The sequence below is a fragment of the Paenibacillus sp. 1SOY10 genome, assembly GCF_056836745.1.
The window spans coordinates 1-115,343 of sequence record NZ_JBXENK010000006.1 but is presented as its reverse complement, the minus strand read 5'-3'; the positions used below and the strand labels follow the sequence as shown (position 1 = coordinate 115,343).

Here is a 115,343-nt window from a genome sequence, read left to right as displayed (position 1 = left end):
TAAGTATCCGTCGTAGCGGACGGACTTCAGGTCCGCCATCAGCTTGCGAAAATCGATAACGCCGTCACGCAGCGGGGCCCAGTCGCAGTGCCATTCAGCCGTCCCGTCTTCACTTGTGCCCGTGCGCGTCCAGGCCGCATTCTTGATATGCACATGGGCTAGATAAGGTCCAAGCAACTCCAAGCCCATTCTGAAATGCTCATAACCTTCATAGACCATATTGCCGGGATCGTACAGGACACCAATATGGTCGGAATCACAGTGGCTTACAAGCCGGTGGACCAGGCTGGCGCTGGGAGCAATGGTCTGATGATGCGTTTCCACAACTCCCTTGACACCGTATTGCTTGGCCAGAAGCTCCGCCTCTTTCAAATAGCGAACCGTGTCCTCGTACAACTCGAGATAGGGAGTAGTAGCAGCATACCCGGCTGCACCGACGCGCATCATCTTGGCTCCAAGCAGACGAGCGGCATGGAACGCCTGCTCCGTCTGCTCCAGATCCAGTGAGTTCAAATAGGGAGCAAGACTGGTTACTTCCAGACCCGCAGCTTCGGTTATATGCTTGAACCGTAGAATCTGCTCATCGGATAACGCGGGGTCAATAGAACAGAGATTATTACGCCAGAACGACGGAGCTTCTCCAGCTACCTCGGCGGGAACCTCTTTGAACCGCCATTCCACACCATGCAATCCAGCTTCACGTGCTGCTAGCACCAGCTCTTCCGGCGTTAGATCCGGTGTTGATACGGTAAATACAGATAGCTTCAACGTGCATCGCTCCTTTTTATCGTGCTCAGCTTCTTTAATGCGTTCCCTTCACGTCCAGCACACTTCCTGCGTCGTTCTCCTTGTGGAATACGGAGGTCTTGATCTTCTCTTGCAGCTTCTCGTAGAACAAATCCTCGTTCAGCGGGAGGTCGACCCAATCTTCGGTCCAAGCGGATAAATGCATGGCATTGGAGAGCGTGAGGCCGTGAATGCCTTCTTCCCCGGGTGCTAGCAGCGGTTCCCCATGCAGCAAGGCATTGGTGAAGTTTTGCAAGATGCCTTTATGCTGTGTGCCGGAGCCTCCGCTAACCGGAATATCACATTTCCAGCATTCCGGCTGACCGAAGCCCCCGGTATATTCAGCATTGAACTGTGATTCCGGTACGCGTAGCCGCCAGAAGGTCAGCTTGCCGTCTTCCACGACAATTTTTCCATTATCGCCTGTCAGCTCGAAGCGGTTCGTACCCGGAGCTTCGCCGGTCGTGGTCACAAATAGCCCGGTGGCTCCATTCTCATATTCCACATAAGCGGTTACATCATCTTCAACCTCAATGTTGCGATATTTTCCAAAATGGCAGAAAGCACGTACGCGTGTTGGCATCATCCCGATGGTCCATTGCCAGAGGTCAAGCTGGTGGGGGTCCTGATTGAGCAGCACGCCGCCGCCTTCTCCAGCCCAGGTGGCACGCCATCCACCTGAATTGTAGTAGCTTTGTGAGCGATACCAGTCCGTGATAATCCAGTTCGTTCTGCGAATCGTTCCGAGTTCACCGGACAGTACCAGGTCGCGTAGCTTGGCATAAAGCGGATTGGTTCGCTGGTTATACATGATGCCGAACTGCTTGCCTGCCTTCACAGCGGCTTCATTCATTTCCCGAACGGCCTTGGTGTAGACGCCCGCCGGCTTCTCAATGAGCACATGGTAACCGCTCTCAAAAGCTTGCACGGCAAGTGTTGGATGATCATAGTGAGGGGTTGCGATCATCACAGCGTCGATCACTTGCGAGGCCAATAGACTTTCCGTGTCGTCAAATAGCTGAACCGTATCCGGCAGATGCTCCTTTGCCCATTTCAGACGCTCCGGGTTATGGTCGCAGACCGCCGTCAATTCCGCGCCCTTGATGTCCTGGACCAGGTCCCGCGCATGCGAAGTGCCCATATTCCCGATACCGATGATGCCAAACCGTACTTTGTTCATGTTACTCCCTGCCCTTCTTATGTAACTTGACGCTCTTAGCTTAGCTTGAATTGGAGGGAAAGAGAATGGCAAGGATTAAGAAGGTTTTGCACAAAATTAAGGTGAATTCGATAAATGGGAATGTTACAATAGGACCAGGATTTCTAAAAATGAAAATGCTTACTTAAAGAGGTTGTTCAAAAAGTCACCTTCCCAGAACGAAGTTGTTCAAGGAGTGAACTCGACATCGAATCTTGAATTCACCCGGGACTTCCGTTGCTCACGTACCCACTACGTACGCTCCGCTACTCAGCCCCTGGCTTCATCCAACCTTCTTGGTCCTATAAACTCGACTTTTTGAACACGCACTTAAAAATAGAGGGGGAAGAGGATGAACGAGATCGACCATCTCACCGGGCGCTTGCCCGAGAGCTTGACCGTAACCGTCACGCATGCCCAGTTAAAAAGCGGTTTTCTCGGGTGGAACCGGATGGAGCAGGCCCCTCGTTTTAACCGGCTGTATTTCATTCCCCAAGGCGAGGGTTCAGTCATTATCAATGGGGTGACCTACTACCCGCAGCCTAACCAGTTGATGATTATGCCGGCGGGAACCAGCCAAACAACCTTTACGTCACCGGAGAACCCGTATACCCGTTATTTTTGTCACTTTGATGCTCAGGTGGGAGAATGGCCGCTGTTCCATGCGGGTAGCAAGCTGTACATTAGCCATGCCAAGGACCCCGAATACGTGCGCGTGATCTTTGATGACTTAATCCACTTGTTCCAAGAAGGCGGCCCATTTGCGGGATTAAAGATGCAAGCCTGCTTGCTAAATTTGCTAGCCTGCTGTCTGGAGGAGGGGGGCTATAGCGATTATCTGAAGGATTACATGCAGTTTACGGAGCGCAACAAGCTGGGGGACGTATTAAGGTACGTTCAGGAGCATATCGGTGAACCGATTGAGATAGAAACACTAGCTGATATCGTACATCTGCATCCCAATTACTTCATTCCCTATTTCAAAAAAATTATGGGCATCACACCGATGCATTATGTGCAGCGCAAGCGTATGGAGGAGGGTAAGCGGCTGCTAACCTATACAGACGATAGTATCGCAGTTATCGCTGAGAGCCTTGGCATGCAACTGGCGCATTTCTCTCGCCAATTCAAAAGCCATGCGGGTATCTCGCCAACCGCCTACCGAAGCTGTACTCGTTAGGGTTGTCCTTCGGCGCATCCTATAGTACTATCTGCTAATAGACGTTAGCAGATAGTACTATAGGAAGAGGGAGAACCATGGATAACGACAATCAACAAATCGGAGTGTTATTTGTATGCCTGGGGAACATTTGCCGTTCACCCATGGCGGAAGCCGTCTTTCGGCACTTGGTGAATGAAGCGGGCTTAAGCGAACAGGTCTTGATCGATTCGGCGGGAACCGGGAATTGGCATACCGGGAAGCCGCCCCATGAAGGGACCCGCCGTATTCTTGATCAATATGCCATCTCCTACGAGGGCCTTGCCGCCCGACAAGTAGCAGTGGATGACTTCTCGCGTTTTCATTATATTGTAGCTATGGATAATCAGAATGAGCTGGATTTGCGTGCCTTGGCCAGGAAAGCTGATGCGAAAATCGTCAAGCTGCTTGATCTGGTTCCGGAATCCAAGCTTAAGGAGGTCCCGGACCCTTACTACACCGGGAACTTTGAAGAGGTCTATGAGATGGTACAGCAGGGGTGCCGCGCGCTTCTGGAACTGGTTCGGCAGGAAGTGCCTCAGGTTTAGGCCATAGCTCAGGCCAGTGGCTATGTCCCTGGCTCTGCATGATAAGAAGAGGATACCCCGTGCGTCTGAATGACGGCGCATGGGGTATCCTCTTTCATTTTGCAGCACACAAATTTTTACAATCCGGATTTGCTGCGTTATAATAGACATACGGACAACGTGACATCTTAATCAATTAGGAGGATATAATGGGGAATTTTACGTCTTATGAACTGGAAAAAAACAGTCCGATTCCTTTATATTTTCAACTTAAAGAGGACATGATCCACAAAATTATGAATGAGGAACACAAGGTTGGCGAGAGCTTGCCCTCGGAGACTCAATTGATGTCGATGTATGGGGTGAGCCGGACAACGGTCAGACAAGCTATCGATCTACTGGTTAGCGAGGGTTATCTGGAGAAGCGCAGGGGAGTCGGAACCTTCGTCACCAAACCGCGGCTGAACCAATGGGATTTGGCCGAGCTTCGCAGCTTTAATGAAGAGGCCAGTCGCCAAGGCCTGACGGCCAGGACGCAATTGCTGAGTATGCGTCAGATTAAGACCAATGATGTGCTTAAGGGCATATTTGGGGAGGGGCCGACGGCTTATCATCAACTGGAAAGGCTGCGCTTTATTGAAAATGAGCCTTCCGTGCTGGTGACGACGTATGTGCCGACTGATCTGGCTCCTGATCTGGAACGGTTTAATTTCTCGGAGGTATCTCTGTTTGCTGTTTTGAGAGAGCATTATAACCTGAAAATTATTTATGCCAGCAAGACCTTCCGGGCAGTGAATGCCAGTGCGGAGGATGCGTTGGCCCTGAAGGTTCCCCCGAATTTTGCCATCCAGTTGGTCGACACCATCACTTATGATGATAAGGATCAGCCGGTGGAATACTCCGTATCCAGGGATCGGGGAGACCTGAATCGTTTCAAGGTGCTGCTTCGCCATAAGGAATAAGAGCAATCTGTAAAGGCTTGATTAGGCATAACATGATTCAAAGAAAACCTGTTGCATCACTTTTCTGCGTCAAATCAGAGAAATGAGGGCAACGGGTATTTTTTATCTCTTTTTTCAATGAAAGCGCTTGACAAAAGGTGGGGAGCAATGTCATTATAACGTTAAGACATAACGACGTCATGATGTCTCTAATAAATCAGCAGAGGGGCGGGACAGAGGATGAATAGCGATTGGTTGAACTTGGGCAAGAAGGTCATCATCGTGACTGGAGGCAGCTCAGGAATTGGCGCACATATTGTGCAGAGCCTGAGCGAAAGTGGTGCCCAGGTCGTGGTTGCCGATCTTTCAGGCAGCAGCGAAGGCAATATAGATTTTATACCCTGCAATATTACGGATAAACAACAGGTCGAAGAGATGATTCGTCACGTGGTGAACAAATACGGCCGTATTGACGGTTTGGTGAATAACGCCGGGGTCAATCGCCCCAAACTGCTCGTGGATTATTATCACGGAGACAAGGACCATGAGTTTAATGAGCAGGATTTTGATTTTATCTTCAGCGTGAACGTGAAGGGTGCTTTTTTCTGTACGCAGGAGGTTGCCAGAGTCATGATTAAGCAACAATTCGGAGTCGTGGTCAACGTGAGTTCTGAAGCTGGTATGGAGGGCTCGACGGGCCAAAGCATCTACTCGGCCACGAAGGGAGCGCTAAATTCCTTTACATTATCTTGGGCGAAGGAACTTGGCCGCTTTAACATTCGGGTCGTGGGGATTGCACCAGGAATTAACGAGCCGACCCCGATGGGTAACCCGGACCATGTCAAGGCACTGGCCTATACCCGCGGGGTAGAGTCCAATCATGTAGCTGTCGATTACATGAAGGTGATTCCGCTAGGCCGGCCGGGCAGAATTGAAGAGATTGCTGATTTGGTTACGTATTTGCTGTCAGACCGCGCTACGTATATATCCGGGACTACGGTGAACATTACGGGCGGCAAGTCTCGTGGGTAATGGGAAAGGTGCGCAACGCACAGCAATTTTAGAAAGCGCTTTAATTATAGATGGAGCAAGGCTTGAACTTCAGGAGTATGAACGGACAGGAGGCTGAAATATGAGCACAACACCATGGATTATTCTCATTACGCATGGCACCTTCGGCGAGGAGCTCAAGAAGAGTGCCGAACTCATTATCGGAGAAATGCAGAATGTATACTGCTTCTCCCTATTAGCCGGAATGGAATCCAAAGCGTTAATTGAAACGATTGAACGACATATGGCTGAAGCTCCCCGGAATTCTATTTTTCTGACGGACCTGTACGGAGGAACCCCCTCCAACATCGGTGCTTATTTCGCCAAGAAGGAAGGATATTCAGTAGTATGCGGTCTGAACCTGCCGATGCTGATTGAGGCGGAGAACCGCAGGTCTCTGGGAGAATGGGAAGAGATCGAAGAGAAAATCATTGCGTTCGGGACGGAAGGTATCCGTGATATTTCAAAAATCATCAAGGAAAGGAAGGGATCGCTGTGCTAGAGGGAATCAAGTTGGTGCGGGTCGATTTCAGATTAATCCATGGTCAGGTTGTAACCAAGTGGAGCAATACGGTCACGGCGAAAACCATTGTTGTCGTTAACGATGAGCTGTCAGAAGACGAATTCATGGCAGATATCTATGTAATGGCCGCCCCTCCCGGTATCCAGGTCGAGGTACAATCGATTGCTTCCTTTGTTGAATCGGCACAGGCACGGAGCTATGACCAAGGCAGCGTTCTGGTGTTGTTCAAGAACATTGAGGATGTGCGCAGGGTAGCTGAACAAGGTGTTAAATTTGCGGCAGTGCAGATTGGGGGACTTGGCGCGGCCGGGAACAAAACCTCGGTGGTCAAGGGAATCTCCATTGATCGGGATGATGCAGAGGATTTGCTGTACCTGAAAGAGCAAGGCGCAGAGGTTTCGTTCCAGGTCACCCCGGAGGAAGCCCGCCTTCCGCTGGACAAAGCTTTAAAAAAATTGGGGGTATAAGCCATGGAAATGTTGGCAGTAAGCATTTTTGCCGGTTTATGGTACTGGATTTGTAAGACGGATATCGGTTATGCCATTACCCATGCCATTCGCCAGCCTTTGTTCGCCGCACTTCCCATCGGACTGATGATGGGCGATGTCAAGCAAGCGATGATTATCGGGGCTGCGGTGCAGATTCTGTATATCGGTCTGGTTGCCGCCGGTTCGAATCTACCGGCTGATGATTGTCTGGCTGGCCTGATCGCTATCCCGATTGCCATCGGCTCTGGCCTGACTCCAGCGCTGGCTATTGCTATCGCGGTACCGGTTGGGGTTATGGGGGTGTTCGTTGACCAATTACGCAAGACGGTGAACGTCATGTTCGTTCATATGGCCGACCGTTATGCCGAAGAAGGCAATACTCGAAAAATTGTGCTTGCTTCGGTTGTTTATCCAACCGCACTAAGTTTTTTCTTCCGCTTTCCCATTCCTTTCTTCGCGATTCTCTACGGTGCCGACGCGGTCAATAACTTCATGAACAGTGTGCCGGAATGGCTCATCCACGGCTTTAGCGTTGCGGGGGGCTTACTGCCAGCACTCGGGTTCGCCTTGACGATGTTCGTCATCGGCAGGAAAGAACTGTTCCCTTGGTTTATCCTCGGATATTTTCTGGTTCAGTTCAGTGGAATTCCCATTATCGGGGCAGCGATCTTTGGCTTGTGCGCGGTTCTCTTGATTAACTACTACAACAATCGAAAGAACGTGGAGGGGTGAGGTCGATGACGGAAATACAACAAACGCCGGATACTGCCGCAGACCATGGGCGGCTCATTACCGAAAAGGATATTCGCCGGAACTGGTTGACTTACTATATCGTTGCTGAAATGGGTATCTCCTATGAACGTCTACAGGCCTTGGGATTTACGACGGCTATGATTCCTATCTTAAAGAAGCTATATCCTGATCCGGAGGATTTGAAGGAAGCGTTGAAGCGCCATCTTATCTTCTATAATACCGAGGCTGTGTTCGGCTCCCCGGTCAACGGCATCGTTATTGCCATGGAGGAACAGAAGGCCAAGGGCGAGCCTATCACGGACAAATCAATTACCGGTATGAAGACCGGGCTGATGGGACCCATGGCAGGGATTGGCGATTCTATTGACTGGGCTACGCTTAAGCCGATTATATTTGCATTGGCAGCAACCTTGTCGGCATCAGGAAGTATCATCGGTCCATTTGTATTGCTGCTATTGCCGCTGATTCAGATTCTAATCGGCCTTCGGTTATCCGTATACGGGTATCGCGCAGGTAAGGCGTCGATTCGGGATCTGCTGCATTCCGGGCGAATTAAGGAGCTCATCCTGGGGGCGAGCACACTTGGTCTATTCATGATGGGGGCACTCTCCTCAACCTACGTGAAGCTCAGCACCCCGCTGCAATTCAACTTCGGGGGCGGCAACGAGCCTTTTGTCTTACAGAATATTCTGGACGGGATTATACCTGGCCTGTTGCCGCTGATGGCCGTGCTTGGCCTGTACTGGTGGCTGAATAAGAAAAATCAAAATTTCACCGTGATCATGCTAGTCATTATTGCGGTCAGCGTAATAGGCGCGGTAACTGGTATTTTGTAGAAGAAAACAGGAACCATGAATCGAGAGTCAGCAAAAGAGGTGCTTGCATGTGAAAGCCGTTCATTTCGGAGCCGGAAGCATCGGCAGAGGATTTATTGGTGATTTGCTGCATCAATCGGGATATGAGATTACGTTCGTCGATATCGATCCCGGCCTGATTGCTCAGCTTAATCGGGATCAAGCCTATTTTTTATACGTAATCGAAGAAGGATATGCGAAGAGAACCATCGACAGGGTACGGGCGGTCTCCCCGGTTGCGGATAAGGCGGCCACGGTGGAGGCCCTGATAGAAGCGGATTTAATTACGACTTCTGTTTGGGCGGATAACTTGCCACGCATTGCTCCGATTCTGCTGGAGGGGCTTCAGGCCAGACAGAGGCTCGGGCGCAGCCAGGTTAATATTCTGGCCTGCGAGAATGCCATGTTCAACTCGGAGCTACTGCAAAATAGCATTCTGGAGGTAGCAGAGGAGTCATTCCGTAAGGAACTGGACAAACTGGCTGCTTTCCCAAATACAGCCGTCGATCGACTGGTACTGGAGGATCGGCGGGACGACAAGGCCGTGATTCATATCGGACGCGACCATGAATTGGTGATTGAGCAGAGCAAGTTGGCTATGCCGGGAAGCCAGCCGATTCAAGGGGCCGTGTACACGGACAATTTACAGAAATATTTGGAACGCAAGCTGTACATTATTAATTGCGGCCATGCCTGGGCCGGCTATATCGGCCAAGTTCATGGCTATGACATTATTCAGGACGTATTTCATGATGAGATTCTACTGGATCAAGTGCTGGAGGCCATGATGGAGTCGGCGCGGTTACTGGAGCTTAAATATGGTTTTCCGATTGAGGAATTGGCGGAGTATATCGAGTTCGCGGTGAACCGCTTCAAGACACCGGGAGTAATCGACACGATCAACCGGGTCTGTCGCTCGCCAATTCGCAAGCTGAGTGCAGAAGATCGATTGGTAGGTCCTTGCCTGGGCTGTGAGCATGCCGGACTGGAGAATGGAAGGTTGTTGCAGGGCATTGCTGCTGCCTTTCTCTTCCATAACCCGGAGGATCAACAGGCGGAGGAACTGCAAAGTTATGTTGCCCGGTTCGGTATCGGACCGGCGGTGGAGCACTTCACCGGAATTCAGAGAGGAACTCGGCTGTATGGTGAAATCACCGCTTATTATGAGGAGCTTTCCCTAATCAGAAGCCAACAGAGGGAAGGGAGGAGCTAAATCCACATGAGGTTTACAAATAAGCAAGGTATTGCTGTTGTAATGGCCATCATTGAGGCGGTTTGTGCCCAACGGGAGCTGCTTAGCCAGGTAGATGCTGCGGTAGGAGATGGAGATCATGGCGTCAATATGAGCCGGGGCTTCTCTCTGGCGGGAGAAGCACTGGCTCAGCGGGAAGCGGACATGAGCGAAGGCTTCCTAACGATTGCCAAAGTATTAATCGGTAAGATCGGAGGCTCCATGGGGCCACTCTACGGCAGCTTCTTCCGGGGACTGGCGGAGGCTTCCAAGGAGAAGGAAGTGATTGATGCAGCGGTAATCGGAGAAATGGTACGTAAAGGTTACGACAGGCTTGCCCTGTTAACGGAGGCCACGCCGGGAGACAAGACATTGATTGACGTGCTTGATCCGGCGGTGAAGGCCTATGAAGAGACTGCATTTGAGGGAGGAAATCTAGAAGCTTGTTTAACCCGGATGGTCGAAGCTGCTGAAGCTGGCCTGGAGGCGACGAAGGGGATGGCTGCGCGCTTGGGCCGGGGGAGCCGCCTGGGGGAGCGGGCAGTTGGCCATCAGGACGCGGGCGCAACCTCATGCTACATCATCTTGAAGGCGCTATCCGATCAGGCGCTCTTACTGGCTAACACGGATTAAGGAGGGGAAGCTCTTGCAACGATTTGTCAACAATCCTGACTTGATTGTAGATGACATGTTAAGAGGGTATGTGGAGGCACATGGAGATACGGTGAAGCTGTCCTCCCGCAATGAGCGTGTCATTCAGCGTGTGGATGCGCCAGTGGCAGGGAAGGTAGGAATTGTCACCGGGGGTGGAAGCGGTCATGAGCCGGCATTTCTTGGTTATGTCGGGCAGGGGCTGGTGGATGCAGCCGCGGTTGGCGAGGTGTTCGCCTCACCGCCGGCACAGTCATTTCTGGATGCTATATTGGAAGCCGATTCCGGTCAAGGTGTAGCCTGCCTGTTCGGTAATTATGCCGGCGACAATATGAATGTCAAGATGGCGGCTGAGCTCGCGGAGGATGAAGGAATTACGGTCAAATACGTGACCGCAACGGATGATATTGCCTCGTCACCTCCAGAGACTCGCGAGAAGCGGCACGGCATTGCGGGCGGCTTGTTCATGTGGAAGGCGGGCGGAGCACGCGCGGCCATGGGTGGCTCACTGGATGAGGTCATCGCTTCCGCACAGAAGGCCGTGGATAATACCCGGAGCATTTGCGTGGGACTCAGCTCATGTACCATCCCGGCGGTAGGCTCCCCGAACTTTACCATAGAAGAGGGACAGATGGAATTCGGCATCGGGCATCATGGGGAGCCGGGAATCCGCGTGGAGCAACTGGGAACCGCTGATCAGATTGCGGCGGAAATGACGGAGGCGATTCTGCGTGACTTTGCCTTCGATGGACCACAGGAGGTTGCTGTTATGTTGTCTGGGCTGGGAGCAACCCCGCCAATGGAGCTGTACGTGCTCTACGGTAAGGTAGCAGGCATCCTGAAGGGACAGGGCCACCGTATCCATCGCACCTTTGTGGGCAACTACGTGACCTCCCTGGATATGAATGGCGTATCACTAACGGTTGTACGCTTGGACCAGGAGTTGAAGGAACTGTTGAACCATCCGGGGGAATGCCCTGCCGTTACTTATTAACTGATCAAACCACGGGGAGGAGAACGGAAGATGAAGCTGCAACTGGCATTGGATGAATTGAACCTGGAGGATGCGCTGGCATTTGCCGAGAAGCTGGAAAGTTACGTTGACATTATTGAGATTGGCACTCCTTTTGTCATTGCTGAGGGAATGAATGCGGTCAGGACGTTCAAGGAGCGTTTTCCGGACAAAGAGATTTTATCCGACGAGAAAATTATGGATGGCGGGTTCTTCGAGTCCAAGCTGGCTTTTGACGCCGGGGCGGAATATGTTACGGCGCTGGGTGTGACGGATGCGCTGACAATTAAGGCTTGTCTTAAGGCAGCCGATGAATTCAACAAGCAGTTAGTTGTCGATATGATCTGTGTGGACAATTTACCGGAGAAGATTCGTGAATTGGAGGAATTGGGCGTTCATGTACTGGCCGTCCATACCGGGGCTGACCAGCAAGCGGCTGGCCGACAGCCGATCGATGATTTGAAGGTGATGAAGGAATATGCCAAATCGGCTAAAATTGCCGTGGCTGGTGGAATTAACAGCAGCACTATCGACAAGTATGTGGCACTTGCGCCGGATATCATTATTGTCGGGACGGGCTTGACCCATGCGGAGGACCCGGTGAAGGAAGCGCGTTTGATCAAGGAAGCAATGGCGCGGAAAGCCTAAGGGGGGAAAGGGTATGAAACCTTGCAATAATTTGTTGGCCATATTAACTGAGCTTTCAGAAGATGCAATGTTGGTGGATGGTGAGCAGGTGGAGGCCGTCAAGAAGCTGATTATTGGGGCCCGGCGAGTATTTGTGGCCGGAGCGGGACGATCCGGCTTTGCCGCGCGGGGCTTTGCTAACCGGCTTATGCATTTGGGGTATAGCTCGTACTTTGTGGGCGAGCCTACCACGCCATCCATTGGAAAGGGTGATTTACTAGTTATCGGCTCAGGTTCGGGAGAGACAGCCAGCCTGAAGGCTATGGCGCAGAAGGCGCTGGAACAAGGAGCTACGCTAGCCACCTTGACCATCTTTCCCGGCAACACCATCGGCTCGTTGGCCTCGGCTTGCATTCGTATCCCCGGGGTTACCTCCAAGGTAGAGAAGGAAGGCGGAAAAGCGGCATCAATTCAGACGAAGGGTTCTTCCTTTGAGCAGCTAAGCTGGTTAATTTACGATAGCATCATTATTGATCTCAAGCGGGAGACGGGGCAGACGGACGAGGACATGTTCGCCCGTCACGCGAATTTGGAATAAGAAATTCTCTTGGCTTGCTCCTATACTCAGAAGCTGGATCGGTATTCAGGCTTCTGAGTATAGGAGCCTTTTTTCTGCTTGCCAGTTGTGAGAACTTAAGGTATGATAATGTCCTTCTGCAAAATCGCCTTGTCTGAAGTGGACGGATTAGCCGTTCAACATGCTTATCGGAGGTGTTTTTTTATTGTTTAATTCCACGCTTTTTTTCACGTTGGCATCCAAGACCTATGCGCGCAATCTACAGTATCGGGGTGCACATTTGCTGCATAATGTGGCAAGTGCGTTATTCGGATTCATGTATGCATGCATCTGGATCGGTCTGGGACAAGACCATGCTCTAGGCGAGTATGGGGTACAGGGGATGGTCAGCTATATCGCCTTCACCCAAGCCGCCCTCTGGATTACGGGCTTTGTCTCAAATGGTCTGGGCATTCCGCAGTCGGTCAGGACTGGGCAAATTGCCCTCGACCTGATGCGTCCCATTCATCTGTTCACGCACATGGCAGCCAAGGAATGGGGACAAATCGCTTATCGACTCGTATACAAATCCCTTCCGATCTATCTTCTCTATTATTTTGTCTTCTCACTCTCCCTCCCTCATCGAATAACGGATGTGCTGTTTACGATGCTTGCTTTACTGGGAGCGGCCTATCTATCCATCTGTATGAACTATTTAATAGGGGTAAGCTCTCTATGGACCACGGAATCCTCTTGGCTTAGCTGGAGCAATCAGGCGATGATTACTCTAGTTGGCGGTTTTTTTATCCCGTTGGAATGGCTCCCGGCCTGGCTGGAGCGTCTTGCCTGGCTGTCACCTTATCCTTCCCTGATGTATGTACCCACCACGATTTATCTCGGTAATGGTCAGATTTCGGCTCTCTGGATTACTTTGTTCTGGTGTGGTCTGATGACCGTGGCTTGCTTGCTGGCAACCCGGATGCTTCGCCGGAAGGTGGAGGTGCAAGGAGGATGAAGATAATTGAAGGCAATCGTAATCAGAGATTCCCCCGTGTATCCTGGTTCAGGCTCTATATGCTGTTGATCCGCACCAGCGTCCGGAGTCGCATGCAGTATAAGTTCAATTTTATATTAGGGACGTTGTTGGCCGCCCTGATTCAAATCTGCGAGTTTTTGATGATTGCTATTGTATTGAACAAATTTGGAGCCATTCAGGGGTGGTCGCTCCATGAGGTTGGCTATTTATTTGCGGTGATGACCTTGTCAAAAATGATATATCGCTCTTTTGGCGAGGAGGTTCATCATCTGGAGAAGTACCTCATAGATGGTGAACTGGATCCCTTGCTGACCCGTCCCATGCCCGTACTACTGGCCTTATTGCCTCAGCGGTTCCGCTTGATGCCGGGGGAGTTGCTGCAAGGGGGAGTTGTGCTCTGCTGGTCACTTGGGGCGATGTTGCGTAGTGGACAGATCAGTTGGATAACTCTGGCTGCAACGCCGTTCGTCATTTTGACGGGGGCTATTATCCTGTTTTCCATTGGGCTGGCTACGGCCACCTTGGGATTCTGGACGACGCGTATCAGCGAATTACAGACTTTGACGGAAGATGCGGCCCAGAATGCAGCCAGATATCCCCTGACGCTATATCCAAAGTGGATGTCGTCGCTGTTCCTTGTCATTATTCCGGTGGGCTTCGTGAATTATGTGCCTTCTATGGTGCTGCTGCGAGGGGAATGGGGGCTCTGGATGCTGGCTGCAATAGCGGGTATAGCCTTGATTTGTCTGGCAGCCAGCCTGAAGTTCTGGCAGTTCGGACTAACTAAATATCAAAGTACGGGAAGCTGAGGGGGATTGGCAACCATAATGATTAAAGCGGAACATCTAATGAAGCAATTCAAAACTCCGGTCGTGCGTGAAGGAAAGTTTGCTGGCCTTCGTACCTTGCTTGCCAGAGAATACGCGATGAAGGAAGCGGTACGTGATATTAGCTTCGAGGTAGGCCATGGGGAATTTGTTGGCTATATCGGTCCGAATGGAGCGGGAAAATCAACCACCATCAAGATGCTCACGGGCATTCTGCATCCCACTTCGGGAGAGGTGATGGTTGGTGGAGTGAATCCGCACCAGGACAGACAGCGAGCGGTACGCCAACTGGGGGTTGTGTTCGGACAGCGTAGCCAGCTCTGGTGGGATCTGCCGGTCAAGGATTCCTTTGATATCCTGGCAGAGATGTATGGCGTCAGTCCCAAGGAGAAGCAGCAGCGCCTCAATCAATTTGCAGAATTGCTTGATTTGCATGAGTTCTGGATGACCCCGGTACGTAAGCTATCGTTGGGGCAACGAATGCGCGCGGATATCGCCGCGGCAATGCTACATGACCCGGATCTGCTGTTCCTCGACGAGCCGACGATTGGGCTGGATGTCCATGCGAAGCGTAATATCCGCCAATTCCTGCGGAGATTGAATCGGGAAATGGGCAAGACAATTCTGCTTACCACGCATGACATGGATGATATTGAGCAATTATGCAGCCGGGTCATGGTCATTCAACAAGGGCAGTTAAGCTATGACGGAACCATTGATTCACTGCGCAATATGATTGGCTTGCCAACGATATTACGCGTTAAATTCCGGGGGGATTTTCAGTTCTCCGAGAGCAGGTCTTCAGGCCTGCCGTTTCGCATTGTGGGAATCGAAGAAGACACGGTTATTATTGAAGCGGACCGCCGGAGCATCGGCGTTATTGACATTATAAGAGAGCTAGGGCGCTGGGGCGATATTGATGATGTCAGCATGACGGAGCCGGCTTTTGAAGAGGTTATCCGTCATTTCCCGACAAGACAATCCGGTTGAGACAGAACTAACTATTCATGTGATTGAATTGGAAAACAGCAAGCGCCGGGGGAGCCCGCCCGTATTGATGGGCCAGCCCCTAAGCGCTTGCTGTTTACTGTTGTGACTCAGTTCTCTTGCAAATTAGCGAATTACAATTCTATGCGTGGTACTGCTCTCCGCACCAGCGTCATCCGTGACGGTCAGGGTCACGGTATAAGCTCCTGCGGTAGTAAAACGATGAGTCACCTTAGGTCCAAGCTTCTGCTGGCCATCGCTGAAGGTCCAGCTATAGCGAACGATTCGGCCATCAGGGTCTGAGGAACTGCTGCCATCAAACTCAACCACTGTGTTCCTGGCCGCACGGTCTGCTGCGGCGATAATGGCGGATGGCGTTACGTTGTCCCCAGGCCCTGGCGGTTCACCGGGGCCTTCTCCCGGACCTCCGTCAGGAGCGCTGACGAAGAGATGTCCCGGGGTTTGGAAGTCTCCCTGATTGCCAGCGGCATCACGCACGCTAATGACAATCAGCCCTCCTTCAAGCACCAGTGAACCGGGTGTGGTATAAGTTCCTTCATAGTGTCCTGGCGTAGTCTCGGTAAGCGGGATACCCCGTCCGCTGCCGCTGAGTGAAAGGGGCAGTTCGATGCGGAAGGAGGCATCCAGCCCCGGTACGCTGTCGAAGGAAACGGCCAGCGCTTCTCCGGCGGTCAGGTGCACATCTTCTACAGGGGATAAGTTCGTAATCTCCGGCAGAGCCACATCTACATAAACCGAGCGGGTCACCGTCGTCGTGTTGCCTGCTTCGTCTGTAGCTGTAATCGTAATGATGTTCTCACCTGCATCAATCAGCAGCCGGTAGGCGAAGGAGCCGCTGGCTTCAAGAGGAACCTCTTGGCCGTTGACTGTCAGGCTACGGAGGAATTCATCCAAGGCAGAGCCCGTTACATTCAGTACCTCCGAGTTGGTCCGATAGCCATCGGTTGGAGAAATGACATCCAGTTCCGGTGCGGTGGTATCCAAGATGACGGTAATTGGTAGTGAGCGGTCTGTTGCTTTTCCGTTCACCACAATTTCGGCAGATAATTCGTTAGTGCCGTCATGTAATTGAATCGGGATGCTGAATTCTCCATTTTCAACGACTGACTCTCCAGCCAATTCCGTACCGTTGTAAAGTTTGACGTCTGCCCCGGCTGCCGGGGAAGTTCCGGTTACGGTAACCGAAGCTTCATTGGTGAAAGAATCGGCTTCTGGTGAGGTAATCACGGGAGCATTCACCGGATAGCGAACGATGGCCCGGATCATGTAGTTACCGCTGTCTTCTTCGGCCAGGCTCCAAGTACCACTGACTCGTTGCCAACTGCGAAGTGCATTAGCTCCAGTCTCATCAGCGGCCAGTCCCGGCGCGCTTGTTCCAGCCAAGGTCTGGATATAGACGATGTAGAAGTCGCCCTCTACCGTTACTGGCTCCGGCAGTTCCAGCACAGTCCATTGATCGTTCCGCAATGCTGTGGCATCGAACGGTCCGGCTAACTGTCGTCCCGGGGAGCCTTGCGGACCCGAAGCATCAAATACAGCATATTGGAAGGCTGTTCCGCCCGGGATAGGCCATTCCGTATTCCAGAAGCGAATGGATGCGCCTGTCACTTGGGCTGTCTCATATTCCGGAGTCATGCGTACGGCCCAGGCATTGCCTGCTGCATTAAAGGCCCAGGCATTTTCCGCCGTACCGTCGTCATAGGCGATCTCGCCCGGGAACCCGATAAATGGCTTCAGGGTTAACGAGCCATCGACCGTCTCATGAGGAGGTACGGTTAATGACAGGGTGTCGCCGTAATAGTCAGCGGCGGTCACCGACAACGTATAGTTGCCTTCCAGCACTTCCAGTGAGAAGCTGCCATCTTGTCCTGTGGTTTGCGGCGGAATTGCAGCATCCTCAAGGACTAATATGGTAGCACCAGAGATCGGCTCACCACTGCGTTCATCGGTGATCGTCCCGGTGATTTGTCCCTTCGGTATAACCTCCAGATTAAAGTTGGCCCTTGCATTGACCTGATCGGCAATCGTTACTGCCTGCGTCTGTGGATAATAACCATAAGCCTCTGCCTTCAGCGTGAAGTCACCAGCCACATGATTGAGGCTGTACCGTCCGGTAGCGGAATCGGTCTTGACTGAACGTCCCGTCTCCAGCACGGTTACCGTTGCACTGGCTGGAAGGCTGCTCAGACCAGGCTCGCCCACTTGCTCAGCTCGCTTCACGGCTTGCTCATATTCACTCTTGTCAGTCCGTGTCAGCTTGTAGGCTGGACTGCCTTTCTCTACCTTCTCTTTCTTCCCGGCCTCAAACGGCTCGGCAAGAATATCCTGGGTGATGTGGCTTGCTGGTGCAATAGCGCTCAGCACCTGGAAGTTATCAATGTACCAACCTGCCTTGACTACACTGCCGTCTGTTTTCAAACGGAAGCGGAGCTTGACGGTATCACCGGCATAATCGTCCAGGCTGTAATAAGCGGGGGTCCAGGCTTTACCCGTTGTGCTGTGGGAGAAGCGGCCCAACTCATTCCAGGACTGCCCATCATCGCTAGTGATCTCGACATAGCCAAAATCGTAATTGCTTTCAATTTCAAACCAATGGTCGAACAACAAGGTCACATGCTCTTCAGCACCAAGATCGATAGCTGGAGAGATTAGCGAGTAATCGGCACTGTTCTCATAGGTACTGTCGAGGTCAGTGGCCCATACGTTAGGAGGGGACACGGCGCTGGTTGGACCCGGCGCGACAGGAACCCCGCGCTCCCATTCATCACGGGTTCCCGCGTGCGTCCAGCCATTATCATCACTGCCATCAAACGGATCGCTGAAGATAATTGCGGGCCGCTCAATCGTTAACTCGACCTCGTCTGATTGCTCACTTTCATTGCCACTGTAGTCCGTGGCGGTGACCACATAATAATAAGTCGCGTCCGTCTCGGTAGTCGTATCGGTATACGTAGTGCTCTCCGTCGATCCGACCACCTCATATCCGGAGCCGGACGTTACGGAGCGGTATACCGTATACAGCTTCACATCTTCATCTTCGGAAGGAGACCAGGACAACTCCGCGCTGCCGCTGAAGTTCACGGAACCGATTAGCTCGGAAGGAGTCTCGGGAGCAATCTCATCCGGTGCTTGCACCGTTAGATCATCCAGATACCAGCCGGCCCTCTGGACAGAAGTATCGCTGGTGAAGCCGAATTGAAGATAGACTTGTTCGCCTGCATATTCGCGAAGGTCGACGAATTGCGTCTTCCAGCCGCCGCTGGTTCCCGTGTATTCAGCTACCGGAACGAAGGCATAGTCCGATTGGAAGGAAGCGATATACAGGGTGCCGAAGTCGCGGCCCTGCTCCAGATCATACCAGTGCTTGAAGGATAGCAGCGCACCTTCCGGGCTATCGGTCAAATCGATCGGCGGCGCCAGCAGATAGGAGTTGGCCCCGGCTGTGTAGGTGCCGCTCAGGTTAGTGGCATATACCTTCTCACCGGAGTAGGCGCTTCCCGGACCGCTGACTGGCGGACCCCAAGCCCAGGTGTTTCCGGTGCCACCACTAGTGAAGCCCAGCACATCCGCTTCAAAGTCCTGGACATACCCTGGAGTGATACCCGCAGATACGGTGACGGTGTAAGCTTCACTGTCAAAGCCATTGTTCCCGTAGTCGTTCACGCGGATGTAATATTCCAGACCCCTGCTGCCCAGCAGAAAGGATGGCACGGTGGCTTCATATTGTCCATCCTTCTCGTTGCCCGAGACCCGAACGGCCGGAATATATAAATAATGGCTGGTCCCTGCCTCTCTGGCGTAGAATTCCACCGATGTCACGGCAACGTTATCGCTGACCCGTGCTGACAACGGTACATCGAAGCCTTCGTAGACCAGTGTCGGCGGAGTATGCTCCAGCACAGGCTCCTCCAGATCATCGCCACCGACAACTACGCGGCCTGATACGGTTCCGACGCCTTGCAGCACGGAGCCAACCGCATCGAGAGCATTAACGATGCCGTGTCCGTAGCCGTTGTTCGGAATTTGCGTGTATTGGCTGTCCGTACGTGGCACTGCCGTACTGGTGATGATGTCTTCCAACTGATCTACGGTCAGGGAATGGTTGGCTTGCAGCAATAAGGCAGCAATGGCGGTGGTATGCGGTCCCGCCATGGAAGTGCCGTTCCAGCCGCCTTCGTAACCCCCACCAGGAATCGAGGAACGGATGTTAACACCGGGAGCAGCTACCTCCGGCTTTACTTCTCCGTAAGGGGAAGGCCCCAGCAAGGAGAAGCTGGCCAAGTTGCTATTAATGTCCGTAGCCCCTGTAGCGAAAGCTTCAGGATAGTTGGCGGGGTTGGCTACCGAGCCAGGTCCCCCGGGATTGTTGAGGTTAACATTGCCCGCCGAGAATTCGGGGAAGATTTGCGCATCCCGCCATGCCTGGACAATAGGACGATACCATTCGTCGACGCCTGGACCGCCGCCCCAGGAGTTGTTGACTACGTCGGGAGCTAACTCGGGATGCAGATTGCCTTCGGCATCGACCGGAGCCAGCAGCCATTGTCCACCATCAAGAATGATGGCATCCGTGGTGCTTGGGTTGAAGATACGCACGGCAATCCATTTTGCTCCGGGGGCAACCCCGATCTGATTGGAGCCATCGGCTTCTGCTCCGACCATGGTCCCCATCGTATGCGTGCCGTGTCCATCCGTATCCGCTGGCAAGGACGCGCCACTATGCGGATCGTACCAGTTCAGCTCGGGATCGACGATGTTGCCGGAAGCGTCGAAGCCACGCCATTTGCTTTGTAGCGCCGGATGGGTGTATTCGACCCCGGTATCCAGATTGGCTACGACAATGCCTGTTCCGTCGATGCCCATATCCCATACCTGAGGGGCTCCAACCTGATCGATATTCCATTCGATACTGGCCGGGCTCTGCACTGCCGGAGTGGCATTGGCCGCTTCCTTCACCTTGGAGGCGATAGCGTCCGGTGCAGATTTATCAATTTCTACCTTCTGCAGGTAGCGTTCTTCATTGGGTAAGATCTTCTCCACTTCCGGGAAAAGGGCGATTTGCTCCAGCACCTCCTTGGTGCTTGTCACGGCGATAGCATTTACGATAAAGTAGCTTTTGTACTCCTTCACCTCGCCAGCCTGCTCAGCTTTTTGCAGATAGCTCTCGATACCCTGCTGGGTACGGGAAGCGGTGGCCCGCAGTGCGCTGACAACGGAGCTTCTGGCGGACAGCTTGGCTGCCGAAGGCGTGGCCTTTTCCAACTGTGCCTTCTGCAACGCCTGCTTGGCGACGGTGGTCGTATCGGTTTGTTCCTTGAATTTTACGAGATAAGTCACATAATCATCTTGCTTGAACAGGGTTTGCAGCTTGTTATTGATTTTAGCTTCAGCAATTTCAGGAGCATTTGCCTTCAGATTGATTTGGCCCGCAGCGCCGGTGCTTTCGGCATAGGTCGAGGGAAGAAAGGTAAGCACAAGAAGGACCGACATACCGAGTGAGAAAGATTTGCGGAATTTTCTGAATTTAAACAACTTTTCCACTTCCTTTACTTGGTTTTGTGCTTGGACATGTTCTGACGGTCCATCAAGTTGCGGACTTGTTTGGACTTTACTTGGGTGTGGGCTAACGACGTGAGGGGCAGTGAAGCAGACAGTATGGTTTTCTTCTTTTCGATCACCTCCTTAAATATTAGAGTAGTGATTCGATTTTCCATAGTCTGGGTGTGAAGGAATTCTGACATGAAATAAGCTTGAAATTACCTTTTTTCGTAAAATGAGGTAGAAGTCGAGGTGTTAGAGCTAGTATATATCTGTAAAATCAAGGTTACAAGTAGTAATTTATGAAAAATATACATTTTTTCTCATATAAATAGGAATATTTTACTAGGTATTTGCAAATTTTCGTAAATGTGTGTTAGCTATCTTGACATTTGTTGTTTTACACTTTAGATTTGGTTATAACAGGATATTGCGGATGAGGATCTTGGGAGAGTCTGCCCGAATGTGTGGCAGCACCGAAGGAGCAAGGAGACGGCGATGCAACCCGTCACCCGAATCTCTCAGGTACAAGGACCAGGATCGGACGCCACTCTGGAGAGAGCGTTAAGCCACCCAAGAGGTACATGCCACTGCAACGAAGAGTTTCGTCAGGGGCGTTAAACTTTCAGGTAACGGGGACAGGGAGAAGGGCAGCAGCCTTTTTTTCCTGTCCTTTTTAATTTGGAGACGGCCCTTAGGCAGTCTTGACATTCGGGAGAGATCAACGATGCGCTTCAAAAATGTGTTCTCTATTATTGGACCTGCGATGATCGGGCCATCCAGCTCGCATACGGCGGGCGCGGTGCGAATCGGAAGGTTTGCGCGGCAGGTATTCGGCGCCCAGCCGGATACAGCAGATATTTGCTTCTACGGCTCCTTTGCGGAGACTTATAAAGGGCATGGTACAGACCTGGCTGTAGTGGGAGGAATTCTTGATTATCGTACAGACGATGAAGGAATCCGCGAATCGCTACAGGCGGCAGAGGCTCAGGGAATTGAGATACGCTTCTCCACCGGGGTCTTATCTGAGGCCCACCCCAATACGGTCAAAATTACACTGTCGAACAAGGAAGGCCGGCAATCAGAGGTGATTGGTGCCTCCATCGGCGGAGGAACCATTGTGATTCGCAGCATTGATGGCTTTGAGGTCAAGAGCTCAGGCGAATTGCCCACTCTGATCGTGGCTCATGCCGACCGGCAAGGGGTGCTGGCGGGTATCACGGCTTTGTTCAGTCATGCTGATGTTAATATTGGCTACATCACGACCGATCGCAAGGGAAGAACGACCGAAGCATTAACGGTCGTCGAAGCCGACTCCGGTATACCCTCAGAACTTGTGAAGGATATCCAGCAACTTACGCATGTCAGCCGTGTATCCTATATACATCTGAACTAAAGAAAGGATGGGACCGATGCGGTTTCGGAACTTACGGGAGCTAGTAGATTTATGTGAAGAGGAATCCAAAACCATTTCAGCTATCATGATCGAGGATCAAGCGGCGGAAAGTGGCCAGACCGAAGCAGAAGTGCTTGCGGCAATGGGCGAGTATTATCAGATCATGAAGTCGGCTGTGCATAAGGGTTTAACGGAGGATATCACCTCGACAAGCGGACTCACCGGAGGGGATGCCAAGCGGGTCGATCAGTATCGCAAGGCCCAGCAGGCCTCCGTGGGAGACAGCGCCAGTCAGGCTATGGCCTACGCCTTGGCGGTGTCTGAGGTCAATGCTTCGATGGGCCGCATTGTAGCTACGCCAACAGCAGGCTCTTGCGGTATTATTCCAGGCGCCTTCGTGAGCGCGCAGGAGCGTTTTGGCTGGGAGGATGAGCATTTGGTCCGTGGCTTGTTTTGTGCAGGAGCCATCGGGTATGTGATCGCCAACAACTCCTTTATCTCTGGAGCCGAGGGGGGCTGTCAGGCCGAGGTTGGCTCAGCCATCGGGATGGCCGCGGGCGCGATGGTTGAACTGCGGGGAGGTACCCCGGAGCAAGCGGTGCATGCCGTGGGGCTTGCACTCAAAAATACGCTGGGGCTGATCTGTGATCCCGTGGGAGGTTTGGTGGAGATCCCCTGCATTGTGCGTAATGGCTTTGGTGCGGTGAACGCCTTGGCTGCCGCAGATATGGCCTTGGCCGGGGTACGCAGCGCCATTCCGTCCGATGAAGTCATCGACGTGATGCTGGAGGTTGGCTCGGCAATGCCAAGCCGGCACCGGGAGACCGCTCAGGGTGGGCTGGCACAGACACCAACCGGTCGTAAAATTATGAAGGAACTACGCAAATCCAAAAAATAAGGGGACAGTTTGAGACATTCTGGCTGCTCACCTGTTCAGGACCGCGACTTCACATGGAAGAGCGGTCCTTTTTGTGTAGGGCCTGCATCGGCGCAGCGACATATCTGTTATTCTTTTGCCATCATGATTGTGTATAATGTTTGCGAATTAGCAATCGCGATACATGGAAGGGATGAATTAGCCATGACGAACATTCTGATCGTGGAAGACGACATGAGCTTGAATAAGGGAATTGCACTTACGCTGGCCCGCGACGGGGTTGTTGCGGAGCAAGCTTTTAATTTGGCTCAGGCGAAGGATCGGCTTGCACAGGGGGGCATTGACTTGATCGTTCTTGACGTGCGTTTGCCCGACGGGAGCGGCTTTGATTTTTGCGCGGAGGTACGAGTGTCGTCTCAGGTGCCGATTATTTTTCTGACCGCGGGTGATCTGGAGGCTGATATTGTGACCGGCTTCGAGTTGGGCGGCGATGACTATGTCACTAAGCCATTCAGCTTAATGGTATTACGCTCACGGGTAATGGCGGTGCTGCGCCGCTCTGATCCGGGACGAGAGGATAAGCTGTTGATTGGGGAGTTGTCGCTCGATTTCGGGAGAATGGAGTTCCGTAAGGGCGGGACAAGCTTCTCGCTTAGTGTGACGGAACAGAAGCTACTGAAGGCGCTTATCCTTCATCGCGGGCAAATTTTGACGCGCGAGCATTTAATTGATGTCGTTTGGGGGCAGGAGTCCGCATTTGTGGATGAGAACGCACTAACGGTTACAGTCAAGCGACTGCGGGCCAAACTGGAAGAGGAGCCCACAGCGCCGAAATGGATTAAAACGGTCTACGGGCTGGGATATATTTGGGCGGAGGAAGGGGTAAGATCATGAAACGAATGGTCATCCAGTTGAGCTTTGGCCAACTCTATGTCTTGTTGTTTGCGCTACTAGTCGTATTGTCTGCCAGTTATGCGGGAGCAGGTGGCATGTTAGCAGGGACAGGGGATCAGTTCGCTCGATGGGCTGTCTCCTTTGGTGCGGCAGCGGTGTTGCTGTCTGCCTTGTTCGTATGGGCGATGAAGATGAAAATCTCCGCCATACTTGGTACGGTAGATGAGATGGTCGATGCAGCGATGAACGGACGGAAGCGGCAGACCGGTTATGACGAGACGAAGCTGTCATCACTCGAGCATAAGCTGTATCGGTACATGGAACTCATGCAGGATAGGGAACGGCAAGTTCAAGCTGAGCGGGGGCATATCCAAACGCTGATTTCCGATATTTCGCATCAGACGAAGACACCGCTGGCAGGTATCCGGCTTTACAGTGAGTTGATGGGAGAGCTTCCGCAGCTAGAGGAACAGGCACGGATGTATGCTGCTGAAATTCAAGCCGGGGCGGTCAAGCTGGACTGGCTGATTCGGTGCCTGTTCAAGATGTCCCGCCTGGAAACAGGGCTGATCACCATTCAGCCTCAAGCATCCTCACTTATGAACACGGTCAAGTCGGCTGTATCTTCAATTCAGGCTGCTGCTGCGCGGAAGGACATGGCTATTCAAATTTCCTGCCCTGATCATATCCGTGCCCTCCATGATCCGAAGTGGACCGGGGAAGCATTGTTTAATTTGCTGGAGAACGCCGTAAAATACACCGCTAGTGGCGGGCACATTCTCGTCACCGTGCAAGCGGGGGATATGTTTGTCCGTATCAATATTGCCGATACCGGACTGGGTATTGCCGAGAGCGAGTGGCCCCATATTTTCCAGCGCTTCTATCGAAGTCCAAAGGTTGCAGAAGTGGAGGGCATTGGCATTGGACTCTATCTGGCCCGGGAGCTTGTGATGGCCCAGGGTGGGTACATGAAGGTCGCCTCCAAGGAGCAGCAAGGCTCCGTCTTCTCCGTTTATCTGCCTGCAGCCCTGGTCTGATGCAGAATGTGACAAAGACGTTATTTTTGAGACAGGTTAGGGTTAGATTGATTTGCTAAAGTAGGTCTGTATCCGGAAGGGACAGACTTTGTGAAGCATAGGAGGTGGCGAGCATGCCTATCGTGCAAGCCATAAAGTTGAAGAAGCACTACGGTCAGGGGAGCACAGTGGTCAAGGCGCTGGACGGCATCGACCTCAGCATTGAACGAGGAGAATTTGTAGCTATCGTGGGAACCAGCGGTAGTGGAAAGAGCACGCTGTTGCACATGCTCGGCGGACTGGACCGGGCAACGGAGGGCCAGGTCCTGATCAATGACCATGATTTGTTTACCATGGCTGACGAGGAACTAACGATTTTCCGCCGCAGGTCGGTTGGATTTATCTTTCAGAGCTATAATTTGATTCCCATATTGAACGTCTATGAGAATGTGGTATTGCCGATTGAGCTGGATGGAGCGACGGTGGACCAGGCTTATGTGGATGAAATCATCTCGGCGCTGGGGCTGGAGGGCAAGAGGGACAGTCTTCCATCCAGTCTGTCGGGTGGACAACAACAACGGGTGGCAATCGCCCGTGCGCTGGCGACCAAGCCAGCCATCGTGCTGGCGGATGAGCCGACCGGCAACCTGGACAGTAAGACCAGCCAGGAAGTGCTCATTCTGATGAAGCAATTAAGCGAGCGGTTCGGACAGACGATTGTGATGATTACCCATAACGAGGAAATCGCCCTTACAGCCGATCGGATCATTCGGATTGAAGACGGCTTGATCCGAAGCCGCTCCTTTGTTGCCGGGGAGGGGCAGGAATGATTGCCACGAATAACCGTCAGGCGATTCTACGGCTTGCCGGCAAGAGCTTAAGGGCCAATGCCCCCCGAAATCTCGTCACGATCTGTGCCATTGTATTGACGACCCTGCTACTCACGTCGGTGTTCATGATGTCCTTCAGTCTGAACGAATCGATGCAGCGAACGCAGATGAGGACGGCGGGCAGCGATTTTCACGGCAGCTTCAAATATCTAACCCGCGAGGAGGCCGGGTTGCTCGTAGAGCATCCTTTAATCAAGGAGTATGGCACGGCGCTTATGGTGGGCCGGGCCGCCGGAGAGAGCTTCTGGGATCACCCGCTGGAGATTGATTATATTGACCAGAATGAGGCCAAGCATAACTTCATTCAATTTACGGCTGGAGGCTTGCCTGAGCAGGAGCAGGAAATTGCTATCAGCGATTGGGTACTCCAGATGCTTGGCGTGACTCCCGAATTGGGAGCCAAGGTCAAGCTGGACCTTGATATCCATGGGGAAATCGTAAGCAAGGAATTTGTGGTCTCCGGCATCTACCCTTCGGATAAGAATCTGTCCATGGCGGCATTGGCCTTTGTCTCGGAATCATTTGCGGAGCGGAATCTGGCCCATATTGACCCCAAGCAATCACGGCTGCAAGGCAGCTATGATAATACGATCCGGCTGGATGTCATGTTCAGCAGCTCGTTTGGAATCGAGAAGAAATTACAACAGATTGTGGCGGATACCGGGGTGGAGGCTGCCTATGGAGTCAACTGGGCATACAGCAGTGTAGGTTTGCAGGAGGACCCACAAAATATGCTGCCGTTCATCGTGCTCATTCTCGTCATTATGCTCAGCGGCTACCTGCTGATCTATAATATTTTCCATATATCTGTAGTGCGGGATATCCGGTTTTATGGATTGTTGAAGACGATAGGCACAACGCCACGTCAATTGCGACGTTTGATTACGATTCAGGCTAACCGGCTGTATCTTCTGGCGCTTCCCTTTGGCCTTGCTCTGGGCTACGGGCTGGGAGCTTGGCTTATGCCCTTACTGATGCAGGTCTCTGCAGAGCAGATGGACATGAGCTTGTCGGCGAATCCGCTCATCTTCGTTGGAGCGGCATTATTCGCCTACGCGACAGTTCGTGTGGCTGCCAGCAAGCCAGGCCGAATGGCTGCGCGAATTGCCCCGGTCGAAGCGGTAAAATTCGCTGGCATTGGCAGTCGCATGGCTGGAAGGAGCAAACGGTCAACGCATGGAGCCAAGCTTCATCGCATGGCGTTCAGTAACCTGCTGCGACAGAAGAAGAAGCTGGGGCTGATGCTGGCCTCTTTGTCGCTTAGCCTTATTTTGTTCAGTATTATCTTTACCGTCATCTCTTCATTCAGCATCAATCAATATTTGAGCAGCTTTATCGCGGGAGATTTGGTAGTCAAGGAGAGCGTGGCCGGCCCAAGCGGTATCCCCGGATCGGCTCATGTACCGGGTGGAACAGAGGTAACGTTGACGGAGGAATTATGCCAGCGCCTGAGTGGGGTCGCAGGGATTGCCAGTGTGGATAAAGTGTATTACAGCTCCCATGCTATGAAGCTGAATCCGGTGATTCGCCAAATGCTGGAGCCGTTAGCCGCTAGAGAGGACACGGAAATCCCTAGGGTCTCCTCCCTTCTTGATAGCGGCGAGGTCCCCTTGCAGCTTCATGGCCTTGATCCGGTATGGTACAGCCTGATTGGTCCGCGGGATATCGTAGCTGGCAGCTTTGACGCCCAGCGCTTTGCATCAGGGGATTATGTCGTAATGACAGAAGCACTGCTTGATTCCGATCAGTATGCTAGCTATTACGAGCCTGGAGACCCATTTACGCTGGATGATGGAGGGAAGAGCTACGAAGTTATGGCAGTGCTACAATCGGATGCGTTATATGCTGCCGGAACACAATTTTACGGGCTTGGCGGGTTTAATGTATATTGGCCGGCTCAGGAGTTCGTGAGCGTGGTCAAGGACCCGTTAATCTTGTCAGCAACCCTTCATCTAGAAGCAGATAGGCAGGAGCAAGCGGAAGCGGAAGTTCGCACCATGGTGGCTTCCAGTTCAAACTTAATCGTCAAGTCGCGGGAGGATTACAAGGGAGAAATGCAAAGCTTTATTCGTATCTTCCAGACGGTCGGATATGGATTAAGCCTGATCATTGCCTTGATCGGCATTCTGAACTTCATCAATACGGTCATCACCGGGATGCTCTCTCGCCGGAACGAATTCGCCATTCTGGAGAGCATCGGCATGACACGCAAGCAGTTGAAGAGGATGCTCATGTACGAAGGTCTTTATAGCGTAGGCTTGACCGGTCTTATTGTCGGCACAGCGGGGCTGGGTTTAACTTATGCAGTGGCTAAAGGCATATCCGCGAATCTGGCTTTTATGGAATTTCGGATGAATCCACTGCCGTTGCTTGGCCTGCTGCCGTTGCTGGCAGCGTTGGCGCTGATCGTCACTTTAGCGGCTTACCTAAATATGTCCAGGTCAACGATGGTGGAACGGTTGCGGGAAACAGAATAACACGGCGGGGATGAACTCGGCTTGTAAAAGGGATTGGGACTAAGGTTCCGATCCCTTTGCCTGTGACTATGCCTTCAGACGGGCTGTCGTTCGGCCTATTCACAGGCGCCCGGAATTATGGTTTTCTGGATAATGGCAGCGTTTTTGTGCTTATCGTACCTGCTCTCGTGTCAGTGGGCACGATTTAATATTTGTTTGGGAGGCTAGTCATGAGTATTAGAAAATGGGAAGAAGCCGTGAAATGGAGACGGTGGGCATTGCCGACGATTTGCTTGCTAATCGGCTTATTTGTGTTTGCCGGGGTGCCGGGGTTGGACACTATGAATGGGGGTCTAGTGGCACAAGCGGCGGGAAATTCGCAAGAGAAGGCTGTGTTCAAGGATATTCAGGGACACTGGGCGCAGCAGGAGATTGAAACGATGGTCAAGCAAGGTATTTTGGACGGTTACCCCGACGGTACGTTTCGGCCCAATGAGCCAGTGAAGGTGGATCAATTCGTCAAAATGCTGATTCTTTCTTATAGTGAGCAGCATCCGAATCTGGAGCGCACCTGGAAGGGAGGATTCCTTGAGGTATTGAGCGAGGAGAATCGCACGATTCTTAAGCAGGACTATCGCTATTTTAACTTTAAACCGGCAATGACAGGCTATTGGGCCAAGCCATATATCGATGTAGCCAGTGATCTGAACTTCCTGAACAAAGGTCGATACAGCGACTTTCAGGCAGCGATGACCCGGGAAAATGTAGCTGAGGTCATTTACTATACGCTTCAGGAGACGGAGTTCCTGGAGGATGCAGAGTTTAGTCGTACAGTGGCTTCGTCCTATGGCGATTTAACCAGCGCGACGGATCGGCAGCAGAAATTTATTGCCGAAGCGCTGATCAAGGGCATCATGGAGGGGTATCCGGACGGCAACTTTGGCGTGGGCAAGACAGTATCACGTGCCGAGTCCCTGGTGCTGCTGAGCCGCCTGACGGATAAGGCAGAACGCCTGGCGATTCAGGCACAGGCCGACAAGTTGCAGCGGCAGGTGCCGACGGTAGGGGGAGGACAGCGAATTGTAGCTTTCCCGGACCAGCAGATGTGGGATGCTTACAACACTTTGCAGAAGGCGGGCAAGCTGCGCGGTACGAACTATGATCTCTTCGACACCACGCTGCGGTTATACCGCGATGAGAAGGAGAAGAAGGCGGTACAGCAAGCTACGAATGTAGGGGCAACCGGCGGTGCAACGGAAGAGGCTGCCATCTGGCTGGACACGACCTATAATACGTATGGAATAACGGTTCGTTTACGGGAGGGGGCGCTGGCACGGAACAAGGAGTCCATTGAATTGTTCGCGGGTGAGCTATTTACCTATGATGCCATCGCGTTTCATCGCTGGTTCCAGTCCATTTGCACTGAGGTGGAGGCGGGAAGGCCGCTGGCGGACAAGCAGGCTATCGTAGGGGATTACACCGTCAATGTGCTGGTGGATAATGACGCTCAGACGGTGGTCTTCTCGGTCGCTCTTACGCGGCCTTTGAATAATGGATAATACTATACTTTTTCTTGGCACGATGGTTCGCGGCATTATAAACTGAAGGCAGTTGTTAATGTTGGACATGAGAAAAGGGGGCACATCCATGCTTACAATCGATCTGTCGGGGAAGGTAGCTCTGATTACCGGAGCCACGGGCCAGTTAGGACGAGTGATGACGCGAACGCTGGCCGCTTGCGGGGCGAAGGTCGTCATTCATTTTATGAGTAATGAAGCCAAGGCGCAGGAGTTACTGCAAGAAGTGGAGCAGTCCGGAGGAGCAGGCATGATCGTTCGGGGCGATATCACTAAGCAAGCGGATATTGCAGCGATTCAGCAGCAAGTCCAGGCCAGCCTTGGTGACCCGGATATTGTGGTAGCGAACGCAGTCATTCAATACGGCTGGACTTCGGTTCTGGAACAGCCTGCTGAGGATTATGTGAGTCAATTTGAGTCCTGTGTGCTGCAAAGTGTCTTTCTGGCCAAGGCCTTTGTACCGGGAATGATCGCCAAGAAGCAGGGCCGATTCATCGGTATTAACACGGAGTGCGCCATGCAGAATTTTCCGACCCAGTCCGCTTATGTAGCGGGCAAGCGAGGCATGGATGGCGTGTACCGCGTGCTGGCCAAGGAAGTCGGTGAGCATGCCGTTACGGTCAATCAGGTGGCGCCGGGCTGGACGATCGGCGAGCGGGACCGCAGCTTGTCCGAGCGTAATGACGCAGACTATATAGCTGGTGTACCGCTAAAGCGGCGTGGCGAGGATCAGGAGATCGCTAATATGGTGGCTTATCTGGCATCGGATTTGGCGGCATTTATTACCGGGGCGTACATTCCGGTCAACGGTGGCCATGTGATGCCCGCTATTTAATAGTTATTATATGGATACGTGGAAGCATCTAGCGCAAGGATAAGGTGGAAGCCTTAGGCCTTGCGTTAGATGCTTTTTGCTGTTACGCGCTCAATAGAAATGTTAAATATATATTAAAAATTGGTGACACAGATGAAATGATAAGCTATAATTTACAGGTGTATATCATATGTAACAGTGATTTTAAATAAGTAATACAGAATAGTGGTTCCTGAGGAAGGGGAAGATGCATATCATCACTTTGGAGCATGTCAGCAAAACTTATAACTTGCAGGATGGTGTGCTGGAGGCGGTGCAGGATGTGTCTTTGCATATTCCGAAGGGAACTATACACGGTATTATCGGAGTCAGCGGTGCAGGCAAGTCGACGGTGCTGCGGATGATGAATGGATTGGAGATTCCCGATCAGGGCCGAGTAACCGTAATGGGTCAAATGCTATCCGATCTGAATGAGAGCAGGCTGCGTGAAATGCAACGGTCGGTGGGTATGATCTTTCAGCAATTCCATCTGCTCGGCAATCGTACCGCTTTCGGTAACGTAGCAATCCCTCTTGAACTGGCTGGCGTCCCCAAGCGGCAAAGAGCTGAACGGGTGCGAGAATGCCTGCGGTTTGTAGGACTTGAAGATAAGGCAGAACAGTATCCGGCAGGACTGAGCGGAGGCCAGAAGCAGCGGGTGGCGATTGCCCGGGCATTAGTAAGCAGCCCCCAGCTCCTGTTATGTGATGAGCCCACTTCCTCATTGGACCCGAAGACCACCGCCGAAATTCTGGAGGTACTACTCCATATTCACCGTTCACTGGGCGTGACCATCGTGATCGTTACCCACGAGATGGACGTAGTACGGAGCATCTGCCGGGAGGTATCCGTCATGGAGAACGGACGGCTGACTGATGCCTTTGCCTTGAAGCAAGTAGAGCTTGAACCGAGCCAGCAGCTGCTATTTACCGCTTCTTACCGGGAGCAACTGCTTGGGAGAACGGAGGGGCGCGATGTTTGACGTGGCCTTGATGTGGGAGAGCTTCGTGCAATATCGATTCCAGATTGGCGAAGCGATTGGTGATACGTTCATTATGGTCGGGATTGCGATGTTGGCAGCGGTGCTGCTAGGGCTTCCGACAGGGACGCTGCTGTTCCTGACCGGCAGAGGGCAGCTCTATGAGAACAAGCTGTGGTCCAATCTGTTGAACGGTTGTGTGAACGTGATTCGCTCGTTCCCGTTTCTGTTGCTGGTGGTCTTCATGATTCCGCTTACCCGGCTGATTGTTGGTACAGCGATTGGAACACTGGCCGCCTCCGTTCCCCTGGCGGTTGTGGCGATAGCCATTTACGCCCGGTTTGTGGAGCAATCGCTGCTGGATGTGCCACGTGGTGTCATCGAATCGGCCCGCTCCATGGGAGCCTCGCCGCTGCAAATTGTATTAAAATTTCTATACGTGGAAGCTCGCTCCGGCCTGGTGCTGGGGCTTACCTCTTCGACGATCAGCTTCATCTCCTACTCGACGGTCATGGGGGTAGTCGGGGGCGGCGGAGTAGGCGACTTCGCCATTCGTTATGGCTATCAACGCTTCGAGACGGAACTGATGACTGCGGTCATTCTGATTATGATTATTTTGGTGCAAGGCATTCAGCTTACGGGCAATACGCTGTCCCGCTGGCTGGACAAACGTTAATTCAAACCACAATTTTGAAGGGAGACAAACAACATGAGAACAGGAAAATGGCTGATCCCACTACTGGCGATCTTATTGGTGCTTAGCGCTTGCGGAAATACGAACGGGGGCGCTGAATCAAATGCCAACGTGACTAATAACAACCAGGCCGGAGGGAACACCGGTGTAACCGGCGCAGATGCTGCTGAGCCAGCCGAGGGCTTGACGACTCTGAAGGTTGCTTCTCTGATCCCACCGATGACAGACATGCTTGAACTGATCAAGCCGCAGCTTGAGGAAGAGGGAGTGGAACTGGAGATTGTAGTCTTGTCCGACAATGTTCAGCCCAATGATGCGCTTGCGAATAACGAAGTGGACGCGAACTTCTTCCAGCACGTCCCTTACATGGAGCAATACAATGAAAGTAAAAATACGGAGTTAGTGGCTATTCAACCAGTGTATCATGCGGTATATGGTGCTTATTCCAAACGTTATCAATCGATGGAAGATATTCCGGAAGGAGCTACAGTAGCGATTGCCAGCGACCCGTCCAACTTGGCTCGTTCCCTGATCATGCTGGATCGGGCAGGGATCATCAAGCTGAAGGATAATAACAACCTGCAAGCCACCCAAGCCGATATTGTGGAGAATAATAAGAACCTCAAGTTTGAAGAAGTGGACTTGCTGATGCTGGCCCGGATGCTGGATGATGCCGATCTGGTATTGATGACTCCGGCCTATGCTAGTCCAGTGGGACTTACCCCCAAGAAGGATGCTCTGTTGACGGAAACGACAGAATCCGCCTTTGCTATCACGTTGGTAGCCCGTGAGGACAATAAGGATTCGGAGCCGATTCAAAAGCTGGCGAAGGCTCTTTCCAGTCCGGAAATCAAGCAATTCCTGGAGGATAATTACGGAGAGATCGCTCTTCCTGCGTTTGAATAAAGAGACTGACTAATTTCCTGTAAATTCATACTTGCCGGGAACGTGCAGGAGGAATATAATTAGTTTGTGATTTTTGTAACAGAGTGAATTTAATTCATGAGGTATGGATAATAACAACTTAAGTAATCACAATTTAAATGAATATGGTCTTCGGGGCAGGGTGAAATTCCTGACCGGCGGTGAGGCTGCTTGTAGCATGAATGGCACAAGGAGCTCAAGCCCGCGACTCGCAGTAATCCTTGGGATGACTGCGACTGACTTGGTGTGAATCCAAGGCCGACGGTATAGTCCGGATGAGAGGAGATCAAACAAGCAAAGTTTGAATAAGGAGCCATGCGCTCCTGACAGGCTTATTTGGTCAGCCCCCGCAAAGCCCAGCAATGGTGCTACGGGGGTTTTCTGCGTAGACCCCATATTCAAGAAGGGGATAGTATCATGAAGAAGGCAAATATTAGTGGCATCGGTCAGGCTAGTACAGCAAATGTTGGCTTGCAGGCCGGTGGGAGTACGGGGGCTCTGCCTGGTGCGGTCGGCGCAGGCCAGCGTTCCTCGCTGCAAGCGACTACCGAGCGCAAATCACGGAGTGGATTCTGGTTGGTGGTGCTGGGTGCAGCCCTATGGGGTGTTGACCCATTGTTCCGCATCATCCTGCTCAAATCGCTTACCTCCGCACAGATCGTTTTGGTTGAGCATATTATTATCGCTTTGATCGCTCTCCCGGTGGTTTGGAGAAATCGCTCGGATCTGAAGGGAGTAGGCTGGCGGCAAGGCGGCGCGTTGCTGTTCCTTTCCTGGGGCGGCTCGGGGATAGCTACTATTCTGTTCACCACAGCACTTGCCAGCGGCGATCTCAACGCTGTACTGCTACTACAAAAGATGCAGCCGTTGTTCGCCATTATGCTTGCCAGCTTGTTGCTTAAAGAGAAGCTGCCGCAGCACTTCTTCGGGTTTCTGATTATTGCGCTGGCTGGCACGTATCTGCTCACCTTCGGCTTTACAATGCCGATTGGGCACCTAAGTGATTTTGTGCAAGTGGGCAGCTTGCTGTCACTAGGTGCGGCAGCCTTATGGGGCGGCTCTACGGTCATGGGCAGACTTATGGTAGGCCATATGAAATATGAAACGGTGACCTCGTTGCGCTTTGTCCTGGCGTTGCCACTGCTGCTGGCGATTACCTGGAACGAAGGAGCCGCATGGAATTTGCCACAGGGGACCTCACAAATGGCCGCTTTGTCGCTCAATATGCTGGGGCAGGCGCTGTTGCCTGGCTTACTGAGCTTGCTTGTCTATTATAAAGGTTTGACTACGACCAAAGCCTCGGTTGCTACGCTTGCTGAGCTGAGCTTCCCGATGGTCGGCGTATTGGTTAACTGGGTGGCCTTCCAGCAGATGATTACGGTCGCTCAGGCTATCGGCTTCGTGCTGATCTGGGGAACGTTGTTCCTGATCTCCCGCCAGAGCAGTCCGGCGGAGCTAACAGCAGAGCGTTGAATCGAAGAACTTACTACTTGAGATAAAATTAGAAGGCCTATCAGGCTTGCCGTATGGCAAGCTCTGATGGGCCTTTTGTTATGACATATGATTAAGCCTTAACTTATTGCATGATTTGTGCAGATTTTTAAGGTAGTTTGGTCGCCAAGAGAGGATTATGATAGGAGTAAGTTCTTGACTCGTACTAACTGGAAAAAGTTCTGGCTATACCTATTTGAAAGGTGATGAAGCAATTGGAACCAACAGATGCAAGCGTTGACTGTTTAACGATTCCGCGGCAGGGACGGATGGTGTTCCTGGGCGATAGTATTACGGAGAATGGAACTTATATCCGTGATCTGGAGGCCTTCTTCCTGAAATATATGCCGGAATATCGACTCGAATGGATTAATTTGGGAGTCAGTGGTGAAACGGCGGCGGGAACGAGTGAGGCGGATCATCCTTACCCGCGGCCATGCGTACATGAGCGGCTGGAACGGGCTCTGGCGGAGGCGCGGCCTGACTGGCTGTTCATCGCTTATGGCATGAATGACGGCATTTATCATCCGCTGACGGAAGAGCGCTTCTCTGCCTACCAGGAAGGGATGCGGAAGGCGGTGGAACAGTCGCGTGCTGCCGGCACTCGCGTCATTCTAATGACGCCAACCCCGTTTGACGTACAGTCTGCCATCGGAGAGCCCCGGCCGGAGGGAATGGACAACTATTCGTTTGATCTGCCTTATGAGGGTTATGACCTTGTGCTTACCCAATATGGGGAGTGGCTCCAGACTTATGGACGTACTGAGGGACTAACCGTAGTAGATGTGCACCAGCCGTTGAATGAGTTCATTCGTTCCAAGCGGGAGCAAGACGCCTCCTACCGATATGGAGATGGAGTCCATCCCGAAGAGGACGGGCATTGGGTAATTGCACGGACGATCCTGAGTAAGGTCTTCCATCTGCAACTGGAACGAGTACCGACATGGGCAAATCAGGGAACAGGCAAGTTTATCAGGCTGATGAATGAGCGGCGGTTGGCACTTAATGCTGCGTGGAGAGAGCATGTGGGTCATACCAACCCCTACAAATTTGAGACTGCACCCTTGGACGAAGTATTGCAGTATACCGCACAGGCTTTGCCAGAAGTAGAGCGAGCGGCAAGACTTGAGGGAGGGCCAGAGGAGACGACCAGCAGCTTATGGCAAGGATTCTCCCGCATTGACTGGTACTGGGAGGGACGTGAATGTACACTTGTTGCTCCGCATGAGGCGGCACAGGGCAAGCCGTGGGTGTGGCGGACCGAATTCTTCGGCGGGTTTGCGGCAGCAGATATCGAGTTAGTGAAGCAAGGCTGGCATGTAGCGTATTGTCGCTTGAGCAATCTGTACGGCTGTCCTTTCGCTGTCCGTCAAATGGAGGCGTTCCGAGCCGAACTGATTGACCAATGGAGGTTGTCTTCCAAGCCAGTATTGTTCGGGTTTAGCCGTGGGGGCCTCTATGCGCTGCAGTATGTAGCGGCGTATCCGGAGCAAGTCTCGGCGATTTATCTCGACGCGCCAGTCGTGGATATTTGTAGCTGGCCCGCCGGGTCGGGTACAGGAACAGGCGCAACCGCCGAATGGCGCGGATGTCTGGAGGTATATGGAATTGTCGGGCCAGAAGCAACTGGAGGAGAACTGAACCTGCTTCAACCTGATATCCTCCAGCGGGCAGGTGAGGTGACCGGGCATTTACTGGCATCGTTGGCGGCTCCTGCCCAGGCGGGTGTGCCTATCCTGATCGTATCCGGTGATGCGGATCGGGCGGTGCCGTTTGCGGAGAACGGTGCTATTTTGGAACGTGCTTACTCGTCCTATGGGGGCAGGGTGAATACGATCCTGAAGCCGGGTGGAGACCACCATCCCCATAGTCTGCCGGATGTGGGGCCTATCATAGAGTTTGTTCTTCAGGAAATGATTTAAATTTTACACAAATCGGTATAAAAGATAGACCTTGCGATAACATTCGCCTGTTAAAATTCCCAGGAATGATCTTTGAACATTTGGGGAGGAATCAGGTTGAAGAAGAGTCGCAAGGTATTTTCTTTTTGGATGGCTGCATCGATTGCTGTATCGTTGATTGGGCCAGTCGGGGGAGCTGCTGCCGCAGGGACGGCGGAACTGGCACAGGCTGCTGCGGACAAGCTGTCAATGTCTACGCAGCCCATAACCTCAGAAGAGAACTGGAAGCTTACGGTCATGCACACCAATGATACCCATGCCCATTTAGCAGAGGTAGCGAGAAGAGCTACGCTGGTGAAGCAGATTCGTGCTGAGGAGAAGGATAGCTTGCTGCTGGATGCTGGGGACGTGTTCTCGGGAGATTTGTATTTTACCAAATGGTTTGGCTTGGCAGACCTGGCCTTCATGAACATGATGGGGTACGATGCGATGACCTTCGGAAATCATGAGTTTGATCAAGGCACGGGCGCACTGGCCGAGTTTGTCAAGAAGGCGCAGTTCCCGCTGGTAAGCTCAAATATTGACTTCAGCACGAATCAGGACATGCTGCCATTGCTGAAATCACCAACGACCCTTAATGCGGCAACACCAAAGACAACGGCGCAAGCCGGGGTCTATCCATACGTGGTGCTTGACGTGAATGGTCATCAGGTGGGCGTATTTGGTCTGACGACAGAAGACACAGCGGAGACGTCTAATGGCGGCAAGGCTGTAAAATTCAAAGATGCAACGGAATCGGCTGCGGCAACTGTAGCTGCAATGGAGAAGGAAGGGTTGAACATCATCATCGCCCTATCCCATCTGGGCTATGCACGGGATCAGAAGCTGGCCCTGGACGTGGAGGGCATTGATCTGATTGTGGGCGGCCATACCCATACGAAGCTGGATGCTCCGGAAATTGTGGTGGATGATGTGCATGGTACGCCAACGGCGATCGTGCAAGCCAATGAGTGGGGCAAATTCCTTGGCCGGGTGGATGTTGTATTTGATAGTGAAGGGGTCGTATTGACTGGACCGGGGCAAACCACCGGACAACTGATCGCTGTCGATCCGGAGCAAGTCACGGAAGATGCCAAGGCGAAGGAAGTGCTGACTCCATATAACGAGGAACTGGAAGAGATGAAGAAGCAGCCAGTAGGTCAAGCTGCTGTGGTACTGGATGGCGTACGTGAAAACGTGCGTTCCAAGGAAACGAATCTGGGGAACCTGATTGCCGACGGGATGCTGGAGAAGGCCCGTCAATTGAAGGAAGCGGATGTGGCGCTCATGAACGGGGGCGGTATTCGTGCCCCCATCGATGAGGGCGAGATTACGATGGGAGAGTTGCGTACGGTAATGCCTTTTGGCAACACGTTGTTCGTGCTTGACGTGACCGGCCAACAACTTAAGGACGGGCTGGAAAATGGGATTAGCGGTGCCAAATCTGATGATCTTCCAGGCAAATTCCCGCAAATTGCCGGTATGACCTTCAAGTGGGACCCGGCACAACCGGAAGGGGGACGGGTATTTGATGTGCAAATCAAGCAAGAAGATACCTATACCCCGCTTAATCTTTCGGCTACGTACCGCTTGGCGACCAATAGCTTCGTGGCAACCGGTGGTGATGGATATACATCCTTTGCTGAGGCCATTGAACAAGGAGCGTATCACGAGGATCTGGGATACCCCGATTATGAAATATTTATGGAGCATGTCGAGGGGCTGGGCGGTACAGTAAATCCACCTGTGGAAGGTCGGATCACTGAGCAAGCGAAGCCTGTCGGAGACATCGATGATTCTTCATATGCTCATCTGGATGGTCATTGGGCCAAAGCTGCCGTGGAGGCATTGAATTCCCGTATTCCGGGACTTGCCGACAGCGGGACCTTTGTGCCGAATCAGGCCGTTCAGCGAGGTGAATTTGTCTCCTGGCTGACAGCAGGCCTTGGCCTGGAACCGGATGCGACGGCCAATTCCTATACCGATGTGAGCGGCGAATTGGCTGGAGCTATTGGAGCGGCAGTCAAGGCTGGCATCCTTGCGGATGACAAGACGCTGTTTGCCCCTGAGGATACGCTGGGCCGTGCGGAGATGAGTGTTATGACTGCTCGTGCCCTACGTTATGTCCAAGGGGGAACTGATGAATCGGCGCAACCGGACGCGGCTGCTTTGAACCGTTACAAGGACCAGGCGTCCATTCCGGGCGATACGGCTGCCGATATCGCTTGGCTGACGGAGCAACATATCCTTCAGGGCGATCAGCATCAGCTCTTTGGGGCGAACGAATCAGCAACCCGCGCTCAAGCTGCCGTTATTCTCATGCGTTTACTTCAAGTTGTGGACATCATTTAATAAGACTATAGCAGTTAAACAATATAGGAACCTTACAGGCTACGGTCTGTGAGGTTCCTTTGTTTTTCTACGAAAGGTTACGGACTGGAGGGGGCTGACGGGAATGTTCGGGGAACTGTCACAGATCACAGGGAGAAGCTGACAGGCAAGGGCAAATCTATCGACGACTTTATATTAGTATGTTATCATGAGAGTCTGATAACGTATTAACGAACTAAAGCGTCGGTCATTAAGCTTGGGCGACGGCTGTATAGGGGAGAGAACATGATGAAGGGTAAAAAAATAGTAGTATTGAGCGTAATCCTGGGACTTATGCTAACCGTGTTAGCGGGGTGTGGCGGCTCTGCCAAGAATGACAATAAGCTGGTCATCGGCATTGATGATAAATTTGCGCCGATGGGGTTCCGTGATGAGAAGAACGAAATTGTAGGTTTTGACATCGACTATGCCAAGGCAGCAGGCGAGAAGATGGGAATGGAAGTAACCTTTCAACCTATTGACTGGAAGGCCAAGGAATCGGAGCTGAACAGCGGGCGGATCGACTTGATCTGGAATGGCTATACGATTACGGAGGAGCGGAAGGGGAAGGTTCTCTTTACCAAGCCTTATTTGAAGAACAGTCAGGTGGTCGTTACGCTGGCTGAATCCGATATCCATACGTTGGCTGATCTGGCTGGCAAGGAAATAGGGCTGCAATCCTTGTCTTCCGCTGCGGATGCTTTGGACGCGGCACCGGTCAAGGACGAGGTTAACTCGGTGTCAGAGTTCCCGGACAATGTGCTTGCCCTTAGCGACTTGAAGACCAAGCGGCTGGATGCGGTCGTTATTGATGAAGTCGTGGCAAGATACTATATGTCCAAGGAAGAAGGCACCTTTAAACTATTGGACGAGTCGCTGGCACCGGAGGAATACGGTATCGGCGTGAAGCAGGGCAATGAGGAACTGCTGAACCGGTTGCAGCAGGCGCTCGACGAATTGAATGCTGACGGTACGGCCGCTCAGATCTCACAACAATGGTTCGGCGAAGATAAAGTGCTGAAATAGGAGAACGAAGATGAGCCTGGATTATATGATTAGCATTGCAGGACCGATGCTGGAGGGAGCGCGGACGACGATTTTGCTGTTCGCCCTGGCAATCGTAACCTCGATTCCACTTGGCTTTGCCTTTACCTTCATGGTTCGCAGCCAGATCAAGCCTGTGGCATGGTTTGCGAGTGGATATATTTATGTGATGCGCGGAACGCCGCTGCTGCTGCAAATGCTGTTCGTCTGCTTTGGCCTGCCCGTGCTGCCGGTGATCGGGGAATACCTGGTTATGGATCGTTTTGCCGCCGCTTGTCTGGCCTTTACTTTGAATTATGCAGCCTATTTCGCCGAGATTTTCCGCGGAGGATTGCTGGGTATTGATAAGGGACAGCATGAGGCTGCCAAGGTGCTGGGGCTTACCCGCTGGCAAACGACGACCCGAATTGTACTGCCGCAGATGTTGAGGATTGCCTTGCCTGCCATCTCCAACGAGTCTATTACTCTGGTAAAGGATACGGCACTACTGTATGCAGTGGCGGTACCAGAACTGCTGCATTTTGCCCAAACCGCAGTCAATCGCGACTTTACCGTCATGCCGCTGGTTTTGGCCGGAGTGATCTATTTGCTAATGACGCTGGTGCTGACCGTATTGTTCAAGGCGCTGGAACGAAAGTATAAATTTGAGTAAAGGTTAGAGGACTGGAATGGTGAACATGGGGATTGTGGAGCTTGCCAATGTCAAAAAGAAGTTCGGTACCCTGGAGGTGCTGCATGATGTATCCTTCAACGTAGATACCAGTGAGGTCATCGCTGTGATTGGCCCTTCAGGTTCTGGTAAAAGCACGATGTTGCGCAGTCTTGCCCATCTGGAAGAGGTGGACGGAGGTAGCATCCGCATTGGGGATGCGTACCTTGTCAAGGATGGGCAGTATGCGCGTCCGGCTGCGATTAAGCAGATGACGTTACGGATGGGGATGGTATTCCAGCATTTCAATTTGTTCCCCCATCTGACGGTACGGGGTAACCTGGAGCTTGCACCCAAGCTTGTGAAAGGGCTGCCTCCCGCTGATATCCGTGGCAAGGCGTCGGAACTGCTGGAGAAGGTGGGCTTGCTGGACAAGGCGGATGCCTATCCTTCCCTCTTGTCCGGAGGACAAAAGCAGCGGGTAGCCATTGCAAGGGCGCTGATGATGAACCCGGAAATCTTGCTGTTCGACGAGCCGACGTCGGCGCTGGACCCGGAGCTTACAGGTGAGGTGCTCCAAGTCATGAAGCGACTGGCCGAGGAGCAGATGACGATGATTGTGGTGACGCACGAGATGGGCTTTGCCCGTGAAGTGGCAGACCGTGTTCTGTTCATGGCGGATGGAGCGTTCATTGAGTCCGGTAAGCCGGAAGAATTGTTCGGGCATCCCCGGCATGAGCGGACGCGCTCCTTCCTGCAACGGGTATTGTAGCAGGGTAGAGAGTCAATCACTGGCTGGAGGAAGACAGCAATGCATGGGCGGTACCTCCAGACGTTCAGGAGCAACAAGGAAACGGCGGCAAGGCCAGGGACAGTAAGACGCAGTCCCGGCGCTTGCCGCCGTTTTGTCATGTTTACGTTATTTAACGGAATACACGCCTTCCTGATACATCAAGGAATAAACGAGGCCGGCTTCGCTCAGTAAGGCTTGCCCAATCGCATCCTTCACGATATGCTGCATGCTGCCATCTGCTCCGAGCTTGTAAATGCCGGGAGCATAGCCATCAGCGATATAGTAGATACCCGTCTTCCCGATGTGAAGTCTGAGATTAGAGTCACTTGCCCCTGGCAACCCGGCCAGCTTACTCGCTTGCCCGCTGACTGGATTATAGCGATACAGCTCTGTGCTTTGGTTACCCTCTACCGTGTAATAGAAGAGGTTGTCGTGTACCTCCAATACGCTAGCTTCATCTGGTGTGATACGCATAGGATCGCTTCCATCCAGGCCAGCGTGCATCAGCGCCCCGGTATCTCCATCCACATAATAAATATGCTCCTGAACCACCCAGAAACGCTGAGTATTGGCAACGATCTGCTCATGCTTGCGTTCGGCCAAGCTGATGCGGTATAAGGCGGTGGCATCTTCGGGATCACTGTCCTTGAACCCGAGAGCATATAGTGAGCCATCCACCAAGGTTAACGAGGCATCCCCTGTATAGCCGACACCTCCGTTTACATGTGAATCACGTATGATGCCGTAGGTATAACCAGGTTCACCAAGCTCCACCTGTTCGCCCGTATGGGTATCAACCCGCAATAAGTTATCTGCCTGACCGCTCATAAATTGAAAATCGGTATAGTACAGATTTGCCTGGTCTTTGACAAGTCCAAGCAAGCTCTTGGCTGTTGTTATCTGTTGCAGTGATCCGTTCTTCACAAGGTATAGGGTGTCGTGCCCCATGGTTAAGTCACCGCTGTGGAGATTGACGTACAGTTCGCCATCCAGCTTCTGCACATCGGTCAGCCAGCCCCAGCCCGGCGATATATCCCCGATCTCCAACGAAGCGATCTTGCGTGACTTAAGAGTGGAGAAGTTGTAGGCATAGAGGGAGACGTCGTCGTTCACCTTCGATACATAATACAAGTCTTCTCCAATGACCTTGGCCGAATTAAATACGGGTTGTCCAGGAACTTCAACCTGAACGTTCTTCTTATCGGACGTCTGACGGAATAATTGCTCGTCAAGGGTACTTCCGTTATTGCGGTAAAAGGTCCGCGTGTAGTAGTTAGCATTGTTATACCGAGTTAGCGGATTTATGACCTTGTCATCCACTATCGGCTTGCGGGAATCCTCCAGTTGCTTCTTAATGGCATTTTGGACGTGAAGGGATTGCCCTTCTGGCTGCTTCACATTAAGCGTTCCGTCTCCGATAAGAATGAGCCCGTTCAGCCATGTGATCTGTTTGCCAAGCGCAACTCCGGCGTCACGGAGCGGTAGCATAACTCTGCCGTTGATCTTTTGCGCGGGAACGTCCAGAGCAACCTGCTTCCCATTAACCTCCATACTCTTGCTGTTGAGCTTGAATTTGACGGTCTTCTTCTGCGTGACATTGCGCAGGGTGATGTCGCTTGGATTCTTCGCATCCCAGATGACCTCCCACATCCCCTCATTAGGACCGGTGCTTTGCTCGGCCAGATAGCCCATCAGACGTATGGGAACGAGCACACGCCCATTCTTTTGCACGACTTGATAATCCCCGCCGAGTTCTGTTTTTTGTCCCCGGATAAAGGCTTTGCCCTTGTAGTTAGATGGGATGATAGACAATTTGTTAAAGGCCTGCTCCAAGGATTGGCTGCCAGTCGTGGTTACGTCCTCTTGCTCGGCGGCGTAAGCCCCTACGGCTCCCAGACTTAAGCAAGCTGCCAAACCTAGCGATATCCATTTGCTTCTCATATAAATCTCCCTTCAAGCAGTGTGATACAAACCATATACCCTCTAAACGCAACTGATCTCACAAAAGTTTCTGTCACTTTTGGAGAAGGATGAGGTAAAATCGAAAATGCAGGGTAGTTATAGTGCGTGTTCAAAAAGTCGAATTTTCAGGACCGAAGCTTATGCTTCCGATGTGCGTTTTTTAAAAACGCTTGAGTTGGATGAAGCTAGGGACTGAGTAGCGGAGCTACACGTTTTCGGAGAAAACGACTTCGGAAGCATGGGTACGTGAGCAACTCAAATGTTTCTGAAGGAAACATACTACGGAAGCATATGCTAGTCCCGGCTGAATTCAAGATTCGATGTCGAACCCACTCCTCGAACAGCTTCGTTCTGGGAAGATGACTTTTTGAACAACCTCTTATAGATGGCAGGATGGGGGAGTATTGGATGATGAAGGACTATGCTTCAGCCACCGTCGTATCGACGGCGTGCAATTATGTAATGGTACGCGATGAAGGCTTCACGCATACGTATCGGACATTCTTAAGATTGCGGGAAAATGGACCGCTTGAGCTGCGGTTCTGGCATAGCAATGCGGTTGATTCAACCTGGGATACAGGAACCGTGGCAACAGGCGGTTTGCTTGGCGGTAAGTGGCGGATTGAGTCGGCTTATGTCGCTGATGGAGGCACTGTGGCCGATGGTTCCGTTGTGAACGATTCGCAGATTCAGATTGCCTTTGCCGGAAGCGCTACCAGGGAGGTGGAGCCAGGCGAGCAATTCTGGAGTGATCCCGTAGCAATTCATTTGCCGGAGGGGCATCTGCTGGCCTTTACCTGGACGATCACGGCACCGCCAGGGACAAGCATCCCTTACAATACAGAGCAAATGCTGGTCAGTGCTTATGATGCTCCCGGCAATCATGCTGGCGTGGAGAGCGCGGACGGGTTCAAGGCTTCTGCCAACCTGCTGGTGCTGCCAGCCTTTATCGGTTATGTGCAGCCGGTGCGGAGGCGGCTGGTTTTCCTTGGGGATTCGATCACTCAGGGGGTCAGAACACGCCAGGATGCCTATGAATATTGGGTGGCCCGGATTGCTGAGGGGCTGGGCGCCGATTATGGGATATGGAACCTCGGTTCCGGCTGGGCGCGGGCCTATGATGCCGCCGCCGATGCTGCTTGGCTGAGCAAGGTGAAGCTGGGACTGGTCCCGGGCGCGGGCACTCAGGTTATACTTGCTTTAGGGGTCAATGACATCGATATCGGCGCCCGGACATCTGACGAATTGCTTGCCGACTTGACGAAGATCATCTCGGTATTGCGGAATCATGATCCTTCCGTGGAAATCATTCTCTTTACCGTGACACCATTTAACTTCAAGGATGAGCGGGAGCAGCATTGGCGTAGAGTTAACGAGACGCTTCGTACTTCTGCATTACCGGGAGTAGACCACGTGTTCGACTTGGCCGCTTTGCTATCCAGACCGGAGCCGGAAGCCCACCGGGAACGGCAGGAATTCATGAGCTCGACGGATGATCCGCATCCGAATGGACATGCAGGCCAGGTTGTCAGTGATGCGTTCCTCGCTTGGTATAAGAAGAAGGGCTGAAGCCTCAATAAAAAACAGGCAAGCCATCCACGGAGTTTCTCCTTTGGAGCTTGCCTGTTTTTCGCTATATTATGCTGATCAGGTTAAGCATACTCGCATCTAAATTCGGTGAACTCTGCTACAGCACCTTCTCCATGGGTATATAACCCGATGACTACACCTGTAAATCCTCCTGCAACCTCAGAGGACAGATACCTGGTCTGGGCTGTCCCAAGCAGGATGTCTTCTCCATGTATACGAGTATAGAAGCTGTATTGCTGGCGGTCTGCCCGAATGATTAACGTTGCTTGATTGCTGGCAGCAAGATCGACTTGATGCTCCACGGATTTGATATCGCCAATGTTCAGGCGTTCTATGACTTGGTAGTTAGCTCCCTCCTTGCGTACGGCCAAATCATAATGATGGTTCTCATCCATGTAAAGGGTAATACCAGCCTCTCCGTGATTAAGCTGTACCTCGCAAGAGATTTCAGTGTCAAAGTCTCTCTGCCGAATGCCGATGAAGGTAGGGTTCTTTGGCAGGTCCAGAGAGATGTCCGTTCCTTTAAGCGTAGCCTTATCCTCTTCAAGTACGTAATTACTCAACTCCGGATGGCGCAGATAACACCAGTCCAGCTTCCAATCGGTATTCCCGAAGGTGAAGTTCTTCTGCTCTTGCTGAATGATGTCGTTTGGTATCCGGTCTGTCTCAAAGCTTGAGAGTGTGGTTCCCTGATGCCCTGCTGTAAACCAACCCTCTTCATCAAAGGTAACCGGTGTGAGAAATACTTCTCGGCCCAGATGATGGTAAGTCAGGTATTGCCCGATTTGCCGGAAGCCGAGGTGAAGCATCCACCAATTCCCTTCATGATCTTGAATGAGATCGCCATGTCCTACTCCCTGTAGCTCATATCGGCCAAGGTTGCGATTGGTGAGAACCGGGTTATGCGGGTAGGATTCGAACGGGCCGGTGAGTTCTTCTCCGCGAGCATACACAACCATATGCCCATATTCGGTGCCACCCTCGGCAGCCATCAGGTAATACCGGCCATCCATGCGGTACATATGAGGACTTTCCAAATATCGTCCGCCGGTCCCTTTCCAAATAGAACAGCTTGGGGAAAGCTTGCTGCCGGTCTCCATATCAAGTTCACATTGAACAACGCCTCCCACGCCTTCATCGTCGACCCCGTTGCTCATGAAGAAGGCTCTTCCATCCTCAAAATATAAATCCGGGTCGATTCCTCCTTGATCAACGAAGATAGGGTCAGACCAATCCCCATAAATATCGTCAGTCCAAACATAGAAATTTTGCCGGGTAGTATCATTCGTGGTGGTCATATAGAACCGCCCGTTGTAGTGGCGAATTGTAGGGGCAAAGACACCTCCCGAGCTGCCAACGGAGCCAAGCTGGACCTGGCTCTCCCGGGTCAGGCAATGGCCAATCTGCTTCCAATTGATCAAGTCCTTACTCTCGAACAAGGGAACGCCGGGAAAGTATTGAAAGGAACTACATACCAGATAATAGGTGTCCTCCACCTTGCACACACTAGGGTCTGGATAAAAGCCCTTGATAACGGGATTATTGTATTTCATCATAAGCACCTCTTTAGTCATTCGTTTTGTCATTTATAAATATATAAATCCAATCAGATTTGATTCGAACCTAAGCACATTAAACCCCATTGATTGGGACGTTGCAATATATAAGGCTTGAAGGTTGAAGACAATTTGTTTTAAATTAATAAATATATGATTTCAACTGAGGGTGTGAGATACGTAAATATGATTAAAGCCAATGGAGAAGGCAAATATTTACCGTTGTACGAGGCGCTAGCGAGTGAAGTGCGCTGGAAGATCATGAAGCTGGTGGCAGATAAGGCGATGAACGTGAAGGATATTGCCGCCAGCCTGGAGCTAAGTCCCTCCATTATCACCATGCATATTCGCAAGCTGGAGCAGGCCGGACTTATCGATACTCATCGGCTGAGGGCAGGGGGCGGCACCCATAAGATGTGCTCCCTCAAACACAACAGCATTGAGATTGAACTGCCGTCCGCCAGTATACATGAGGAAGTGAGAGAACAACATATTTCGGTTGGACATTACACAGCCTTCGAGGTTCATCCTACCTGTGGGCTTGGCACGAAGGAGAAAGAGATAGGGGTATGGGATGATCCGCGTTACTTCCTTGATCCTGAACGGGTCCATGCGTCTATCCTCTGGTTTGGGCGGGGGTATGTTGAATACAAAATGCCGAACTTCCTGCTGGAAGCGGAGCTGCCGGAGGCTCTGGAAATCTCTATGGAAATCGCTTCGGAGGCTCCTGGACTGAGAGATGAATGGCCCTCGGATATCAGTTTTACCTTCAACGGAACTTTTCTTGGAACCTGGACCAGTCCGGCTGACTTCGGTAGGGCGGCCCGTGGCAAGTTCACCCCGGCGTGGTGGCATCGCAATGTCAATCAATACGGGTTGCTCAAGACGATTCGTATCGAGCCCACGGGTACCTTTATGGACGGGGAGCGCATGTCGGACGTGACGCTTGCTGACATCGGGCTACATGAACCGTTTTGGACGCTTCGCTTTGCCGTCGACGAGCGAGCCGTTCACGTAGGAGGATTAACCTTGTACGGGGCGGGATTTGGCAACCATGATCAGGATATCGTGGTCAAGGCATATGTGGAAAGAGCGCGGCTTAATGGATAAGCCGCACTCTTTGACCCCTAGCCGAATTGATAGAGACGTACGCCATGTGGTGGCACATTAGCGTGCAGGGTTCCTGTCCGCGTATCTGCGGCCTCCCCGCTCCATAGTTCGACCCCCTCTGCACTCTGCGTAAGGCCAATGTTCTCAATGGATAAAGCTAGAGGCAACATACGCTCACCGATATTAAACACGGCAACATATTGGAAGCCTTCAGGATGCTTGGCTGTCCAGACGATCAGTTCGCCTTCCCGTAGTGCTTCCTTGGCGCCTTGGCTTTCCCGGTGCATACGAAGCACCTCTCGATTGGTCAGGAGCGACAGTGTCCAATCATCGCAATCTCTTAATTCACCACCAAAGATGAGTGGCGAACGAAAGATGCTCCACAGCGACATCATGGTAAGCTGTTCGTCTCGGGTAAAGCGGGTCCAGCGGTCGGAGCCACCACCATCGACGGAGCGAATGCCAATATGGCCCAGCGGCAACATATCGCAGTCCGGCCAGCAGCCTGCTTGCGGTACGCCTTGCCACGTCTTGCAGCGGTCGAACATATCCAGCAGGAGAGGCCACTGATCCCAGAAATCATCGGTAACACGCCACATATTAGCATGTTCAGTGAACAACCCCGAGTATTCCACTGGAGCAGGTCCCGGAGACAGACTTAACACCATGGGACGACCGCATCGTTCAATCGCTTGAGAGATCAGCTTAATCTCCGCTGCATGCGTATCGTAAAGTCTGGACGCAGCGATATCGTCTACCTTCACCAGATCGACACCCCACTGTGCATATAGCTCAAATAGTGAATTGTAGTAAGCCTGGGCTCCAGCTTTGGAGGCATCTACTCCATACATATCCGTGTTCCACGGGCAAATAGAGTTGGTGTGAGCTATGTCGCGGGCGGTTGCAGACGTGCCGAGAATCGAGGTAGCGGCGTGAACAGCCTGCCGGGGAATGCCCCGCATGATATGAATACCAAATTGTAGCCCAAGGCTGTGTACGTAATCCGCTAATGGCTTGAAGCCTTGAACTCCTGCCGCAGAGGGGAAGCGGTTCTCGGCAGGCATCAGGCGGGAGTATTCATCCATGATTAGTGGAACGAAGGGACGGTATTGCGAGGAGTTCGCCCCAGGCTCGTACCACTGAATATCCACGGTGATATAGCTCCAGCCATAGTCCTTCAGATGCTGCGACATATACTCTGCATTGCCCCGAATTTCTTCCTCGGTTACGGCAGCGCCGTAGCAGTCCCAACTGTTCCAGCCCAAGGGTGGAACGGGTGCAATTTGCTGATGTTGATTCATGATCAAGCTCCTTTACTCATGCATGATTGCTCTTCTCATGTTCATCATAATCAAGGATTTTAGCGATATCTACGATAAGGTTATAAGTGGAATAGCAATATATTGCGGTTGATTAAGGGGTCAATCAAAGAACAATTTACGATAAACCAGACTTTCACCTCCACTGCGAAATTCGCCTGGAGTTAGTCCGGTCAAGCTGCGGAATGCCTTGATAAAATAACTGCCACTGGAATAGCCAATCTGCTCGGCAATTTGCTCAACGCTGAGCCGGGTGCCGCGTAGCAGTTCCATCGCATTTTCAGTTCGTATGCGGGTTAGGTAGGCACCAGGCGTTAGTCCCGTGCTGGCTGAGAAGCTGCGAATGAAGTGATATTTGGATAAGCCTACTTGTTCTGATAGTTGATCCATGCTGATCATCTGCGAATAGTTCAACTCGATATAGGCGACGGCGAGTTGAATGCTCGTCGGCCAAGCATCTTTGTTCCGAAGCGTACTGGACTGCATTCGAGCGAGCTCTGTGACGAACTGGTAGACGCAGGAGGAGGCGATTAAGGGATCAGAGATTCGGCCAGCTCCTGCATCAACCACGATCATCCGGGCGAGCCGGACCGCCGCGCAATCTGGGGATAGCTTGGGCACCTCTCCGGCTTCGCGCAGAAATCTGCGCCAATGAGGCAAAATGAGCTTGGGCCGGAACAACAAGAAGAGGAACTCCCAAGGCTCTTTAGACCCGGTAGGATAATAATAGCGGTGCGGGCCGGGAATCTCCGCCAAGAAAGCTTGGCCGGCCGTGACACGGTGTATCTGGTTATTGGACTCGTACACCCCTTCACCAGCCATCGTATACTGGAATAACAGAAGGGGGCCATCGGCCCGCTCCAGCCCATCCCAGGCATAAGTGGAATCGGTGATGGAGTCGTAACCCGCGGCGTATAATACGCAAAGCTGGAGCTCCTCATCTTCCGTAAAACGAAATCCATAGGTACCACGAGAAATGTCCATCGGCGTTCTCCTTCAGTCCTGACTTCCTGCTAGGGTGGGGGAGCTAGGTTTGGTTCCAAGCAGGATCATATGCTATTGATGTCATAAGTTTTGCTTTTTTTCAATACCAACAACAAACGAGTCATTGCCAATAGCATTATAAGAAACAGGAGTACCAAATAGTAAGGGAAAGTATTCATGCTTGTCATTTGTGCCAATAAACCAAATAAAGGGGGCATAAGCATAATGCCTAAATAAGAAACGGCCATCTGTGAGCCCATCATGGACTGAGACAGCTCTTCTCCGAAATTTGTAGGTGTCAAATGGAGAAGGTTAGGAAATATGGGGGCGTTGCCGAAACCGACCAGGAATAAGGCAACCGTAGAGACTGCCGTTGGAAGTGGTAGCATGAGCATAACAATGGCCACGAACAGGATGGCTTGTCCGAGGTGAATTAGTCGCCAGCTTGTTACTCGATCCGCTAAAAAGGCGGAGAGCAGTCTGCCAGTGGCAATACCGACATAATACAACGTAACGGATTGGGCTGCGGCTTCCAGAGACAAGCCTTTGGTATCAACCAGAAAACTGCTCCCCCATATGCCTGCTGTGTACTCGATGGCGCAGGACCCTATGAATATGAGCCAGACCGCTCTGGCTGAGGGGATTTTGAAAAGCGACAGGATGCTGACCGACTTAAATACAATCTCTTTTTTCGCTGACTTATCTGGATGAACTTTTTTCCATAAGGGCAATGAGAACAGGGCAATTAATGCAATAGAGGCCTGTATCATAAATACAGTATAGTAGCCATCCCGCCAGTTCGTTGGCTCTGAAAGTGATAGCGACATTAAATAGGGGCTCATGGAAACTCCAATTCCATAAAAGCAATGCAGCAGATTCATATGACTAGCCTTATAGTGTAGGGCTACATAATTGTTAAGGGCCGCGTCTATAGCACCGGCACCCAGACCTAACGGAATGGCAAACAGGCACAGCCACAACATATTTTGTGAAAAAGAAAAGCCCAGCAGTGCAGCGGCTGTCAAGCTTACACTGGCAGCCGTTATCGTGGCTGTTCCATATTTCTGGATTAATTTTGCACTACTCAAGCTTGAGATGGTTGTAAAGCCTGAGATGGTGAAGGTGACATATCCTGCTGCTGAGACTGGAACGCCAAACTCTGTATTGATGGCGGGCCAGGCCGTTCCAAATATGGAATCGGGTATCCCCAAGCTGATAAATATGATATAAATGATGATTAAAAGTAATGTAGCCATAGTTGCCTCCTGAAATTTGTTGGTAAATGAGTCAGAGCATGAATTGAAATATATCACAAATAAAAGCCTTTTTTCTTGCAGTATTTCACTTTTTTACAGTACAATATCACAAAAAGGAGGTCCTGATATGAAGAAGACAGTGAGCACAGATGAACAACTGCGAGAACTGGCTACACATGGATCTCCACAGTTCCCTATACAATATTATCTTGACGATACGGATGAGTTCCCTCACCACAGTATCAATCGACATTGGCATGAAGAATTGGAATTTGCGATTGTTCAGGAAGGGAATGTGAAGTATCTGATTGGCGAGGATCTTGTGCAGTTAGGTCAGGGGGAAGGTATTTTTATAAATTCGCGAGTCATTCACGGATATGAGGTGGAAGGCAGAGCGACGGTTCCTAATGTGGTATGCTCCCCTGAAATCATTTCCAGTAGCCATCAATCTGTGTATCAGAAATTTGTGCACCCCATGATTCATTCCCACATCTCTTGCTTGCGTCTGAGCACTCAGGTCGATTGGCAAAATGAGATTCTGCAATCTCTTCACCAGGTGTTCCATTTGTTAAATGCTCAGGAAGAGACAAGGGAACTTGATGTGCAAATTGAGCTTGCTTCGATCTGGCGCCAATTGTATCTACACCAGCAAGATTGTATGGAATCTCCGCAGACTTCAGGTTTTCAGACGACGCAAGCACGGCTAAGGCTTATGCTGGAGTTTATTTATGAGAACTACATGGAACGAATCAGACTGGCGGATATTGCTTCCGTTGCCAAAGTTAGCAAGAGTGAGGCGTTACGTTGCTTCAAGGAAGGACTTCACACCTCCCCGGTAGACTATCTGATTGGGTTCAGATTAAATAAATCTAGAGAATTGCTACAAACTACAGGAAGCACGGTTACGGAGATTGCGGCCAAGGTAGGCTTTGAAGATGTAGGATATTTTGCTCGAATGTTTAAGAAAACCTACGGTGTAACACCGAAGCAGGTAAGAAGATACTAAGCTGGAGGATAGATGGGGGTTGACGCATCTTGCGTAATATCGCATAATAACATGCAGTGTTCAAATTCGTATAACTCTGCCAGTAATGGGGCGGGGGTCTCTACAGGAAGCCGAACTTCCTTGCTACGAATATCAGATCGCAGTTCATGGAACTGAACGGTCTATATTCCGGGCAAGGGAGTTTTTTTGCGTTCAGTAGCTTACGATGGGCACGACAACTTAGGTATAGAAGGAGATTATTATACGTGATGAAACATAAATGGCTTGTATTTCTAGGTGCTGTCAGCTATGGGGTGTTGTCTACTATTGTGACCAAGGCCTATGGACAAGGATATTCACTCGGCCAGGTGGTTGGCAGTCAACTGCTAACCGGATTTGTGTTGATCTGGCTGCTGGCCCTTATAGTGAAGCTGGGTGAGAGACGCAAGAAGAAGCAGGGTTTGGCTTCGGCAGCTTCTGGTTCGGGTATCGTGAAGCTGACCTGGAAGCAACGTCTGCTTCTGCTCGCTGCGGGTGCGCCCACAGCAATTACGGGACTGCTCTATTATCAATCCTTGCATTATATTCAGAATTCACTGGCGATCGTGCTGTTGTTCCAGTTCACCTGGATGGGAGTGCTGCTTCAAACGATCGTGCAGAAGAAACGCCCCCACAAGGTTGTTCTGTTCACTTTAGTTATCCTGTTTGTCGGTACCTTACTGGCTGCAGGCATATTTGAACGGGGCAGCGGTGGTTACGATTGGCGGGGGATTCTATTTGGCCTGCTGGCTGCGGTTAGCTATACCTTTTTCGTGCTGTTGAGTGGAAAAGCGATACCGTCTGCTCATCCGGTATATCGCAGCGGCTGGATGATTACGGGTGGCATGCTGCTGGTATTCCTGTTGTTCCCGCCAACCTTCCTGTTCGATGGAACATTGCTTCAAGGCTTGTTGCCCTATGGGTTTTTCCTTGGCCTGCTGGGCGCCTTCCTTCCGCCATTGCTATTTGCCATCGGTGTACCGTCGACAGGCGAAGGGATGGCCGCAATTCTCGGCGCTTCCGAATTGCCAGTAGCGGTACTACTGTCCAGTGTCGTGCTTCATGAGCAGGTCAGCGGCATCCAGTGGTTTGGCGTGTTGCTGGTCTTGCTGGGCGTGGCACTTCCCGAGCTGTATAAGCGGCGGCGGGGAGGTCCGCGCTCAAGAAAAACACCTGTTTCCGTTGCTGGTTCAACCAAAAGTTCAGACGCCAAGGCGATACACTAACCTATTCGTTCAATGGGCAGGGGCGAGTTTATTTTCCGCGGAAGTCCCGTGGTGACTCGCCCGTCAGCTTCTTGAATACTTTGCTGAAATATTTGACGTCGCGGAAGCCGACCATTTCGCCGATCTCATGCAGCTTCAGATTCGGATTGGCCATCAGCAGCTTGGCCTTGTCAATCCGATATTGGCTCAAGTAGTCGGAGAAATTAATACCGAATTCCTGCTTGAACTTCCGGGATACGTATTCCCGGCTTACATAAAACTGCGCTGCGATCTCCTGAAGGGATAAGTCAGCTTGATAATGCTGCTCCACATATTGCACGATATCCGCCATCGTATGCTTCTCCTTGGCGGTCTGTCGGGAGAGTAGCTTCGCTGTTTGCCCAATAATCCGTAACGACCAGTCCCGCCACACATAGCGGGAGAAGGTGTAGCTGTCAGGATTGGGGATGCTGGCCACAGGCAGACCTGCTGGCGTGGAAGTATCCTGTTCTGAACGAAGATCTTCCTTAAGCATGGCTTCCGTCTGCTCGCCAAAGGTCTCTCGTACAAGCCGGGTCTGAAACGATAAAATATCGTTTCTCCAAATAGCCAGCAGTTCGGGAGTGACCTTGCCGCTACGGCAAAGCTCATCAATCCAGCGTTCTGCGGCAACCGTCATTTGCTCAGGATCGGAACTCATGACGGCGACTTTCCAATCCTCCTGTACTTTAGCGAAGCTTAGGAGCGATTTGCCCGATGCCGTGGTGGTGGATGTTTCCATGAAATTTGCATGAATGAAGCGACCCGGCTCCAGCAAATTGCGGCGGCGCAACACCGTCAGCGCTTCGCTATATTGCTGAGGAAGGCTGGCAGGTAGAGGTCCCGTCTGCCCTAACCCGAAGTGCAGTCGCCGCTGCAAGGTGTGATGGAGCCCCTGATTGATTTGCTCGGCCTGCTCGAAGGCTTGGTCTGGTCGCTCCCAGATCAGCAGCAAAATTTCCAGCGGCGCTCCCCAATGTCTGAATGCGATACCACTTCCACCAGGCAGCAGAAATTCATTGCAAATATTAATCAGTGCAAAATGCAGCAGCTCGCTATTGTACCCGAATCGCTCCTGAAGGATTGCATCCCCGGCATCAATCTGGCAGATCAGCAGGCGTGCGGATGTGATGTGTGTGGGAATAACTCCCTCCTCCCGCAAACGGCGCAAGGAAGCTTCGGCGGAGCCGGGATCATCAATCAGGGAGGAGAGCAGCTTCTCACCATACACAGGCTTGAACTCATTGAGTCGGATGCTCTTGTGCTGCATATCCAGACGCTCCTGATCCTCCTCACGCCACTGGCTCACCGCTTTGGCTACTGCGGCATTGATGGCTTCGGGATCGATAGGCTTGAGGATATAGTCGATTCCTCCATGCCTTACGGTACTGCGAACAAATTCGAAATCGTCATGCCCGCTGACCACAATGAATTTCACGTTTCCGGCGTGCTCGCGTACCCAGGTCATCAGTTCAAGGCCATGACCCGATCCCATCATCATATCCATAATGATAAGTTGGGGCGGGGTGGCTTTGATGAAGTCAATGGCCTCATTGCCTCCGCCCGCCTCCTCGATATCCCGTATTCCGTGGCTCTCCCAATCAACCAGCAAGCGCACGGCCTTTCGAACCCGTACCTCATCATCGACAATTAAAGCTCTCATGCTCGTTCACTCTCCATCTCTATCGTACGGTGCGGCTTCTACCGCAGGTATTTTCAGTATGATTTGCACGCCGCCTTCCACGGGCTGAAGGATCGTTAAGGAAGCCTCTTCTCCATAGACCAGACGCAGGCGGGTAAGCACATTGACCAAACCGATGGAAGATGGCGGCTCGGTCCTCAAGGTCTGTGAATTGGCAGTAGCCTCCTCATCGGGATGCTCGGCTGGCTCGGCCAGGTTGTACTGTAGCAGCACAAGCTTCTCGGTCGGAATGGGGGCTCCGTTGTTATAGGCAATAATTGTAACGTAGCCTTCCTCTTCCATGAATGCTTGCAAGCCAACAAGGCCGTCCTCCTGGGAACGATCGATGCCATGCTTGAAGTAGTTCTCCATAATCGGCTGGAGAATCAGCTTGGGCATACGGAGGGGCAGCAGCTCTTGGGGAATATCCGCCGTGAAGGAGAAACGTCCCTCGAAGCGTTCTTTCTGCAACTCCATGTACGCTTTGACATGCTCAAGCTCGTCCTTCAGGGTTACGAATCGATCCCCATTATGCATGCTGTAGTGCATCATTTTCGCGAGTGCCGAGATCAAGGTGTAGATTTGCGGGACCTTGAGCTCCAGAGCAAGCGTACCGATAATCTGCAAAGTATTGTTGAGAAAATGCGGATTAATCTGTGCCTGCAAGGCCCGGAGTTGATTGTTCTTGCTGGACAATTCCAGCTTGTACTCCTTCAGGATAAAATTATTGATCGTGTCCAGCATCGTCCGGAAGCGCTTGGTGAGCAGACCGATCTCATCCTTGCCGGCAGGCAATATATCCACATTAAGGTTACCTGTCTGTTGTACCTCGTTCATATGGCTGGATAGCCGTTTGATCGGGGCGGTAATTCTTAGAGAAATGATAATCGTGGCCAGAATGATGAAAATGAGTGACACGGCTAGCAGTAACAGGTTAATACCCGCCGTCTTATTGGCGGTCTGGGTCAGGTAGGCCACCGGAACTTGCTTCACCAAGGTCCAGTTAGCTCCCACACCTGAAATCTGGTGATAGACGAATACACTGCCCTCCGTTTCAAAGTTCCCGCTTGGTGTATTGACCCCGGCAATTTGCTGAGTGTACCATTTCTCTTCGAGTTTGTTGCCGATCTTGCTCTGCTCGTCGCTATAGATGATATATCCATGATCATCGAGAATATAAATTTTCTCGCGGCTTTGCTCATAAAGCTGATCGACAATGTCGCTCAGAGCAGATAATTTAACATCGATCGATAAGTAGCCAATAATGCTGCTGGAAGGGACCTTCTCAATCTTGCGATGCACGGTGAATACCGGCTCGGACGGGTATCGCCAGGATAAGGATACTAATCCATAGGTATGGCTCATATGGCTGGGCTGGACCCATACGCTCTTTTTCCCCTCGCCAATCACATCGGCATAGGCTTCCACGTTGAAGTTACGTTGAGGGGTATTTTGCGATACAATCGTAGCTTTCCGGCTACTATTCTCGTAAAGGTAAATTTGAAAGATGTCTGGTACGGAAGTAGAGATATTAGATAGAACGGCATACACACGTGAATTGCTTTGGACATCTTCGTAGCCCCCTTGCACCAGATTCGAAATATTATAAATGTTTGATGAGGTACGGTTGATATCATCAAGCAAGTTGGTTAAATTACGCCCTCCCTGATACAGAAGATTGACATCTTCTGCCGCTACGCGGGCTTTCAAGGAATGGGCTGTGTAGTAATAGGTGACGACCATCGTTGCAACAATAGGGATGGTTGTGGCGAGAAGCATGAAGACAATCAGTTTGGTCCGGATGCTGTTCCATTTCATAAGTATTCCAATTCTCCCGATCAATAAATTCCACCTGAGTGTTCACATTTGTAGGTGTGTTTAGTTGCTGCCCCAAGTCATAATAACAATACAACAGTTATTCGCTAGAAAGAAAGGGGGGCTGCGCCATGAATAACAAAAGAGCGTCTGAACTGGGACTTCAGTTATTTTTTGTAGGACCCGTGCTCTTGTTCTTTATCATCATCATGGTAGTTCCATTCTTACTTGGTATGTATTATGCAATGACCGACTGGAATGGCGTGGCGAGCACAGTAAATTGGGTAGGGTGGGACAATTTCAAAATTATATTTACAAACGATCCTGATTTCTGGTCTTCCTTCTGGTTTACGACCAAATTTACCGTAGTGGGCATTGTGCTTACGAATGTGGTTGGCTTCTTCCTTGCTTATTTTTTGACCAAAGGGTTGAAGCTGCGGAACATTATGCGTACGATATTCTTTATGCCTAATGTGATCGGGGGCCTGCTGCTAGGATTCATTTGGCAGTTTATATTCATCAAGGGTTTTAATACGGTTTATGAATTGACGGGGTGGTCCTTCTTTGGTCTTCCTTGGCTGGGGGATGCGACAACCGGGTTTTGGGGAATTATGATTGTGTTTGTGTGGCATACCGCCGGATATTTGATGGTCATTTACATTTCCTCCTTAACCAATGTGCCTTCCGAGGTCATGGAGGCCGCTGAAATCGACGGCGCAAGTCGTTGGCAAATGCTGCGCAGCATCATTATACCGTTGATTATGCCTGCGGTTACGATCTGCTTGTTCCTGGCGATCTCATGGGCGTTCAAGATGTTTGACCTTAACCTTTCGTTAACGAAGGGCGGACCATTTAAATCTACGGAATCCGTGGCTATGAACATCTATAATGAAGCGTTCCAAAATAACCGTTATGGGTTGGGAACGGCCAAGGCGATTCTGTTCTTCGTTATTGTGGCAGTCATTACCATGTTCCAGGTTCGTCTGACTAAGAGCAAGGAGGTCGAAGCGTGATGAAGAAATATACCGGCAGACTCTTAACGACAGAGATTATTATGGGCATCGTTGCTTTGGTCTTCCTTTCTCCTTTCTATTTCTTATTTGTCAATTCGGTCAAGCCCTTCGGGGAGATCATGTCCGATTCAGCGAGCTGGCCCAAGGTAATTCAGTGGGAGAACTATGCGAAAGCGTGGGAGCTCACCCGATTTCCCCAAGCCTTTACTAACTCTCTGATTATTACAGTGATCAGTGTAAGCGTGTTAGCATTAATCAGCGCTATGGGCGCTTACCGCATGGTGCGTTCCAACACCTTGTTTAACCGTATTTTGTTCATGCTGTTCATCGCCTCGATGGTGATTCCCTTCCAGACGATCATGATGCCGTTATTACGAGTAGTGAATGAACTGGGAGTCAATAACTCACACTTTGGACTCATTATGACTTACCTTGGTTTGGGTGCACCGATGGCCGTCTTCCTCTTCCATGGATTCGTTAAATCCATTCCACGGGAGATTGAGGAAGCGGCTACCGTTGACGGTTGTACGGGAATCAGTGTATTCTTCCGCATTGTGCTTCCCATGTTGAAGCCGATGCTGATGACCACTATTGTGTTGAACTGCTTGTGGGTTTGGAATGACTATCTGTTGCCTTCGTTAATTTTGCAACGTCCGGAAATGCGGACGATACCGCTTGCTACCTTTTCATTCTTCGGGCAATACAGCAAGCAATGGGATATTGCGCTCCCGGCCTTGGTATTAGGTATCACGCCAGTTGTTATCTTCTTCTTGTTCTTACAGCGTTACATTGTTGAGGGAATCGCAGCGGGATCGGTCAAGGGTTGATCCCGGCCCGCTGTTCCAATATATTAAAAACAGATTTAGGGGGAATTAGATGATGAAGAAGCCTAAGAATCTTATGTTGGTATCTGTTTTATTAATAATGTCATTACTAGTTGCGGCTTGCGGCAACGGAAATTCTGCAAGCGGTACCAATACGGGTGGGGAAAGTCAAGGCAGTGGCAAGCAGGAACAGAAGACCGTCACGATCTTCCAATTCAAAACCGAAATTGTTGAAGGCCTTAACGAATTGAAGGTCGAGTTTGAGAAGGAATACCCTAACATCAAGCTGGATATCCAGACTGTAGGTGGGGGGGCCGATTATGATGCAGCCTTGAAAACAAAGTTTGCTTCCGGTGATGCACCTGATATTTTCTCCAATAACGGATATGCCAAATTAGATATGTGGGAAGAGAAGTTGGAGGATTTGTCTGACCAACCTTGGGTTGGCGACCTCGTACCGCTGGCGGCTGAAGCGATTACTAAGGGCGACAAGGTTTATGGCTTGCCGCTGGATCTTGAAGGATTTGGCTTTGTCTACAATAAAGATTTGTTTGCACAAGCAGGCATTACGGATCCACCACAAACCTATTCAGAACTGGAAGAGGCAGCAAAGAAACTGCAAGCCGCAGGGATTATGCCTTTCGCCAATGCTTATCAAGAGTGGTGGCTGGTAGGTAGCCAGGGAATCAGTGTCGCTTTTGCTAACCAAGATGATGTTGATGGCTTTATTAAAGGCTTGAATGAAGGTACCTCTTCGATCATTGGCAACCAGCATTTTGCCGATTGGGCCAAGCTGATGAAGTTAACTCTGGATTATGGCAACAAAAATCCACTTACCACCGACTACAATACGCAGGTGACTATGTTTGCTAACGGAGAAGTAGCCATGATGCAACAAGGGAACTGGGCACAAACGATGATTGATGGCATTACACCCGGCATGAATATTGGTGTACTCCCAATGGCTCTTAGCGATGATGCTGAGAAGACCAGCAGAGTGACCATCGGGGTTCCGGTGAACCTGGTCGTTAATAAAGACTCGGATGCCAAAGAAGAAGCAAAAACCTTCCTGAACTGGCTGGTTACTTCGGACGCCGGTAAGGAGTATATTGTGAAGAAGTTCAAATTTATACCGGCAATGACTACGATTGAAGCTACTCCTGAGGACATGGGGGCTATCGCTACAGACTTGGTGAATTATGTAGAGGCAGGCAAAATCTACGCTCACCAGGCCGGGAAATATCCGGATGGGGTTGCCCAGGAATTCGGCAGTGCCATTCAGCAGTACCTGGCAGGTAAAAGTGATGTAGAAAATTGGCAAAAAAATATGCAAGCGGCTTGGGACAAGTTAAAATAGGATAATAGTGATATGAGGCAAGCCACCTCTCTCTGAGAAGAAGGGAGAGGTGGTTCTTTCTATTATAAGGGGGATCGATATTATGCGGCCAACAACCCAATTAGATCAGGTTCAGATCGGAGTCGTCTATTACCCGGAGCATTGGGAACCACAGCTTTGGGAAGAGGATATTCGATTGATGGAGATTACGGGGGTGAAGGTGGTCCGTCTGGCGGAATTTGCCTGGAGTCGTCTGGAACCGTCGGAAGGGCAATTTGCGTTCGAGTGGCTGGACCAGGCTATAGACTTGTTTGCCGCGCATCAGATTCAGGTTGTCCTGGGTACACCAACCAATACACCACCACGCTGGCTGACGGAATTGGCCCCGGATATTCTCCCGGTGGATGCGAGCGGACATACCAACTATCCCGGAGTTCGAGGGCATCGGTGTTATAACAGCGAATCGTTGCGTGAATATGGCTCTCGCATCGTGGAGGCGATGGCCCGGCGATACGCGAATCATCCTGCGGTCATAGGCTGGCAGACGGACAATGAGTTCTGGGTGATTGATTGTCATTGCGATACGTGCAATCTTCGATTTCGTGAGTGGGTGGAACGCAAATATGGCACGCTGGAGAACGTCAACCAGGAATGGGGGACCGTAGTCTGGAGCGGGGAGTACAATGCCTGGAGTCAGGTAGGGGTTCCTTATGGAGGTTCCCGGCATCAAAACCCGTCGTATCTGCTGGACTTCACTCGGTTCCAATGGGATGCCATTACAGAATTCCAACGCGGGCAGATCGAGATTCTTCGTAAGTATTGCCCGGAGCATTTTGTCACGCATAACCTGCACTCTTATCCGCAGCGTTTGGATTTGTACCAGATCGGGGCGGATCTGGATGTGGTCTCCTTCGATTACTATCCGAACACGAATCCGGCCAAGCAGGCTACGGCCCCATATAGCGGGGCGTTGTCTTTGGACGTGACACGCGGGGTCAAACGCCGTAACTTCTGGATTATGGAGCAGCTTAGCGGACCTCCGGGTGCCTGGTTCCCGACATGGCGTGCCCCTTACCCTGGCTTGATTCGAGCCTATGCGTGGCAAGCCATCGCCAAGGGAGCGGATACCGTTGTTCACTTCCGCTGGCGCTCTGCTCTAGTGGGAGCGGAACAGTTCTGGCATGGAATTATCGATCATAGCAATGTGCTGGGACGTAGGTTTACGGAGTTCTCCGAGTTGTGCAGCGAGGTTAATGCTCTATCCGATGCCTTGGAGGGAACCGCACCGCAGCATGAGGTAGCTATTCTGTTGTCCCATGAGCAATTGGAGGCGTTACGTATTCAGCCGCAGGCAGAAGGGCTGGATTACTACGAGAATATCAAGGACTTTCACCGGGCCTTGACGAAGCTGGGCATTGGCTGTGATGCGCTGGAATGGACCGAGGATTTGCAGGGTTACAAGCTGGTGATTGCGCCCGGCTTGTATCTGTTGAATCCGGAGATCGCGGCCAAGCTGGAAGCCTTCGCAGAATCTGGAGGTACGTTAATCTTGACCTCGCGGACCGGTGCCAAGCATATGAATAATCAGCATGTGATGATGCCGCTGCCCGGGCTGCTGGCTGCCGCTGCGGGGGTAACTGTGGACGAGTATGATCCCATCGGGCAGGATGCTCATCAAATTGTCGATGCCGAAGGGCATACTTATCTGGGGACGCAGTGGTGCGATCTATTGAACCTGAAGGGTGCGGAGCCTATAGCGTTCTATGATGAGGATTATTATCGCGGGCTTCCTGCGGTAACGGTGAATCGCTATGGGCAAGGACAGGTGTACTATCTGGGCATTCACCCGGAGGAAGCTTATCTGAAGCGGCTATTAGGTCAGATTACCGAGATGCGCGGAATCGGCAGCCCGGCTACGGATTTGCCGGATGGAGTGCAAGTGGCAATGAGAAGCGGGCAAAGCGGAAGCTTCCTGTTCGTGCTTAATCTGTGTCGTGAGGCACGTGAGGTGATACTTAATGGGAACTACCATAGCGTGCTTCATGGACAGGATCGGGACAGAACCTTGCAGCTTGAGCCGTATGGCGTGGATATTTTGCAATTGCGGTGAAAAAAAGGGAGTGTTGGCATGATGCCGACGCTCCCCGTTTTTTTTTAAAACTCTAAATATAACGCCTTACTTTACTCATATAATGCTTGTATTGTTGTCCAAATTGTTGCAGGCACCATCGTTCTTCGGCCAAGATAATCCAATGTGCTGATATTTGAAAGACCATCACGATTACAAATAGCACAAAGGATCTTGTAAGTAATGCACAGCCCAAAAAATAAATAAAATAAGCGATATACATCGGGTTGCGGGAGAGCCGATACAATCCTCCCTGATTCATGCCATTTGCTGCTGGGCTGGCAAAATTGAATACAGAGGCAAGACACAGCAAGATACCTAATCCGTAGAACGCTAATCCAGTATACAACCAAGATTTATCCGTCGTAACCTTCAGAAAGAACGGATAGATCAATATGAGAAGATTCGAAATCTGGTAACACCAGTAGGCAGCCCTTTCTCCTCCCCTCAGGGGAGCGAAGAGTGCGGCACGTTTTAGCCCGTCCTTGTCTAACAGGCTCAAAAGTCCAAATCTGATCAGTATAAATGGAATGAATAGAAGAAATCCGTTCATAGCAATCTCCTTTTTGAATACGGACTTATACCTAACTTGCCAATAATATCAATAATCTTATCATGGTAAGTTGAAGGGAGCTATTGTAATATATGTCGTAATTGTTTTTTTAGAGTTAAATTTAGTTCAATTTGACCAAATAAACAGGACCTCAATAAGAAGGAAATTGGACTTTATCCCCTGTAATCAGGCAAGCCCGTTGTTTAATATGATCAATAATGAATATTTTTAATATTCAAAATAGACTTTTCAGCATGTAGATTGGATGTTAGGGAGTGCTGAATTCGTTCCTAAGGAGGACAACGAGAGTGAGAAGATGGACTGCAGGACTATTGGGGATCATACTGGCAATAGGGCTGACTGCTTGCGGGCAGGATAAGGAGCCGACAGCATCTGGTCAAGCGGAAGCGGTTCAGGGTGGAACGAACTCGGCTAACCAGCAGCAGGAAGAGCAAGCCGAAGTGAAGAAGGATGACATTACGCTGGAGGAATTGATCCAAAACACGCTGGGGGCCACCGCGAATGTGAAGAGCTTTACCATGGAGGCAGAGGTCCAGCAAGATATGGTCCTGACGTATGGGACCGAGCAAACCAATGAGAAAGTCGACATTACCGTGAAGGTGGACTCTACCCGAGAACCACTGGGGGTCTATCAGGTCATTAACATGTCCAGCAGCACTGGGGAACGTGAGATTAAGCAATATATTACCGATGAAGGTATTTATTCAAGTATAGCTGGAGCATGGGTGAAGTATCCCGACGAGTTGAGGGATGAGTTGGTCGCCGGGGTGGAGGACACAGTGGCTCCTGAGAACCAGCTTGAGCAGTTCAAATCCATTACCGACAAAGTTAAGATTACTGATGAAGGAACAGAATATGTGCTTACGGCTGAAGTATTGGGTGAGGGCGTCAAGGAATTGGCTAAATCGTTGATGAGTCAGTCTGGTGGAGGAAATGACGAGCTTGGGGAATTAATGAATCAGATGGAAATTCAAGAGATCAGTATGAAATATGCTGTTAACAAAGATAACTTCTATCCCATTCGATCAGATGTGGTAATCAAAGCGAATATGGATATGGAGGGACGGAAGATAGCAATGGATATGGTGATGGTGAACAAGTTCTCCAACTATAATGAAGTTGCTGAAATCAAGATACCTCAAGAGGTTAAAGACAGCGCATCCTGAGATGAATTATAGACGTGGCTTGTGATGCCAGATGAATTAAGGAAATAAGGGTTAAAAAAAACCGCTGAACCGGGAGATGTAGCAACCGGTTCAGCGGTTTGTCGTTGGGCGGGAGAGGTCGGCTCTGCTCTAATCTCCCAACAGCAGCCGGGAGAGCTGGGTATAGCTTGCGGCAGGTTCGTGCGGACGATCCTCCGACTCAGGCTGAACTCCGCGATGGTTGAACCAGAGCATACGCCATCCCGCCTCGGCAGCACCTACTACATCGTTGCGCCAGGAATCACCGATATAACAGCATTGTCCGGCGGTTAGCTTGAGCTTGGCTGCGACATGCTCGAATAACCGGGGATCGGGTTTGGTGAAGCCCACGGCCCCGGAAATAAATATCAGGTCTGCCGGGATGAGGCGATCAATTCCAAGGATGCGGATTTTCTTCCATTGATGCTCGGCCGGGCCATTGGTAATCAGACCGACGGTCGCTCCCAGAGCTTGAAGCTTGCGGATCAGTTGCTCTGCTCCCTCAAATGGGCGAATGCGGAACTGGCAATCTATGTAGGCCGCCTGGATCTCAGAGGCTTGCTCCTTGGTTAAGGTCATATCAAATTCGGCCAAGGTCCGGACAAAGCGCTCTATCCGCATGTCCTCAATCACCTTGCTGTCCGTAGGTGTCCCTCCCGCTTCACTAGACAGCAAGTCGCTGTAATAGCGCATTCGCTGATAAGCTTCCTCGAACGGGAAGTCCTGGCCGTGAAGTAATACCTTATCCATAGCTGTGCGAAAAGGCTCCAGATGGTCGTACAACGTATCATCTACATCAAAAAAAATCCCATGATTGCTTAAGCTTGTCTTATGGTCTGGCACATTCCTGCTCCTTCCCTGTATCTCAAAGCACAGTATACCCCAAGATGGTTGTGTTGGGGTAGCGACCAGGTGAGAGCTGCTGGGGTTTAAGTGGTTATTACATCATATTTTAGGGAATATAAGGAAATTAACTTTATCGCAGTAAAGGTATGCTGAGGATGAGGCAGTATTCTAGAGGATATGTATGTAAGGCAGGTGATCAATTTATGTGCTGCCGAAAATTTGGACCATCTCGGGATAGAGCGTTTTTTTCTGGTTTTTCCATATATCCCGCGGACTTTTATACTTAAGGTACGTGTTTCTGAAAGTCGGGTGTACACCAGCAGGATGACTTTCTGGAACTTCCTCTTATACAGAAGAGAGAACTCAAAGGGAGTGGAAGCTATTGAGTCAAGGTGAAGCGTTAGAACGCCGTAGTGAATTGTTGAAGAGACGGATTGGCCAAATGATCACCAAGGAAAATCAGCACGGATTGGGCCATCAGGATAGCCATTTGCTGCAACGATTTATTCGCGAACTGCATCAAATGGAGTATGAGCGTAAATAGCAAATAATGAACTTGAGGAAAGTGTTAACAATGAACCCCTCCGCCACCAGCGGAGGGGTTCATTGCAGATGACCTTGCTTAACCTACATATCGGGATAAAGAGATGAGTACGGTCACAGTAATCAGATTAAGAATGGTTGAGATCAGGACGGTTTGCGAAGCAAAGTCCGGTTCATTATCGTATTCTTCGGCCAGAATAGTGCTGTTGACCCCGCTCGGCATGCCTGAGGCGATAAGTAAAGCTTGTGCGGGAATTCCCTTCAAACCTAACAGGACAATGAGGAGATAACCTATTGCCGGTCCAATGAGCAGTCGCAAAGCTACGCTGATGTAGACGTCCAGTCGATCCAGCCTGAGCGGGTACTTGATGATTTGCGCTCCCAGGGTAAGCAGGGCTATGGCGACCATGGAATCGGCAATATAGGCTAGCGGCTTGGACATGAAGTAAGGCAAGGGCCAATCCAGAACATGCAGCAGCATGCCAAGTACTAGCGCATAGGGAACGGGCATCTTGAGGAAGCCAATCAGGGCAGCTCTCAGTGTGCCACCGGATTTGGCCCGCTGGACGCTCATCACACCATACGTAAATGTGACCAGGCTCTGGAAGGTCATGACGAGTGCCTGAACGGAGGCAGCGAGCGGGTCGCCCCTGAAAGCCAACTGGTTAATCGGCATGCCATAGTTGCCGGAGTTATCAAGAATCAGGCTGTTGGCGAATGCTGCCCGCATGCCTTTGCTGAATTTGAAGCGACGGCTAACGAGTTGGCTGATGCCCAGGAGCAACAGAACATACAGGATATAGAAGCCGGTAACGCTCCCCAGCAACTTCGGGGACATTTCCGATTCATACATACTCAGGAAGACTACGGCCGGGGTCACGTAATAAAAATTAATTTTGGCGAGGGTATACAGATCCATCCTGAATGCCCGTTGCATAAGGGAACCGAGGCCAATCAGGACAAAGATAGGCAAAACAACTTCCAAGATGATATCGCCGATCATTTCTTGCTGTTCACTTCTTTCTATTTGTATAAGTTCCCCACAGGTTAACGATCCTGGCGATTTACTTGAATACGTAGAGGTCTGCGCCGAATCAGGAGTTGTCCCAGCACTTCGGATAGAACCAGTCCGATGGCAATTGAACCGGAGAGGAGGAAGGCTTGGGCGGCCAACTGAACGGCCAGATTATATTCATTCTCTACAAATCTTCGCATGGCATCGTAGGCAAGTCCACCGGGAACCAGCGGGATAATACCAGCTACGCTGAAAATGATCACGGGTTCCTTGTACCATCTGGCAAAGAACTGTCCGGCTACACCGACCAGGAAGGTGGCTGCTACGGTCGAGAAAACGGCTTCCATGCCTATGCTGAGCAGCAACAGATATATCATCCAGCCGATTACGCCGGATACCCCGCATTGCAGCAGCGTGCGCTTAGGGGCATTGAATAGGATCGCGAAGGCGGCTGAGGCTATGAAGCTGGCAATGAGATGGATGATCCAATACATAAGGTAAGTTCTACTCCTTCCGGCAACCTTAATTCCAAAGACGATCCGTGGACGGGGCCAGGCTTGTCAAAGCAAAGTGAATACGACGGCCACACCGGCGCCGATCGCAAAGGCGGTAAGGAAGGCTTCGGCTCCCCTGGACAAGCCGGACACCAGATGCCCGGCCATCAAATCTCGAACGGCATTGGTAATGAGTAAGCCGGGCACGAGCGGCATGACGGAGCCAATGATCACTTTGTCGAGCATGCGACCAATATGAAGCTCCACCAGTAATACGGCAAGTAGCCCTATGAGCAGGGATGCTATGAACTCGGCAAAAAACTTAACCTTCACAAGACGATGCAACAGCAAAAAAGCAGCAAAGCCCAGACCGCCGCAGAGGATGCCGGGCAGGAAATCGGCCAATGAGCCGCGGAACATCAAGGTAAAGCAGCCGCTGGATATAGCGGCTGCTGCAATTTGCATAGACATGGGGTAAGTGGGCTTAACCCGTTCAATCTCTAGGAGTTCAGCATAGGCATCTGCGGTGGTCATCTCCCCGTTGCCAAGCTTGCGGGAGACGTTGTTCACAGCGGATACCTTCTGCAAGTCGGTGGTACGGGCTACAATACGAATCAGCTTGGCCGAGTCCGCTTCGCCTGACTGAAATAAAATTCCGGTTGGCGTTACGAAGCTATCGGCTCCGTGAAGCCCGAGCGCATCGGCCATACGTGTCATTGTATCCTCCACACGGTAAGTCTCCGCTCCGCTTTGAAGCATAATTTTCCCAGCCAGCAGGCATACTTGTACAGGCTCTTGCACCTGAAGCGCAGCCTCTTCGTTCATTCCCGTTCACCCTTTCATCTATGCGCATTATAACATGGAAGGCGGCTTTATAGTATGATCGTAATTTATAATTAACGATGCAATATGGAATGCTAACAACACTGTCAAATGGACATCAGAGAGGTACTTTAGATGCTACAGGCCTTGTTCAACAATTTCACGTTGATGACGACATTTATCTTCCTCGGACATATTGTAAGAAGCAAGGTGTTGAGCCAGAGGGAGAACACAATCTATACCCGTTCGCTGCTTGGTGGCGTACTCGGGTTACTTGGCGTGTTGCTTATGTACTATACTTTTCCTCTATCCTCGCATGCAGTCGCAGATTTCCGGCAACTGCCCATTCTGATCTCTATCTCTTTGGGAGGAGGGATGTCCGGAGTCATAACTACGGTTATTATCGGCCTCTACCGACTGATTTATCTGCAAGGGATGGCAGGCTCATCTCTGATTGGTGCACTCCACGCGCCTATAACGCTATTGTGCGGACTAATTATTTTACGGCGGAAGATCATCACGTTCAAGCGTTGGCTGGTGGCCTTGGTATGGTCTGCGGTGAACACGGGTATTTTGCTAAGTATTCTGCTTGAGCCCGGTTCCTGGAAGGATATCGCTGTGTACATGCTACTGTTCCTCATTGCTGGGCTCTTCATCTATCTTATGATAAGCCACTTGCGCAAAGCGGAGGATTCGGTCCAGATGATGGAGGAAGCCGCCAACCGCGACTTCTTAACGAGCTTGTTCAATTCGAGGGCATTTGAAGTCATCATCGAACAGAAGATAGCAGCGGCTAAGCGTGATCATATTCCCTTCACCTTACTCATTGTGGATATTGATTATTTCAAGCAAGTTAATGACACGTACGGTCATCCTGCAGGAGATGCCGTGCTACGGCAATTCGCTGACGTTCTGCGGGAGGCGTTCCGTCCGGGGGACCAAATCTCCCGTAAGGGGGGAGAAGAATTCTTCATTCTGGTGGATCGTTGCAGTGCGGTGCAGATCACGGCGATTGCCGAGCGTCTACGCAGCACGGTAGAGCAGCATCCCTTCATTCTGGAGGATGGAGAAGAACTGCGGCTGACGATTTCAGCAGGCAGTGCCACTTACCCCGACATCGTGGGCGAGGAGTTGGTGGCAAAGGCGGATCAGGCGTTATATCAAGCGAAGGAAGCAGGACGTAACAGGGTATACCGGGCCGAATAAGGCCCTTTTTTTACATTTTGCCTTAGATTGTTCATTTTTTAGGAAAACAACGTCATATTTCGACATTGATCTACAAAAACAAATTGATTTATGTTGGTTGTAAATGCATATGTATCGTGCAAGTCATCTAAGGGGGATTTACCATGAATAGAAAAATGTCATTATCCATACGACGAAAGCTCATACTTACCTTTGCAATTGTTCTGCTCTTGCCCAGCCTTATTATCGGAGGGGTAACCTATTGGACGGCAAGTCATCGTATTGAGGCTGCCCTAATGCATAGCGCCGAGGAAAGTGTTAGCACAGTTGACTCGATCCTTACCCAAAATATAGGTGCCAGAGTGGCGGATCTGGACTATTATGCCAATGCCTTGAACACAAAAGGGATAGACAAGGAAGTTGCAGAAGGCGGGGGTCCGGTCGGGGAGCGCTTCAAGGAATACTTGGCTATACATAAGGATGTGCTTAATCTATACGTCGGCACGGAGAGCGGGGCTACTTTGCTTGGGATTGATCAGGAACTACCCGCAGACTTTGATCCTAGAACCCGGGGGTGGTATGCTCTGGCCACGAATAGTTCGGCGGCTGTGATATCACCGGTATATATGTCTGTGGATGGTAGTCCGGTCGTCTCAATCTCGAAGCTGATGGAGGATGGGCAAGGGGTCATTGCGCTGGATCTTGACCTAACGGGATTATCTGAGACGATCAGCATGAAGGTCGGGGAGGAAGGGTACATCCTTCTTCTTGATGATGCGAAGCAGGTACTCGTGCATCCAGAGGGTAGCGTCGGCCAGGTATCTCAGGAGGGCTTTGTTGCTTCTATGTTTGCGGAGAACCAAGGGATTACAGACTATATGGTGGATGAGCAAAAATATAAGATGGCTTTTTATAAAAATGAACTGACTGGTTGGAGAATCGGGGGAACGATGAACGAAGGGGAAGTTACTAAAGAAACATCTGCTATCCGGGATACCGCTGCGCTCGTCCTGCTGCTCTCGTTGCTTGGTGGGGCCGTACTCACCTTCTTCAACATCCGTTCTATCGTGTCACCGTTGCATCGTTTGAAGAAGGCCACCGCGGTGCTGGGCCAAGGAGATTTAACAGAAGAGCTGAACGGCTTCAAGCAAGATGAGATCGGCGAGTTAGCCGCGAACTTCCAAGTGATGGTGGACAGTCTTCGTCAGATGATTACGGGAGTCCGGGAGATGACGGACAATGTATCCGCCTCGTCGGAGCAATTGTCTGCGGGAACGGAGCAAACGACCAAGGCTATCGAGCATGTTACCGTAGCGATTCAGGATGTTGCAGCCGGTAGCGAGCAGCAGCTTCAAAGTGTGAAAAGTGGGGCAGGCAGCGTAGATACGATGTCTCAGCAGTTGGATTATATTTCCGGCAACGTCAATTTGATTACCCGGGTAATGTCCGGTACGGCAACCTCGGCAAAGCAAGGAATACAGCTTGTGGAGACGACAGAGCAGCGTATACGCAGCATTGATGTAACGGTAGACGAGTTAGCTGAAGTGGTGAATTCATTAAATATAAGGGCCGCCGAAATTGGCGACATCGCTGTATTGATGGCGGGGATTGCCCAGCAGACCAACCTGCTGGCACTGAATGCGTCTATTGAGGCCGCACGAGCCGGTGAGCAGGGCCGTGGGTTTGCGGTTGTTGCAGGAGAGGTGCGTAAGCTGGCGGAAGGATCGGCCCACTCCGCGGATCAAATTCGGGAGCTGATTGTGCAAATTGGCGATGAAATGAAGCGGACGGTAGCCACGATGGCGGATGTTAAGGGCAAGGTAACGGAGGGAATCGAGGCCGTTAGTCTGTCTGGCGAATCATTTGGCACGATTAGCAAGTCGGTGGTCGAAGCTGCCGATGTGATGCAGCATGCGGCTGATGCGATGCAGCAGGTTGCCGGAGAAGCGGGAACCACGCGGGAGGCGATGGAGCAAATTCGCCATCTGTCGGAAGAAGCGGCAGGAAATACACAAACCATCTCCGCCGCCGCCCAGCAACAACTGGCTTCGCTGGAAGAGATGGCTTCATCCTCGGCTGACCTTAGCTTGATGGCTGAACAGTTGCAGGAATTGGTCAGCAGGTTCAAGATTTACAAGGGTGATCGATAATTCAGATTAATCCTTACGCTGCTGTTTGTTTGGAGATTCCTCAGCTTCGCTCGGCAGAGATTCGCTGATTCCTTGGACTACTTGGGTATCATGGGGGAGGAGATCGTCGTTCGGGATATCGTTCTCGGGACGATACTCCTTCAACAGCTTATAACGCTCGTATTCAAAATCTGCGGCGGTTTTATCCTTGTATTGGCTCAAGGTAATTTGCTCCTTTTTTCATCGAATTTAAATGGATCGTTCTCAACAGTCTGAGTGTTCCCTGTCTTTGGGGCTTTCACTCGTAAGTGCTTTCCGTTTCTTGAAAGCTGATGTTTATGTAGGAGGGGCTTCGCTCGTTGGACGTTGATGTCACACAAGTAGGTGTTTGTTCTTCGGGTCGCTTTAGTGGATGTTTGTTCTATGGTTGTTGAAGCAAAATTATTAGGTGCTTTGTTTGTTAACTAGGTGCTGAATCACAATTAGTCGGTTAGTTGGTGCTTTGTTCGCTCTCCGGGTGCTCGTGGCACATTAGTGGGAAATCCTCCTGTTAATTTGGAAAAATACGCTGATTTTTCCTATTTAACTGGAAAATCTCCCTATAAATCTGTGTTATGGGCCCATATTGGGCAAATTTAATGAAATTATATGGAGGAATTCCAGCTAATAGTTGATTACATAGCGAAAAGGAAATTTTAGTTGGAGGATTTCCTGTTAAATGACTTGACGGGCAGTTTTAAACCCTATTCAATCTCACTCAACCTCATCAAGCGTTCAACCTCATTCAACCTCATATTCATAAGCAGTTCTCTCGGTAGTGTGAGTACCAGTGTTTGAGTCCAACTGGTTGACTTCTGGCAAGCTCGCGGCTACAATTGCCAATGATTGCAAGAGAGGTTGGGCTTAGAGCTTGGTGAACATGGTGTCCAAGGTGTCCAAGTTGAACAAGCCCCGGGAGGTAAGAGTATTGATTACCATATATGATATTGCACAGGCAACGGGATTTTCAGCGGCTACGGTGTCCAAGGTGTTCAATGGCTACTCCGATGTCAGTGAGAAGACGCGTCGCAAAATTTTGGATACAGCCACCGAGCTTGGATACATCCCGAATGGACATGCCCGCTCATTAACCACCAAGCGCTCATGGACCATCGGCGTGTTATATATCGAACCTTCTGGCGCGGGGATTCTGCATCCCTTCTTCGGGGGGGTTATTGAAGGCTTCAAGCAAGTAGCCACCGCCAAAGGGTATGATCTCATGTTCTTGTCTAAAGATATTGGAGGCAGGGAGCACGGTTATCTGGAGCATTGCAAGATACGCGGGATTGATGGAGTTGTAGTGATCCTGCCGGATGCGACGGATCCTTACTATGAAGAGCTGTTGAATGCCAGTCTGCCATGCGTGCTGCTCGATCAGCAATCCACGGTTAAGAGTACAGTGTATTCCGACAATGTGGAGGGCAGCCGGCAGGCTGTGAAGTACCTGTATGGCTTGGGCCACCGGCATATTGCTCACCTGGGCGGGGGGCCAACTTTTGCCGGAGGGCAGCGGCTAACCGGATACATGGAAGCGATGCAGGAGCTCGGCTTGGCTATGCGACCAGAGCATATTGTACAAGCCAGCTATGATTACACGGTGGAGAGTGGGGAAGCGGCGATGGAAGAGCTGCTACGAGTGGAGAATCGGCCTACCGCTGTAGTTGCGGCGGGCGATAATTTGGCCGTAGGGGCCATGAACGCCATTAAGCGCCACGGGCTTAGTGTGCCTGAAGACATCTCGTTGGTCGGCTTCGATGACATTCAAATGTCCCGATATTTGACGCCGGCGCTAACCACGATCAGGCAAAATACATATGCACTTGGCAGCAAGGCCGCCGACATGTTAATCTATTCCATAGAAGGCGGGGAAAATGTCCAAAGTGACATCATCCCGGTGGAGCTGGTGGTGCGCGAGTCATGCTGTGCCAGATAGCCAGCTTGACCGCTTTTTTTTCAACATTTTCGAAACCGGTTTCGATAGGCTTGGTAACTGGATTCTTGGGGTATGTTGTTGGTATTGGGGTGCATACTTCGAGCGAAGTGGTAAGCGATTTCATTACGGGGAAATGAAAACGAAGGAGGGCTTGTTGGATGGCAAAATGGACGAAGGTGCTTACGACACAGAATTCGGGTGAACGCTTAAGTCTCCAGGGGGAGTTGGAGGTGCGGGCGGCTGATGCTAATGCAACGGGGAAGGCGAGTATTCAGGTGGATGCAGGAAGAACCTATCAGACGATTCTCGGCTTTGGCGGTGCCTTTACCGAGGCGGCGGCTTATACCCTGTCGCGAATCAGACCGCAGCAACGGGAAGAGGTGCTGCGTCGTTATTTTGATCCGGTGGAGGGGCTTGGTTATACGTTAGGCCGAGTGCATATCCATAGCTGCGATTTTGCGTTGGAGAACTATACGTATGTGGCTGACGGTGACGACGAACTCAAGAGCTTCGATATTGCCCGCGATCATAAGTGGGTCATCCCACTGATTCATGATGCGGCCCGCACTGCCGGCCAAAGCATAACTATGCTGGCTTCGCCGTGGAGCCCGCCCGCCTGGATGAAGACGAATGGGGATATGAACCATGGCGGACAGTTGAAGCCGGAATACCGCGAGGCGTGGGCTCTTTATTACACCAAATTTATCAAAGCTTATCGCGAAGCGGGCGTGCCGATCTGGGGCATCTCGGTCCAGAATGAGCCAGCGGCGGTACAAACCTGGGACTCCTGTATTTATAGCGGGGAGGAGGAACGGGATTTTGTCCGTGATTACCTGGGCCCAGTTATGCAGCGTGAAGGGCTGTCCGATGTTGGAATCCTGGTGTGGGATCATAACCGCGATCTGATGGTGGAGCGGGCCTCTGCCGTGTTGTCTGATCCTGAAGCGGCCAAATATGTGTGGGGTACGGGCTTTCACTGGTACGTCAGCGAAGACTTCAGCAATGTCGGCCGGGTTCATGATTTGTTCCCTGACAAGCATCTGCTGTTCACGGAGGGCTGTCAGGAGGGGGGCGTCAAGCTGGGCGCCTGGTTTACGGGGGAACGGTATGGACGTAATATCATCGGAGATCTTAATCACTGGAACGAGGGATTCCTTGATTGGAATCTGGTTTTGGATGAGACGGGTGGGCCGAACCATGTTGGGAATCTTTGCGACGCGCCAGTCATTGCCGATACTGTAGTCGGTGCGGTTCATTATAATAGCTCTTATTATTACATTGGGCACTTTAGCAAGTATATTCGCCCGGGTGCAGTAAGGCTGGGGCTGGATATGAATGCATCTGCACTGCTCAGCACTGCCTTCCGTAACATGGATGGAAGCGTAGCTGTCGTTGTGCAAAATGAAAGCGAAGAGGCTCAGGCGTTCTCCCTGGAATGGGGGAGTGAGGGCGTTCAGGAAGTTTTGCCCGCTCACTCGATTGCGACTTATATCATTCAAGCTTAATTGCTTAATTTATTATAGAACGGAGGAACAAACGAATGTCTAGTTATAGCTTCGACCAGAATGCATTTATCATCGATCAGTATGACCGGGCCAAGCCCTTCTCCAGCTTCCTGCCAGGGCTTGCCGGATTAAAAGGGATTCCCATGTGGACGTTCTACGTCAATCGAGGGCAAGGAATTTGCAGCTTCGGAGTGCGAGATAAGAACAGTCCAATCATGGAGTTCTCACCAGCCAGCATTACGTATCAGTCCGTGGCGATGAAGGGCTTCAGAACTTTTATCAAGGTGGCCGGGGGTGGGGCGATTTATGAACCTTTCCAGAGCGCATTTCCCGATTATGCGGCTGTCCGCAGCATGCGTATTCTACCCAATGAGCTAGTGATATCTGAGGTGAACAAGGCACAGGGGCTGGAACTGAAAATCACTTATTTTCAAGTGCCCAACGATGACTATGCGGCATTGGTTCGCCAGGTTGAAATTACGAATATTTCCGATACGCGGGTAAGGCTGGAAATGCTGGACGGATTGCCAGAGATTCTTCCTTATGGCGTAGAGAACGCCGGGTATAAGGAAGTTGGGAATTTGCTGCGAAGCTGGATGGAAGTGGGGAATATGGACAAGGGTATCCCTTATTATCGCGTCCGTTCCAGTACCCATGATGAGGCTGAAGTCAGCGAGGTGCAAAGCGGACATTTCTATCTGTCCTTTGGCGATGATGGCCGGCTAGTGCCTACGATAGCTGACTTCTCCGTGATCTTCGGTGACAATACGTCACTGGCGTATCCGGAAAGGTTTGCATCCGAGGGACTGTCTACACTCATAGCGGAGGCTCAATACTGCACCAATAAGGTGCCCTGTGGATTTTCCGCTTTGCAGGCGGAGCTTGCCCCGGGGGAGAGTCGGCACTTGTATACGCTAATTGGGCATATCGACAGTGTGGAGCGGTTGAATGCCAAGGCAGCATCGCTGACCAATCCCGCTTATATTGCCGCAAAATATGCCGAGGCGGGAATGCTTACGGAAGAGCTAACGGCTGACATTGCCACGAAGACGGCTTTGCCGTTATTTGATGCCTACTGCAAGCAAAGCTATCTGGACAATTTCCTGCGCGGCGGCTATCCGTTTATTTTTGAGAACGGGCGGGAGGGGTTTGTTATCCATCTCTATTCCCGTAAGCATGGTGATCTGGAGCGGGATTATAACTTTTTTTCGATAGCCCCGGAGTATTACTCTCAGGGGAACGGGAACTTTCGTGATGCAAATCAGAATCGCCGTAATGATATTTATTTCAATCCTCGGGTCGGGACGTTCAATATTCGCACGTTCTTTAGTCTGATTCAGGCGGATGGCTACAATCCACTCTCGGTAGAGGGGACCAGCTTCTGTGTACCGGAGGAACGCAGTGGAGAACTGGAGATTTTCCTGAACAAGGCGGTGACCTCACGCCACAAGGAACTGGCAGAAATCTGCCGGAATTCGTTCAGACCTGGCAACATTATCTCCTATGTCATCTCTAGCGGGACTGGGCTTAACGTCAAGCAAGAAGAGCTATTAAGCGGGATATTGTCCCTGGCCGAGCAGCATATTGAAGCTTCCTTCGGGGAAGGGTATTGGTCCGATCATTGGACGTACAATATGGATCTTATTGAGACTTATCTTGATGTCTTCCCGGATCGTAAGGAAGGGTTGTTATTTGAGGAACAGGACTATACGTTCTTCGATAGCCCAGCTCGGGTACTGCCGCGCAGCGAGAAATATGTGCTTAGCGGAGGCCATGTTCGCCAGTTCGGTTCCTTAGTGCATGATGAAGAGAAGCTGAGCCGATTGGGACTGACCATGCAGGATACGAATTGGCTGAGAACAAGCCAGGGTAAAGGTGATATCTACCGTACGAACCTGATTGCGAAGCTGGTCGCGCTCGGACTGATTAAGTTCGCCACCCTAGATCCTTATGGCATGGGGATTGAAATGGAAGGCAATAAACCGGGCTGGAATGATGCCATGAACGGCTTGCCAGGCTTGTTCGGTTCGGGGATGAGCGAGACCTACGAGGTACAGCGGCTATTGCGGTTCGTGCATCAAGTATGCCTGGAGCATCGTGAACGCGAAGTTGCGTTGCCAGAAGAGCTGGCCGAACTGTTGAAGGAGGTAAGCTTGCTGCTGCAAGATCATCTGGCTGGAGCGTCGAATGCTTTTACCTATTGGGATCAAGTCGCTGGAGCACGTGAGCGGTATAGGGAGGCCATTCGCTTTGGTATTCGGGGAACAGAGCAAAGCTTTGAATTAAGCGCACTTGTAGATTTAACGGGCCAAATGCTAGAGAAACTTGACCTAGGCATTCAGCAGGCGGTTGAACTTGGAAATGGGCTGACGCCAACGTATTTTGCCTTCGAAGCAACTGAATTTGAGGCGGTTGTGAATGAACAAGGAGAGCCGGTCATGAGCGGTTATGGCTTGCCCAAGGCTATAGTGAAGGCTTTCCAAGCTCGTCCGTTGCCACACTTTCTGGAAGGCCCTGCTCGCTGGATGAAGGGAGTCAAGGACCCAGCGGAGGCGAAGCGGGCATACGAGCTGATTCACAGCAGTGATTTGTTCGACAAGAAGCTGGGAATGTACAAAACATCGGTCAGCCTGGACGAGGAAGGACATGAAATCGGGCGAATTCGCGCCTTTACTGCGGGCTGGCTAGAGCGGGAATCGGTGTTCATGCATATGAGCTATAAATATTTGCTGGCGCTGCTCAAGAGCGGTCTGACGGATGAATTCTTTGCCGAGATCAAGACTTCGCTGGTCCCCTTCCTTGATCCGGCAGTCTATGGACGGAGCACGTTGGAGAACTCCTCCTTCATTGCTACGAGCGTCAACCCGGACCCGGCTACGCACGGGCGTGGCTACGTGGCCCGGCTGAGCGGCTCTACGGCAGAGTTCCTTAGCATGTGGGTTACGATGATGGCTGGTCAGAAAATTTTCAGCGTTCAGGATGGAGAATTGCAGCTACGATTAAGCCCATTGCTACCCGGCTGGATGTTCGACGAAGCAGGCAAGGTATCCTTCCGGTTCCTCGGTGGAACCGAGGTGACGTACCATAATCCAGCGAAGAGAAACACGTACGGGGATGAGGCAGTAACCGTTCAGCGGCAGACCCTGTACCAAGCAGATGGACAACAGGTGGTAATTGAAGGCCCAGCCATTCAAGGACCAATGGCTGAAGCCGTACGTAACGGGCAGGGTACCCGTATTGAGGTGGAGTTGGGTTAGTATAGCAATGATATGTTTATTTAAATGAAAGAACTCTGAGTTCCTGGCTTGTTGTGGCTGGGGAACTCAGAGTTTTTTTGCATTTTTTTCTCCTATTAACTCTATTATTTTCTGTTAAAAATCATTACTTAAAAATATATTTTCGGAAATGTTATATCTATGTAAAATTGTAAAAATTGTAAAGTCATATTGTTATATGTATTTTAATTAGTTAATATTTGGATGTGGCCACAAATATATGAAAAGGAGTAGGTTTAGAATCCATGAAGAGTCTATTTAAAAAATTCATAGTTACTCTGGGGCTTACTGTATGTACAGTAGGAGCTATATCTGCCGTTTCATTTGCATCCTTCAGCTTTGATTCATACGCAACTACCACAGGCAGTGGTGGAAGATTTATTGTCACTGCGTACACTGCTCAATCTAATGAACCCTTTATTAAATCGCTATATGTCTCGGCAAGAACCAATGATGGTACTTATGAAATACGTAGCAAAGAGGCCTCTCCAACGGATCAGGTAACCCTTATCATGACCACAGCAGGAGCATCTACTAATGGAACTTCTTGGCACGAATGGGTCAGTGCAGTGGATGAAGCAACTCGTACCAAAAGCATAGATTTCCGCTGATCCTTTTTCTGATACTATCCGAAACGTGAATAAGGCAGTTGCCTTATTCACGTTTTACTTACTTTGGAGGAAAACATGCGACAGGTCTTTAACGATATATGGATAAACAAAAAGGTATTCACGATGCTGTTTATCGGTTTTCTTTTAACTATCTTGCCAATTCTTATTGCATTCTCGACCCAAGATTACTACGACAAAATATACTATTATTCTAAAAACGGAAAATTTAAACATAGCTATTCTCTAACCCTGACAAATATCAATCTAATTGACTATCGTTCACTTCAAGCCATTGTCAAAAAAAGCACGACAGATACTAGCGTCATTACTAATAATCTTTCGGCCTTTCATCCAGAGTTAGGCACGATACAGATCATTGGAATACTTAATGATTGGTCACCTCCCTTATTAGAAGGTGCTGCTATAAATCCCGAGTCGTCCAATGAAATAATCACGGGAACATTGATTTCAAAACAAGTAGGTGCATTAGAGTTATTCAACAAAAAATATGATGTCACCGGGATTGCTGGTGATAATATCGGAAAAGAATCCATATACGTGTTTAACTACACGATGTTCACATCTCTTGAGGGGTTACCTGATGTAATCAAGTATGATATTCAACAAAAAAATATGCTTGAATTGCTGTTCAGATCAGACCACAATCCAAAAAACGAAATCCAGCAATTTGTTGATCAATTACAGCTTACCTCTCCAGAAACCAAAATAATGGTTAAGGATATTTCAGATTTATATAAGAAAGAAAAAAAATCAAGGGTGGGTGTGAATGAAGTACTGAGTTATCCATATAAACTTTTTATTATTTCGCTGATTAACTGCATAAATATAAGTTATTTGTGGATTTACTTGAAGAGAAAAGAAATCTCGTTACGCAAAGCTTTAGGAGCTAGCTACTTGCAACTTATCGTATTTCTTTTCAGTCAATTGCTTGTGTGCGCGGTGTCGGCATCCGGCTTTTCTTTTCTCATTCAATGGGTGCTCAGTCTTACAGGTCTTCCAATTGTAGATGCCACAAGCTACTATGTGCAACTCAATTTCAAACATATTGGCCTTGGCACTTTGATCACCCTTGTCGTGGCAGTTATCACTGCAATGATCCCATTTTTGCATATTCTCAGAACGGAACCTGCCAAAGCATTAAAGGAGTAGATCCAATGTATAGACTAAAAGATGCATTCAAAGCGTTGAAAAATAGATGGGTTATTTCTGTGCTTTTGCTTATCCAGTTTACTTATGGTTTATCTACCATAACTGGAAGCAGCAATATTTTTTTAAACCTGTATGACATGAACTATAAGTCCCTATTAGATCTGGAAAGCACATATGTTGTTGTTCCTGCCAAGGGAAGCGTTTCTGCGGAAAAGATAACCCCAGAACAGGTTGAGAAGATATATCACCAATTGGAGCAACATCCTGATGTGATCTCTTTGGGGACATATGCAGAGGAGATTCTGCTATTAGATACCTCCCTAATTCAGGACCGTAAACTAGTTAATTCACTCACCAGAAGTTCTATGACATCAGGATTAAGCGAACCCTTTATTACAGGAATAATTATTGATAATAACTATAATCAGCTACTGAAACAGAAGGGGATTAGGGGCATTAGAGGATTTAACAAGGAGGATTTTTATAAAAAAAACCATGATAAAATCCCAATTTTGATGGGATCCTTCTTTAAGTCGTATTATAAACTAGGCGATCTTATCAATAATCAGTATGAGATTATCGGCTTTTTACCCGATAAATATTTAGTATATAATAACACCTCCAATGTTTACTTAAAGCTCAACAAGGCATTCATCATGCCCATGGCTACCGATCGTTACAATAGTGATAACGCAATTGCCTCAAGGTTGCGACAGACAACGATTCTGACACTGAAACCAAATCCGAATCTAGAGGAATTAAATAATATATTTAAATCTAACCAGATAAACCTGAATCTTAAAAATTTAGGTGAGTCTGTGGAGCAAAATATTGAGGAAAATCTATATCTTGAAACATTCCAAACCATACTAGGACTAGCGTTTGTTTTATTTTCTATAACCGGAATCGTTATTACTACAATCGTATCAATTATGATCCGAAAACGAGAGTTTGGTATTAAACTTGCTTTAGGTGAAAGCTCACTGGGTATTTTGAAGCAAATTATGATTGAAAATGTAGTTATCGGATTTGTAGGCTTTGGATTGTCAATGCTTCACTTTAATTGGAAATATAGAGAACTACTTCAATTCTCCAGTGAACTGAATATGCTTAGTCCGCTAGACTTTAAATTAAATGGTTCTATTCTATTTATCATTTTTTTAGTCTTTGGGTTTATTATTACCGTTTCCAGTTTTTTAATCTATTTGTACATTCGAAAGCAGAATTTGAAATCGCTTATTGGAGGTATGGAATGATAGAACTCATTCAATTAAAAAACATAACCAAAATATATGGCCACCATTCCAATGGCGCCCCAGCCCTAGAAAATATCAATTTAACAATTAATGGTGGGGAGTTAATCGCCATCATGGGCCCCTCTGGTTCTGGTAAAAGTACCTTACTCAATATATTGGGGTTCATGGATCATCCTACTAGAGGGGAATACTTTTTTGATGGGCAGCCTTTACAAGGGGCTGTATCCCGCCATACCCATAAAATAAGAAATCGGATGATTGGTTTTGTCTTTCAACATTTTGCCTTGCTCAAGGATTACACAGTCCAAGATAACGTTGTACTACCACTGACCTATCGAAAAGGAAAACATAAAGAAAGGGTAGCCAAGGCAAGACAATACCTTGAAAAAGTAGGGTTAGCATCACATTACCTGAAAAAGGCTAATGAATTGTCTGGGGGACAACAGCAACGGGTTGCCATCGCTAGAGCATTAGTGGGAGAGCCCTCGTTAATCTTAGCTGATGAGCCTACAGGTAATTTGGACAGAAAAACGGGTGAAGAAATTATGGACCTCTTACAACAATTGCACGATGAAGGCAGAACGATCATCATCGTGACCCATGATGATGAGGTGGCCAAGCGATGCAATCGAATCATCAAATTAGTTGACGGAAAAATTCATACGGACGAAAGTGAACGCTCATATTGAGTTAGCACTTCTGATAATTGGCGAATTGCTTGTTTCCAGTGATGGTACTACACTGGCTATAGACAAGATTGAAAAATAGTCGCGAGAAGCAACCGTTTATAACTTTGAGGTTAAGGACTTTCACTCTTACTTTGTACCCAATCTTGGAATATGGGTACATAATTGTGCCAATAAGAATAAAGGTAACGAGTTTAGAGGGGGAAGTAAAAAAAATCGTGATAACTGTATGGATATAATGATAAGGAATTTCAAAAGTGGTGGCATAGAGAAGGAAAAGGGTTTTGGTGGAAATGATATCGACAATGCAGTTCAAGCAAAAGAGGTATATAACTATTGGGTTTCACTTGGTAAACCTAAGGTCAAATAAAGGGAGCGATTAGAATGCAATTAAGAGAACTTGAGAATACTATCGCTACCAATAATTTTGCGAAGGCAAAAGAGATACTAGCGCAGATTGGGGAACAAAAAGACTATGAAGTAGTTCCATTTTTAATACATCATCTACTAAAGACAGATAGTAATATTTTAAGAAATGCCATTGCTATAACATTATCTGATATTGGAAGTAATGAAGCTATCGAACCACTGTTGAGTATGTTAAACAGCCCAAAAACTTTAGGTTCTAGAGGTACTTTACTTTATGCTCTAGAATCATTTGATTGTTCAATGCATGCTGAGTTTATTACTGGTCTGCTAACTGAGGGCAATTTTGAAGTGAGTAGACACGCTTTTATTATACTCTCATCCATGGTATCGAAAATGGAGGGGCAAATGAAAGAAAAATGTAGACAGAAGATACAAAATAAGATTAATGATCTCCAAGAAGAACTTGGATTTCTTTCAGAGTCAATGGAACTTTTTATGAATAAATAGCGAGTAGATTTGGCGCAATTTTTATTACATTGAGTATAAATAATAATCGAGACCTTGGGTGTATATTCCTTCGAGGTCTTTCTCTCCCCCCTACTCAGTGCCGAATAAAGCAGGCTGATGAAATTTATAAGGTTTACATCAGTGGTGCAAACGAAAGTAACACTTTACCTAACTGGGATGTGTTAAGAAAATGATGAATAATCAGGTGGAAATGAACAAAAAAGTAGGTGGATCGTCTGAGAGGATTTGGTAACAGTCAAGTTTTTTCAATAAAATATGAGTGTACTAACAACCCCTATGATGAAATAGGAATTATCGGTAACTCATGGGGAGTATTTGAACTTTGGGTAAATGGGAAAGAACTTTGTAGATTCTTAAGAAATAATCAAGAATGTAATTATGAATGGAACTTAATTTATTTAGTAGATTGGATAAGTCAGAACCTAAATAATATTTTACATGATGAGGAATTCCCTCTACCTGTCAATGGTAAAACTACGTTAGAATTATTGATAAATAGTAGCGAATTAAATTCAGATAATGATGATGAGTTTGATGAGTGGTTTAGCGCAAAGCAAGATTGGGAGTTTAAGCATTCATGGATTTCTAGTAGGGGAGGGTCTTACTTACCTGGGATTTACTTTAGAAGGAATGGCGAGCAGATTGAAATTTCTTGGGACAACGACGGGATATATAATGATGAGGTTTCATTTCCCTACATGACTGGCGTAGAATATGTTCCAATTGAAGTTTTTGAAGCAGTTGTGAAAGAATTCATTGGTGATTTTTTAAATTATGAAGCAAAATCTAACAGATAGGATTAGTTTTGATAAACTAATCAGTAAATTAATTTGTGGCTTAATAAATTATATATAAGAATTAGTACTGTTTTAACCTTGATTGGCTTTATGCTTCTCAAGGTTTCTTTTTTGGCGGGGGTACATAGACCTTGTAAATTGAATCAAACTACGGGGTTTTAACCAATTAAGGTGAAGAGGCCGATAGATTGAAGGAATTCCAACAGGGATACATTAAAGATTAAAAAAGGAGAAGCATGAAGCTATGCTAGATGTTACGAACATAAAAGTTGATTTTGTCATAATCGGTGAAGATTTCACTAATAATGACATTTCTAATATTTTGGAAATTAGGCCAACTGAATACTATTCAAAAGGTGATAAAGTAGAGAATAAAAATCTTTATAGGAAGGAAACAGCATGGTCTGTTAGTACGGGATATGAACCTTCACTTGATATTAATAAACAATTGTCAAAGTTAATATCTCTTATAGAAAATAAAAAAAAGAACTTGATTCACTTAAAACAAATTCATAAGGTGGATTATAAATTCTGTATTGTAATAAGAATTGAGCAAAATCAATCACCATCGGTGTATTTAGATTCTCACACAATATCATTTGCAAATGAAATACAAGCTGAGTTTGATATCGATTTATACATATTCTGATATCATTGTACTGGATTTTTGGGGTAAAGGTCTCTTCTATCACCACAGAATGTCAATAATAGGGTTCTAACACCAGTTAAATAGTTCGAAAGGAGAAAAATACATGGTAGATCTTAAAATAATTTTTACTGACAATACCGATTTAGCTGAATTTGAAGCTATTAACAAGGGATATAGAAACGACATTTATGTAAAAATTTCTAACAAGGTCTATAATCTTAGATTTTATTATCTTGTTAGGCTACAGCAAGATTTTAAGAGTGAACTTTAAGAGTATGGGTATTACTCCATCGAGCCTAATCTAGTACTAGTTAAAGAGGTTAGTAGAGAGTGTATATACCTAACTGTTGAAAAACTTTATGAGCAAAAGTTTGTTGAGGATTTAAAGCCAATTGATGATCCTAGGGTTATTAATTTTTTTGATTAGAAATATAACACATATGGATTATTACGAAACCTAGAACGTTACATCAGTTAAAGGGAGCCCTAAATTTAAATTTAGGGCTTCTTTTTTTAGAGCTTGTCCCTGTTGAACAAAGAAGTTGGATTTTTTTATTGGTTCATAATCCCTATTTATCAACTATTTTGAATCTCCGATAAAGGGGGTGTAAGCAAAATACGGAATATGGAAATGGAGGAAAAGTGTATGAGGATCAAGAAAGCGCTGCTAACTTGCCTGGCATTAGTTCTGGGGCTTGGCAGCTTGGGTGTGGCGCCACAGTTAGCGGTGGGGGCGCCCAAGTTAGCAGCAATTCCGACGGCGGCGGTGTATCGGTCTGTGGCGGACGTTGTAGCTGGCAGATCGTTCTTAGCGGCCCAGCCAACGGTGACGGAGGCTGCGTATACGACGGTGACGGATAGCGTTTATTTGATGGCCGACAAAATCGAGCTGGTGATCTATCCTGGCCAAAGTGTACAGTTCACCAATGATACGAACAAGCTTGTATCCGTGACGACGGATGCCAGATCTACCAACGATATCCGCTATGATTACGTTGCCTACAATGCCGATGGCAAAGTGAGTACTGACGACATGGCCCATACCAGCAGTGCCAGCGTATACAGCAAGGGTGGGACCACAGTAATCACCGTGGATTATACCTCGCCCTTGACCGTCAGCTTCAGTCCAGAGCTGACGTATTCCTATTCCCCGGTTCCTGCTCTGCTTAAGAAGACATTGTCCAAGGGGGAAAGCTACCTATTTTCCAATCAGGCCTACGCTTCCCGGTCAATTATGAGCGATGCGACCGCGGCGAACGGAAAACGATACGATTACGCGGTCTATAAGGAAGATGACACTTTGGAGAAATCTAGCTTTGAGGTTTCTGCTAAGCCTAGCTTCAGTGTAGGAGATACTATCATCCTGACTGGAGCTTCGGATGAGCCCGTTACGGTCGCTGTTCCATACGAAGGCTTCTATGGTTATGAGACGGACGAACCTGCTTATGACAGTATCTCTTTATCACAGGGCGAAAGTTACATATTTACCAATGTAGGAACCAAGGCGGACCGGGTAGAGCACTCCGGAACAACCAAGGATAAATTCGATTACGTCGTATACAACGAAGACGGTACAGAAACCTCTAGAGGCAGCAACACTTCTACAATGCCGCAGGTGGCTGTGGGCAGATATGTCGTGCTTACTTTGATTACCGAAAATACGCTTCGGGTAGGGGCACCTTATCGTACCTTCATGGGAGGAGATCGGGGGGATGATGCGATTAGCCGAGTGACCCTGTCTCCGGGAACCTCCTATATATTCACTAACCATGGGACCCTGACCAATCCGGTGAACAATAATGGGAGAAAGGTAGAGGGCTCTTACGACTACACGGTCTATGCGGCCGATGGCAGCTATTATTCGCAGGGGTTTGACGCCATCAGCACGCCAAGACTGCCAGCAGGCGGTTTTGCTATTATTACGGTGCAAGGTGCGGCGGACATCACCTTTGATTATACGGATGACTTTACGGCTGAACCTAGCAGTGAGCCCTCGCACTTCCGAGTGACGCTCTCGCAAGGGGAGAGCTATGAATTCCGCAATATTACAACTAAACTTCGTACGCTTAGAACCAATGCCAGCTCTGGTAATCGGTTTGATTGGGTGGAATATTATCCGGACGGAACACAGCAGGGCAAGAAGGCCAACACCTACACTGATCCGCAAGTATCAGGCGGCAATTCCATTGTAGTTACGGCTGTCTCCGCTCCCGTCACTTTTGGTGCCAATTATCGATTGTTTTCTTGGCAGGACAAGCCGGGCGAAGCGATTTCCAAGCAACTTGTTGGCTTTGGGGAGTCCTATCAGTTTGCCAATCGTGGCTCCAAAAACATCACTATCAATAGCAATGCACGCGATTTAGGCGGTCATTTTGATGTGGCGGTCCATGACGATGATGGTAGCGTGCATAGCGTGGGCTTTGAGGACACGGGGAACGTTGTGATTCCAGCAGGTGGCTACGCAATCATCACGGGCCAATCTACAAGTGCAATCACGATCTCCTATACGGATGCCATTAGCGTAACACCTGCAACCCATCCGGCCTTGCTTCGCGCGAGTGTAATGCCAGGATCGTCTTATACCTATAAAAATATCAGCGGTGAAATGGAATTCTTGTATAGTAATGCTTCCGCTAGCGTACCGTTCTCTTATGCAATCTATCGCCCGGATGGCACTCTGTATAGTGAGGGTTCCAATCGTTATTCTTCCGTACAGGTATCCGCAGGGTACTCCATCACCGTTACTCCACTCACGGCTTCAATCACATTCGGTGGCGTGTATACGGCCTTTACAGGCACACCAGGGGGGAACCCGGAGAATCATCAGGTGACTTTAAGCAAAAATGAAAGCTACGTATTTACCAATCTGCAGCCAGACACTCAAACCTTGAGCAGCGATGCACAGGCAAGTCAAGCTTCGCTGTATGATTATGCGATCTACCTGCCAAGCGGGGCCGTGGACAAGGCGAATTTCGATCAGGATGGTAACCTCTCCGTTCCCGCCGGTAGTCAAGCCGTCATAACGGTGACAACGGACAGACCCGTGACCTTCACTTATGGTCAGGCGTTCCAGGCTAGTCCAAGCCTAGAGGCTGCGTTATTGAAGCGAGTGCTGGAGCCGGATGATCGGATCGGGTTCAAGAATAATAGCAGCTTTGCCGAAAAGCTGATCACTAACGCGAGCCTATCCGGAGGTCGATACTTCGACTATACCATCCTGGATGCTAGTGGAACTGTTGTGCGTGAAGGGGAGCAGACCGCGACCTCGTATAATATTCCTGCTGGCGGGACGATAGAGCTGAAGACAAGTTCATTGAATTCGGTACTTTTTACCGCACCTTATCGCAATTTTGAATTCGTGGATGTACAGGATTATATCTTTGAAGAATTGCCACACCGTCAGGTGCTTTATGTATACAAAGGAGCAGGACAAGACGGATATTACCGCTTCCTGGCCCCTGAGGCGGGACGTTACCGCTTTGCTACCAAGGAATTTAGCGGCATGACCCTTGACCCGGTTATAACATTGTATAGCGAGCCGAATCTGCTCCATCCTTTGGCTTCTACGGAGGATGAGGATGAATCATTCGGGATTGATCATACGGTACTGGAGGTGGACCTGGAAGCTGGACAAGCCTATTACTTGAAGCTATCCGAGAAGAACGCCCTGCCTCTTGAACTTCAATTCATGGTCTCCATCATGACACTGGCCCCTGAGGCTGCATACGATTACTATCCCGATGGTCGGTTGACGCAGATTGTATTCCCAACGGGAGATAAGCTGATTTATGAATACGATACTAAAGGAAATTTGCAATATCGTACGAAGAAGGTCTTTCCATTCCAATAATACAGCTAATGCAGCGAGCTTGAGGAACACGAAAAGACGTACTAACGTGAATGAGCGAATATAAACTTTCGGAGGGATCTAACCATGTGGAAGAAGGTCATGGGGCTGGTATTATCCCTATCGCTGATCGGAACGGGGATGTTTCAAACCGTATCCTTCGGTGCAGGGACGGAGCAGCAGACGACGAAGCAGATGGCTGAACGGAATGCGATTCAGAACGATATTCTCACGATTTCCGGGATCATGAAGGAATTTGATGTCAGTGAAGCCTGGATGGATGAGCAATTATCACAAGGATATACATTCTATCAAATATACAAGGCACTACAGGGGGGAAAAGAGGGCTATGAGTCGGCCATCGTCACCGATAAGCCCGTACGCCATATCGAGCAGGAACTCACCAGGTTATCTTCTGAGTCGAGCCTGCTACCAGATACTGCGCCTCAGAGGAGCGAAGGGCTGGCTGAGCTGCCCTCTGCAGCCGCTACAGACTATGATCAAGTCGCTATTGAGCAGCTATCGCTTAAGGATGACGCCTCTCTTTATCAACTGGGATATGGTGAGGATGCTGTAGCAGCCTCTACCGGGGACGTAAGGCTCCGTATTGCGGACCTCACGTTGCCGGGTGCCTTGTCTTTTACCTTGACTCGCATCTACGACAGTAGCCGAGCCAGCGAGGAGATTGGGGTTGCTCTAGAGAATGGAGCATATGTCAACCAGACGAAGGCTCGCCGGGAAGAGCAGGATTCCGCGCTGGGTCGGGGCTGGAGATGGGCATTTCCCTTCGTGGAGGAGCGGGAAGGCAAGCAGCTTCTGGACTTTCCTGGCATCGGCCGTTATCAGCTTACAGAAGACTTGAAGCTGCAAGGCTACCCTTGGGGGGACGTCGTTCTGGCAACGGATGGAACCCAAACGGTCGGGGGACTGACGAGTACCCTGAAGCTGTCCGTATTAAATGGCTACCAATATTATTTCAGCACTTCCGGTCATCTTATTCTGATGACGGATAACTATGGGAACCGCATAGAATTGCGCTACACTACGGGAGCGAATGGGGCAACGGTACTGTCCAGTATTCAAAATAGTGACGGACAGGAACTCGCCTTCACTTATGCGGCGGGACGGATTACCGTATCTCAAACCGGAACCGAGCGAAAAGTGGAGTATGTTACCGCAGTAGATGATGAGCAACCCATCTTGAGCGAAGTGAAGGATGCACTGGGGCGGAGTACAAAGTATTTTTACTATTACCCCGAGTCCCGTTACAACTTTCTGGCTGCTTTAAAGGATCAGGAAACCCTTCAGCCTGTCAAGCATTCGGCCTTATTGCTACGCGTGATTCATCCGGCTTCGGGGACAACGGAACTGGACTATACCCCGGCTCGCAAGCAAATTGGCGAATATGCTACGGATTTTGTCTTTAAGGCCAAGGAACGTAAGAATCTTTATTCCACGCCACAGGGAGATGTTGCTCTTCACCCGGCTGAATTCACTTATTCGGGGGAAGATTTGAACAGCTATGGACAAGCTGCAGTCTGGACGACGACAGTAGTTGAAGCGGATTCCACGAATACATTGAAGATTCGTAAGGCTTCTGGAGGAAGTGCACAGCCTGATCTCCTTTACCTGGATGAACAGCAAACAGCAGAAGCCTCCACGACGTATAAACAGCAATATAGTTATGATGCTCAAGTCGACTGGAATCTTCCGGTTCAGGTGACAGAGAGTTATCAGCAAGGGGGAAGCGAGTCTTCGCCTTTAACGACCACCTATCAATACAATGAACTGGGGCAGGTGCTGTCCGAGAATTGGAGTACAGGCCAGGAAGCAGCCTATACGTATACGAATTCTACGTCTCCCTATTTCTGGTCTTTGCCACAGCAGGTTCAGAACAAGGTTAGTGCGGCGCAGAAGCGAATAGAGCGTTATCAATATAATGCCCAAGGGAGTACGCTGCAGGTGGCGGTGAGAGAGAACAGCGCAAGTGGCAAGCTGTTAGCTCAGACAGATTGGACTTATGATGCTTCCGGTAATCCGTCTACGGTGAAGGTGAAGGATGACACACGTACGAACACGGTGAGTTATACGTACGCTTCACCGTACGGGAAGCAACTGTTAACGAAGCAATCCATGCTCGTCCATGCCGTCAACGGCAATGTGACTGAGGCGGAACAAAATTTCACGTATAGTAAGGCAGGGGAATTGCTCACAGCAGAGGATGAAGCTGGGGCTGTTACTACTTATACGTATGACGGATTAGGACGGATGCTCCAGACCTTGTACAGCGACCAAAGTACGATGACGGTGGCATACGATGACGATCGCAATACGGTGACAGCGACCGGGCCAGAAGGCATTACAACCGTGGAGCAATACAGTCCGTTTGGTCTATTGGTGAAGCAGGTCGTGGATGAGGCTGTTTTTGAGTACACCTATGATGAAGCGGGCAACCTGTCTCAGCACCTCGATGCCGAGCAGAATAACACGAAGTTTGCGTATGATGGCTTTGGCCGCCAAATCAAGGCCCTGTATGCCGATGGTTCGCAAGATGAGACGGGATACGATATGGTGAACCGCACGGTGACCTACAAGGACCCTGCCGGGGTACAGCTTCGTGAAAAGCTGGATTTGCTAGGGAATACACTGGCTGTGGAAGAATCGAAGGGCGGAGCATTTATAGCTTTGGAGCAAAGCACCTACGATCTGGAGGGCAATCCGGTCACGGTGACGGACGGTAATGGGCAACAGACCACGTATCAGGTAGATGCGCTTAGTCGGGTGATTGCGATTACGGACCCTGAGCAGCGTGTGACCAAGTATACTTATACCCTGGCCGGTGATTTGAGCAAGATTGAATACCCGGATGGGACTTCTGTGGGGAAAGAGTATAACGAGGTTGGTCAATTGACTCGTCAAATCAATGAACAGGGATTGGCCGAGGTTTTCTTCTATGATTCAAGGGGCAACCTCATTCAATATCTGGATCATGCCAGTCAATTTACCAACTATGAATATAATCAAGATAATGGGCTGACGAAGATTACAGCACCGGATCAAACGATAGAGTACACCTATGACGCTATGGGACGTCGCACCGGCATGACCGACGGAACGGGCAGCACGACCTACAGCTATGATCCAAACGATGGTGCACTGACAAGCATACGTTATCCAGACGGAGCACGGATTGATTACAACTACAATAAGCAATTGAGAACGGGTTACACGTTCACCGATGCTTCAGGGCGAGCTACCGGAGCAAGCTATACGGTGGATCCTATGAACCGTGTCAGCGCTCTGGAGGTTGTCCAAGGGGCAGCGGGAGCAAGCAGGTCTGCCGCAGGTACTGCTGGCTCATCCTCCGCTGCGTTCGCTGGTGGGGTTCTGGATCGCATGACCTTTGATTATCAAGCCAATGGTCTGCTACAACAAGGCGCATCAGGCAATGGTCCAAGCACCTCCTACAGCTATGATGGCTATGATTTGACCGGAATGACAATTGATGCCGGAGCTATGGCTCGCACGAAGAGAGCAGCCAGCCTAGCCGGGGAGTTGGACCCAGATGCTGATACAACTGGCGTAAACGATGCAACTGATGCTAGTTTGTCAGGAGAAGCCACGGTTACAGAAGCGACCTATGCATTGTCCTCTCTAAGCATAGCTAACGGGCACACGTTCACCTACCAGTATGATCGGAATAAGAATATTACGGGTAGAACGCAAAATGGAGCGGCAGATGCCTTCACGTATGACCCGCTTGACCGGATTCAACAGGAAAGCGGACTTAACGGGAACAAGAAATACACCTATGATCAACGTGGAAATATACAGCATGTAGAAGGACGTACTTTGCGTGGTCTGACGAATGCGAACTTCACCTTCGACAGTCTGAACCAGCTAACAAAGGTGAAGCTGGAGAACGGCAAGGAGGTAAGCTATACGTATAATGGCGACGGTCTGCTATATGAACGAGTAGAAGGTGATCAGCGGACCCGTTATTATTATGATGAAGAAGCCAAGTTAATCGCTGAGGCCGATGTGAAAGGCGGCATATCTAGCGTTAGCTATACCTATATCTATGATCTCAACGGCCGCCTGTGGTCCCGCATCGATCAAGCGACCAGCGGAGTGCAATACTACCAGTTGAATGGTCATGGGGATGTCGTGGGGTTGACCGATAGCCAAGGCAACCAACTCAATACGTATACCTACGACATTTGGGGCAACCCAGAAACGGAGGAAGAGACCGTACCAAACATCTTCCGTTATTCCGGCGAATACTGGGACAACACCACCGACCTGCAATACCTTCGCGCCCGCTGGTACGACCCGAATGCCGGTAGATTCGTGTCTAAAGACCCATATGAGGGAAGTATCGATAATCCGCTGAGCTTGAATCGGTATTCTTATGTGAGTAATAACCCGCTAAAATATATTGACCCTTCAGGTTATTTTGAATGGGACACTTACGAGGGTAAGGAACTTTTAATTCTATTGGATGAGGCTAGAGAAAAGTCGGAATTTAGTAAGAAAAATAAATATTATCAAGTGTATAAGGATTTCATATGGGACCGTTACAATTTTGAATCCTATATGGGGAAAAATCAGTATAATTATTTATATGATCATTTGACAGGAACCAGTGCATATAAGAATAATGAAGGTACAGCAACCTGGGCAAAGCAACAGATCGTAGATGCATTTTACGAATCAAAAGAGGCTGAATATGTTGCTTTGCTTGCCATTGGGATGGCAGGCGGGCTAGGCGGCGGGAGCAGCAAAGGGGTCAAAAGTGGTGTTAAGGGTAAATCTCTTAGCGAGCTTGGCCTTAAAGACGGAATGAAGATAAAGACAAATGATGCTCTTGGGAAAGCGGAACAGTTTCTAGGGTCAGAATATAAGGATATGGGAAATGGACGGTTTGTATCTACAGATGGAACGAGAGTTGTTAGAATGGGAGATACTGATATACTTGGTAAACATGGAGGGGGACCACATATGAACTTTGAAACATTAGTTCCTAATCCAAGTAAACCAGGAAAAATGAAAGTGCAGCAAAATCTGCATATCTATTTGGAGGATTAACATGGAAATAAAAATGCAAATTCCAACATATTCAAGAGATAATGGTCTCGAAATTGTTTGGGAGGATAACTTTATTATTCAAGCAGATAATAATGTGAATTCGATAGTGATTAGAGCCAATAAGGAAGGGCTTCAATCATTAGCGAAACACCTCCTTACTTTAGCACAAGATGAAGTGCCTATTGAAACCCATATGCATTACGATGAATTTAATTCATTAGAAGACGGCTCGTGTGAAATAGTAATTCAGAAGATATAAAAGTTTAGAGCCGAGTACAGGTAACTAGAGGGGATTATTACTCAAGAATAAACAATCTGTAAGTACATCTCAATCTCATTATACTGTATAGGCCAGTAATTAAAATAATTTTATTTCCAATTTATTCCAATACACTAAACTATTCTGCTCTAATGAAAAACTCTGAGTTTCTGGCTTGTTGTGGCCGGGAGACTCAGAGTTCTTCATTAGAAACCTTGATTGGCTTCGTGTCTTTCAAGGTTTTTCTTTTCTAGCGTATCGAGAAACCCCCATCTTTTAGCTGGTGAAAGTCTGGTTGTGGGAGGGGGAGAAATCAATCATTAATTGCTCAAAAATAAACAAAGAGGTACGTTATTCAACGGCTAAGAAGCTCCCATTACATTTTCAGTAACTTGGAAAAAATAATTCGGTGAAACAAGGTGCAACTGGTGGTGTTGAGCAATGGGGAGTAAAGAACGCCGATGGAACGTTTAGTTTGGAGGATGAAGTTGAAACCCTAAGGTAGTGCAAGCGGAGGACTAACTGCACTACTAAGTATCGCTCTAATTATCACTTTTGCTTAACGCCCTCACTCCAACGCCCGCTCTAAACAAGCCCCCATCACTATGGCTTGTTTCATCTTCCCTAATTTATATCTCATCCCCAGCCTGAAAGCTGCTTTCCTCTCTACCCAAACTCACTTTCGCCTGAGATTTTCCCCTCAGAAGTCTTGATTTTCATATCATTAGCGGCTATACTAACCGACAGAGCGCTCTATTGAAAATGATTATCATTACCATTTAAGGCTGGGAGGATAAGAATCGACCAATTAGGGAGTACGTGAAACGCCTGATCGGCGGATTAACGATTAGAGAAAACTTATATTCTGGGGAGGATATGTGATATGAAGAGGTCTTTTTCTGTAAAGTTGATAATGATGATGGCTCTGTTGGTGTTAGTGCTGGCAGCTTGCTCGAATTCAAATAAAGAAGCTAATCAAGCATCACAGCCTGCTAACACTAATGCTAATACTAGCGATACTGGAAGTGAAGCGGTAACTACGCCTGCTACGGTGGAGATTACGGATGCTCATGGTACGGTTACGGTTCCTGTCAATCCTAAGAATGTCGTTGCACTGGATAGCAGAACTTTCGAGACGCTGGCTAGCTGGGATGTGAAATTAGCGGCTGTTCCGAAGGATGTTATGCCTGCTGACTCGCCGTACGTCACGGATGAATCCGTTCAAAATATCGGTAATCATCGTGAACCGAATCTGGAGTTAATCGCAGCAGCAGATCCGGAGTTGGTTATTATCGGTCAAAGATTTGGTAACTTTTATGAAGATGTAAAGAAGCTTGTGCCGAATGCAGCCGTGATTGATTTGAATTTTGATGTATCCGAGAAGGCTGCTACACCGGGTGAGAACCTGGTCAATGGATTTAAGGATTCTACAATAAACTTGGGAAAAATTTTTGATAAGAACAAAGAAGCCGAGCAACTGGTAGCTGCTTTTGATCAAGCCTTGGAGGATGCAAAGTCTGCCTACAATGGAACGGATAAAGTGATGAGCGTCGTCGTTTCTGGCGGAAATATCGGGTTCTCTGCCCCTCATTCCGGACGCGTCTGGGGACCATTGTATGACATTTTCGGCTGGGCTCCGGTGTTAGAGGTGGAAGGTGCTACAGCGGATCACCAGGGGGATGAGGTGTCGGTAGAAGCCATCGCCCAAAGCAATCCGGATTGGTTGTTCGTATTGGATCGTGATGCTTCGATCTCTTCAGAAACCGAAGCCGTTCCGGCCCAGGATGTCATTGATAATGCGCCTGCTCTTAAGAACACAACTGCGGTTACAGAAGAACGGATTGTCTATGCTCCTAAAGACACCTACACCAATGAATCCATTGAGACTTTTATAGAGTTGTTTGAAAACCTTGCAGATGCTTTAGCTAAGTAAAGGGGTATAACCAAAGTGTCGAACAGTTCTATACCGAATATGACCGGGGTTGAGAATTCTCAACCCCAACGTCATAAGCATAACCAGATATGGACAATACCTTTTATATTAACGGTTCTAGCTGTTATCCTGCTGGGCATCTTATCCCTGTTCACCGGAGTATATGATATTCGGGGACAAGCGGATGGCATGGAAATGTTCTTCATTACTCGTGTACCAAGAACCATTGCTCTCATGCTTACCGGGGCGGCCATGTCGATGGCCGGACTCGTCATGCAGTTGATTACTCAGAACCGTCTAGTTGAGCCAACCACCACGGGAACGATTGAATGGTCGGGGTTGGGGCTGCTTGCGGTTTATTTATTATTTCCGGCCCCCTCTTTAACCTTGAGAATGACGGGCGCGATCCTTTTTTCTTTTGTGGGGACGATGATTTTCTTTGCATTTTTAAGAAGAGTTAAGCTTCGTTCATCATTAATTGTCCCGATTATTGGACTGATGCTTGGCGCTGTAATTTCTGCCTTTTCCACGTTCGTTGGACTCGTCTTCCAGGCAAGCCAAAGTATTGAGAATTGGTTCGTCGGGTCTTTCGCGCCGATTCAGGTAGGGAGATATGAATATTTGTGGCTTATTGTGATCGTTACGGTGCTTGTCTTTTTTTATGCTAATAAGTTGACCTTAGTTGGACTTGGAGAGGATGTAGCAACCAATCTTGGGGTGAATTACAACCGAATAGTTCTCTTTGGCACATGTCTGATTTCGCTAGCGGTAGGCATTGTGGCGGCGGTGATTGGGAACTTGCCGTTCCTGGGATTGATTGTTCCCAATATTGTGTCCATGTTCAGAGGCGATGATCTGAGGAGTAATCTGCCCTGGGTGTGCTTGATCGGGATGGGTACCATTACAATCTGCGATATTATTTCCCGAACGATTATTATGCCGTTTGAATTGCCAGTCTCTTTGATTCTTGGAACCGTGGGAGCAGTCGTCTTTATTGCTATTTTGCTGAGACAAAGACGGTCAAGGGGGAGACTAGGATGAGCGAATTAGTAGTTAGTAGCAATAAGCAGAGATCAGCCAGAGCTTTTCGTACGAGAAAAGAAGAACGGCATTATTGGCTGCTGCTGGCAGCATTAATTGCCTTGGGCGCGTTATCTTCATATGGACTTCTAGTGTATAACAATCCGGTGCCTGTAACTTCTCCTTCTTTCATCCCCGTTGTGACAAGACGGGTGGAAGCTCTTGTTGCCATGTTAGTTGCTGTAGTGTGTCAAGGCTTGTCAACGGTTGCTTTCCAATCGATTACGAACAACCGAATCATTACTCCATCGCTCTTAGGCTTTGAAGCGATTTACTCAACCATTCATACCAGCACAATTTTTTTCTTCGGTACCGCTGCCCTTGTGAATTTTAGCGGTATAGAGTCCTTTGCCATTCAGGTTGCGGCTATGGTCTTGATGTGCCTGATCCTGTATGGTTGGCTGCTCTCAGGGAAATACGGCAATTTACAGCTCATGCTGTTAGTGGGCGTTATCCTTGGCACAGGGCTAAGGTCGGTATCGTCTTTTATGAGAAGATTGCTGGCACCATCTGAATTTGATATTTTGCAGGCCAGATTGTTTGCTTCCGTCAACCACGCGGATGCGGCTTATTTTCCTTTTGTCATCCCGGCAGTTATTATAGTGGCTCTGCTGCTGTTTGCCAATTCAAGAAGGCTAAATGTATTGTCTCTGGGCCAGGATGTGTCTACTACGCTGGGCGGCAACCCCCGAGTAAACGTTATTTATACGCTTATTCTGGTTTCGGTGCTGATGGCCATTTCGACCGCATTGGTTGGACCGCTTACCTTTTTTGGATTTTTGGTTGCCACCTTAAGCTATCAAGCTGTTCCAACCTATGATCATCGATACCTATTTCCAATGTCTTTAGCCATAGGCTTCTTAATCCTGACGGGCGCTTACTTTATGATGTACCATGTCTTCAATGCCCAAGGCGTAGTGTCAATCCTTATTGAACTGTTTGGTGGAATCACCTTTTTAATCGTGATACTAAGGAAGGGTGCCTTATGATACAGATCAATCATGCGAGGAAGAAATATGCGGATGGTGTGGAAATAGGACCTCTGAATATAGAAATACCCAAAGCGGGTTTGACTTCTTTGATCGGTCCCAATGGGGCTGGCAAATCAACCACTTTGTTAATGATCGGAAGACTACTGAATCTGGATGAAGGTCAAATTCAGGTGGCCCATATGGATGTCTCGACATCCAAATCACGCGACTTAGCCAAAATTCTGACGATCCTACGGCAAGAAAATCATTTTGTCACCAGACTTACGGTTAGACAGCTTGCCGGGTTTGGACGTTTTCCTTACTCCCAAGGCAGACTGACCCAAGAAGATGAAGCTATCATTTCTAAATATATTGATTTCTTACAATTAACTGATCTGGAGAATCGATACCTGGATGAACTGTCCGGGGGGCAAAGGCAAAGAGCCTACGTAGCCATGGTGTTATGCCAAGAGACGGAATACGTACTGCTGGACGAGCCTCTGAACAATCTGGATGTGGCTCGATCTGTTCTGATGATGGAGCATTTAAGGCTTGCCGCCAGTGAATTTGGTAGAACCATTCTGGCTGTAATGCATGATATTAACTTTGCGGCCAAGTATTCTGATCGAATCTGCGCTATGAAAAAGGGACGTATTGCCGCTTTTGGAACCGTGCAAGAGGTTATGCAGCCTGAAATCCTGACCGATATTTTTGAGACGAAAATAGAAATTTTCGAGGGTCCTTACGGACCCATAGCGATTTATTAGTAATTGCTTAACCTTGATTGGCTCCAAGCCTTTCAAGGTTTTTTTAAGTGGACACTTCTTAGGAGTACAGGGAGTTATAGGTTCTCTTCTAGTTGGATTAAGCATTTTTTCCAAAAGATTCATAGATAAATCATGTTAGAAACGGTAAAATAGCTTTGTTGCTAAAAAGCTAAAATATTATCGTATTTACCATATAATTGAAGGTTTTTGCGAAGTTATATCGAATGGTATGTGTTGGCAGTTCTTTGTATGCTAAATAGCTGCTGCCCGCTCACCACGATACGGCTTCCTGAAGGGAAAATTGTAAGTGGTTTTCTCATCTTAATTACAGAGGTGCTGTATGAAGGCTTTGACTAAGGGGATTATAGTTTTTTTCGTGCTACTGCTGGGGGCAGTTTGTGTTTTTCTATTCTTAGGATCAGAGGACCCCAAATCCGATACTGTTCTTATAGACGAATGGCAGGTGGCTTGGACGGAGGAGTTCAACCCCAATATTAGCATGGAGCAACTTGAGAAGACGGCTAAATGGAGTGAAGTCAAAGCTGATGGGGATATTCCAGAGAAACCCAGTCCATCCATGTCACAATGGATTAAATTCCAACTGCCTGAATTGATCGATAACACACAGGTTATGTTTATTGAGAAAATAAATGCTAGACATATTGTTGTAGATTTAGATGGTGATCGGATTTATGAACTGCAACGTCAATCCAACTACGGAATTAACAACGTGGTTATTCCAATCACTGCTGAGAATTCAAAACAAACGGTGTATCTAGGGGTATCTTCTGCGACCTATAAGATAGGCCTTTTTGCTCCAGTTAAAATTGGTGACTATCAAGGATTGATGAAGAAGTTTGTCAGAGATAATATTACTGACTTGGTTGTAGGAAGTACATTAGTATTTATTGCGGCCATTATGCTGTTCTGTTCCCTCTTTCTGAAGTACGTGAATATACCAATGTGGGTTTCCCTCTGTGGAGTTATATTTTCAAGTGGCTTGCTGGTACTTACATACACAGCCTTCGTCTTCTGGCTGTTTGATTACGCAATCGCAGATAGTCTATTAATGATAGTGTTTGATTTAGCTCTGTTTAGCTTGCTGCCTTCACTTACTTATTTCTTTGAACAGATATTTGGTGCAGGTTACTATGGTTTAATTCGAAAATCGCGTAAGTTCCTTGTCGCCTACTCGTTGTTTTGTTTACTACTGCTATTTATTAATGAGTTGTCGGGCAATAATTTTGTAACGCTCTACACGGTATTTACGGTTCAAATTATGGGATTTATCATGATTGCTCAATTCCTTATTCTAGCAGGTAACTTAACCATTAATGTTATCAAGGGGAATAAAGAGGCAGTTATTTTGTTGACGGGTTTCTTAATTTTTGCCTTTCTTAGTGTAGGGGAATTAATATGGTTCTACTATGTTGCAGGATATTATACTTTGTTCTTGTGGAAGCTGGGGATCGTTTGCTTCTTAGGGGCATTAATTATTATATTGAGTAGACGTTTTGTTGCGAATCATGAGCAGGTTGTCGAATACTCCAAGCAACTTGAGATGTTTAATAATGAGCTACAGCGTTCCGAGAAGATGGAAATTATCAGTGAGTTAGCAGCTTCTGTGGCACACGAGGTTCGTAATCCATTGCAGGTCACCCGTGGTTTCTTGCAATTGCTTGTCGAGAAGCAGCAAAGTTCGGACAAGGTGTTTCTTAATATGGCATTGGAGGAGCTGGATCGCGCTTCGGCCATCATTACGGATTTCTTAACCTTTGCCAAACCAGAGGGTGGGAAGGTGACCGATTTGAACATCCTTGCCGAATTTGTACATATCGAAGGAATACTTATTCCCCTTGCTAATTTACAAGGGGGCAAGCTTACGGTACAAATTCCAAACAATTTATATGTACGAGGTAACTCTTCCAAGTTCAAGCAGGCGTTTATTAATATTATCAAGAACAGTATTGAAGCGCTAAGTGGCCAGGGTGAGATTCAAATCTGGAGCTATGAAGAGGAAGGGAATGTGATTATTCATATTAAGGATAATGGGGAAGGCATGGATGAGGAAGTGCTGGCAAGATTAGGTGAACCTTATTTCTCTAATAAAACAAAGGGAACAGGCTTGGGGCTAATGGTAACGTTCCGCATTATAGAGGTTATGAACGGAGAAATTTCTTTTACTAGCAAAAAAGGGGCAGGGACAGAAGCTATTATCCGATTTCCCTCTGCAAACCAGGAGAAACAAATTACAGGATAACTTATCTTCAATCCCTGCCGTTTCGTGATGTTATAACAAGCTTGTTGTGAGTTAGAACCATACTCCTGCGGGCTTTACTTCACTCTTTACTACTTTCTCCGGATTCGGTGGGAGCACGACATAGAATTCGTCTGCGCTTTCCTCTACCGTTTTAACTTTGATATGATCCGGGAGAGTTACACCTAAGGCTTCTTGAATTGCAGCCTTCGGGTTGGCAAGCAACTTTGCTTTGAAGCTAGGATCTTGCCATGCTTTTTCAACAACTTGTGATTGAAAGAGAGCTCCTGATGTCATAAGATCACCCTTTCTACTAAAAAATAGTTATAATTTCCCTGTTATCATACCACGAAATTCGACAAAGTGCTAGGAATCAGTCCTATTTTTCGTCAACCAGTACGCTAATCCGCCTTGAGTCAACAAATTTCGCTCTTTTTGCAGACTTTCGGCCCCGTCCTTAAGGCTTTGTTTCAGGTAGTCATGGAAGGCCTGTAAATGGGGCAACCCCTCTGCTGTTTGGGCTAAGATCGCTGTATTATAATCCGTCTGAATGGCGTATGTAAGCAAGATGTCCCGGACGTATAGCGCGTGCTTAATTTCCTCCGGCGTTGGTCTGCGTTCCGGGGGAATTTGCAGTTCCTGCTGTACGGCTGAGATTAGTGCGTTATAGCTGGCTTCTTGTAAATCCTTCTCCCAATCTTCCCAATCGTCTAACATTTGCAACGTCATCAGTACGGTATCGACAGCCGTTTCGAAGTCAGCGATCCGTTCCTCACGCCCGGTTAACAGGAGTGCTCCCACCACGGTCAGTTTGACCGGCGCAGCCTTGTGCGCGATCCGTACGGGGTTTTCCTGAAAGAAATCGCTTTCATTCTCGGAAGCAACGACTTCAGCCCACTCGGTCATATACTTGCGGTAATAACTCCAGAATGGCGATGAAGGAGGATAATCCGTCGCGTAAATTCGCCAAAATTCGAGCTGTATCAAGTTGGCAAGCGGTAATTTACGTTTGTTATCCTTCGTTTCGGGCTCATCCATGACTTCATCAATAAGATGGTAATACATCATCACAAAGATCATGGCCACCGTAAGACGCTTGCTGTCTTCCGTCCTGGTGCCTGCAGCCTCCTGGAGCCAGAAAGGCAGAAGATAGCAGATGTAGTTCTGTGATCCGGGCCGTTTGAGGGCATGAAATCTGTCAAGGTAGTTAAGTGCCTGGTTGCGGAATTCTTCGGGTATTGCGGACAAGATTTTCTCGGCTTGATTAAATGCCAGTTCCAAATCTTTTTCATAATTTGTGAACCATTTCACTAAAAAGACCTCCCTTGATAAGTCTCTTACTTATTATAGCAGGACTCCTTTCCTTGGGAAAGGAGTCCTAATTTTCAAGAGGCTCTATAACATTTGACGGATACCGATGTAGATGAGCAACAATCCAGAGATTACCGTTGCCCGGTTACCCAGCTTCTCTGCGGCAAATCTCTGTCCGAATCCTGCACATAAGGCAAGTAAGAGGTAGCTGAATACCCCAACGGCCAAGGAGGTATATCCAATGCTGAGTCGGGTGATGCCTGCATTGAAGCCCCCAGCCAGTGCATTCATAGCTAACGCAATTCCTAAAATGATAGATTCACCCAGATTCAGTGTCTTGGAGCTGTCTTTATCCGCTTCCTCAGGGTTACGCAACAGCCGGGTAAGCGGATTTGCCTCGTTCTCCGCGGGGATTGTTTTCTTCTCCAGAAAAGGTTGGAGAAGAACCCATACACCTACTCCTACAATCACGATGGTACCCAGCAGTCGGCCCACCCAGGGATGAATCCACCAGGAAATCCAACTGCCGAAGATTCCCGACATCAGAGTGGCCAAAAAAGAAATGATGGCAATGGCCAAATTGGAGTACCATGGAATGTGGATTTTTCGCACCCCATAAGCAAGACCGACACCCGCATTATCCAGGTTGGACGCAAGTCCAATGGCAATGATAGCCCATAGGCTGTAAGCGCTCATGATGTTCGCTCCTTTACGATTACGTGATGACACAGCATATGCCCATACGCCCATTTTGGTTTCTAGAGCAAGCAGGTAGCTCGGGAGGAGCGAGAGAGAAGGGGGAAGAAAATAAGAAAGGGTTTCCATTAAATGAAGAATAGTAGTATAATGACCACAAAGATATGCCCGAGGAGTGATAAATGTGATTGAAAATTTGTTGCGCCCGTCCCATTTGTTACTGGTAGTGATCGCAGCATTGCTACTGTTTGGCCCCAGTAAGCTCCCCGAACTTGGACGCAGCTTAGGCACGATGATGAAGGAATTCAAGAAAGGCATGCGTGGAGAGACAACCGATGAGGAGAAGCCGAAGGAGATTCAGGCGGCTGTGGACACCAACAAACCATCTTAATGAAATACAGACGTAAGTAAACAACCCCCTTGGCATATAGCTATATGCCAAGGGGGTTGTCCATTTTTTCGAGGATGGCGTGTTATCTCCAGAATGTAATTTGTTCACTGTTCAATCGTACCGTTTCATATCCTTCTACCTCAGCCTTCCCAATAGACAGGACCATGACAGGAACATAACGTTCATCATCCAAGTCAAAGGCTTTTACGATTTGATCTTGTTCGAAGCCGGCCATCGGATTAGTATCGTACCCGTGAGCACGAGCTACCAGCATAAGCTGCATGGCGAACAAACTTGCATCAATTTTGGCGACTTCCGTTTTGATCTCCTTAGGTAGTTCAGGGTACATGCTCATAATTTGAGGAACTTGCTTGTCCCGCACATCCTGAGGCATTTTCCCCTGCTGCACGGCGGCATCATAGATTTCTTCCACATTCAAATAACTTTGCGTATCGCCCAAGATGATCAGCATCGCGGAGGAAGTATCATTTTGCAGTGTGTTGAACCGCATCAATGGACGCAGCTTATTTTTACCTTCCGGGGTATGAACCACAATAACGCGCCATGGCTGCATATTAGCAGAGGAGGGAGCTAGGCTTGCCTCAGCTATGATTTCATTTAACTCTTCTTTGGGAATTTTGATGCTCTCATCATATTGGCGCACAGAGCGGCGTCCTTTGATGATATCTGAAAAATCGTTATTTTGAATTTGTTCTAACATGATATCTCTCCTTTGGATGATCCGGACCTTTTTGACATTCTCTATGTCGCCGGATATCATAATCGTATTATGAACTATGAACTTAGGTTTATAGCAAGCACCTTTTTATAACTTAGGGAAAGGAACCATTATGAGAGCTAATCAAGTATCTAAATTAACGGGATTACCTATCTCCACCTTGCGATTTTATGAGCGTAAGAAGTTGATACCCGATCAGTTAGTAACGAGGGACGACAATAATTACCGCGAATATCATGATGAAATCGTGGGTTTCCTTGATGATTTGAAGACTCTTTTGTCAGTGGGATTTACGGTTCAGGAATTGAGCTTGCTTGTCAATGAGAGTGAAGCCGCCTATGAGGAGAAGCATGTCATTGTATCGGATAAAATTAAGCATATACAAGACCTTCAAGTGAAGTTGGAAGCGTCCAAGACATTTCTGGTGAATGTGTTGGAGGGAAAAGCGGGCTTTCAAACAAAATGCGGACCGTTACACAAGTAAAAGGGAATCAAAGGCCCACAAGGTATGCCTTGTGGGCCTTTGATTAGTAAAGCGTGTTATACCTGTAATAAGAGCAGGATGATCGAGGACAGTCCTAAGCAGGTGCTGATCAGATACAGGAACATCACGACCTGTTTCTGATTCAATCCAGCTCGCAGTAGTCGGTAATGGACCTGGCTGGCATCAGCGACGTATGGTGACTTGCCTTGCAGCATCCGCTTGATGACGACAAAGATATTGTCGAAGATCGGCACGCCCAGAGCCAGCACTGGAATAAAGAGGGATAGTACTGTTGCTTGCTTGAAGGCCCCATCCAGGGCAATTACGGCAAGCATAAAGCCCAGGAAGGTAGCCCCGGCATCGCCCATGAACACCTTGGCTGGCGCCTTGTTATATCGTAAGTAAGCCAAGGTAACCCCAATCAGTGCGATAGACAACATAGCTGAATTGGATTGCCCTTTGGTGACAGCGACGACAAATAAAGTCACCGCAGAGATGGCCGATAGGCCTCCTGCCAGGCCGTCTAGCCCGTCAGAGAAATTAATAACGGTAGTCACGCCGAAAATCCAGAGGATTGTCAAAATGAACTGGAGCCAGGCCGGAAGCAAGACGTAATCGCCGCTTAACGGATTGACGAATCCACTAAAGGTAATCCCCGAAGCATAGACGAGAACGGCCGCAGACACTTGAACAACCAGCTTGGGCAGCGCGGGGAAATCCTTCCCCTTGGTCTTGTACCAGTCATCTACCGTACCGATGGCCAGAAGCAGGACGCCACCAGCAAACAGGGCCCCTGTCTCCCAAGAGAAATTACGCGTGAACAAGAGATAGGATACGAAGAAGCCGATGAAAATGGCATAGCTCGCAGTCAGCGGAATAGGCTGGCGATGCAGCTTGCGTTCCACATCCTCGCGGGGCTTGTCTACAAAATCAAGCCGGAAAGCCAGACGCCCCAGCGGGGGAATCAGGAAATAAACAATCAGAAACGATACCATGAAAGTTAATACGTATAAAATTTCGCTCACCACCAAATGTTAGACTCAACTAAAGCATATTATAAAAAGAAATTCGCACATTGTCGAATGCTTGCTTCACAGTGAGTTTGGAATAGGTGAATTTGAGGTCACAAATGTGTTACATTATAAAGGATTAAACGATGAGCAAGTACGGAGGGATTGGAATGCAAGATGAGTATACACGCAAACTGGAGGACCAAAAAAGCCTGTTTCGCCAGCTAGGAGTCAAGCTGGATGCGCTCTCGATCCATGAGAAGGATTTTGATGCGAAAATGAGAGGTTATGATAAGGAAGAAGTTGACCGGTTCCTGGATGACATTATTGTCGATTATGAGCGCTTTTACGATATTATTACCGATTTACTGGATAAATATAAAGAGATACAGCGCCGCCAAGCCTACTGGGAGGAAGAGAAGAAGACACTTGCTGCTGCTCGCAAGCCGCAACTGGATACGGAGCATGCGGTAGACCGTCGTATGGTGGAAGAAGGCATTCGTCAAATGGAGCGTAGTCTGGAGCAATTCAAGCTGCATTTGCGTAGTGAGCAACGCTGATGGCAACAGTCCGAGCCGGGGAATAACGGTTTGGACTTTTTTTATAAGCTCACTAATTCTTCACGGGATGTTCATGGTTGAAAGCTTGCAACCTGTCTAGACAGATGGTATGATGATATCAGGATTTAGATTTAGTCTAAATTTAATAAATCAGCACACCAGATAGACTAACTATCTATTTTAATTTATTTATTGAAACGGAGGAATTACAAATGGCACATCAAACAGCAACTCAAGCGGATCAAGTATTGCAGCAACAACTCAACCTGCAAATTGCGAACTGGACAGTATTATACACCAAGCTGCACAATTTTCATTGGTTCGTCAAAGGCCCTAACTTCTTCACCCTGCATGAGAAATTCGAAGCGTTCTATGATGAAGCGGCAACCTACATCGATGATATTGCTGAACGTTTGTTGACAATCGGGGGGACTCCGGTAGCTACTTTGCGTGAATCCCTGGCTCTGTCCAGCATTGAGGAAGCTAGCGGCAAGGAGTCTGCGGAAGAAATGGTGGCTGCGGTAATTAGCGACTTCGAGAAGCTGGAGCAAGAATTGAAGGATGGCATGGAAGCTGCGGCTAATGCAGAAGATGAAGCAACAGGCGACTTGTTACTGGGCGTTATCTCTTCTCTGGAGAAGCATCGCTGGATGCTGAATGCCTATCTTGGCAAATAAGGATCGGACTAGCGGTCTTTCATGAGTTGATAAACTCATGGTCATACACCATATATTAAAAAGCGGGGCATCTCATAGAGGATGCCCCGCTTTTTTTAAAACTTGCTTCATTGACCATGACATCAGTAGCCTTGTAGTTTCCGCTCTTTGGGCAGGGTCTTTTTGTCATCTAGTAGACTACAAAATATTAAGTTGACTACTCTTATAGGAATATATATAATTAACCACATTGAACGGGTCAAGATGTATTTATAAAGATCTTCAACAGGGGGAACTAAGATGAAGAGAAAATTATTATTTACGATGATTTCGTTGCTGATGGTTGGGTTGATTGCTACCGCTTGCTCCAATTCCGATGCTGCCGGGACAGACGGGAAGAAAGTGCTGAGAGTAGGAGCGACAGGGCAATCTTATCCTAATAGTTATAAAGATGGGGACAAGCTGGTTGGCTTCGATGTAGAGGTTATTGAGAAGGTTGCCGAGAACCTGGGGTACACCGTCGAATGGACCAACTCTGACTTCAGCGGCTTAACTGGACAATTGGAAACAGGGAAAATCGATACGATAGCCAACGTAGTAGCGGTGACAGAAGAACGTAAGGCCAAATACGATTTTACGACACCGTATTCCTACGCCGGGGTGACGATCGTTACCCATAAAGACAATACAGATATTAACACATTGGACGATCTTAAGGGTAAAACAGTAGCGGGCGTCTTCGGTTCACAAAATGTGAAGAATCTGGAGAAGTTTGATACGAATAGCGAAATTAAGGTCCGGACTTATGAAAATCGCGATGGGGCGCAAAATGATGTGCTGAACAAGCGGGTCGAGGGCTACGTAAACTCCAAGTCCTCATTGCTGGCGGAAATTCAGAAGCAAAGCCTGCCGCTCAAGTTCGTTGGCGAACCCTTCCATTATGAAGATGTGGCCTTCCCGTTCATGAAGAAGGATGAGAATGCTGCATTGATTGAACAAATTAACGGAGAGCTTCAGAAATTGCGTGACGCCGGAACACTTAAGCAGATTTCCGAGAAGTATTTCGGTGAAGACATTACGGTAAAACCGGAGTAATAGCCCGGTGAAGGGGAAGCAGGTGATTTTAATATGAATTTTGATCCTTCTTATATCCTTGTAGCTATGGCGGGTGCCATAAAATACATTCCCATAGCGCTATTTATGGCCGTTTTGGCTATGTTGATCTCTGTGGTGGTCGGACTTGTGCTGGCATTCATGCGGAACAGCTCCAGCCGGGGGCTGCGGTCGACGGCCAGTCTGTACATTTCATTTTTCCGCTCCATTCCGATGCTGGTGCAATTATTCTTGCTCTATTATGGTCTGCCGCAGCTATTTCCTTTCTTTACGAAAATGGATGCGGTCACCGCAGCAATTATCGGCCTGGGTATCAAGCAGGCGGCCTTCCTGGCAGAAATCTTCCGTGCAGCCCTGCTGTCGGTCGATAAAGGGCAGATGGAAGCTTGCTTGACCGGAGGCATGACCAAGGTACAGGCGTATCGGCGTATTATCCTGCCTCAGGCGGCGCGTAATGCTCTGCCGGGTACGGGCAACACCTTTATCTCGTTGCTGAAAGAAACCTCGCTGGCGTTCACGCTGGGCGTCGTCGAGATCTTTGCCGAAGCGAAGATGCAGGCCGCCGAATCGGCCCGTTTCTTTGAAGCTTACTTGGCGGTGGCCCTGATCTACTGGGTAATGATTATCGTCTATAGTTATTTACAACAATTGCTGGAAAAATATTTGGATCGCCCATACCGGACGTAAAGGTTGGATGGTAAATGATAAGAGTTAAGAACTTGACCAAGAGCTTTAACGGGCTGGAGGTCCTGAAGGGCATTGACCTGGAGATCAAGGATGGTGAGGTGCTCTCGATTATTGGCCCTTCGGGGTCAGGCAAATCGACACTGATCCGTTGCTTGAACTTCCTGGAGAGACCCGATAGCGGGATTATAGAGGTTGGCAAGGCCAAGCTGGATGTGGAAAGCTGTAATCGCAAAGAGATTCAGACCCTGCGTTCGCAAACGGCGATGGTCTTTCAGAATTATAACTTGTATAAGAACAAAACAGCGCTGCAAAACGTGACCGAATCCTTAATCGTTGTCAAACAAATGGCAAAAAAGGAAGCGGACGAGCTTGGCATGGAGCTACTCAGACAGGTAGGGCTGGAGACCAAGAAGGATAACTATCCTGCTACCCTGTCGGGTGGGCAGCAGCAGCGCGTCAGTATTGCCCGGGCGCTGGCCCTTCGACCTCATGCTATTCTGTTCGATGAGCCAACATCGTCGCTGGACCCCGAACTGGTAGCCGAGGTGCTTCAGGTCATCAAGTCTATCGCCGAGATGGACACCACGATGATCATTGTTACGCATGAGATGGGCTTTGCCCGCGAGGTGTCTGATCAGATTGTATTCGTGGAAGGCGGGCACATCGTAGAGCAGGGACCACCAGACTTATTCTTTAATTATCCGCAGAAGGAACGTACCCAGCAGTTTATCAAGAACTTTCAGAAATAACAAAAGGTGTGCCATGGGCACACCTTTTGTTGCATACAATCGATCTCTTACGTTAAATCAAACCACCTTGAAGCGCTCAATTAATTCATGCAGCTTCTCGGCCAAGCTGGACAACAAGTTGGCCGAAGCATCCACCTCTTGAATCGAGGCGAGTTGTTCCTGCGAGGAAGCGGACATGTTCTGTGCGCTGTTAACTGTCTCGTTGGCAAAGCGCACGATTTCATCAATTGAAGCAACCAACTTGTCCGAGCCTTCCGCCAGTAGATTTACGCTTTCACTTACATCCGTGATCGCTTGAGCCGTGGACTGCGCGGCTTCCTCAATTTGCCCGAAGGAATCGCCCGCCCGTTGTACCAGTTCGGAGCCGCGCTTCACTTCGTGGACCGTCTCGTCCATCGCGATGCCGGCCAGCTCCATGCGCTGAACGATCAGCGCTACCAGTTCGGCAATCTGCCCAGCCGAGGCGGTAGAGCGCTCCGCCAGCTTGCGTACAGAGGAGGCGACGACGGCAAAGCCGCTTCCGTATTCCCCGGCACGAGCCGCTTCAATCGAAGCATTCAGGGCCAGCAGATTGGTCTCGGCGGCAATCTCGGTCATGATATCGAGGATGCTCTGCACCTCTTTGGAGTGGCTGCTTAACTCTTCAATGGTACTGGACAGATCCACGATCTTGGCTTCCATCGTAGCCATCTGCTGCATGCTCGAATGAATGGCCAACGCCCCTTGGTCCGAAGCGGAGGAGGCTTGCTGCGCTGATCCGGAGACATTCACCGCGTGCTGGGCAATGTGACCGATGCGGCTCGACATCTCGTGCAGGGCCATCGACCCGGACTCCAGATTTTGCAATTGCAGCTCGGCACCTTGGGCCAACGCTTGCGAGATATTAACGCTATGCTCACTGGCGGTTCCCGTCTGCTCGGCGCTGGCAGAGAGTTGTTCTGAGGACGAAGCGACTTGCATGGAAGTATCGTTCACCTCGGTAATCAACTCACGCAGGCTGGAGATCATCGCTGCGAAGCTGCGGGTCAGACGCCCAACCTCATCCTCACTGTTGACGAGAAGTGGCTGTACAGTCAGGTCTCCCTGAGCGACCTGTTCCACTTGCTTGGACAATTTCTCCAGTGGGCGAATCATCCGGTGGATGAAGAAGTATACAAACAGAACGGCCAATACGAATACGATGGCTCCAATCATAAATGGCAGCAGCAGAATGTCCCGCGTTCTGTCGCTAATAATAGAAGCATCAAAATTGATGACCATCAAGCCAACGATTTCTTGCTTCGGATCGTGATTCTTGTAGATCGGCCCATAGCCGCTAAGCAGCTTGGCTCCGTCATACTCATACACCTTCGTATACACGGAATGCTTCATCGAAGCAATCATCTCACGATCTTCATCGCTGAAGTGGAAGGTATCCCCGGCTTGGTAGCCGCGGGCTTTCACATGCTCGTCGGCGGCCAGAATCGTACCGTCCAGCGACATCAGAAAGGACTCCTTGAACAGCGGCTTGTGCGCCACCGTCCAGTTCAACCGGGTCTCCAAATCCTCAAGTCCGGAGGTGTCTCCTTGAACGAGGCGCTCGATATCGCCAGAATCAAATAATCCAGTGGTGATGTTGGCGCATCCTACCGTTTCAACCCCTGCGGACTCTTCTACCTGACGGTAGGTAATCTTATAACTGAACAAACCGATCAATGAACCGACCAGGACCAGCAGTCCAATCAGCGCATAGGCAATTTTTTGTGCAAAGCTCATGTTACCTCTCCCATCTTGACCTCAAGGATAATCACTGTCTATGTAATAAGGCCTAAGACAAATTATATCTAGAAGAGGTGGGGAAAGGGTGTAACTTACCGCACTGGCAGGGCCTTTAAATGATAAATGGGTGAGAAAAAGAACCCTGTGCTTAACATAAAACGCGGAGAGTAGGGGACGGCGTGCTTGCAGCTAATGGGTGCAGTAATCCAGCGACCGTGTCGGCGCAGGAATCAGGGCGATAACCCGCCCGCATCGTCGTCACCTTCTTGCTCCGCGCGGCTCCGGTCCGTTCAAGAAGCGCTCTGAACCACTCATCCAGAACGGAGGGCGCAGTTAACTCCGCCCCGAAGCCATGTTTTAGGAAGAATTCACGATTCTTCTCCTCCTGTCCAGGGATGGACTCGAAGAAGAGCATCGGAATCCCCTTGGCCATGCCTTCGGTGCAGGTCATTCCGCCTGGCTTGGTAATCAGCACGTTAGAGGCGTCCATCCACTTGCTGATCTCTCGCGTAAATCCGATGACCTTAACATTGGGGTGCTGGAACTTGGGATCGGAACGTAGCTTGGCCGCAAGCTTCTCATTGCTCCCAACGCAGCACACGATTTGCACCTTGTCGCTCCAGGCCGTCAGCCTGCCGAGTAAGTCATCCTCGACCGGTAGTCCCCAGCCCCCTCCCATAACAAGAACGGTGGGCATGTCTTTAAGCCCCAGTTCCGCCCGGGCGGAGGTAGGACTCTGTCTTCCCCAGAAGTCGGGATGCACGGGAATGCCCGTGCTGCGAATCTTCGCAGGTTCCACACCACGTTCAATAAGTAAAGCTCTGACCTCGGGGGCAGAGACCAGAAAATAATCGGTGCCGGGGCTAATCCAGGAGCCGTGAGCATCGTAATCGGTAATCAAGGTACAGAGCGGCACATTCAGGCGCTTTGTTGCTTTCAGATGGGCCACAATAGCATTGGGAATCGGATGAGTGCACACGATCAGATCGGGATCAAGCTGCTGGATCACTTGTAACGTATGCTGATAGAACACCTTATGTAAGGCTAGCCGGGTAAGCCCTCCCATGGGCTTCTCATATTTTTTATAGTAGAACTTGCCCACCAGCGCCGGACTGGTATTCACCGTCATCCGATAAGCCGCCAGAATCAGAGGAGCGACCTTGGGATTCAGAAACGACCCCAGTTCCATCACCTTCGTGCGAATTTGTGGGTTCTTCCGTTTGAGCCCTGCTGCCAGTGCATATCCGGCTTGCGTGTGTCCACTACCAAATCCCTCGGATAAAATTAGCACTCTTCTCTTCCGCATGTTCATCACCTGCCCCCATACTTGTTCCGTATTTGTTCTCTGTTATTAAGTGTATTGCGTTTCTATGTCAATATACAGAGTCTTTGGACTGGTCTGCCTGCTGGACTTAGGTCGGGGAACTCAAGCTGGACAAGGGATTGAAAAATTTTCGTGAAAATTGTTGAAAATAACTTGATATTCATTTGCGGAGAGAGTAAAGTAATGAATGACCAAATGACCGAAAATGATTTTTAGTCATTTTATGGCCTGAACCAAAATCTATCAAGCAAGGAGGTGTCTGGGATGGCAACGGTAGATCGCCGGCAACTTGTAGTTGAAGCGGCGGAGAAATCATTTGCGCTGTTCGGCTATAAGGCAACGACGATGGACCATGTGGCCAAGATTGCGAATGTGGCCAAAGGAACGATTTATACCTTCTTTACCAATAAGGAGGAGCTGTTCGATGAGATTCTTCGTTCCGTCATCATGGACATGAGGCAAGTAATCGAGCAGGAATTCAATTCAAGCAAGCCATTTGCTGCGAATTTGCATCATAGTATGGATGTGCTGCTTGGCTTTCGCAGGGAGCATGAGCTATTGATTAAGCTGTCGCAGGAGGTTCACGATTTTGGGACTCCGAAGGCACGCGAGGGTCTCCAGCAAATTGAACTTGCCATTTTAGAATACTTGGAGCGCAAGATTGCTAAATTTATAGAGCTTGGAGAAATTCGTCCCTTCGATCCCAAGCTGCTTGCCTTTGTCGTATTTAAGCTGTATATCGGGTTAACGTCAGATTGGAATCATATTCATGAGCCGCTCAGTGAGGCGCAAATCAAGGAGTTCACCCGAGACTTCCTGGAAGGTGGCCTGTCTCCAGCGGCACAACATTAAATATTGACTCAATATAGAAAGAAGAGCCATCAAGGAGAGAGAAAGCATGAAATCATTATCGGTATTTCTCAAGGATATGGGAGCCACGCTGCGAAGACCGAAGGTCTTTATTCCCATTCTTGTCGTGTTGTTTATTCCCGTACTGTATAGCGGCCTGTTCCTGACGGCCTTCTGGGACCCGTACGGCAAGATGAATGAATTGCCTGTTGCGGTTGTCAATGAGGACCGGGGAGCAACCTATGAAGATAAGGAATTGAAGGTAGGAGCAGACCTTGTTGAAGAGCTACGCAAGAGTGAAGATTTTGCCTGGAACTTTGTGACGCGTGAACAAGCGGAGCAAGGGATGAAGAACAACGATTACTATATGACCATTGTCATTCCGGATAACTTCTCGGCCCAAGCGACAACGCTGATGGATGACACCCCCGCTCCAGCGCAATTGATATTTGAGCCTAACGAGGGTTATAACTTCCTCGCCGCTCAAATTGGGGGGACGGCGGTCAAGGAGATCAAGACCAAGGTTTCCGCTAAAGTCACGGAGGCTTATACGGAAACATTGTTTGATCAAGTAGAGAACATCTCCGGAGGATTGAGTGATGCCGGAGAGGGGGCAAGCGCCTTGAACGAAGGGGCCGTCAAGCTGGATGATGGCGCAGACCAGTTGAAGGCCAATCTGGCGAAGCTGGTTGACGGGACCACCAAGCTTCAGAATGGCGTGACCCCCTTGGCCCAAGGGAGCGAGTCGTTATATGGCGGGATCAATGAGGTTAACAAGGGTGCTGCTACCCTGGCCGGAGGACTGAGCCAGCTTGATACGGCAAGCCAGCAGCTTCGTAGCGGAGCACAGGATGCCCAGCAAGGCAGCCAGCAACTGCAAGCGGGATTGCAAGCCTCGCTGGAAGGCGCGAAGAAGCTCCAGGCAGGTCTTGAAGCCTCAGAGCAAGGCAGCAGCAGCCTGAAGACAGGCTTAACCTCATCCGTGCAAGGCAGCGCCAAAGTGGTGGAAGGTGCGAACGCGGTGGCCCAAGGGCTGGAGCAGCTAGCTCAAGCGAATCCAGAGCTGGCTAGCAACGCTTCGGTGCAGCAATTGTTAGCGGCCAGCAAGGCAGTAGCCCAAGGGGCAGATGCCTTGCATCAAGGCAATCAGCAATTGCTGCAAGGCAGCGACAGCTTGCATAGTGCGCAGCAGCAACTGGTGCAAGGTGGCAGCGAGCTTGCCGCAGCCCAGGAGCAACTGCTGCAAGGAGCGACCGCGCTTGAAGCCGGGCAAGCGAAGCTCTCCGGCGGACTGGAGCAATTCGGCGCGAAGCTGTCAGAAGCGGCGACCGGTGGCCAGAAGCTGGCTTCGGGTACCGGGCAGCTTAGTGCAGGTGCCGAGCAATTGCTGGGCGGCGTCAAGCAATTGTTCAGCGGTGTAGGCACCTTGAGCGATGGCTCCAAGCAGTTGAACGCCGGAGCTGGCGAGTTGAAGGACGGTATGGACCAATTGACTGAGGGAACCGGGGAATTGGCTGGTAAGCTGACGGATGCGGCGGAGCAGACGTCCAGTGTCCAGAAGACAGACGCTCTGGTCAGCATGTATGCCGAGCCCGTCAGCATTGATGAGCATAAGCTGAATGAAGTGCCTAACTACGGCACAGGCTTTGCTCCTTATTTCCTCTCGCTTGGCCTGTTCGTGGGTGCATTAATCTCTACGCTGGTCATTCCCGTCCGTGGCTCTTCCGTAACGGAAGCAAGCGGCTGGAACCGCTTTGTCAGCCGCACGTTGGCCTTCACGGGGATGAGCCTGTTCCAGTCACTGCTTGCCGTCGTCATGGTATTATACGGCTTGGGACTGGAAGTGCAGAGTGTGCCGCTCTTCTACCTGTTTAGCTTCGTCACCAGCTTGAGTTATATGTTCATTATTCAGGCCTTGGTGACCTGGCTGGAGAATCCGGGCCGCTTCCTGGCCATTCTGATTCTGATCTTCCAGCTCACCACCAGTGCAGGAACGTTCCCACTGGAACTGATTCCTAACTGGATGAAGGTGTTCAATCCGCTGTTACCTATGACCTACAGCGTCAAAGGCTACAAAGCCGTGGTGTCCACCGGTGAAACGATCGTGGTCTGGGACAATATCGGCATTCTGCTCGGGTTTGCAGTTGTCTTCCTGGCGCTGACACTAGTCTACTTTATACGCCATGAAAGTAGCCGGGATGTGAGTCCCGAAGCAAGCTTGAGCGTACAAGCGCATTAAGTATCATAGAGGGCACTGAATAGCAAACAATACATCAGCAATCCATATAAATATCCGAATAACGAAGAACCTTCTTGCTCGCTTTATCAGCGGCCTGTCCCCTTGGTGAGCGAGAAGGTTTTTTGCTTGTATTTTAGGCTAACTCATTTGGCCTACATTCGCTTTAGCTTGTTTCTAGCTCGTTCCTAACTTACTAACTAGTCCTTACCTCGTTCCTACCTCTTTCCTAAATTACTAACTTTTCCTTAACTCGTTCCAGACTTGTTTCTAAGTTGTCCTTAACTTGTCCTCAGCTTATTCTTAGCTCGTTGTAACTCCACCATTACCTCGATTTGCGCTTAATTTGTTCATTATAGGGAATTTCTCATGCTAATTTTTAAAATTGGCCTCAAAAACGTAAATTAGATGGAAAATCTCCATATAAAATCACTAATATCACTGAATTCACGATGAAACGACCCTATTATAGGGATATT

The 115,343-nt window shown here is 49.3% G+C and carries 95 protein-coding genes, 1 pseudogene and 3 riboswitches (1 of these 99 running past the window's edge); of the genes and pseudogenes, 73 read left to right on the top strand and 23 right to left on the bottom strand.

Annotated features, from left to right (window positions below; genetic code table 11):
- Both AC1VOR_RS15725 and AC1VOR_RS15720 read right to left on the bottom strand, forming a co-directional pair.
- Positions 1-768, bottom strand: partial view of a sugar phosphate isomerase/epimerase family protein gene (locus tag AC1VOR_RS15725; RefSeq protein ID WP_482619068.1) — the 5' portion only. 81 nt of this gene lie to the left of the window's left edge; 768 of the gene's 849 nt are visible here — the first part of the coding sequence; it begins with the start codon at positions 766-768; the stop codon falls past the left edge of the window.
- A 34-nt stretch (positions 769-802) separates the two neighbouring features.
- Positions 803-1,966 (bottom strand): Gfo/Idh/MocA family protein, encoded by a 1,164-nt coding sequence (locus AC1VOR_RS15720; protein WP_482619066.1) that lies wholly within the window; start codon positions 1,964-1,966, stop codon positions 803-805.
- Positions 1,967-2,336: 370 nt separating this feature from the next.
- Here AC1VOR_RS15720 and AC1VOR_RS15715 point away from each other — a divergent pair, with 370 nt between their 5' ends.
- The 16 genes from AC1VOR_RS15715 to AC1VOR_RS15640 all read left to right on the top strand — a co-directional run bounded on the left by AC1VOR_RS15715 (position 2,337) and on the right by AC1VOR_RS15640 (position 15,248).
- Entirely contained in the window at positions 2,337-3,164 is an 828-nt protein-coding gene (locus AC1VOR_RS15715) for a helix-turn-helix domain-containing protein (RefSeq protein ID WP_482619064.1), read from the top strand.
- Positions 3,165-3,241: 77 nt separating this feature from the next.
- The gene (locus AC1VOR_RS15710) at positions 3,242-3,730 is read left to right on the top strand and encodes a low molecular weight protein-tyrosine-phosphatase (protein ID WP_482619062.1); all 489 of its coding nucleotides are present in this window, start codon (positions 3,242-3,244) and stop codon (positions 3,728-3,730) included.
- A 188-nt stretch (positions 3,731-3,918) separates the two neighbouring features.
- Positions 3,919-4,671: a GntR family transcriptional regulator gene (locus AC1VOR_RS15705; protein ID WP_482619060.1), complete on the top strand. Its 753-nt coding sequence runs from the start codon at positions 3,919-3,921 to the stop codon at positions 4,669-4,671.
- A 219-nt stretch (positions 4,672-4,890) separates the two neighbouring features.
- A complete protein-coding gene (locus AC1VOR_RS15700) occupies positions 4,891-5,682 on the top strand; it encodes an SDR family oxidoreductase (RefSeq protein WP_482619059.1) in 792 nt (263 codons plus the stop codon).
- 100 nt (positions 5,683-5,782) lie between these two features.
- Complete coding sequence (locus tag AC1VOR_RS15695) at positions 5,783-6,202, top strand: PTS sugar transporter subunit IIA (protein ID WP_482619057.1); 420 nt, start codon at positions 5,783-5,785, stop codon at positions 6,200-6,202.
- Positions 6,196-6,690 carry a PTS sugar transporter subunit IIB gene (locus AC1VOR_RS15690; protein ID WP_482619055.1) on the top strand — a complete coding sequence of 165 codons (495 nt, stop codon included), beginning with the start codon at positions 6,196-6,198 and terminating at the stop codon, positions 6,688-6,690. The genes AC1VOR_RS15695 and AC1VOR_RS15690 overlap by 7 nt, the downstream gene beginning before the upstream one ends.
- Positions 6,691-6,693: 3 nt before the next feature.
- Complete coding sequence (locus AC1VOR_RS15685; protein ID WP_482619054.1) at positions 6,694-7,443, top strand: PTS mannose/fructose/sorbose/N-acetylgalactosamine transporter subunit IIC; 750 nt, start codon at positions 6,694-6,696, stop codon at positions 7,441-7,443.
- 5 nt (positions 7,444-7,448) lie between these two features.
- On the top strand, positions 7,449-8,300 hold the full coding sequence (locus tag AC1VOR_RS15680) for a PTS system mannose/fructose/sorbose family transporter subunit IID (protein WP_482619053.1): 852 nt from the start codon (positions 7,449-7,451) through the stop codon (positions 8,298-8,300).
- A 49-nt stretch (positions 8,301-8,349) separates the two neighbouring features.
- Positions 8,350-9,531, top strand: a complete 1,182-nt coding sequence (locus AC1VOR_RS15675; RefSeq protein WP_482619051.1) for a mannitol dehydrogenase family protein — start codon at positions 8,350-8,352, stop codon at positions 9,529-9,531.
- A gap of 6 nt (positions 9,532-9,537) precedes the next feature.
- Positions 9,538-10,182 (top strand): dihydroxyacetone kinase subunit DhaL, encoded by a 645-nt coding sequence (dhaL, locus tag AC1VOR_RS15670; RefSeq protein ID WP_482619049.1) that lies wholly within the window; start codon positions 9,538-9,540, stop codon positions 10,180-10,182.
- A 13-nt stretch (positions 10,183-10,195) separates the two neighbouring features.
- The gene (locus AC1VOR_RS15665) at positions 10,196-11,194 is read left to right on the top strand and encodes a dihydroxyacetone kinase subunit DhaK (protein ID WP_482619047.1); all 999 of its coding nucleotides are present in this window, start codon (positions 10,196-10,198) and stop codon (positions 11,192-11,194) included.
- A gap of 30 nt (positions 11,195-11,224) precedes the next feature.
- Complete coding sequence (gene hxlA, locus AC1VOR_RS15660; RefSeq protein WP_482619045.1) at positions 11,225-11,860, top strand: 3-hexulose-6-phosphate synthase; 636 nt, start codon at positions 11,225-11,227, stop codon at positions 11,858-11,860.
- Positions 11,861-11,873: 13 nt separating this feature from the next.
- Positions 11,874-12,437 carry a 6-phospho-3-hexuloisomerase gene (gene hxlB / locus AC1VOR_RS15655; protein WP_482619043.1) on the top strand — a complete coding sequence of 188 codons (564 nt, stop codon included), beginning with the start codon at positions 11,874-11,876 and terminating at the stop codon, positions 12,435-12,437.
- 184 nt (positions 12,438-12,621) lie between these two features.
- Positions 12,622-13,410, top strand: coding sequence for an ABC transporter permease (locus tag AC1VOR_RS15650; RefSeq protein WP_482619042.1), 789 nt, complete (start codon positions 12,622-12,624; stop codon positions 13,408-13,410).
- Positions 13,407-14,240, top strand: coding sequence for an ABC transporter permease (locus AC1VOR_RS15645; protein ID WP_482619041.1), 834 nt, complete (start codon positions 13,407-13,409; stop codon positions 14,238-14,240). The genes AC1VOR_RS15650 and AC1VOR_RS15645 overlap by 4 nt, the downstream gene beginning before the upstream one ends.
- An 18-nt stretch (positions 14,241-14,258) precedes the next feature.
- Positions 14,259-15,248 carry an ABC transporter ATP-binding protein gene (locus AC1VOR_RS15640; RefSeq protein WP_482619039.1) on the top strand — a complete coding sequence of 330 codons (990 nt, stop codon included), beginning with the start codon at positions 14,259-14,261 and terminating at the stop codon, positions 15,246-15,248.
- A 123-nt stretch (positions 15,249-15,371) separates the two neighbouring features.
- On the opposite strand, the gene AC1VOR_RS15635 is transcribed toward AC1VOR_RS15640, so the two are convergent.
- Positions 15,372-20,798, bottom strand: a complete 5,427-nt coding sequence (locus AC1VOR_RS15635) for a S8 family serine peptidase (protein WP_482619037.1) — start codon at positions 20,796-20,798, stop codon at positions 15,372-15,374.
- Positions 20,799-21,240: 442 nt separating this feature from the next.
- Positions 21,241-21,351, top strand: a riboswitch (glycine riboswitch).
- A gap of 180 nt (positions 21,352-21,531) precedes the next feature.
- Here AC1VOR_RS15635 and sdaAB point away from each other — a divergent pair.
- From sdaAB to AC1VOR_RS15550, 17 genes are all read left to right on the top strand, one after another.
- A complete protein-coding gene (sdaAB, locus tag AC1VOR_RS15630; protein WP_482619035.1) occupies positions 21,532-22,200 on the top strand; it encodes an L-serine ammonia-lyase, iron-sulfur-dependent subunit beta in 669 nt (222 codons plus the stop codon).
- A 16-nt stretch (positions 22,201-22,216) separates the two neighbouring features.
- Positions 22,217-23,098 carry an L-serine ammonia-lyase, iron-sulfur-dependent, subunit alpha gene (gene sdaAA, locus AC1VOR_RS15625; RefSeq protein WP_482619033.1) on the top strand — a complete coding sequence of 294 codons (882 nt, stop codon included), beginning with the start codon at positions 22,217-22,219 and terminating at the stop codon, positions 23,096-23,098.
- A 183-nt stretch (positions 23,099-23,281) separates the two neighbouring features.
- Positions 23,282-23,971 (top strand): response regulator transcription factor, encoded by a 690-nt coding sequence (locus AC1VOR_RS15620; RefSeq protein ID WP_482619031.1) that lies wholly within the window; start codon positions 23,282-23,284, stop codon positions 23,969-23,971.
- Positions 23,968-25,008 (top strand): sensor histidine kinase, encoded by a 1,041-nt coding sequence (locus tag AC1VOR_RS15615; RefSeq protein ID WP_482619029.1) that lies wholly within the window; start codon positions 23,968-23,970, stop codon positions 25,006-25,008. Before AC1VOR_RS15620 ends, AC1VOR_RS15615 begins: the two co-directional genes overlap by 4 nt.
- 113 nt (positions 25,009-25,121) lie before the next feature.
- Complete coding sequence (locus AC1VOR_RS15610) at positions 25,122-25,817, top strand: ABC transporter ATP-binding protein (protein WP_482619027.1); 696 nt, start codon at positions 25,122-25,124, stop codon at positions 25,815-25,817.
- Complete coding sequence (locus tag AC1VOR_RS15605) at positions 25,814-28,354, top strand: FtsX-like permease family protein (RefSeq protein WP_482619025.1); 2,541 nt, start codon at positions 25,814-25,816, stop codon at positions 28,352-28,354. Before AC1VOR_RS15610 ends, AC1VOR_RS15605 begins: the two co-directional genes overlap by 4 nt.
- Before the next feature lie 209 nt (positions 28,355-28,563).
- Positions 28,564-29,892, top strand: a complete 1,329-nt coding sequence (locus AC1VOR_RS15600) for an S-layer homology domain-containing protein (RefSeq protein ID WP_482619024.1) — start codon at positions 28,564-28,566, stop codon at positions 29,890-29,892.
- A gap of 88 nt (positions 29,893-29,980) precedes the next feature.
- Complete coding sequence (locus AC1VOR_RS15595; protein ID WP_482619022.1) at positions 29,981-30,745, top strand: SDR family NAD(P)-dependent oxidoreductase; 765 nt, start codon at positions 29,981-29,983, stop codon at positions 30,743-30,745.
- A gap of 232 nt (positions 30,746-30,977) precedes the next feature.
- Positions 30,978-31,745: a methionine ABC transporter ATP-binding protein gene (locus AC1VOR_RS15590; RefSeq protein ID WP_482619206.1), complete on the top strand. Its 768-nt coding sequence runs from the start codon at positions 30,978-30,980 to the stop codon at positions 31,743-31,745.
- Positions 31,738-32,418: a methionine ABC transporter permease gene (locus AC1VOR_RS15585; protein ID WP_482619205.1), complete on the top strand. Its 681-nt coding sequence runs from the start codon at positions 31,738-31,740 to the stop codon at positions 32,416-32,418. The genes AC1VOR_RS15590 and AC1VOR_RS15585 overlap by 8 nt, the downstream gene beginning before the upstream one ends.
- A gap of 33 nt (positions 32,419-32,451) precedes the next feature.
- Positions 32,452-33,342 carry a MetQ/NlpA family ABC transporter substrate-binding protein gene (locus tag AC1VOR_RS15580; protein ID WP_482619020.1) on the top strand — a complete coding sequence of 297 codons (891 nt, stop codon included), beginning with the start codon at positions 32,452-32,454 and terminating at the stop codon, positions 33,340-33,342.
- Between the two features lie 142 nt (positions 33,343-33,484).
- Positions 33,485-33,651: riboswitch (FMN riboswitch) on the top strand.
- Positions 33,652-33,777: 126 nt separating this feature from the next.
- Positions 33,778-34,833 carry a DMT family transporter gene (locus tag AC1VOR_RS15575; RefSeq protein ID WP_482619018.1) on the top strand — a complete coding sequence of 352 codons (1,056 nt, stop codon included), beginning with the start codon at positions 33,778-33,780 and terminating at the stop codon, positions 34,831-34,833.
- A gap of 233 nt (positions 34,834-35,066) precedes the next feature.
- Positions 35,067-36,773 (top strand): GDSL-type esterase/lipase family protein, encoded by a 1,707-nt coding sequence (locus tag AC1VOR_RS15570; protein ID WP_482619016.1) that lies wholly within the window; start codon positions 35,067-35,069, stop codon positions 36,771-36,773.
- Positions 36,774-36,869: 96 nt separating this feature from the next.
- The gene (locus AC1VOR_RS15565; protein ID WP_482619014.1) at positions 36,870-39,143 is read left to right on the top strand and encodes a 5'-nucleotidase C-terminal domain-containing protein; all 2,274 of its coding nucleotides are present in this window, start codon (positions 36,870-36,872) and stop codon (positions 39,141-39,143) included.
- A 267-nt stretch (positions 39,144-39,410) separates the two neighbouring features.
- Positions 39,411-40,187 (top strand): amino acid ABC transporter substrate-binding protein, encoded by a 777-nt coding sequence (locus AC1VOR_RS15560; RefSeq protein ID WP_482619204.1) that lies wholly within the window; start codon positions 39,411-39,413, stop codon positions 40,185-40,187.
- A 10-nt stretch (positions 40,188-40,197) separates the two neighbouring features.
- A complete protein-coding gene (locus AC1VOR_RS15555; RefSeq protein WP_482619012.1) occupies positions 40,198-40,857 on the top strand; it encodes an amino acid ABC transporter permease in 660 nt (219 codons plus the stop codon).
- 25 nt (positions 40,858-40,882) lie between these two features.
- A complete protein-coding gene (locus AC1VOR_RS15550) occupies positions 40,883-41,626 on the top strand; it encodes an amino acid ABC transporter ATP-binding protein (RefSeq protein WP_482619203.1) in 744 nt (247 codons plus the stop codon).
- Positions 41,627-41,773: 147 nt separating this feature from the next.
- Here AC1VOR_RS15550 and AC1VOR_RS15545 read toward each other — a convergent pair whose 3' ends face one another.
- Positions 41,774-43,588, bottom strand: a complete 1,815-nt coding sequence (locus AC1VOR_RS15545) for a DUF5050 domain-containing protein (RefSeq protein WP_482619010.1) — start codon at positions 43,586-43,588, stop codon at positions 41,774-41,776.
- A gap of 429 nt (positions 43,589-44,017) precedes the next feature.
- Between AC1VOR_RS15545 and AC1VOR_RS15540 the strand changes: the two genes are divergently transcribed.
- On the top strand, positions 44,018-45,178 hold the full coding sequence (locus tag AC1VOR_RS15540) for an SGNH/GDSL hydrolase family protein (RefSeq protein WP_482619008.1): 1,161 nt from the start codon (positions 44,018-44,020) through the stop codon (positions 45,176-45,178).
- 83 nt (positions 45,179-45,261) lie between these two features.
- Here the strand turns inward: AC1VOR_RS15540 and AC1VOR_RS15535 are convergent, their stop codons facing one another.
- The gene (locus AC1VOR_RS15535; protein ID WP_482619006.1) at positions 45,262-46,755 is read right to left on the bottom strand and encodes a glycoside hydrolase family 43 protein; all 1,494 of its coding nucleotides are present in this window, start codon (positions 46,753-46,755) and stop codon (positions 45,262-45,264) included.
- Positions 46,756-46,941: 186 nt separating this feature from the next.
- Between AC1VOR_RS15535 and AC1VOR_RS15530 the strand changes: the two genes are divergently transcribed.
- Positions 46,942-47,865, top strand: coding sequence for an ArsR/SmtB family transcription factor (locus AC1VOR_RS15530; protein ID WP_482619004.1), 924 nt, complete (start codon positions 46,942-46,944; stop codon positions 47,863-47,865).
- Between the two features lie 17 nt (positions 47,866-47,882).
- On the opposite strand, the gene AC1VOR_RS15525 is transcribed toward AC1VOR_RS15530, so the two are convergent.
- The 3 genes from AC1VOR_RS15525 to AC1VOR_RS15515 form a co-directional block, all read right to left on the bottom strand.
- On the bottom strand, positions 47,883-49,166 hold the full coding sequence (locus tag AC1VOR_RS15525) for a glycoside hydrolase family 27 protein (RefSeq protein ID WP_482619002.1): 1,284 nt from the start codon (positions 49,164-49,166) through the stop codon (positions 47,883-47,885).
- A 120-nt stretch (positions 49,167-49,286) separates the two neighbouring features.
- Positions 49,287-50,168: a helix-turn-helix domain-containing protein gene (locus AC1VOR_RS15520; protein ID WP_482619000.1), complete on the bottom strand. Its 882-nt coding sequence runs from the start codon at positions 50,166-50,168 to the stop codon at positions 49,287-49,289.
- 65 nt (positions 50,169-50,233) lie between these two features.
- Positions 50,234-51,424 carry an MFS transporter gene (locus tag AC1VOR_RS15515; RefSeq protein ID WP_482618998.1) on the bottom strand — a complete coding sequence of 397 codons (1,191 nt, stop codon included), beginning with the start codon at positions 51,422-51,424 and terminating at the stop codon, positions 50,234-50,236.
- 127 nt (positions 51,425-51,551) lie between these two features.
- Here AC1VOR_RS15515 and AC1VOR_RS15510 point away from each other — a divergent pair, with 127 nt between their 5' ends.
- Together AC1VOR_RS15510 and AC1VOR_RS15505 are read left to right on the top strand one after the other, a co-directional pair.
- Complete coding sequence (locus AC1VOR_RS15510; RefSeq protein WP_482618996.1) at positions 51,552-52,430, top strand: helix-turn-helix transcriptional regulator; 879 nt, start codon at positions 51,552-51,554, stop codon at positions 52,428-52,430.
- A gap of 46 nt (positions 52,431-52,476) precedes the next feature.
- Positions 52,477-52,576, top strand: a riboswitch (purine riboswitch).
- 102 nt (positions 52,577-52,678) lie between these two features.
- Positions 52,679-53,674 carry an EamA family transporter gene (locus AC1VOR_RS15505; protein WP_482619202.1) on the top strand — a complete coding sequence of 332 codons (996 nt, stop codon included), beginning with the start codon at positions 52,679-52,681 and terminating at the stop codon, positions 53,672-53,674.
- Between the two features lie 28 nt (positions 53,675-53,702).
- On the opposite strand, the gene AC1VOR_RS15500 is transcribed toward AC1VOR_RS15505, so the two are convergent.
- A complete protein-coding gene (locus AC1VOR_RS15500; RefSeq protein WP_482618994.1) occupies positions 53,703-55,355 on the bottom strand; it encodes a response regulator transcription factor in 1,653 nt (550 codons plus the stop codon).
- 6 nt (positions 55,356-55,361) lie between these two features.
- Positions 55,362-57,191, bottom strand: coding sequence for a cache domain-containing sensor histidine kinase (locus tag AC1VOR_RS15495; RefSeq protein ID WP_482618992.1), 1,830 nt, complete (start codon positions 57,189-57,191; stop codon positions 55,362-55,364).
- Positions 57,192-57,319: 128 nt separating this feature from the next.
- On the opposite strand from AC1VOR_RS15495, the gene AC1VOR_RS15490 reads away from it, so the two are divergent.
- From AC1VOR_RS15490 to AC1VOR_RS15475, 4 genes are all read left to right on the top strand, one after another.
- Complete coding sequence (locus AC1VOR_RS15490; protein WP_482618990.1) at positions 57,320-58,201, top strand: carbohydrate ABC transporter permease; 882 nt, start codon at positions 57,320-57,322, stop codon at positions 58,199-58,201.
- Positions 58,201-59,028: a carbohydrate ABC transporter permease gene (locus AC1VOR_RS15485; protein WP_482619200.1), complete on the top strand. Its 828-nt coding sequence runs from the start codon at positions 58,201-58,203 to the stop codon at positions 59,026-59,028. The genes AC1VOR_RS15490 and AC1VOR_RS15485 overlap by 1 nt, the downstream gene beginning before the upstream one ends.
- 52 nt (positions 59,029-59,080) lie before the next feature.
- Entirely contained in the window at positions 59,081-60,382 is a 1,302-nt protein-coding gene (locus tag AC1VOR_RS15480; protein WP_482619198.1) for an ABC transporter substrate-binding protein, read from the top strand.
- Between the two features lie 82 nt (positions 60,383-60,464).
- Positions 60,465-62,471 carry a beta-galactosidase gene (locus tag AC1VOR_RS15475; protein WP_482618989.1) on the top strand — a complete coding sequence of 669 codons (2,007 nt, stop codon included), beginning with the start codon at positions 60,465-60,467 and terminating at the stop codon, positions 62,469-62,471.
- 52 nt (positions 62,472-62,523) lie between these two features.
- Here AC1VOR_RS15475 and AC1VOR_RS15470 read toward each other — a convergent pair whose 3' ends face one another.
- The gene (locus tag AC1VOR_RS15470) at positions 62,524-63,042 is read right to left on the bottom strand and encodes a methyltransferase family protein (protein ID WP_482618988.1); all 519 of its coding nucleotides are present in this window, start codon (positions 63,040-63,042) and stop codon (positions 62,524-62,526) included.
- A gap of 308 nt (positions 63,043-63,350) precedes the next feature.
- Here AC1VOR_RS15470 and AC1VOR_RS15465 point away from each other — a divergent pair, with 308 nt between their 5' ends.
- Positions 63,351-64,229, top strand: coding sequence for a DUF6612 family protein (locus tag AC1VOR_RS15465; protein ID WP_482618986.1), 879 nt, complete (start codon positions 63,351-63,353; stop codon positions 64,227-64,229).
- A 129-nt stretch (positions 64,230-64,358) separates the two neighbouring features.
- On the opposite strand, the gene AC1VOR_RS15460 is transcribed toward AC1VOR_RS15465, so the two are convergent.
- Positions 64,359-65,090, bottom strand: coding sequence for an HAD family hydrolase (locus AC1VOR_RS15460; protein WP_482618984.1), 732 nt, complete (start codon positions 65,088-65,090; stop codon positions 64,359-64,361).
- 385 nt (positions 65,091-65,475) lie between these two features.
- Between AC1VOR_RS15460 and AC1VOR_RS15455 the strand changes: the two genes are divergently transcribed.
- Positions 65,476-65,637: a hypothetical protein gene (locus tag AC1VOR_RS15455; protein ID WP_482618982.1), complete on the top strand. Its 162-nt coding sequence runs from the start codon at positions 65,476-65,478 to the stop codon at positions 65,635-65,637.
- A gap of 78 nt (positions 65,638-65,715) precedes the next feature.
- Here AC1VOR_RS15455 and AC1VOR_RS15450 read toward each other — a convergent pair whose 3' ends face one another.
- The 3 genes from AC1VOR_RS15450 to AC1VOR_RS15440 all read right to left on the bottom strand — a co-directional run bounded on the left by AC1VOR_RS15450 (position 65,716) and on the right by AC1VOR_RS15440 (position 67,970).
- Positions 65,716-66,639, bottom strand: coding sequence for an AEC family transporter (locus AC1VOR_RS15450; protein ID WP_482618980.1), 924 nt, complete (start codon positions 66,637-66,639; stop codon positions 65,716-65,718).
- A gap of 44 nt (positions 66,640-66,683) precedes the next feature.
- Positions 66,684-67,145, bottom strand: a complete 462-nt coding sequence (locus tag AC1VOR_RS15445; protein WP_482618978.1) for a threonine/serine exporter family protein — start codon at positions 67,143-67,145, stop codon at positions 66,684-66,686.
- Between the two features lie 66 nt (positions 67,146-67,211).
- On the bottom strand, positions 67,212-67,970 hold the full coding sequence (locus AC1VOR_RS15440) for a threonine/serine exporter family protein (protein ID WP_482618976.1): 759 nt from the start codon (positions 67,968-67,970) through the stop codon (positions 67,212-67,214).
- Positions 67,971-68,102: 132 nt separating this feature from the next.
- Here AC1VOR_RS15440 and AC1VOR_RS15435 point away from each other — a divergent pair, with 132 nt between their 5' ends.
- Both AC1VOR_RS15435 and AC1VOR_RS15430 read left to right on the top strand, forming a co-directional pair.
- On the top strand, positions 68,103-69,173 hold the full coding sequence (locus tag AC1VOR_RS15435) for a GGDEF domain-containing protein (RefSeq protein WP_482618974.1): 1,071 nt from the start codon (positions 68,103-68,105) through the stop codon (positions 69,171-69,173).
- 143 nt (positions 69,174-69,316) lie between these two features.
- Complete coding sequence (locus AC1VOR_RS15430; protein ID WP_482618972.1) at positions 69,317-71,302, top strand: methyl-accepting chemotaxis protein; 1,986 nt, start codon at positions 69,317-69,319, stop codon at positions 71,300-71,302.
- A gap of 6 nt (positions 71,303-71,308) precedes the next feature.
- Here AC1VOR_RS15430 and AC1VOR_RS15425 read toward each other — a convergent pair whose 3' ends face one another.
- Positions 71,309-71,503, bottom strand: a complete 195-nt coding sequence (locus AC1VOR_RS15425; RefSeq protein ID WP_482618970.1) for a hypothetical protein — start codon at positions 71,501-71,503, stop codon at positions 71,309-71,311.
- Positions 71,504-72,248: 745 nt separating this feature from the next.
- Here AC1VOR_RS15425 and AC1VOR_RS15420 point away from each other — a divergent pair.
- From AC1VOR_RS15420 to AC1VOR_RS15330, 19 genes and pseudogenes are all read left to right on the top strand, one after another.
- Positions 72,249-73,253 carry a LacI family DNA-binding transcriptional regulator gene (locus tag AC1VOR_RS15420; protein WP_482618968.1) on the top strand — a complete coding sequence of 335 codons (1,005 nt, stop codon included), beginning with the start codon at positions 72,249-72,251 and terminating at the stop codon, positions 73,251-73,253.
- 158 nt (positions 73,254-73,411) lie between these two features.
- Positions 73,412-74,758 carry a glycoside hydrolase family 30 protein gene (locus AC1VOR_RS15415; protein WP_482618966.1) on the top strand — a complete coding sequence of 449 codons (1,347 nt, stop codon included), beginning with the start codon at positions 73,412-73,414 and terminating at the stop codon, positions 74,756-74,758.
- A gap of 35 nt (positions 74,759-74,793) precedes the next feature.
- Positions 74,794-78,015, top strand: a complete 3,222-nt coding sequence (locus AC1VOR_RS15410) for a cellobiose phosphorylase (RefSeq protein WP_482618964.1) — start codon at positions 74,794-74,796, stop codon at positions 78,013-78,015.
- A gap of 263 nt (positions 78,016-78,278) precedes the next feature.
- Positions 78,279-78,644, top strand: a complete 366-nt coding sequence (locus AC1VOR_RS15405; protein WP_482618963.1) for a hypothetical protein — start codon at positions 78,279-78,281, stop codon at positions 78,642-78,644.
- A 75-nt stretch (positions 78,645-78,719) separates the two neighbouring features.
- On the top strand, positions 78,720-79,814 hold the full coding sequence (locus tag AC1VOR_RS15400; RefSeq protein WP_482618962.1) for an ABC transporter permease: 1,095 nt from the start codon (positions 78,720-78,722) through the stop codon (positions 79,812-79,814).
- Between the two features lie 5 nt (positions 79,815-79,819).
- Complete coding sequence (locus tag AC1VOR_RS15395; protein WP_482618961.1) at positions 79,820-81,070, top strand: ABC transporter permease; 1,251 nt, start codon at positions 79,820-79,822, stop codon at positions 81,068-81,070.
- The gene (locus AC1VOR_RS15390) at positions 81,067-81,759 is read left to right on the top strand and encodes an ABC transporter ATP-binding protein (RefSeq protein ID WP_482618959.1); all 693 of its coding nucleotides are present in this window, start codon (positions 81,067-81,069) and stop codon (positions 81,757-81,759) included. Before AC1VOR_RS15395 ends, AC1VOR_RS15390 begins: the two co-directional genes overlap by 4 nt.
- A 100-nt stretch (positions 81,760-81,859) precedes the next feature.
- Positions 81,860-82,126: pseudogene (locus tag AC1VOR_RS15385) on the top strand (hypothetical protein); the annotation flags it as partial.
- A 14-nt stretch (positions 82,127-82,140) separates the two neighbouring features.
- Positions 82,141-82,632 (top strand): HEAT repeat domain-containing protein, encoded by a 492-nt coding sequence (locus AC1VOR_RS15380; RefSeq protein ID WP_482618957.1) that lies wholly within the window; start codon positions 82,141-82,143, stop codon positions 82,630-82,632.
- 227 nt (positions 82,633-82,859) lie between these two features.
- Entirely contained in the window at positions 82,860-83,450 is a 591-nt protein-coding gene (locus AC1VOR_RS15375) for a hypothetical protein (RefSeq protein WP_482618955.1), read from the top strand.
- A gap of 244 nt (positions 83,451-83,694) precedes the next feature.
- Entirely contained in the window at positions 83,695-84,099 is a 405-nt protein-coding gene (locus AC1VOR_RS15370; RefSeq protein ID WP_482618953.1) for a DUF4279 domain-containing protein, read from the top strand.
- Between the two features lie 646 nt (positions 84,100-84,745).
- Positions 84,746-87,949 (top strand): RHS repeat domain-containing protein, encoded by a 3,204-nt coding sequence (locus tag AC1VOR_RS15365; RefSeq protein WP_482618952.1) that lies wholly within the window; start codon positions 84,746-84,748, stop codon positions 87,947-87,949.
- 84 nt (positions 87,950-88,033) lie between these two features.
- A complete protein-coding gene (locus AC1VOR_RS15360) occupies positions 88,034-93,034 on the top strand; it encodes an RHS repeat-associated core domain-containing protein (RefSeq protein ID WP_482618950.1) in 5,001 nt (1,666 codons plus the stop codon).
- Between the two features lies 1 nt (position 93,035).
- Positions 93,036-93,293, top strand: a complete 258-nt coding sequence (locus AC1VOR_RS15355) for an Imm32 family immunity protein (RefSeq protein ID WP_482618948.1) — start codon at positions 93,036-93,038, stop codon at positions 93,291-93,293.
- 883 nt (positions 93,294-94,176) lie between these two features.
- Positions 94,177-95,226, top strand: a complete 1,050-nt coding sequence (locus tag AC1VOR_RS15350) for a siderophore ABC transporter substrate-binding protein (protein ID WP_482618946.1) — start codon at positions 94,177-94,179, stop codon at positions 95,224-95,226.
- A 39-nt stretch (positions 95,227-95,265) separates the two neighbouring features.
- Positions 95,266-96,267 (top strand): ABC transporter permease, encoded by a 1,002-nt coding sequence (locus AC1VOR_RS15345; RefSeq protein WP_482619196.1) that lies wholly within the window; start codon positions 95,266-95,268, stop codon positions 96,265-96,267.
- On the top strand, positions 96,264-97,295 hold the full coding sequence (locus tag AC1VOR_RS15340; protein ID WP_482618944.1) for an iron chelate uptake ABC transporter family permease subunit: 1,032 nt from the start codon (positions 96,264-96,266) through the stop codon (positions 97,293-97,295). Before AC1VOR_RS15345 ends, AC1VOR_RS15340 begins: the two co-directional genes overlap by 4 nt.
- Positions 97,292-98,044, top strand: a complete 753-nt coding sequence (locus AC1VOR_RS15335; RefSeq protein ID WP_482618942.1) for an iron ABC transporter ATP-binding protein — start codon at positions 97,292-97,294, stop codon at positions 98,042-98,044. The genes AC1VOR_RS15340 and AC1VOR_RS15335 overlap by 4 nt, the downstream gene beginning before the upstream one ends.
- 340 nt (positions 98,045-98,384) lie before the next feature.
- On the top strand, positions 98,385-100,304 hold the full coding sequence (locus AC1VOR_RS15330) for an ATP-binding protein (RefSeq protein ID WP_482618940.1): 1,920 nt from the start codon (positions 98,385-98,387) through the stop codon (positions 100,302-100,304).
- A gap of 51 nt (positions 100,305-100,355) precedes the next feature.
- Here AC1VOR_RS15330 and AC1VOR_RS15325 read toward each other — a convergent pair whose 3' ends face one another.
- The 3 genes from AC1VOR_RS15325 to ytaF all read right to left on the bottom strand — a co-directional run bounded on the left by AC1VOR_RS15325 (position 100,356) and on the right by ytaF (position 102,362).
- Complete coding sequence (locus tag AC1VOR_RS15325) at positions 100,356-100,598, bottom strand: NHLP leader peptide family RiPP precursor (RefSeq protein WP_482618939.1); 243 nt, start codon at positions 100,596-100,598, stop codon at positions 100,356-100,358.
- Between the two features lie 69 nt (positions 100,599-100,667).
- Positions 100,668-101,612: a hypothetical protein gene (locus AC1VOR_RS15320; RefSeq protein WP_482618937.1), complete on the bottom strand. Its 945-nt coding sequence runs from the start codon at positions 101,610-101,612 to the stop codon at positions 100,668-100,670.
- An 84-nt stretch (positions 101,613-101,696) separates the two neighbouring features.
- Positions 101,697-102,362, bottom strand: a complete 666-nt coding sequence (gene ytaF / locus AC1VOR_RS15315) for a sporulation membrane protein YtaF (protein WP_482618935.1) — start codon at positions 102,360-102,362, stop codon at positions 101,697-101,699.
- Positions 102,363-102,492: 130 nt separating this feature from the next.
- On the opposite strand from ytaF, the gene AC1VOR_RS15310 reads away from it, so the two are divergent.
- The gene (locus AC1VOR_RS15310) at positions 102,493-102,699 is read left to right on the top strand and encodes a twin-arginine translocase TatA/TatE family subunit (RefSeq protein WP_018751012.1); all 207 of its coding nucleotides are present in this window, start codon (positions 102,493-102,495) and stop codon (positions 102,697-102,699) included.
- An 82-nt stretch (positions 102,700-102,781) separates the two neighbouring features.
- On the opposite strand, the gene AC1VOR_RS15305 is transcribed toward AC1VOR_RS15310, so the two are convergent.
- A complete protein-coding gene (locus tag AC1VOR_RS15305; RefSeq protein WP_482618933.1) occupies positions 102,782-103,420 on the bottom strand; it encodes a nitroreductase family protein in 639 nt (212 codons plus the stop codon).
- Positions 103,421-103,550: 130 nt separating this feature from the next.
- Between AC1VOR_RS15305 and AC1VOR_RS15300 the strand changes: the two genes are divergently transcribed.
- Positions 103,551-103,922 carry a helix-turn-helix domain-containing protein gene (locus AC1VOR_RS15300; RefSeq protein ID WP_482618931.1) on the top strand — a complete coding sequence of 124 codons (372 nt, stop codon included), beginning with the start codon at positions 103,551-103,553 and terminating at the stop codon, positions 103,920-103,922.
- 56 nt (positions 103,923-103,978) lie between these two features.
- Here AC1VOR_RS15300 and AC1VOR_RS15295 read toward each other — a convergent pair whose 3' ends face one another.
- Positions 103,979-104,917 carry an MraY family glycosyltransferase gene (locus tag AC1VOR_RS15295; protein ID WP_482619194.1) on the bottom strand — a complete coding sequence of 313 codons (939 nt, stop codon included), beginning with the start codon at positions 104,915-104,917 and terminating at the stop codon, positions 103,979-103,981.
- A 185-nt stretch (positions 104,918-105,102) separates the two neighbouring features.
- On the opposite strand from AC1VOR_RS15295, the gene AC1VOR_RS15290 reads away from it, so the two are divergent.
- From AC1VOR_RS15290 to AC1VOR_RS15270, 5 genes are all read left to right on the top strand, one after another.
- The gene (locus AC1VOR_RS15290) at positions 105,103-105,492 is read left to right on the top strand and encodes a DivIVA domain-containing protein (RefSeq protein WP_059051212.1); all 390 of its coding nucleotides are present in this window, start codon (positions 105,103-105,105) and stop codon (positions 105,490-105,492) included.
- Positions 105,493-105,704: 212 nt separating this feature from the next.
- Positions 105,705-106,169 carry a Dps family protein gene (locus AC1VOR_RS15285; protein ID WP_482618929.1) on the top strand — a complete coding sequence of 155 codons (465 nt, stop codon included), beginning with the start codon at positions 105,705-105,707 and terminating at the stop codon, positions 106,167-106,169.
- 279 nt (positions 106,170-106,448) lie between these two features.
- The gene (locus AC1VOR_RS15280) at positions 106,449-107,243 is read left to right on the top strand and encodes an amino acid ABC transporter substrate-binding protein (protein ID WP_482618927.1); all 795 of its coding nucleotides are present in this window, start codon (positions 106,449-106,451) and stop codon (positions 107,241-107,243) included.
- A 33-nt stretch (positions 107,244-107,276) separates the two neighbouring features.
- On the top strand, positions 107,277-107,948 hold the full coding sequence (locus tag AC1VOR_RS15275) for an amino acid ABC transporter permease (protein ID WP_482618925.1): 672 nt from the start codon (positions 107,277-107,279) through the stop codon (positions 107,946-107,948).
- A gap of 14 nt (positions 107,949-107,962) precedes the next feature.
- Positions 107,963-108,697, top strand: a complete 735-nt coding sequence (locus tag AC1VOR_RS15270; RefSeq protein ID WP_482618923.1) for an amino acid ABC transporter ATP-binding protein — start codon at positions 107,963-107,965, stop codon at positions 108,695-108,697.
- A gap of 57 nt (positions 108,698-108,754) precedes the next feature.
- On the opposite strand, the gene AC1VOR_RS15265 is transcribed toward AC1VOR_RS15270, so the two are convergent.
- Both AC1VOR_RS15265 and AC1VOR_RS15260 read right to left on the bottom strand, forming a co-directional pair.
- On the bottom strand, positions 108,755-110,452 hold the full coding sequence (locus AC1VOR_RS15265) for a methyl-accepting chemotaxis protein (protein ID WP_482618921.1): 1,698 nt from the start codon (positions 110,450-110,452) through the stop codon (positions 108,755-108,757).
- Positions 110,453-110,603: 151 nt separating this feature from the next.
- A complete protein-coding gene (locus AC1VOR_RS15260; protein ID WP_482618919.1) occupies positions 110,604-111,761 on the bottom strand; it encodes an MGDG synthase family glycosyltransferase in 1,158 nt (385 codons plus the stop codon).
- Between the two features lie 282 nt (positions 111,762-112,043).
- Between AC1VOR_RS15260 and AC1VOR_RS15255 the strand changes: the two genes are divergently transcribed.
- A complete protein-coding gene (locus AC1VOR_RS15255; RefSeq protein WP_482618918.1) occupies positions 112,044-112,631 on the top strand; it encodes a TetR/AcrR family transcriptional regulator in 588 nt (195 codons plus the stop codon).
- A 46-nt stretch (positions 112,632-112,677) separates the two neighbouring features.
- Positions 112,678-114,867, top strand: coding sequence for a YhgE/Pip family protein (locus AC1VOR_RS15250; RefSeq protein WP_482618916.1), 2,190 nt, complete (start codon positions 112,678-112,680; stop codon positions 114,865-114,867).
- The last annotated feature ends 476 nt before the right edge of the window (positions 114,868-115,343 follow it).

What these genes read in the sequence shown, in the direction of transcription:
- AC1VOR_RS15700 (WP_482619059.1), top strand. Translation starts at nt 4,891, where the DNA reads ATGAATAGCGATTGGTTGAACTTGGGCAAGAAGGTCATCATCGTGACT.
- AC1VOR_RS15440 (WP_482618976.1), bottom strand. Translation starts at nt 67,970, where the DNA reads ATGAACGAAGAGGCTGCGCTTCAGGTGCAAGAGCCTGTACAAGTATGC.
- AC1VOR_RS15545 (WP_482619010.1), bottom strand. Translation starts at nt 43,588, where the DNA reads ATGAGAAGCAAATGGATATCGCTAGGTTTGGCAGCTTGCTTAAGTCTG.
- AC1VOR_RS15250 (WP_482618916.1), top strand. Translation starts at nt 112,678, where the DNA reads ATGAAATCATTATCGGTATTTCTCAAGGATATGGGAGCCACGCTGCGA.
- AC1VOR_RS15295 (WP_482619194.1), bottom strand. Translation starts at nt 104,917, where the DNA reads ATGGTATCGTTTCTGATTGTTTATTTCCTGATTCCCCCGCTGGGGCGT.
- AC1VOR_RS15505 (WP_482619202.1), top strand. Translation starts at nt 52,679, where the DNA reads ATGAAACATAAATGGCTTGTATTTCTAGGTGCTGTCAGCTATGGGGTG.
- AC1VOR_RS15510 (WP_482618996.1), top strand. Translation starts at nt 51,552, where the DNA reads ATGAAGAAGACAGTGAGCACAGATGAACAACTGCGAGAACTGGCTACA.
- AC1VOR_RS15695 (WP_482619057.1), top strand. Translation starts at nt 5,783, where the DNA reads ATGAGCACAACACCATGGATTATTCTCATTACGCATGGCACCTTCGGC.
- sdaAB (WP_482619035.1), top strand. Translation starts at nt 21,532, where the DNA reads ATGCGCTTCAAAAATGTGTTCTCTATTATTGGACCTGCGATGATCGGG.
- AC1VOR_RS15620 (WP_482619031.1), top strand. Translation starts at nt 23,282, where the DNA reads ATGACGAACATTCTGATCGTGGAAGACGACATGAGCTTGAATAAGGGA.
- AC1VOR_RS15400 (WP_482618962.1), top strand. Translation starts at nt 78,720, where the DNA reads ATGCGACAGGTCTTTAACGATATATGGATAAACAAAAAGGTATTCACG.
- AC1VOR_RS15530 (WP_482619004.1), top strand. Translation starts at nt 46,942, where the DNA reads ATGATTAAAGCCAATGGAGAAGGCAAATATTTACCGTTGTACGAGGCG.
- AC1VOR_RS15640 (WP_482619039.1), top strand. Translation starts at nt 14,259, where the DNA reads ATGATTAAAGCGGAACATCTAATGAAGCAATTCAAAACTCCGGTCGTG.
- AC1VOR_RS15585 (WP_482619205.1), top strand. Translation starts at nt 31,738, where the DNA reads ATGTTTGACGTGGCCTTGATGTGGGAGAGCTTCGTGCAATATCGATTC.
- AC1VOR_RS15335 (WP_482618942.1), top strand. Translation starts at nt 97,292, where the DNA reads ATGATACAGATCAATCATGCGAGGAAGAAATATGCGGATGGTGTGGAA.
- AC1VOR_RS15485 (WP_482619200.1), top strand. Translation starts at nt 58,201, where the DNA reads ATGAAGAAATATACCGGCAGACTCTTAACGACAGAGATTATTATGGGC.
- AC1VOR_RS15555 (WP_482619012.1), top strand. Translation starts at nt 40,198, where the DNA reads ATGAGCCTGGATTATATGATTAGCATTGCAGGACCGATGCTGGAGGGA.
- AC1VOR_RS15705 (WP_482619060.1), top strand. Translation starts at nt 3,919, where the DNA reads ATGGGGAATTTTACGTCTTATGAACTGGAAAAAAACAGTCCGATTCCT.
- AC1VOR_RS15415 (WP_482618966.1), top strand. Translation starts at nt 73,412, where the DNA reads ATGGCAAAATGGACGAAGGTGCTTACGACACAGAATTCGGGTGAACGC.
- AC1VOR_RS15680 (WP_482619053.1), top strand. Translation starts at nt 7,449, where the DNA reads ATGACGGAAATACAACAAACGCCGGATACTGCCGCAGACCATGGGCGG.
- AC1VOR_RS15685 (WP_482619054.1), top strand. Translation starts at nt 6,694, where the DNA reads ATGGAAATGTTGGCAGTAAGCATTTTTGCCGGTTTATGGTACTGGATT.
- AC1VOR_RS15260 (WP_482618919.1), bottom strand. Translation starts at nt 111,761, where the DNA reads ATGCGGAAGAGAAGAGTGCTAATTTTATCCGAGGGATTTGGTAGTGGA.
- AC1VOR_RS15470 (WP_482618988.1), bottom strand. Translation starts at nt 63,042, where the DNA reads ATGAACGGATTTCTTCTATTCATTCCATTTATACTGATCAGATTTGGA.
- AC1VOR_RS15580 (WP_482619020.1), top strand. Translation starts at nt 32,452, where the DNA reads ATGAGAACAGGAAAATGGCTGATCCCACTACTGGCGATCTTATTGGTG.
- dhaL (WP_482619049.1), top strand. Translation starts at nt 9,538, where the DNA reads ATGAGGTTTACAAATAAGCAAGGTATTGCTGTTGTAATGGCCATCATT.
- AC1VOR_RS15520 (WP_482619000.1), bottom strand. Translation starts at nt 50,168, where the DNA reads ATGGACATTTCTCGTGGTACCTATGGATTTCGTTTTACGGAAGATGAG.
- AC1VOR_RS15535 (WP_482619006.1), bottom strand. Translation starts at nt 46,755, where the DNA reads ATGATGAAATACAATAATCCCGTTATCAAGGGCTTTTATCCAGACCCT.
- AC1VOR_RS15540 (WP_482619008.1), top strand. Translation starts at nt 44,018, where the DNA reads ATGATGAAGGACTATGCTTCAGCCACCGTCGTATCGACGGCGTGCAAT.
- AC1VOR_RS15360 (WP_482618950.1), top strand. Translation starts at nt 88,034, where the DNA reads ATGTGGAAGAAGGTCATGGGGCTGGTATTATCCCTATCGCTGATCGGA.
- AC1VOR_RS15495 (WP_482618992.1), bottom strand. Translation starts at nt 57,191, where the DNA reads ATGAAATGGAACAGCATCCGGACCAAACTGATTGTCTTCATGCTTCTC.
- AC1VOR_RS15340 (WP_482618944.1), top strand. Translation starts at nt 96,264, where the DNA reads ATGAGCGAATTAGTAGTTAGTAGCAATAAGCAGAGATCAGCCAGAGCT.
- AC1VOR_RS15710 (WP_482619062.1), top strand. Translation starts at nt 3,242, where the DNA reads ATGGATAACGACAATCAACAAATCGGAGTGTTATTTGTATGCCTGGGG.
- AC1VOR_RS15480 (WP_482619198.1), top strand. Translation starts at nt 59,081, where the DNA reads ATGAAGAAGCCTAAGAATCTTATGTTGGTATCTGTTTTATTAATAATG.
- hxlA (WP_482619045.1), top strand. Translation starts at nt 11,225, where the DNA reads ATGAAGCTGCAACTGGCATTGGATGAATTGAACCTGGAGGATGCGCTG.
- AC1VOR_RS15600 (WP_482619024.1), top strand. Translation starts at nt 28,564, where the DNA reads ATGAGTATTAGAAAATGGGAAGAAGCCGTGAAATGGAGACGGTGGGCA.
- AC1VOR_RS15370 (WP_482618953.1), top strand. Translation starts at nt 83,695, where the DNA reads ATGCTAGATGTTACGAACATAAAAGTTGATTTTGTCATAATCGGTGAA.
- AC1VOR_RS15490 (WP_482618990.1), top strand. Translation starts at nt 57,320, where the DNA reads ATGAATAACAAAAGAGCGTCTGAACTGGGACTTCAGTTATTTTTTGTA.
- AC1VOR_RS15305 (WP_482618933.1), bottom strand. Translation starts at nt 103,420, where the DNA reads ATGTTAGAACAAATTCAAAATAACGATTTTTCAGATATCATCAAAGGA.
- AC1VOR_RS15610 (WP_482619027.1), top strand. Translation starts at nt 25,122, where the DNA reads ATGCCTATCGTGCAAGCCATAAAGTTGAAGAAGCACTACGGTCAGGGG.
- AC1VOR_RS15720 (WP_482619066.1), bottom strand. Translation starts at nt 1,966, where the DNA reads ATGAACAAAGTACGGTTTGGCATCATCGGTATCGGGAATATGGGCACT.
- AC1VOR_RS15560 (WP_482619204.1), top strand. Translation starts at nt 39,411, where the DNA reads ATGAAGGGTAAAAAAATAGTAGTATTGAGCGTAATCCTGGGACTTATG.
- AC1VOR_RS15395 (WP_482618961.1), top strand. Translation starts at nt 79,820, where the DNA reads ATGTATAGACTAAAAGATGCATTCAAAGCGTTGAAAAATAGATGGGTT.
- AC1VOR_RS15300 (WP_482618931.1), top strand. Translation starts at nt 103,551, where the DNA reads ATGAGAGCTAATCAAGTATCTAAATTAACGGGATTACCTATCTCCACC.
- AC1VOR_RS15265 (WP_482618921.1), bottom strand. Translation starts at nt 110,452, where the DNA reads ATGAGCTTTGCACAAAAAATTGCCTATGCGCTGATTGGACTGCTGGTC.
- hxlB (WP_482619043.1), top strand. Translation starts at nt 11,874, where the DNA reads ATGAAACCTTGCAATAATTTGTTGGCCATATTAACTGAGCTTTCAGAA.
- AC1VOR_RS15380 (WP_482618957.1), top strand. Translation starts at nt 82,141, where the DNA reads ATGCAATTAAGAGAACTTGAGAATACTATCGCTACCAATAATTTTGCG.
- AC1VOR_RS15405 (WP_482618963.1), top strand. Translation starts at nt 78,279, where the DNA reads ATGAAGAGTCTATTTAAAAAATTCATAGTTACTCTGGGGCTTACTGTA.
- AC1VOR_RS15390 (WP_482618959.1), top strand. Translation starts at nt 81,067, where the DNA reads ATGATAGAACTCATTCAATTAAAAAACATAACCAAAATATATGGCCAC.
- AC1VOR_RS15475 (WP_482618989.1), top strand. Translation starts at nt 60,465, where the DNA reads ATGCGGCCAACAACCCAATTAGATCAGGTTCAGATCGGAGTCGTCTAT.
- AC1VOR_RS15430 (WP_482618972.1), top strand. Translation starts at nt 69,317, where the DNA reads ATGAATAGAAAAATGTCATTATCCATACGACGAAAGCTCATACTTACC.
- AC1VOR_RS15450 (WP_482618980.1), bottom strand. Translation starts at nt 66,639, where the DNA reads ATGATCGGCGATATCATCTTGGAAGTTGTTTTGCCTATCTTTGTCCTG.
- AC1VOR_RS15350 (WP_482618946.1), top strand. Translation starts at nt 94,177, where the DNA reads ATGAAGAGGTCTTTTTCTGTAAAGTTGATAATGATGATGGCTCTGTTG.
- sdaAA (WP_482619033.1), top strand. Translation starts at nt 22,217, where the DNA reads ATGCGGTTTCGGAACTTACGGGAGCTAGTAGATTTATGTGAAGAGGAA.
- AC1VOR_RS15645 (WP_482619041.1), top strand. Translation starts at nt 13,407, where the DNA reads ATGAAGATAATTGAAGGCAATCGTAATCAGAGATTCCCCCGTGTATCC.
- AC1VOR_RS15445 (WP_482618978.1), bottom strand. Translation starts at nt 67,145, where the DNA reads ATGTATTGGATCATCCATCTCATTGCCAGCTTCATAGCCTCAGCCGCC.
- AC1VOR_RS15435 (WP_482618974.1), top strand. Translation starts at nt 68,103, where the DNA reads ATGCTACAGGCCTTGTTCAACAATTTCACGTTGATGACGACATTTATC.
- AC1VOR_RS15410 (WP_482618964.1), top strand. Translation starts at nt 74,794, where the DNA reads ATGTCTAGTTATAGCTTCGACCAGAATGCATTTATCATCGATCAGTAT.
- AC1VOR_RS15515 (WP_482618998.1), bottom strand. Translation starts at nt 51,424, where the DNA reads ATGGCTACATTACTTTTAATCATCATTTATATCATATTTATCAGCTTG.
- AC1VOR_RS15525 (WP_482619002.1), bottom strand. Translation starts at nt 49,166, where the DNA reads ATGAATCAACATCAGCAAATTGCACCCGTTCCACCCTTGGGCTGGAAC.
- AC1VOR_RS15330 (WP_482618940.1), top strand. Translation starts at nt 98,385, where the DNA reads ATGAAGGCTTTGACTAAGGGGATTATAGTTTTTTTCGTGCTACTGCTG.
- AC1VOR_RS15290 (WP_059051212.1), top strand. Translation starts at nt 105,103, where the DNA reads ATGCAAGATGAGTATACACGCAAACTGGAGGACCAAAAAAGCCTGTTT.
- AC1VOR_RS15280 (WP_482618927.1), top strand. Translation starts at nt 106,449, where the DNA reads ATGAAGAGAAAATTATTATTTACGATGATTTCGTTGCTGATGGTTGGG.
- AC1VOR_RS15575 (WP_482619018.1), top strand. Translation starts at nt 33,778, where the DNA reads ATGAAGAAGGCAAATATTAGTGGCATCGGTCAGGCTAGTACAGCAAAT.
- AC1VOR_RS15500 (WP_482618994.1), bottom strand. Translation starts at nt 55,355, where the DNA reads ATGAGAGCTTTAATTGTCGATGATGAGGTACGGGTTCGAAAGGCCGTG.
- AC1VOR_RS15365 (WP_482618952.1), top strand. Translation starts at nt 84,746, where the DNA reads ATGAGGATCAAGAAAGCGCTGCTAACTTGCCTGGCATTAGTTCTGGGG.
- AC1VOR_RS15605 (WP_482619025.1), top strand. Translation starts at nt 25,814, where the DNA reads ATGATTGCCACGAATAACCGTCAGGCGATTCTACGGCTTGCCGGCAAG.
- AC1VOR_RS15345 (WP_482619196.1), top strand. Translation starts at nt 95,266, where the DNA reads ATGACCGGGGTTGAGAATTCTCAACCCCAACGTCATAAGCATAACCAG.
- AC1VOR_RS15285 (WP_482618929.1), top strand. Translation starts at nt 105,705, where the DNA reads ATGGCACATCAAACAGCAACTCAAGCGGATCAAGTATTGCAGCAACAA.
- AC1VOR_RS15275 (WP_482618925.1), top strand. Translation starts at nt 107,277, where the DNA reads ATGAATTTTGATCCTTCTTATATCCTTGTAGCTATGGCGGGTGCCATA.
- AC1VOR_RS15355 (WP_482618948.1), top strand. Translation starts at nt 93,036, where the DNA reads ATGGAAATAAAAATGCAAATTCCAACATATTCAAGAGATAATGGTCTC.
- AC1VOR_RS15715 (WP_482619064.1), top strand. Translation starts at nt 2,337, where the DNA reads ATGAACGAGATCGACCATCTCACCGGGCGCTTGCCCGAGAGCTTGACC.
- AC1VOR_RS15615 (WP_482619029.1), top strand. Translation starts at nt 23,968, where the DNA reads ATGAAACGAATGGTCATCCAGTTGAGCTTTGGCCAACTCTATGTCTTG.
- AC1VOR_RS15550 (WP_482619203.1), top strand. Translation starts at nt 40,883, where the DNA reads ATGGGGATTGTGGAGCTTGCCAATGTCAAAAAGAAGTTCGGTACCCTG.
- AC1VOR_RS15325 (WP_482618939.1), bottom strand. Translation starts at nt 100,598, where the DNA reads ATGACATCAGGAGCTCTCTTTCAATCACAAGTTGTTGAAAAAGCATGG.
- ytaF (WP_482618935.1), bottom strand. Translation starts at nt 102,362, where the DNA reads ATGGGCGTATGGGCATATGCTGTGTCATCACGTAATCGTAAAGGAGCG.
- AC1VOR_RS15255 (WP_482618918.1), top strand. Translation starts at nt 112,044, where the DNA reads ATGGCAACGGTAGATCGCCGGCAACTTGTAGTTGAAGCGGCGGAGAAA.
- AC1VOR_RS15270 (WP_482618923.1), top strand. Translation starts at nt 107,963, where the DNA reads ATGATAAGAGTTAAGAACTTGACCAAGAGCTTTAACGGGCTGGAGGTC.
- AC1VOR_RS15595 (WP_482619022.1), top strand. Translation starts at nt 29,981, where the DNA reads ATGCTTACAATCGATCTGTCGGGGAAGGTAGCTCTGATTACCGGAGCC.